At 35.8% G+C, this 114,788-nt stretch carries 123 protein-coding genes, 2 pseudogenes and 1 other annotated feature (2 of these 126 cut by a window edge); of the genes and pseudogenes, 79 read left to right on the plus strand and 46 right to left on the minus strand.

Annotated elements, in window-relative coordinates; translation table 11 throughout:
* Both BMY57_RS02620 and BMY57_RS02625 read left to right on the plus strand, forming a co-directional pair.
* Nucleotides 1-525 carry the 3' portion of an ABC transporter permease gene (locus BMY57_RS02620; protein ID WP_091772590.1) on the plus strand. The gene continues 321 nt to the left of window position 1, outside the view, so 525 of the gene's 846 nt are visible here — the last part of the coding sequence; its start codon lies off the left edge, out of view; the stop codon is at nucleotides 523-525.
* A gap of 60 nt (nucleotides 526-585) precedes the next feature.
* The gene (locus BMY57_RS02625) at nucleotides 586-1,488 is read left to right on the plus strand and encodes a glycine betaine ABC transporter substrate-binding protein (RefSeq protein WP_091772473.1); all 903 of its coding nucleotides are present in this window, start codon (nucleotides 586-588) and stop codon (nucleotides 1,486-1,488) included.
* Nucleotides 1,489-1,831: 343 nt separating this feature from the next.
* Here BMY57_RS02625 and BMY57_RS02630 read toward each other — a convergent pair whose 3' ends face one another.
* Both BMY57_RS02630 and BMY57_RS02635 read right to left on the minus strand, forming a co-directional pair.
* Nucleotides 1,832-2,206, minus strand: coding sequence for a YtxH domain-containing protein (locus BMY57_RS02630; protein ID WP_091772474.1), 375 nt, complete (start codon nucleotides 2,204-2,206; stop codon nucleotides 1,832-1,834).
* 76 nt (nucleotides 2,207-2,282) lie between these two features.
* Nucleotides 2,283-2,699, minus strand: a complete 417-nt coding sequence (locus BMY57_RS02635) for an HIT family protein (RefSeq protein WP_091772475.1) — start codon at nucleotides 2,697-2,699, stop codon at nucleotides 2,283-2,285.
* 145 nt (nucleotides 2,700-2,844) lie between these two features.
* Between BMY57_RS02635 and BMY57_RS02640 the strand changes: the two genes are divergently transcribed.
* From BMY57_RS02640 to BMY57_RS02655, 4 genes and pseudogenes are all read left to right on the plus strand, one after another.
* Nucleotides 2,845-3,582, plus strand: coding sequence for an ABC transporter ATP-binding protein (locus BMY57_RS02640; RefSeq protein ID WP_091772476.1), 738 nt, complete (start codon nucleotides 2,845-2,847; stop codon nucleotides 3,580-3,582).
* Nucleotides 3,582-4,802 carry an ABC transporter permease gene (locus BMY57_RS02645; RefSeq protein ID WP_091772477.1) on the plus strand — a complete coding sequence of 407 codons (1,221 nt, stop codon included), beginning with the start codon at nucleotides 3,582-3,584 and terminating at the stop codon, nucleotides 4,800-4,802. Before BMY57_RS02640 ends, BMY57_RS02645 begins: the two co-directional genes overlap by 1 nt.
* 355 nt (nucleotides 4,803-5,157) lie before the next feature.
* Nucleotides 5,158-6,012 (plus strand): YitT family protein, encoded by an 855-nt coding sequence (locus BMY57_RS02650; protein ID WP_091772478.1) that lies wholly within the window; start codon nucleotides 5,158-5,160, stop codon nucleotides 6,010-6,012.
* Nucleotides 6,013-6,076: 64 nt separating this feature from the next.
* Nucleotides 6,077-6,392: pseudogene (locus BMY57_RS02655) on the plus strand (YbjQ family protein).
* A 46-nt stretch (nucleotides 6,393-6,438) separates the two neighbouring features.
* Here BMY57_RS02655 and BMY57_RS02660 read toward each other — a convergent pair.
* The gene (locus BMY57_RS02660) at nucleotides 6,439-7,608 is read right to left on the minus strand and encodes a M20 family metallopeptidase (protein WP_091772479.1); all 1,170 of its coding nucleotides are present in this window, start codon (nucleotides 7,606-7,608) and stop codon (nucleotides 6,439-6,441) included.
* 267 nt (nucleotides 7,609-7,875) lie between these two features.
* Between BMY57_RS02660 and liaF the strand changes: the two genes are divergently transcribed.
* The 3 genes from liaF to BMY57_RS02675 are packed head-to-tail and all read left to right on the plus strand — an operon-like array spanning nucleotide 7,876 to nucleotide 10,456.
* On the plus strand, nucleotides 7,876-8,751 hold the full coding sequence (liaF, locus tag BMY57_RS02665) for a cell wall-active antibiotics response protein LiaF (RefSeq protein ID WP_091772480.1): 876 nt from the start codon (nucleotides 7,876-7,878) through the stop codon (nucleotides 8,749-8,751).
* A gap of 11 nt (nucleotides 8,752-8,762) precedes the next feature.
* Nucleotides 8,763-9,800 carry a sensor histidine kinase gene (locus BMY57_RS02670; RefSeq protein WP_091772481.1) on the plus strand — a complete coding sequence of 346 codons (1,038 nt, stop codon included), beginning with the start codon at nucleotides 8,763-8,765 and terminating at the stop codon, nucleotides 9,798-9,800.
* 11 nt (nucleotides 9,801-9,811) lie between these two features.
* Nucleotides 9,812-10,456 (plus strand): response regulator, encoded by a 645-nt coding sequence (locus tag BMY57_RS02675; RefSeq protein ID WP_091772482.1) that lies wholly within the window; start codon nucleotides 9,812-9,814, stop codon nucleotides 10,454-10,456.
* A gap of 72 nt (nucleotides 10,457-10,528) precedes the next feature.
* Here BMY57_RS02675 and BMY57_RS02680 read toward each other — a convergent pair whose 3' ends face one another.
* Nucleotides 10,529-11,467: an SDR family oxidoreductase gene (locus BMY57_RS02680; RefSeq protein WP_091772483.1), complete on the minus strand. Its 939-nt coding sequence runs from the start codon at nucleotides 11,465-11,467 to the stop codon at nucleotides 10,529-10,531.
* A gap of 164 nt (nucleotides 11,468-11,631) precedes the next feature.
* On the opposite strand from BMY57_RS02680, the gene BMY57_RS02685 reads away from it, so the two are divergent.
* Nucleotides 11,632-11,814, plus strand: a complete 183-nt coding sequence (locus tag BMY57_RS02685; RefSeq protein ID WP_091772484.1) for a hypothetical protein — start codon at nucleotides 11,632-11,634, stop codon at nucleotides 11,812-11,814.
* A gap of 240 nt (nucleotides 11,815-12,054) precedes the next feature.
* Nucleotides 12,055-12,732 (plus strand): NAD(P)H:quinone oxidoreductase, encoded by a 678-nt coding sequence (wrbA, locus tag BMY57_RS02690; RefSeq protein WP_177176312.1) that lies wholly within the window; start codon nucleotides 12,055-12,057, stop codon nucleotides 12,730-12,732.
* A 140-nt stretch (nucleotides 12,733-12,872) separates the two neighbouring features.
* Here wrbA and BMY57_RS02695 read toward each other — a convergent pair whose 3' ends face one another.
* Nucleotides 12,873-13,361 (minus strand): antibiotic biosynthesis monooxygenase family protein, encoded by a 489-nt coding sequence (locus BMY57_RS02695; RefSeq protein ID WP_091772485.1) that lies wholly within the window; start codon nucleotides 13,359-13,361, stop codon nucleotides 12,873-12,875.
* 117 nt (nucleotides 13,362-13,478) lie between these two features.
* Here BMY57_RS02695 and BMY57_RS02700 point away from each other — a divergent pair, with 117 nt between their 5' ends.
* The 4 genes from BMY57_RS02700 to hemY all read left to right on the plus strand — a co-directional run bounded on the left by BMY57_RS02700 (nucleotide 13,479) and on the right by hemY (nucleotide 19,139).
* On the plus strand, nucleotides 13,479-15,635 hold the full coding sequence (locus BMY57_RS02700; protein WP_175615285.1) for a transglycosylase domain-containing protein: 2,157 nt from the start codon (nucleotides 13,479-13,481) through the stop codon (nucleotides 15,633-15,635).
* Nucleotides 15,636-15,771: 136 nt separating this feature from the next.
* Complete coding sequence (gene hemE, locus BMY57_RS02705; protein WP_091772487.1) at nucleotides 15,772-16,806, plus strand: uroporphyrinogen decarboxylase; 1,035 nt, start codon at nucleotides 15,772-15,774, stop codon at nucleotides 16,804-16,806.
* A 14-nt stretch (nucleotides 16,807-16,820) separates the two neighbouring features.
* Nucleotides 16,821-17,750, plus strand: coding sequence for a ferrochelatase (gene hemH / locus BMY57_RS02710; RefSeq protein ID WP_091772488.1), 930 nt, complete (start codon nucleotides 16,821-16,823; stop codon nucleotides 17,748-17,750).
* A 9-nt stretch (nucleotides 17,751-17,759) separates the two neighbouring features.
* Nucleotides 17,760-19,139 carry a protoporphyrinogen oxidase gene (gene hemY / locus BMY57_RS02715; protein ID WP_091772489.1) on the plus strand — a complete coding sequence of 460 codons (1,380 nt, stop codon included), beginning with the start codon at nucleotides 17,760-17,762 and terminating at the stop codon, nucleotides 19,137-19,139.
* Nucleotides 19,140-19,228: 89 nt separating this feature from the next.
* Here hemY and yhfH read toward each other — a convergent pair whose 3' ends face one another.
* A complete protein-coding gene (gene yhfH, locus BMY57_RS02720) occupies nucleotides 19,229-19,357 on the minus strand; it encodes a protein YhfH (protein WP_091772490.1) in 129 nt (42 codons plus the stop codon).
* A 102-nt stretch (nucleotides 19,358-19,459) separates the two neighbouring features.
* Between yhfH and BMY57_RS02725 the strand changes: the two genes are divergently transcribed.
* The 7 genes from BMY57_RS02725 (at nucleotide 19,460) to BMY57_RS02755 (ending at nucleotide 26,763) form a co-directional block, all read left to right on the plus strand.
* Nucleotides 19,460-20,197 (plus strand): MBL fold metallo-hydrolase, encoded by a 738-nt coding sequence (locus BMY57_RS02725; RefSeq protein WP_091772491.1) that lies wholly within the window; start codon nucleotides 19,460-19,462, stop codon nucleotides 20,195-20,197.
* Nucleotides 20,198-20,256: 59 nt separating this feature from the next.
* Nucleotides 20,257-21,264 carry a lipoate--protein ligase gene (gene lplA / locus BMY57_RS02730; RefSeq protein WP_091772492.1) on the plus strand — a complete coding sequence of 336 codons (1,008 nt, stop codon included), beginning with the start codon at nucleotides 20,257-20,259 and terminating at the stop codon, nucleotides 21,262-21,264.
* Between the two features lie 202 nt (nucleotides 21,265-21,466).
* Nucleotides 21,467-23,008 (plus strand): fatty acid--CoA ligase family protein, encoded by a 1,542-nt coding sequence (locus BMY57_RS02735; protein WP_091772493.1) that lies wholly within the window; start codon nucleotides 21,467-21,469, stop codon nucleotides 23,006-23,008.
* Nucleotides 23,009-23,179: 171 nt separating this feature from the next.
* Complete coding sequence (locus BMY57_RS02740; protein WP_091772494.1) at nucleotides 23,180-24,196, plus strand: ABC transporter substrate-binding protein; 1,017 nt, start codon at nucleotides 23,180-23,182, stop codon at nucleotides 24,194-24,196.
* Between the two features lie 12 nt (nucleotides 24,197-24,208).
* The gene (locus BMY57_RS02745) at nucleotides 24,209-25,222 is read left to right on the plus strand and encodes an ABC transporter permease (RefSeq protein ID WP_091772495.1); all 1,014 of its coding nucleotides are present in this window, start codon (nucleotides 24,209-24,211) and stop codon (nucleotides 25,220-25,222) included.
* Nucleotides 25,206-26,003, plus strand: coding sequence for an ABC transporter ATP-binding protein (locus BMY57_RS02750; protein WP_091772496.1), 798 nt, complete (start codon nucleotides 25,206-25,208; stop codon nucleotides 26,001-26,003). The genes BMY57_RS02745 and BMY57_RS02750 overlap by 17 nt, the downstream gene beginning before the upstream one ends.
* 247 nt (nucleotides 26,004-26,250) lie before the next feature.
* Nucleotides 26,251-26,763, plus strand: a complete 513-nt coding sequence (locus BMY57_RS02755; protein WP_091772497.1) for a competence protein ComK — start codon at nucleotides 26,251-26,253, stop codon at nucleotides 26,761-26,763.
* Here the strand turns inward: BMY57_RS02755 and BMY57_RS02760 are convergent.
* Nucleotides 26,711-27,100: a YhjD family protein gene (locus BMY57_RS02760; protein ID WP_091772498.1), complete on the minus strand. Its 390-nt coding sequence runs from the start codon at nucleotides 27,098-27,100 to the stop codon at nucleotides 26,711-26,713. The two genes, BMY57_RS02755 and BMY57_RS02760, sit on opposite strands and share 53 nt — an antisense overlap.
* A 145-nt stretch (nucleotides 27,101-27,245) precedes the next feature.
* Between BMY57_RS02760 and BMY57_RS02765 the strand changes: the two genes are divergently transcribed.
* Genes BMY57_RS02765 through BMY57_RS02780 form a run of 4 tightly spaced genes read left to right on the plus strand, consistent with a single transcriptional unit; the run spans nucleotide 27,246 to nucleotide 35,592 of the window.
* Nucleotides 27,246-27,905, plus strand: coding sequence for a TVP38/TMEM64 family protein (locus BMY57_RS02765; RefSeq protein WP_091772499.1), 660 nt, complete (start codon nucleotides 27,246-27,248; stop codon nucleotides 27,903-27,905).
* An 11-nt stretch (nucleotides 27,906-27,916) separates the two neighbouring features.
* Nucleotides 27,917-31,402 (plus strand): helicase-exonuclease AddAB subunit AddB, encoded by a 3,486-nt coding sequence (gene addB, locus BMY57_RS02770; protein WP_091772500.1) that lies wholly within the window; start codon nucleotides 27,917-27,919, stop codon nucleotides 31,400-31,402.
* A complete protein-coding gene (gene addA / locus BMY57_RS02775) occupies nucleotides 31,403-35,122 on the plus strand; it encodes a helicase-exonuclease AddAB subunit AddA (RefSeq protein WP_091772501.1) in 3,720 nt (1,239 codons plus the stop codon).
* Between the two features lie 14 nt (nucleotides 35,123-35,136).
* Nucleotides 35,137-35,592: a VOC family protein gene (locus tag BMY57_RS02780; protein ID WP_091772502.1), complete on the plus strand. Its 456-nt coding sequence runs from the start codon at nucleotides 35,137-35,139 to the stop codon at nucleotides 35,590-35,592.
* Between the two features lie 143 nt (nucleotides 35,593-35,735).
* On the opposite strand, the gene BMY57_RS02785 is transcribed toward BMY57_RS02780, so the two are convergent.
* From BMY57_RS02785 to BMY57_RS02810, 6 genes are read right to left on the minus strand one after another with little or no spacing between them, the layout of a single operon-like run.
* Nucleotides 35,736-35,954, minus strand: a complete 219-nt coding sequence (locus BMY57_RS02785; protein WP_091772503.1) for a spore germination protein — start codon at nucleotides 35,952-35,954, stop codon at nucleotides 35,736-35,738.
* 8 nt (nucleotides 35,955-35,962) lie between these two features.
* The gene (locus BMY57_RS02790; RefSeq protein ID WP_091772504.1) at nucleotides 35,963-36,322 is read right to left on the minus strand and encodes a spore germination protein GerPE; all 360 of its coding nucleotides are present in this window, start codon (nucleotides 36,320-36,322) and stop codon (nucleotides 35,963-35,965) included.
* A 4-nt stretch (nucleotides 36,323-36,326) separates the two neighbouring features.
* A complete protein-coding gene (locus BMY57_RS02795; protein ID WP_091772505.1) occupies nucleotides 36,327-36,512 on the minus strand; it encodes a spore germination protein GerPD in 186 nt (61 codons plus the stop codon).
* Complete coding sequence (gene gerPC, locus BMY57_RS02800) at nucleotides 36,502-37,092, minus strand: spore germination protein GerPC (protein WP_091772506.1); 591 nt, start codon at nucleotides 37,090-37,092, stop codon at nucleotides 36,502-36,504. The genes BMY57_RS02795 and gerPC overlap by 11 nt, the downstream gene beginning before the upstream one ends.
* Nucleotides 37,093-37,141: 49 nt before the next feature.
* The gene (locus tag BMY57_RS02805) at nucleotides 37,142-37,357 is read right to left on the minus strand and encodes a spore germination protein GerPB (RefSeq protein WP_091772507.1); all 216 of its coding nucleotides are present in this window, start codon (nucleotides 37,355-37,357) and stop codon (nucleotides 37,142-37,144) included.
* Between the two features lie 11 nt (nucleotides 37,358-37,368).
* On the minus strand, nucleotides 37,369-37,572 hold the full coding sequence (locus tag BMY57_RS02810) for a spore germination protein (RefSeq protein ID WP_091772508.1): 204 nt from the start codon (nucleotides 37,570-37,572) through the stop codon (nucleotides 37,369-37,371).
* A 102-nt stretch (nucleotides 37,573-37,674) separates the two neighbouring features.
* On the opposite strand from BMY57_RS02810, the gene BMY57_RS02815 reads away from it, so the two are divergent.
* Genes BMY57_RS02815 through BMY57_RS02825 form a run of 3 tightly spaced genes read left to right on the plus strand, consistent with a single transcriptional unit; the run spans nucleotide 37,675 to nucleotide 40,583 of the window.
* Nucleotides 37,675-38,847, plus strand: a complete 1,173-nt coding sequence (locus BMY57_RS02815) for a DUF418 domain-containing protein (RefSeq protein ID WP_091772509.1) — start codon at nucleotides 37,675-37,677, stop codon at nucleotides 38,845-38,847.
* Entirely contained in the window at nucleotides 38,848-40,044 is a 1,197-nt protein-coding gene (locus BMY57_RS02820; RefSeq protein WP_091772510.1) for a DUF2157 domain-containing protein, read from the plus strand.
* 2 nt (nucleotides 40,045-40,046) lie between these two features.
* Nucleotides 40,047-40,583: a GDYXXLXY domain-containing protein gene (locus BMY57_RS02825; RefSeq protein WP_175615294.1), complete on the plus strand. Its 537-nt coding sequence runs from the start codon at nucleotides 40,047-40,049 to the stop codon at nucleotides 40,581-40,583.
* Nucleotides 40,584-40,646: 63 nt separating this feature from the next.
* Here the strand turns inward: BMY57_RS02825 and BMY57_RS02830 are convergent, their stop codons facing one another.
* Nucleotides 40,647-41,840 carry an ornithine--oxo-acid transaminase gene (locus tag BMY57_RS02830; protein WP_091772512.1) on the minus strand — a complete coding sequence of 398 codons (1,194 nt, stop codon included), beginning with the start codon at nucleotides 41,838-41,840 and terminating at the stop codon, nucleotides 40,647-40,649.
* Nucleotides 41,841-41,971: 131 nt separating this feature from the next.
* On the opposite strand from BMY57_RS02830, the gene BMY57_RS02835 reads away from it, so the two are divergent.
* Nucleotides 41,972-42,364, plus strand: a complete 393-nt coding sequence (locus tag BMY57_RS02835) for a YisL family protein (RefSeq protein WP_091772513.1) — start codon at nucleotides 41,972-41,974, stop codon at nucleotides 42,362-42,364.
* 60 nt (nucleotides 42,365-42,424) lie between these two features.
* Nucleotides 42,425-43,735: an alpha-amylase family glycosyl hydrolase gene (locus tag BMY57_RS02840; RefSeq protein WP_091772514.1), complete on the plus strand. Its 1,311-nt coding sequence runs from the start codon at nucleotides 42,425-42,427 to the stop codon at nucleotides 43,733-43,735.
* Between the two features lie 42 nt (nucleotides 43,736-43,777).
* On the opposite strand, the gene BMY57_RS02845 is transcribed toward BMY57_RS02840, so the two are convergent.
* A complete protein-coding gene (locus BMY57_RS02845) occupies nucleotides 43,778-44,638 on the minus strand; it encodes a DegV family protein (RefSeq protein WP_091772515.1) in 861 nt (286 codons plus the stop codon).
* Nucleotides 44,639-44,769: 131 nt separating this feature from the next.
* Between BMY57_RS02845 and BMY57_RS02850 the strand changes: the two genes are divergently transcribed.
* On the plus strand, nucleotides 44,770-45,624 hold the full coding sequence (locus BMY57_RS02850; RefSeq protein WP_091772516.1) for a YitT family protein: 855 nt from the start codon (nucleotides 44,770-44,772) through the stop codon (nucleotides 45,622-45,624).
* 66 nt (nucleotides 45,625-45,690) lie between these two features.
* On the plus strand, nucleotides 45,691-46,590 hold the full coding sequence (locus BMY57_RS02855) for a BsuPI-related putative proteinase inhibitor (protein WP_091772517.1): 900 nt from the start codon (nucleotides 45,691-45,693) through the stop codon (nucleotides 46,588-46,590).
* 75 nt (nucleotides 46,591-46,665) lie between these two features.
* Here the strand turns inward: BMY57_RS02855 and BMY57_RS02860 are convergent, their stop codons facing one another.
* The 9 genes from BMY57_RS02860 to BMY57_RS02895 form a co-directional block, all read right to left on the minus strand.
* Nucleotides 46,666-46,929 (minus strand): NifU N-terminal domain-containing protein, encoded by a 264-nt coding sequence (locus BMY57_RS02860; protein ID WP_091772518.1) that lies wholly within the window; start codon nucleotides 46,927-46,929, stop codon nucleotides 46,666-46,668.
* A gap of 80 nt (nucleotides 46,930-47,009) precedes the next feature.
* Nucleotides 47,010-47,861: a D-amino-acid transaminase gene (gene dat, locus BMY57_RS02865; RefSeq protein ID WP_091772519.1), complete on the minus strand. Its 852-nt coding sequence runs from the start codon at nucleotides 47,859-47,861 to the stop codon at nucleotides 47,010-47,012.
* Nucleotides 47,862-47,958: 97 nt separating this feature from the next.
* The gene (phnE, locus tag BMY57_RS02870; RefSeq protein WP_091772520.1) at nucleotides 47,959-48,756 is read right to left on the minus strand and encodes a phosphonate ABC transporter, permease protein PhnE; all 798 of its coding nucleotides are present in this window, start codon (nucleotides 48,754-48,756) and stop codon (nucleotides 47,959-47,961) included.
* Nucleotides 48,756-49,565, minus strand: a complete 810-nt coding sequence (gene phnE / locus BMY57_RS02875; RefSeq protein WP_091772521.1) for a phosphonate ABC transporter, permease protein PhnE — start codon at nucleotides 49,563-49,565, stop codon at nucleotides 48,756-48,758. Before phnE (BMY57_RS02875) ends, phnE (BMY57_RS02870) begins: the two co-directional genes overlap by 1 nt.
* Nucleotides 49,549-50,334 (minus strand): phosphonate ABC transporter ATP-binding protein, encoded by a 786-nt coding sequence (phnC, locus tag BMY57_RS02880; RefSeq protein ID WP_091772522.1) that lies wholly within the window; start codon nucleotides 50,332-50,334, stop codon nucleotides 49,549-49,551. Before phnC ends, phnE (BMY57_RS02875) begins: the two co-directional genes overlap by 17 nt.
* An 84-nt stretch (nucleotides 50,335-50,418) precedes the next feature.
* Nucleotides 50,419-51,333, minus strand: a complete 915-nt coding sequence (locus BMY57_RS02885) for a phosphate/phosphite/phosphonate ABC transporter substrate-binding protein (RefSeq protein WP_091772523.1) — start codon at nucleotides 51,331-51,333, stop codon at nucleotides 50,419-50,421.
* 146 nt (nucleotides 51,334-51,479) lie between these two features.
* Nucleotides 51,480-51,704 carry a DUF3813 family protein gene (locus BMY57_RS02890; RefSeq protein WP_091772524.1) on the minus strand — a complete coding sequence of 75 codons (225 nt, stop codon included), beginning with the start codon at nucleotides 51,702-51,704 and terminating at the stop codon, nucleotides 51,480-51,482.
* A complete protein-coding gene (locus tag BMY57_RS16250; RefSeq protein WP_256205227.1) occupies nucleotides 51,704-51,829 on the minus strand; it encodes a hypothetical protein in 126 nt (41 codons plus the stop codon). Before BMY57_RS16250 ends, BMY57_RS02890 begins: the two co-directional genes overlap by 1 nt.
* Before the next feature lie 95 nt (nucleotides 51,830-51,924).
* Complete coding sequence (locus tag BMY57_RS02895) at nucleotides 51,925-52,761, minus strand: Cof-type HAD-IIB family hydrolase (RefSeq protein WP_091772525.1); 837 nt, start codon at nucleotides 52,759-52,761, stop codon at nucleotides 51,925-51,927.
* Between the two features lie 144 nt (nucleotides 52,762-52,905).
* Here BMY57_RS02895 and BMY57_RS02900 point away from each other — a divergent pair, with 144 nt between their 5' ends.
* Together BMY57_RS02900 and BMY57_RS02905 are read left to right on the plus strand one after the other, a co-directional pair.
* Nucleotides 52,906-53,670 (plus strand): alpha/beta fold hydrolase, encoded by a 765-nt coding sequence (locus tag BMY57_RS02900; RefSeq protein ID WP_091772526.1) that lies wholly within the window; start codon nucleotides 52,906-52,908, stop codon nucleotides 53,668-53,670.
* A gap of 144 nt (nucleotides 53,671-53,814) precedes the next feature.
* Nucleotides 53,815-54,279 carry a flavin reductase family protein gene (locus BMY57_RS02905; protein WP_091772527.1) on the plus strand — a complete coding sequence of 155 codons (465 nt, stop codon included), beginning with the start codon at nucleotides 53,815-53,817 and terminating at the stop codon, nucleotides 54,277-54,279.
* A gap of 55 nt (nucleotides 54,280-54,334) precedes the next feature.
* Here BMY57_RS02905 and BMY57_RS02910 read toward each other — a convergent pair whose 3' ends face one another.
* The gene (locus BMY57_RS02910; protein WP_091772528.1) at nucleotides 54,335-54,955 is read right to left on the minus strand and encodes a flavin reductase family protein; all 621 of its coding nucleotides are present in this window, start codon (nucleotides 54,953-54,955) and stop codon (nucleotides 54,335-54,337) included.
* 141 nt (nucleotides 54,956-55,096) lie between these two features.
* Between BMY57_RS02910 and BMY57_RS02915 the strand changes: the two genes are divergently transcribed.
* The 6 genes from BMY57_RS02915 to BMY57_RS02940 all read left to right on the plus strand — a co-directional run bounded on the left by BMY57_RS02915 (nucleotide 55,097) and on the right by BMY57_RS02940 (nucleotide 60,390).
* A complete protein-coding gene (locus BMY57_RS02915; RefSeq protein ID WP_091772529.1) occupies nucleotides 55,097-56,635 on the plus strand; it encodes a 4-hydroxyphenylacetate 3-hydroxylase N-terminal domain-containing protein in 1,539 nt (512 codons plus the stop codon).
* 14 nt (nucleotides 56,636-56,649) lie between these two features.
* A complete protein-coding gene (locus BMY57_RS02920; RefSeq protein ID WP_091772530.1) occupies nucleotides 56,650-57,417 on the plus strand; it encodes a dioxygenase family protein in 768 nt (255 codons plus the stop codon).
* A gap of 86 nt (nucleotides 57,418-57,503) precedes the next feature.
* Entirely contained in the window at nucleotides 57,504-58,658 is a 1,155-nt protein-coding gene (locus BMY57_RS02925) for a muconate/chloromuconate family cycloisomerase (protein WP_091772531.1), read from the plus strand.
* Nucleotides 58,631-59,101: a DUF3237 domain-containing protein gene (locus tag BMY57_RS02930; RefSeq protein ID WP_091772532.1), complete on the plus strand. Its 471-nt coding sequence runs from the start codon at nucleotides 58,631-58,633 to the stop codon at nucleotides 59,099-59,101. The genes BMY57_RS02925 and BMY57_RS02930 overlap by 28 nt, the downstream gene beginning before the upstream one ends.
* A 3-nt stretch (nucleotides 59,102-59,104) precedes the next feature.
* Entirely contained in the window at nucleotides 59,105-59,989 is an 885-nt protein-coding gene (locus BMY57_RS02935; protein ID WP_091772533.1) for an alpha/beta hydrolase, read from the plus strand.
* An 89-nt stretch (nucleotides 59,990-60,078) separates the two neighbouring features.
* Nucleotides 60,079-60,390 (plus strand): metal-sulfur cluster assembly factor, encoded by a 312-nt coding sequence (locus BMY57_RS02940; protein ID WP_091772534.1) that lies wholly within the window; start codon nucleotides 60,079-60,081, stop codon nucleotides 60,388-60,390.
* A gap of 124 nt (nucleotides 60,391-60,514) precedes the next feature.
* Here BMY57_RS02940 and BMY57_RS02945 read toward each other — a convergent pair whose 3' ends face one another.
* Entirely contained in the window at nucleotides 60,515-61,327 is an 813-nt protein-coding gene (locus tag BMY57_RS02945) for an undecaprenyl-diphosphate phosphatase (protein ID WP_091772535.1), read from the minus strand.
* A gap of 75 nt (nucleotides 61,328-61,402) precedes the next feature.
* On the opposite strand from BMY57_RS02945, the gene BMY57_RS02950 reads away from it, so the two are divergent.
* Nucleotides 61,403-61,702 (plus strand): hypothetical protein, encoded by a 300-nt coding sequence (locus tag BMY57_RS02950; protein WP_091772536.1) that lies wholly within the window; start codon nucleotides 61,403-61,405, stop codon nucleotides 61,700-61,702.
* 47 nt (nucleotides 61,703-61,749) lie between these two features.
* Here BMY57_RS02950 and BMY57_RS02955 read toward each other — a convergent pair whose 3' ends face one another.
* On the minus strand, nucleotides 61,750-61,929 hold the full coding sequence (locus BMY57_RS02955; RefSeq protein ID WP_091772537.1) for a DUF2929 family protein: 180 nt from the start codon (nucleotides 61,927-61,929) through the stop codon (nucleotides 61,750-61,752).
* Between the two features lie 115 nt (nucleotides 61,930-62,044).
* On the opposite strand from BMY57_RS02955, the gene BMY57_RS02960 reads away from it, so the two are divergent.
* The 4 genes from BMY57_RS02960 (at nucleotide 62,045) to fabF (ending at nucleotide 65,779) form a co-directional block, all read left to right on the plus strand.
* Nucleotides 62,045-62,470 (plus strand): hypothetical protein, encoded by a 426-nt coding sequence (locus BMY57_RS02960; RefSeq protein WP_091772538.1) that lies wholly within the window; start codon nucleotides 62,045-62,047, stop codon nucleotides 62,468-62,470.
* A gap of 82 nt (nucleotides 62,471-62,552) precedes the next feature.
* On the plus strand, nucleotides 62,553-63,506 hold the full coding sequence (locus tag BMY57_RS02965) for a BMP family ABC transporter substrate-binding protein (protein ID WP_175615728.1): 954 nt from the start codon (nucleotides 62,553-62,555) through the stop codon (nucleotides 63,504-63,506).
* Nucleotides 63,507-63,592: 86 nt separating this feature from the next.
* A complete protein-coding gene (locus tag BMY57_RS02970) occupies nucleotides 63,593-64,528 on the plus strand; it encodes a beta-ketoacyl-ACP synthase III (RefSeq protein ID WP_091772540.1) in 936 nt (311 codons plus the stop codon).
* 18 nt (nucleotides 64,529-64,546) lie between these two features.
* Nucleotides 64,547-65,779 carry a beta-ketoacyl-ACP synthase II gene (fabF, locus tag BMY57_RS02975; RefSeq protein ID WP_091772541.1) on the plus strand — a complete coding sequence of 411 codons (1,233 nt, stop codon included), beginning with the start codon at nucleotides 64,547-64,549 and terminating at the stop codon, nucleotides 65,777-65,779.
* 118 nt (nucleotides 65,780-65,897) lie between these two features.
* On the opposite strand, the gene BMY57_RS02980 is transcribed toward fabF, so the two are convergent.
* On the minus strand, nucleotides 65,898-66,923 hold the full coding sequence (locus tag BMY57_RS02980) for an LCP family protein (RefSeq protein ID WP_091772542.1): 1,026 nt from the start codon (nucleotides 66,921-66,923) through the stop codon (nucleotides 65,898-65,900).
* Nucleotides 66,924-67,065: 142 nt separating this feature from the next.
* Between BMY57_RS02980 and BMY57_RS02985 the strand changes: the two genes are divergently transcribed.
* Together BMY57_RS02985 and BMY57_RS02990 are read left to right on the plus strand one after the other, a co-directional pair.
* Nucleotides 67,066-67,272 carry a YuzI family membrane protein gene (locus BMY57_RS02985; protein ID WP_091772543.1) on the plus strand — a complete coding sequence of 69 codons (207 nt, stop codon included), beginning with the start codon at nucleotides 67,066-67,068 and terminating at the stop codon, nucleotides 67,270-67,272.
* A gap of 73 nt (nucleotides 67,273-67,345) precedes the next feature.
* Nucleotides 67,346-68,104: a DUF3603 family protein gene (locus BMY57_RS02990; protein WP_091772544.1), complete on the plus strand. Its 759-nt coding sequence runs from the start codon at nucleotides 67,346-67,348 to the stop codon at nucleotides 68,102-68,104.
* Nucleotides 68,105-68,147: 43 nt separating this feature from the next.
* On the opposite strand, the gene trpS is transcribed toward BMY57_RS02990, so the two are convergent.
* A complete protein-coding gene (gene trpS / locus BMY57_RS02995) occupies nucleotides 68,148-69,146 on the minus strand; it encodes a tryptophan--tRNA ligase (RefSeq protein WP_091772545.1) in 999 nt (332 codons plus the stop codon).
* Between the two features lie 58 nt (nucleotides 69,147-69,204).
* Nucleotides 69,205-69,397: a binding site (T-box leader), on the minus strand.
* A 231-nt stretch (nucleotides 69,398-69,628) separates the two neighbouring features.
* Here trpS and BMY57_RS03000 point away from each other — a divergent pair.
* The 3 genes from BMY57_RS03000 to spxA all read left to right on the plus strand — a co-directional run bounded on the left by BMY57_RS03000 (nucleotide 69,629) and on the right by spxA (nucleotide 72,464).
* Nucleotides 69,629-70,852 (plus strand): putative glycoside hydrolase, encoded by a 1,224-nt coding sequence (locus BMY57_RS03000; RefSeq protein WP_246247560.1) that lies wholly within the window; start codon nucleotides 69,629-69,631, stop codon nucleotides 70,850-70,852.
* A gap of 318 nt (nucleotides 70,853-71,170) precedes the next feature.
* The gene (locus BMY57_RS03005) at nucleotides 71,171-71,761 is read left to right on the plus strand and encodes a GNAT family N-acetyltransferase (RefSeq protein ID WP_091772547.1); all 591 of its coding nucleotides are present in this window, start codon (nucleotides 71,171-71,173) and stop codon (nucleotides 71,759-71,761) included.
* Between the two features lie 307 nt (nucleotides 71,762-72,068).
* Complete coding sequence (gene spxA, locus BMY57_RS03010; RefSeq protein WP_091772548.1) at nucleotides 72,069-72,464, plus strand: transcriptional regulator SpxA; 396 nt, start codon at nucleotides 72,069-72,071, stop codon at nucleotides 72,462-72,464.
* A gap of 41 nt (nucleotides 72,465-72,505) precedes the next feature.
* On the opposite strand, the gene BMY57_RS03015 is transcribed toward spxA, so the two are convergent.
* On the minus strand, nucleotides 72,506-73,183 hold the full coding sequence (locus BMY57_RS03015) for a TerC family protein (protein WP_091772549.1): 678 nt from the start codon (nucleotides 73,181-73,183) through the stop codon (nucleotides 72,506-72,508).
* A gap of 319 nt (nucleotides 73,184-73,502) precedes the next feature.
* Here BMY57_RS03015 and mecA point away from each other — a divergent pair, with 319 nt between their 5' ends.
* From mecA to pepF, 4 genes are all read left to right on the plus strand, one after another.
* Complete coding sequence (mecA, locus tag BMY57_RS03020; protein ID WP_091772550.1) at nucleotides 73,503-74,213, plus strand: adaptor protein MecA; 711 nt, start codon at nucleotides 73,503-73,505, stop codon at nucleotides 74,211-74,213.
* Between the two features lie 124 nt (nucleotides 74,214-74,337).
* Complete coding sequence (gene cls, locus BMY57_RS03025; protein WP_091772551.1) at nucleotides 74,338-75,846, plus strand: cardiolipin synthase; 1,509 nt, start codon at nucleotides 74,338-74,340, stop codon at nucleotides 75,844-75,846.
* 18 nt (nucleotides 75,847-75,864) lie between these two features.
* A complete protein-coding gene (locus BMY57_RS03030; RefSeq protein ID WP_091772552.1) occupies nucleotides 75,865-77,016 on the plus strand; it encodes a competence protein CoiA in 1,152 nt (383 codons plus the stop codon).
* A 79-nt stretch (nucleotides 77,017-77,095) separates the two neighbouring features.
* Nucleotides 77,096-78,904 carry an oligoendopeptidase F gene (gene pepF, locus BMY57_RS03035; RefSeq protein WP_305728827.1) on the plus strand — a complete coding sequence of 603 codons (1,809 nt, stop codon included), beginning with the start codon at nucleotides 77,096-77,098 and terminating at the stop codon, nucleotides 78,902-78,904.
* 81 nt (nucleotides 78,905-78,985) lie between these two features.
* Here the strand turns inward: pepF and BMY57_RS16605 are convergent, their stop codons facing one another.
* The 4 genes from BMY57_RS16605 to BMY57_RS03055 form a co-directional block, all read right to left on the minus strand.
* The gene (locus BMY57_RS16605; RefSeq protein ID WP_501037446.1) at nucleotides 78,986-79,156 is read right to left on the minus strand and encodes a hypothetical protein; all 171 of its coding nucleotides are present in this window, start codon (nucleotides 79,154-79,156) and stop codon (nucleotides 78,986-78,988) included.
* A gap of 87 nt (nucleotides 79,157-79,243) precedes the next feature.
* A complete protein-coding gene (locus tag BMY57_RS03045) occupies nucleotides 79,244-80,140 on the minus strand; it encodes a ClpXP adapter SpxH family protein (RefSeq protein ID WP_277673472.1) in 897 nt (298 codons plus the stop codon).
* A 23-nt stretch (nucleotides 80,141-80,163) separates the two neighbouring features.
* The gene (locus tag BMY57_RS03050; RefSeq protein WP_091772555.1) at nucleotides 80,164-80,547 is read right to left on the minus strand and encodes a globin domain-containing protein; all 384 of its coding nucleotides are present in this window, start codon (nucleotides 80,545-80,547) and stop codon (nucleotides 80,164-80,166) included.
* A gap of 117 nt (nucleotides 80,548-80,664) precedes the next feature.
* Nucleotides 80,665-81,240, minus strand: a complete 576-nt coding sequence (locus BMY57_RS03055) for a CYTH domain-containing protein (RefSeq protein ID WP_091772556.1) — start codon at nucleotides 81,238-81,240, stop codon at nucleotides 80,665-80,667.
* A 138-nt stretch (nucleotides 81,241-81,378) separates the two neighbouring features.
* On the opposite strand from BMY57_RS03055, the gene yjbM reads away from it, so the two are divergent.
* The 3 genes from yjbM to BMY57_RS03070 are packed head-to-tail and all read left to right on the plus strand — an operon-like array spanning nucleotide 81,379 to nucleotide 83,690.
* Complete coding sequence (yjbM, locus tag BMY57_RS03060; RefSeq protein ID WP_091772557.1) at nucleotides 81,379-81,993, plus strand: GTP diphosphokinase; 615 nt, start codon at nucleotides 81,379-81,381, stop codon at nucleotides 81,991-81,993.
* A 19-nt stretch (nucleotides 81,994-82,012) separates the two neighbouring features.
* A complete protein-coding gene (locus tag BMY57_RS03065) occupies nucleotides 82,013-82,822 on the plus strand; it encodes an NAD kinase (protein ID WP_091772558.1) in 810 nt (269 codons plus the stop codon).
* Between the two features lie 4 nt (nucleotides 82,823-82,826).
* Nucleotides 82,827-83,690 carry an RluA family pseudouridine synthase gene (locus BMY57_RS03070; protein WP_091772559.1) on the plus strand — a complete coding sequence of 288 codons (864 nt, stop codon included), beginning with the start codon at nucleotides 82,827-82,829 and terminating at the stop codon, nucleotides 83,688-83,690.
* Here BMY57_RS03070 and BMY57_RS03075 read toward each other — a convergent pair.
* Complete coding sequence (locus BMY57_RS03075) at nucleotides 83,684-84,853, minus strand: FtsW/RodA/SpoVE family cell cycle protein (protein WP_091772560.1); 1,170 nt, start codon at nucleotides 84,851-84,853, stop codon at nucleotides 83,684-83,686. The genes BMY57_RS03070 and BMY57_RS03075 overlap by 7 nt on opposite strands.
* 179 nt (nucleotides 84,854-85,032) lie before the next feature.
* Here BMY57_RS03075 and mgtE point away from each other — a divergent pair, with 179 nt between their 5' ends.
* From mgtE to BMY57_RS03090, 3 genes are all read left to right on the plus strand, one after another.
* Complete coding sequence (gene mgtE / locus BMY57_RS03080; RefSeq protein WP_091772561.1) at nucleotides 85,033-86,412, plus strand: magnesium transporter; 1,380 nt, start codon at nucleotides 85,033-85,035, stop codon at nucleotides 86,410-86,412.
* A gap of 121 nt (nucleotides 86,413-86,533) precedes the next feature.
* Nucleotides 86,534-87,310 (plus strand): enoyl-ACP reductase FabI, encoded by a 777-nt coding sequence (fabI, locus tag BMY57_RS03085; protein ID WP_091772562.1) that lies wholly within the window; start codon nucleotides 86,534-86,536, stop codon nucleotides 87,308-87,310.
* Between the two features lie 122 nt (nucleotides 87,311-87,432).
* Entirely contained in the window at nucleotides 87,433-87,807 is a 375-nt protein-coding gene (locus BMY57_RS03090; protein ID WP_177176314.1) for a CotO family spore coat protein, read from the plus strand.
* Nucleotides 87,808-88,219: 412 nt separating this feature from the next.
* Here the strand turns inward: BMY57_RS03090 and BMY57_RS03095 are convergent, their stop codons facing one another.
* Nucleotides 88,220-88,672 (minus strand): CotY/CotZ family spore coat protein, encoded by a 453-nt coding sequence (locus tag BMY57_RS03095; protein ID WP_091772564.1) that lies wholly within the window; start codon nucleotides 88,670-88,672, stop codon nucleotides 88,220-88,222.
* A gap of 214 nt (nucleotides 88,673-88,886) precedes the next feature.
* Between BMY57_RS03095 and BMY57_RS03100 the strand changes: the two genes are divergently transcribed.
* From BMY57_RS03100 to BMY57_RS03110, 4 genes are all read left to right on the plus strand, one after another.
* Entirely contained in the window at nucleotides 88,887-89,114 is a 228-nt protein-coding gene (locus BMY57_RS03100; protein WP_091772565.1) for a hypothetical protein, read from the plus strand.
* 67 nt (nucleotides 89,115-89,181) lie between these two features.
* Entirely contained in the window at nucleotides 89,182-89,352 is a 171-nt protein-coding gene (locus BMY57_RS16005; protein WP_175615394.1) for a hypothetical protein, read from the plus strand.
* 76 nt (nucleotides 89,353-89,428) lie between these two features.
* Entirely contained in the window at nucleotides 89,429-89,707 is a 279-nt protein-coding gene (locus tag BMY57_RS03105) for a hypothetical protein (protein ID WP_091772566.1), read from the plus strand.
* Nucleotides 89,708-89,736: 29 nt separating this feature from the next.
* Entirely contained in the window at nucleotides 89,737-90,645 is a 909-nt protein-coding gene (locus BMY57_RS03110; RefSeq protein WP_091772567.1) for an MBL fold metallo-hydrolase, read from the plus strand.
* Here the strand turns inward: BMY57_RS03110 and BMY57_RS03115 are convergent.
* The 4 genes from BMY57_RS03115 to BMY57_RS03130 all read right to left on the minus strand — a co-directional run bounded on the left by BMY57_RS03115 (nucleotide 90,642) and on the right by BMY57_RS03130 (nucleotide 93,191).
* Nucleotides 90,642-91,322 (minus strand): DUF421 domain-containing protein, encoded by a 681-nt coding sequence (locus tag BMY57_RS03115; RefSeq protein WP_338157641.1) that lies wholly within the window; start codon nucleotides 91,320-91,322, stop codon nucleotides 90,642-90,644. The genes BMY57_RS03110 and BMY57_RS03115 overlap by 4 nt on opposite strands.
* A 101-nt stretch (nucleotides 91,323-91,423) precedes the next feature.
* Complete coding sequence (locus BMY57_RS03120) at nucleotides 91,424-91,849, minus strand: GNAT family N-acetyltransferase (protein WP_091772569.1); 426 nt, start codon at nucleotides 91,847-91,849, stop codon at nucleotides 91,424-91,426.
* A gap of 2 nt (nucleotides 91,850-91,851) precedes the next feature.
* Nucleotides 91,852-92,370: a YjcG family protein gene (locus BMY57_RS03125; RefSeq protein WP_091772570.1), complete on the minus strand. Its 519-nt coding sequence runs from the start codon at nucleotides 92,368-92,370 to the stop codon at nucleotides 91,852-91,854.
* A gap of 95 nt (nucleotides 92,371-92,465) precedes the next feature.
* Nucleotides 92,466-93,191 (minus strand): alpha/beta hydrolase, encoded by a 726-nt coding sequence (locus tag BMY57_RS03130; protein ID WP_091772571.1) that lies wholly within the window; start codon nucleotides 93,189-93,191, stop codon nucleotides 92,466-92,468.
* A gap of 159 nt (nucleotides 93,192-93,350) precedes the next feature.
* Between BMY57_RS03130 and BMY57_RS03135 the strand changes: the two genes are divergently transcribed.
* Nucleotides 93,351-93,911, plus strand: coding sequence for a phosphatidylglycerophosphatase A family protein (locus BMY57_RS03135; protein WP_091772572.1), 561 nt, complete (start codon nucleotides 93,351-93,353; stop codon nucleotides 93,909-93,911).
* A 99-nt stretch (nucleotides 93,912-94,010) separates the two neighbouring features.
* Here BMY57_RS03135 and BMY57_RS03140 read toward each other — a convergent pair whose 3' ends face one another.
* The gene (locus BMY57_RS03140) at nucleotides 94,011-94,610 is read right to left on the minus strand and encodes a pyroglutamyl-peptidase I (RefSeq protein WP_091772573.1); all 600 of its coding nucleotides are present in this window, start codon (nucleotides 94,608-94,610) and stop codon (nucleotides 94,011-94,013) included.
* A gap of 678 nt (nucleotides 94,611-95,288) precedes the next feature.
* Here BMY57_RS03140 and BMY57_RS03145 point away from each other — a divergent pair.
* The 12 genes from BMY57_RS03145 (at nucleotide 95,289) to BMY57_RS03200 (ending at nucleotide 109,786) form a co-directional block, all read left to right on the plus strand.
* A complete protein-coding gene (locus BMY57_RS03145) occupies nucleotides 95,289-99,644 on the plus strand; it encodes a S8 family serine peptidase (protein ID WP_091772593.1) in 4,356 nt (1,451 codons plus the stop codon).
* Between the two features lie 120 nt (nucleotides 99,645-99,764).
* Nucleotides 99,765-100,157: a zinc ribbon domain-containing protein gene (locus tag BMY57_RS03150; protein WP_091772574.1), complete on the plus strand. Its 393-nt coding sequence runs from the start codon at nucleotides 99,765-99,767 to the stop codon at nucleotides 100,155-100,157.
* Nucleotides 100,154-101,737 (plus strand): zinc ribbon domain-containing protein, encoded by a 1,584-nt coding sequence (locus BMY57_RS03155; protein ID WP_091772575.1) that lies wholly within the window; start codon nucleotides 100,154-100,156, stop codon nucleotides 101,735-101,737. Before BMY57_RS03150 ends, BMY57_RS03155 begins: the two co-directional genes overlap by 4 nt.
* Before the next feature lies 1 nt (nucleotide 101,738).
* On the plus strand, nucleotides 101,739-102,452 hold the full coding sequence (gene pxpB, locus BMY57_RS03160) for a 5-oxoprolinase subunit PxpB (RefSeq protein ID WP_091772576.1): 714 nt from the start codon (nucleotides 101,739-101,741) through the stop codon (nucleotides 102,450-102,452).
* The gene (locus tag BMY57_RS03165) at nucleotides 102,439-103,197 is read left to right on the plus strand and encodes a LamB/YcsF family protein (protein ID WP_091772577.1); all 759 of its coding nucleotides are present in this window, start codon (nucleotides 102,439-102,441) and stop codon (nucleotides 103,195-103,197) included. Before pxpB ends, BMY57_RS03165 begins: the two co-directional genes overlap by 14 nt.
* A gap of 15 nt (nucleotides 103,198-103,212) precedes the next feature.
* Complete coding sequence (locus tag BMY57_RS03170) at nucleotides 103,213-104,070, plus strand: 5-oxoprolinase subunit C family protein (RefSeq protein WP_091772578.1); 858 nt, start codon at nucleotides 103,213-103,215, stop codon at nucleotides 104,068-104,070.
* A 162-nt stretch (nucleotides 104,071-104,232) separates the two neighbouring features.
* Nucleotides 104,233-105,972 carry a carbon starvation CstA family protein gene (locus BMY57_RS03175; RefSeq protein ID WP_091772579.1) on the plus strand — a complete coding sequence of 580 codons (1,740 nt, stop codon included), beginning with the start codon at nucleotides 104,233-104,235 and terminating at the stop codon, nucleotides 105,970-105,972.
* Nucleotides 105,973-106,417: 445 nt separating this feature from the next.
* A complete protein-coding gene (locus BMY57_RS03180) occupies nucleotides 106,418-106,687 on the plus strand; it encodes a cory-CC-star protein (protein ID WP_091772580.1) in 270 nt (89 codons plus the stop codon).
* Between the two features lie 15 nt (nucleotides 106,688-106,702).
* Nucleotides 106,703-107,656, plus strand: a complete 954-nt coding sequence (locus tag BMY57_RS03185) for an ArsA family ATPase (protein ID WP_091772581.1) — start codon at nucleotides 106,703-106,705, stop codon at nucleotides 107,654-107,656.
* Nucleotides 107,653-108,645 carry a zinc-binding dehydrogenase gene (locus tag BMY57_RS03190; RefSeq protein ID WP_091772582.1) on the plus strand — a complete coding sequence of 331 codons (993 nt, stop codon included), beginning with the start codon at nucleotides 107,653-107,655 and terminating at the stop codon, nucleotides 108,643-108,645. The genes BMY57_RS03185 and BMY57_RS03190 overlap by 4 nt, the downstream gene beginning before the upstream one ends.
* A 187-nt stretch (nucleotides 108,646-108,832) precedes the next feature.
* A complete protein-coding gene (locus BMY57_RS03195) occupies nucleotides 108,833-109,519 on the plus strand; it encodes an N-acetylmuramoyl-L-alanine amidase (RefSeq protein ID WP_177176315.1) in 687 nt (228 codons plus the stop codon).
* Nucleotides 109,520-109,534: 15 nt separating this feature from the next.
* On the plus strand, nucleotides 109,535-109,786 hold the full coding sequence (locus tag BMY57_RS03200; RefSeq protein WP_091772584.1) for a phage holin family protein: 252 nt from the start codon (nucleotides 109,535-109,537) through the stop codon (nucleotides 109,784-109,786).
* A 25-nt stretch (nucleotides 109,787-109,811) separates the two neighbouring features.
* Here the strand turns inward: BMY57_RS03200 and BMY57_RS03205 are convergent, their stop codons facing one another.
* The 5 genes and pseudogenes from BMY57_RS03205 to ligD form a co-directional block, all read right to left on the minus strand.
* On the minus strand, nucleotides 109,812-110,882 hold the full coding sequence (locus tag BMY57_RS03205; RefSeq protein ID WP_091772585.1) for a Ger(x)C family spore germination protein: 1,071 nt from the start codon (nucleotides 110,880-110,882) through the stop codon (nucleotides 109,812-109,814).
* A complete protein-coding gene (locus tag BMY57_RS03210) occupies nucleotides 110,879-111,298 on the minus strand; it encodes a GerAB/ArcD/ProY family transporter (protein ID WP_256205229.1) in 420 nt (139 codons plus the stop codon). Before BMY57_RS03210 ends, BMY57_RS03205 begins: the two co-directional genes overlap by 4 nt.
* Nucleotides 111,299-111,323: 25 nt before the next feature.
* Nucleotides 111,324-111,482 carry a hypothetical protein gene (locus BMY57_RS16010; protein ID WP_175614849.1) on the minus strand — a complete coding sequence of 53 codons (159 nt, stop codon included), beginning with the start codon at nucleotides 111,480-111,482 and terminating at the stop codon, nucleotides 111,324-111,326.
* A 153-nt stretch (nucleotides 111,483-111,635) separates the two neighbouring features.
* Nucleotides 111,636-112,646, minus strand: a pseudogene (locus BMY57_RS03215) (spore germination protein); the annotation flags it as partial.
* 124 nt (nucleotides 112,647-112,770) lie between these two features.
* Nucleotides 112,771-114,549: a DNA ligase D gene (gene ligD, locus BMY57_RS03220; RefSeq protein WP_177176316.1), complete on the minus strand. Its 1,779-nt coding sequence runs from the start codon at nucleotides 114,547-114,549 to the stop codon at nucleotides 112,771-112,773.
* Between the two features lie 92 nt (nucleotides 114,550-114,641).
* Between ligD and ku the strand changes: the two genes are divergently transcribed.
* Nucleotides 114,642-114,788, plus strand: the 5' portion of a protein-coding gene (gene ku, locus BMY57_RS03225; protein WP_091772588.1) for a non-homologous end joining protein Ku. Its footprint extends 714 nt past the window's final position; the window shows 147 of its 861 coding nt (coding positions 1-147); its start codon is at nucleotides 114,642-114,644; the stop codon falls past the right edge of the window.

The following is a 114,788-nucleotide window of genomic DNA, read 5'->3' on the forward strand; positions in this document are numbered from 1 at the left end:
TCAGTTATAGTAGGAATTCCGGTTGGTATTTTAATGTCTAAGAGTTCGTTGGCAGAAGCAATTATTAAGCCTATTTTAGACTTTATGCAGACGATGCCGGCATTTGTATACTTAATTCCAGCTGTAGTGTTCTTTGGAATTGGTATGGTTCCAGGCGTTTTTGCATCATTTATTTTTGCAACGCCACCTGTCGTGCGTTTTACCAACTTAGGTATACGACAAGTATCTAAGGAATTAGTGGAAGCTTCTGATGCATTTGGTGCGACTGGAAAACAAAAGTTATTTAAAGTCGAATTACCGATGGCGAAAACAACGATTATGGCAGGTATTAACCAAACTGTCATGCTTTCATTATCGATGGTCGTCATCGCATCGATGATCGGTGCACCTGGTTTAGGACGTGACGTATTATCTGCGTTACAACGTGCTCAGGAAGGTCCAGGTTTTGTTGCTGGTTTATCGATTGTAATTTTAGCGATTATTATTGATCGTATTACACAAAATTTAAACAAAGGCAAAGCATAGGGAATAACTCCATTATTGGAGTTTCCAATATAAATATTCTTAAAAAGGGGAGTCTTTAATATGTTGAAAATGTGGAAAACATTAGGATTAGTATCCATTTTATCTTTAGGATTACTACTTGCCGCTTGTGGTGATTCTGATGAAGGAAATGGAGATGAAGGTGGAGATTCACAAGTTGGTGATGGTGAATCAGTCGAATTGGTGTATGTTGAGTGGGACTCTGAAATTGCTTCAACACATGTTGTTGGAAAAGTATTAGAAGACTTAGGCTATGACGTATCGTTAACGCCATTAGATAACGCTGTTATGTGGGAATCCGTGGCAAATGGAGAAGCAGACGGTATGGTAGCAGCTTGGTTACCAGCTACACATGCGTCACAGTTTGAAGAGAATAAGGATAGTGTCGTTGATTTAGGAGAAAATCTTGAAGGCGCGAAAATTGGTTTAGTCGTTCCAGAATACATGGACATAAACTCTATTGAAGAATTACCAGATGTTGCTGATGAGTTAGGTCAAAAAATCACTGGTATTGAAGCAGGTGCAGGTGTTGTATCTTCAGCAGAAAATTCTATTGAAGATTATGGTTTAGATGGTTGGGAAGTACAGACTTCTTCAAGTGGTGCAATGGCAACTGCATTAGGAGAAGCAATCAACAATGAAGAGCCAATCGTTGTAACTGGTTGGACTCCACACTGGAAGTTCGCGGAGTATGATCTTAAATATCTAGAAGATCCAGAAGGTTCTTTTGGTGAAGCTGAGGTTATTAAAACAATGGTGCGTGAAGGTTTAGAAGAAGATCTACCTAACGTATACACAGTTTTAGATCAGTTCAACTGGGAAACTGAAGATATGGAAAGTGTTATGTTAGACATTCAAAACGGTGCTGATCCAGCAGATGCAGCAGCAACGTGGGTAGAAGAAAACGAAGATAAAGTTTCAGAGTGGACTGAAGGTGTAGAATAATTACATCTAGAATCTAAAAACTCGGTCGAATGTTGTTTCGACCGAGTTTTTTATTTATTCTAGTCGATTTGGCGAAAATAGAGCCTTTTTTAGCGAAACTAACAATGAAATTGGCGAGACTTTATTCAAGTTTGGCGATCCAAACAAGTAAGTTGGCGAAAGTTAATAAAAAAATAGCGAAACATCTTTCAATATTGGCGAAACTTCACGCTTCAGAATGAATATAACCTGTAGTGTAAAATTGGAAATCAAACATTAACTCGTTTCCTAATCGTATTTCTGATTTTGTGCTTTTTTCTTATATTAAAAAAACGTCCGTAAACATACGGACGTTTAACTATTCTTAGACATTATGTTTTGAATCATCTTTTAACTTATCTTCTAATTCTTTAATACTCTCTTCAATGTGCTTTAAATGTTCTTGTAAATTTTCTTGATGAGGCTCAATTGTTTCTTTCCAGCTTTCAATAGAAACCTTAATATCTTGTGATAAATCTTTAAGAAGCGCGGCACCTTCTTTTGATGTTTGAGTTAATTGATTTTTTAAATCTAAACCGTCTTCTCTAATTTGTTGAGCTATATCACGTAATCGTTCACTTTGGTCCTTAACTTTAGAACGTAATTCTTCGCCTGAACTAGGAGTAGTTAGAAGAGAAACAGAAGCTCCGACTACACTTCCGAACAAGACACCTAGTAATAATGATTTACCATTTGCCATCGTATCGACTCCTTTCATAGTTACTATTTATTATAACCTTTTTAAGCTTCAATGTTTAGACTGTTTTTTAAAGAGTCTAGAAGTGATTTGTAATTTTATTAGAGATTTCTTGTAGTTTTTCTGTTGACGATTCATTTGAGACTTTCCATTGTGATTTAAATCCATCGTTTTCATCATAACGTGGAATCACATGTATGTGATAATGAAAAACGCTTTGATCAGCGAATGAACCGTTATTATTCAATAAGTTCATCCCTTTAGGTTGATAAGCTGATTTAATAGCATTAGCGACTTTTGGTACTGCTTTAAATAGGTTCGAAGCGGTTTCATCATCGAGTTCAAAAATGTCTTGTTTATGATTTTTGGGAATAACTAATGTATGACCTTCTGTTACTTGGCTAATATCTAAGAAGGCATAAACATGCTCGTCTTCATAAATTTTAGCAGATGGGATTTCCCCGTCAATGATTTTGCAAAAGATACAATCTGACATTTAATAAGTCCTCCTTATGCATATTCTTACCATTATTTTAACGTAAGGTCATGTCGAATAACAGAAGAATACGTCATTTCTATTAAATCTATCCAATTTTTTGGTATGATAAACAGTAGTGATATAGATAGAAAAGAGGGATTACATGAGTGATTTGTTATCCATTGAAGGATTAGTGGGAGGTTATACTCAACAGAATGTTTTACATGGGATTTCCTTTGATGTCAAACAAGGTGAGGTAGTTGGTTTGATTGGACTTAATGGTGCTGGTAAAAGTACCACGATTAAACATATTATCGGTTTAATGAGTCCTAAACAAGGTACCATTAAAATAAACGGTCGTACCGTATCTGATGATTTAGAGAAATACCGTCGCGAATTTGCTTACATACCTGAGATGCCGATGTTGTATGAGGAATTAACGTTGGAAGAACATCTGAGGTTAACAGCGATGGCTTATGGAATTAGTGAGCAAACTTATAAAGAACGTACTCAGTTTCTTTTAAAAGAATTTAGATTAGATGAAAAACGCAAATGGTTTCCGGTCCATTTTTCAAAAGGAATGCGACAAAAAGTGATGATTATGTGTGCTTTTCTAGTTCGTCCTTCGTTATATATTGTTGATGAACCATTTGTTGGACTTGACCCTCTTGGAATTCAATCTTATTTAAATACGATGAATGACATGAAAGAGCAGGGTGCGGGTGTTTTAATGTCTACACATATTTTAGCCACGGCAGAAAAATATTGTGATCGATTTGTCATTTTACATCAAGGTAAGATCCGAGCTTTTGGTCCATTAAAAGATTTACAACAAGAATTTAACATGCCTAACGCTAGTTTAGATGATATATATGTACAACTAACAAAGGACGATGCGTAATGGATACAAATCAATTATGGAAAGAGCGTTTTGGTCATCATGTTAAGATGTTGAGTCGTTATTTACGTTTAATGTTCAATGACCATTTGGCGTTTGCGTTAATTTTTTTCGTAGCGGCAGGTGCTTATTTTTACCAAGAGTGGTTAGAGGGGGTTCCTGATACTTTTCCAGTCGATTGGATTATGGCAGTCGTATTGGGGTTATTATTAGCCCATAGCCCTGTTAGAACGTTTTTTAAAGAAGCGGATACCGTATTTTTATTAAGCGTTGAAAATCGATTGGGTCCATATATCCGAAATGGAGTGATTTATAGCTTAATCATCCAAGGATACTGGCTGGCGATCTTTTTATTTGTATTTACTCCTCTGTATTTAAAAATCTATAGTGGAACAGATGCTCAGTATTTACTCGTTATGCTCGGGGTTTTGATTGGAGTCAAAATCATTAACTTACTAGCGGTATGGTTTTTGGATAAGTCACGAGAACGTCGACTCCATTATTTCGATGTGATTGTCAGGGCGGCGATTAATATCATGCTAGTTTATTTCCTAGTAAACGGTGAATTATTATACGTCTTGATTGCGACAGCTCTTATTATTGGAGTGGCATTTTTAAATTATTGGAACATTTATCAAAAATACAGTCTGCCATGGGATGCATTAATTGAGAAAGAAGAAGCTAGACTGCAATTATTTTACCGTTTGGCAAACTTATCGACGGATGTGCCTGATTTAAAACGAAAACCTAAAAAACGGCATGGATTAGTTAATCTTGTGACCAAACCGATTAATCATGATCAATCCAATACTTATACTTATTTGTACTTCATCACGTTTATAAGAAGTGGTGACTATTTCGGGATGTATTTAAGGTTAATTGGGTTAACTATTTTCTTCATTTTCTGGGTGCCTTTATTTTGGGGTAAGCTTATTTTTGCGATCTTGTTCTTGTTTGTGACTGGATTTCAATTCATCACCATCTATAATCACCATAAAACATTAGATTGGATTCAGCTTTATCCAGTCGCTCAGCATGTACGAAAGAAGGCTGTCCATCAATTAATCTTTCTATTAATGCTAGCGAAGGTTGTAGTTGTATTTGTACTATTCATGTTTGCTAGTGATCTTGTAGACGCTATCATATATGCTGGGGTTGGGTTAGCTTTCACTCTACTTTTTGAAAACTTTTATGTAAAAGCACGAATAGAACGAATGAGTTAAAAGGAATGTGTATGCCAATTATAAGCGGGCATACACATTTTTCTTTATTGAAGAGGAATAGGAAAGTTGCAAATTAAAAGAGAAAACCTGCAAGTAAGGACCTGAAACTTACAAGTAAGAGTAGGGAACTTGCAAGTAAGATACAGGGACTCGCAAATAGAAGATAAAAATCTACAAATTGCTGAGGTCTTCCTGCAAATAAAAGTGAGAAATCTGCAAATAGACCAAGAACTGTAATCAAGCTTCATGTTATTTTAGTGCGTTAATGCGTTTACTAGGTGTCATTCACAAAACTAGATTCGAGTGTTAAAATCATCACGGCTTAGTTATTTGACAGGAGAGAGGGAAAGCAGAGATGGTAACAAGACATAATGGACGAGTCCCTATATGGCAACAATTGTTCTATATCATCATTGGATCAGCGATTGTAGCGTTATCATTTAATGGTTTTTTATTACCTAACTATATAGCTGCTGGTGGTGTGAGCGGGATTAGTACGATTACTGAATATCTTTTTAATTTAGAGCCCGCATATGTGATTTGGGGAGTTAATGTACCTGTTTTAATGTTGGCGTTTTTCTTAATTGGAAAAGGTTCAGCCTTACGCTCAGTAGCAGGTTCACTCGTTTTACCTTTTTTTGTATTTTTAACGCGAAATATTGAGCCGATCTCGGAAGAAGTTATATTAGCTTCCATCTTTGGCGGACTCGGTGTAGGAATTGGTTTAGGAATTGTATATTTAGGAGATGCTTCAACGGGTGGCACTTCATTAATAGCACAAATGATTTATAAGTATTCTAGTCTGTCTTTAGGGACAAGTTTAGCTATTATCGATGGGTTAATTGTTTTAACAGCGATTATTGTTTTTGATGTCGAATTAGGTTTGTTTGCCTTAATTGGGTTATTTATGACAAGTAAGTCTATTGATCTTGTTCAAACAGGCTTTAATCGAACAAAAGCAACACTTATTGTTTCTGGAAAACATCGAGAAGTCCAGCAGGCCATTTACGACAAAGTTGATCGTGGTGTTACACGTATATCAGCGCAAGGTGGTTTTACGGAACAGGATCGCCCAGTCCTAATGTGTGTGGTCAATCAAACAGAGATTAGTAAACTAAAACGAACGATTAAAGAAGCAGACCCAGAAGCTTTTGTCATTGTAATGGATTCATCAGAAGTGTTAGGTAGAGGGTTCTACCAAACAAGTTAAAGGTAAAATGTCTCTAAGTATCGAACCAGAGAACTAGACCATTTAAGTAGAAAGGATGTTTCGAATGATTGTTACAACGACTAATCTAAATTGATGGAAGAGAAATTGAAGAATATGTTGATTTAGTTTCTGGACAAACGATTATGGGGGCGAACGTTGTGAGAGACTTCATGGCCAGTATTACAGATGTGGTTGGTGGTCGAAGTGCTCAATATGAGAACAAGCTTAATCAAGGGAAAGAGTTGGCGATTAAGGAAATGAAAGAAGAAGCAGCTGAACGTGGCGCTAATGCTGTCGTTGGTGTCGATTTAGATTTTGAAACATTAAGAGATGGAATGATGATGATTGTAGCAAGTGGTACAGCAGTAATATTGAAATAAACCAAAACAATCCCAGTCAACTCAACTGGGATTGTTTCATGCTGATTTAGCTTTCCTGATATTTTTTATAACCATGAACGAGAGCTTTAGCTGCGATTGGTAAAGCTTCTTCATTAATATCAAATTTAGGGTGATGGTGCGGATAATCATGACCCTCTATTTTTGCACCAGTGAAGAAAAACGTCCCCGGGCGTTCTTCTAAATAATAAGCAAAATCTTCTCCTCCCATGACAGGTGGAACTTCATTCACTTGATTAACACCAGGAATATCTTTTCCTTCATTTAAGTAATATTCCGTTTCCGCTGGATGGTTAATGACAGGCGGGTATCCCTTAACATAGTCAAGCTCGTATTCTGCATCATAACTTTCAGAAATTCCCTTTAAAACTTTATGCATTTCATCAATAATTTGATCTTGAACGTTTTTATCTAAATAACGAACGGTACCTTGTAATCTTGCTGTATCTGGAATAACATTAAATGCTTCGCCAGCTTCGATTACCCCAATAGTTAGGACAGCAGATTGAAGTGGATCAAGTCGGCGACTTACAACCTGTTGCAACTCAACAATTGCTTGACCAGTCATAACAACGGGGTCCTTTGTTTGGTGAGGCATGGCGCCATGTCCGCCTTTTCCTTTAAACGTGATTTCAAAACGGTCAGCACCAGCCATAAACGCGCCATTCGTGGTTTCTATTGTATGGACTGGGGTTGTTGCCCAAAGGTGAGTACCAAAAACAGCATCAACACCTTCTAAAGCACCATCTTCAATCATTGGTTTAGCGCCACCAGGAGCATATTCTTCTGCTGGTTGATGTAAAAATACCATGGTACCTTCTAATTCATCTTTAAAAGGAAGAACAGCTTCAGCGACTGCAAGAAGACTTGCTGTATGACCATCATGACCACATGCGTGCATGACTCCGTCTACTTTAGATTTATATGGAACATCATTTTCTTCTTGGATAGGAAGGGCATCGAAATCAGCTCTTAAGGCAACGGTTTTACCCGGCTTTCCTCCAACAATTTTTGCTATGACTCCATAACCACCAATATTTTTTTGATAAGGAATTTCTAATTCATCGTATCGATTACAAATATATTTAGATGTTTCTTTTTCTTCAAAAGATAGCTCAGGATGTTGGTGTAGATAACGTCGATCTTCTACCATCCGATTATAGAGCGCATCAATTTTTTCGTATATTTGCTCCCACATAATATATGACCTCCTATTCCCTTAATTAAATAGAGTATATCAGAAATGTATGAATATGATAATTAATCAAACTTCATTTCCTCCGTCTCAAGGCTGAGTCATAAACAACCTTAAGAATGTTACAAATCAAAATTAAAGGTAGTATGATAGAATTAATAAAAATTAAAGTGAATGAATATTCGCTTCATAATACCTCTAGTCTAATATTACTAATGAATTTAAAGGATATTCTTCGACTTTAACGAATAAAATTTGTAGGTGAGTTAAATGTTTAATAAATTCTTCTCGAAAATGGCTAAATGGACGATTGCTCTAATGCTTATAGGTTTTGGTATTGCCTTGATCCTACAAAATCTAAGTATTATTTCCCTGGAAATGTCGAATGTTGTCTGGAACTCTTGGCCTATAATTATTGTATTAATTGGTTTAGTATCGTTTTCAAATTATTTTATTCCATACAAATCAGGCAGCTGGAAGTTTGGCTCCTTCTTAATAGTCTATGGTGCTTTACTATGGGCTGGAAATTTTAATTATATTGAGTTTGGTTTAATTGATGTTTGGAAATTATGGCCACTTATCTTAATTTATATTGGCACAAACATTTTAGCTGGCCGCAAAACGGTTTCAATTTATGTGGATTCAACAGATGGAGAAGACGCTCATAAAGACCAAGACTTTATAAAAACACAATCAACTTCCAATGGCTCGGAATATAATCACAAGGTAGAGTCTGAAGACCAAAAAGAAAAGACAAAAGGCGATTTTTATTATCACTATAAAAGACAACGACACTTTATTTCAGATATTAATTATTCAAAAGATAATTGGGAAGTCAAGGATATGGATTTGTGGACTGGTATAGGTGATTTGTATTTTGATTTTTCAAAAGCCTATATTCCTAATCACGAAACTAAAATTCGTTTGCGTGGTTATATTGCGGATATCCATATGAAGCTTCCTGAAAATGTTGCTTATAAAATCTATGCCAATGTCAAAATTGGTGATGCAAAGGTCTTTAACCAAAATCGTACAGGTATAGGTAGTGCTGTGACTTATGTATCTGATAATTATGACACGGCGACTAAAAAAATTGATATTCATATGGATTATAAAATCGGAGACATAAGGGTTAATTACGTTTAGGAGCGATGTTAATGTTGAAAAAGCTCAAGGGGATTCGCTTCCAGATGATGCGAACGGAACTATATATTATTTATTTTTCTTTATTAGTTATTTCATTAATATCTTTTTTTACTTATTCAGTGTTTAAACCTGAGTGGCTATATTTAGAAGCCATTTTCTTTCTATTAATTATGAATATCGTGATTATGACACCTGTTGGCTTATACGTCATTTATAAACAAACTAAATACATTAAAGATCGCCTTCATGCTTTTTCAATTTTTGTATCAATGCTTCAACAAGGTAAATATAGTGCTAAGTTATTTTTAGAAGAATCTGAGGATGAATTAGATAATTTTACTGAAGAATTAAATGATCTAGCTAATAAGATGAAGGATCAGGTTAATACGCTTCAAAGGTTGGCTGATGAAAAATCTGAGTATGCCCAACAAGCTCACATTGCTGCAACAATGGAAGAAAGACAGCGACTTGCTCGTGATTTACATGATGCTGTTAGCCAACAATTATTTGCGCTTACCATGATGTCGCAAGCCACGGTCAAATTAATCGATCAAAAACCAACTAAAGCCAAAGAACAAATAATGGAAATTTCAGAGATGGCATTGCAGGCACAAAATGAGATGAGAGCATTACTATTACATTTGCGTCCAATCTATTTATCTGGCGAACCATTACATGAAGGAATTGTTAGATTAATAGAAGAGTTAAAGAAGAAATCGACATTACATTTCGATTTAGATATTGATGAAATCGAACTATCACAATCTAAAGAAGAGCATATATTTAGAATGGTTCAAGAAGCTTTATCAAATATTTTAAGACACGCGAATGCTCAAAACGTAAAGGTGGAACTAAAAAATCGAGATCAAGAAATCTTCATTCATATTGACGATGATGGGGTAGGATTTAAAGCTAATGAACAGTTAGAACAAAAAACCTCTTATGGGTTAAAAACAATGAAAGAACGATGTGAGGAAATAGGCGGCACCCTAAGAATTAAATCTCAAGAAGGCCAGGGAACATATATTGATATTAGGATACCAAAGTAGGAGTGGTGAATGTGGACCCAATTAAAGTGTTGGTCGTGGATGATCACGACGTGGTACGTAAAGGAATTATTACTTACCTTATGACAGAAGAAGATATAGAAATCATTGGAGAAGCTTCAAGTGGATTTGATGGAGCTGATTTAGCACGAGATTTGAACCCGGACGTTATTTTGATGGATTTAATCATGGAGAACGGTACTGGAATTGATGCAACAGAACAAATTATGAAAACGAACCCAGATACTAAAATTATCATCCTTACAAGTTATTATGATGATGAAAAAGTGTTCCCAGCTCTTGAAGCAGGAGCATTTAGTTATATGTTGAAAACGTCATCTGCAGATGAAATAGCTTCAGCAATTAAAAAAGCAGCAAAAGGAGAAAATGTCATAGAACCTAAAGTTGCAGGAGCGATGATGAATCGCATTCGTACACCTGAACGAATGCCACATGAATTACTTACAGAAAGAGAACTAGAAGTATTAATTTGTATTGGTAATGGTCTTACGAATAATGAAATTAGTGAAAAATTATATATAGGAATTAAGACAGTTAAGACACACGTCAGTAATATTTTAAGTAAGTTGGATGTTCAAGACCGAACTCAAGCAGCTGTGTATGCCCATCGAAATGGGTTAATGAAGGAAACAAAGTAAAGGGAGAATCTATTGATTTTCCTTTTTATTTTCCCTTCATAAAATATAGAATTGGTATTAAATCTGTTCGGATTATGATGACGTCCATTGCCCTCCATTAACGTGAAGCGTTTGCCCAGTTACAAATCGTGAATCATCGGAAGCGAGATAAACAAAGGTAGGGGCAACTTCAAACGGCTGACCTTGCCGCTGCATTGGATTACCGGCTAATGTCACTTCATCCGCAGAGAAGCTAGATGGGATGAGTGGTGTCCAAATACGTCCAGGTGCAATGGCGTTTACCCGTATCCCCTCTTTAACTAAATTATTTGCTAAGGCTCTCGTGAAACCAATATTAGCCCCTTTAGTTGCAGTATAATCAATCAATTGATCGTTCCCTTCGTAAGTTACGATCGATGAAGTATTGATAATGGAACTACCAGCCTTCATGTATGGAAGTGCTGCACGTGTCGTGTAGAAATGAGAGTAAATGTTTACTTTAAAAGTATCATCGAACTGTTCATCAGTAATATCTAGTAAACTCAATTGTTGAAATTGAATCCCGACATGATTGCAAAGTATGTCTAGTTGCCCATATGTTTGGATGGTTTTTTCTACGATGTCATTACATTGTTGTTTCTCTCTTAAATCGCCTGGTAATAATAAACAGTGCTGACCTATTTCTTCAATTCTTGACTTAGTGCGATTTGCATCCTCGTGCTCATCTAGATAAGCAATGGCAACATCTGCCCCTTCTTTAGCAAATGCGATTGCAGCTGCAGCACCTATTCCACTGTCACCACCTGTAATTAACGCGACCTTTCCGACTAGTTTTCCACTTCCCTTATAATTAGGATTTTCAATAATCGGTCTTGGAACCATCAACTTTTCTACACCAGGTTGGCGAAATTGTCGTTGTTCTGGAACGGTGATTGGAATTTCTTCGTATCGAGTTATTTTTCCATAATTGGGATACATCGGGTAGTTTTGTTCATCTGTTTTATTTTGATGTTTGTGTTGATCCTCTGACATATCATTATCCTCCTAGAAGTAGCCATTTTTCAATACATTATGTTACATAGGCGAATTAAGTGCATGGCTAAACTTAATAAGTCAATATGTATAAACACAAGATTGCTGTACTAGCTCAAGATCTAGAAAGATTGAATATGATAAAAAGGGAGAGGAATAATCTTATGGAGGCGAGCAATTTGTATTATTATAATCCAGAAGTAAAATTTTTGTTAGTTAATCATTCCGAAGAAATGGTTGAATTGTTATATGATTTCAACTCTCACACGTGGGAAATGCCTGAAATTGGACCAAGACCCCCATATTATGATAATCCACGGTATGAACCATACTATCCAGTGATCTAGTTATCGTTCATTTTCTTTAAACCTTAAAAAATAGTTTTAAGGTTTTATATAAACAAATATCTTTAATTTAAGATAAATTCAAGATATTATTTGGACTAGATATATATAGAAAGTTCATTTAAGAATTAATATTTCTTTTAATAACCGGGTATAAGAAGAACAGTTGTACATTAAAGCTACACTTTTTTAATGGAGGTGGTTCTTAATACTTTGATAGGAGGCAAGAAGGGAGATTAATCGATGGGACTTTTAGACAAGTTAATTGGCAAACCAAAATCTAATTCAAAGGAGATGGAAAAAGTGGCGAACGTTAAATTAGCGGTAGTATTTTATAGTATGGGTGGTACGAACTATCAATTAGCAAAGTGGGCTAAAGAAGGTGCTGAAGAAGCTGGAGCTGAAGTGAAATTATTAAAAGTTGAAGAGTTAGCACCCCAATCAGTGATTGAAGGTAATGAAGCATGGAAAGCGACTGTCGATGCTACGAAAGATGTACCAGTCGTACAATCAGATGATGTTGAATGGGCAGATGCTATTATTTTCAGCACACCAACACGATTTGGTAATATGGCGGCACAAATGAAACAATTCCTCGATACTCAAGGTGGACTTTGGGCGAGTGGTAAGACAGTTAATAAAGTTGTAAGTGCGATGTCTTCTGCTCAAAATCCTCATGGCGGGCAAGAAGCTACCATTCTTTCCCTATATACTTCAATGATGCACTGGGGCGCGATTATAGCAACTCCTGGTTACACAGATCAGGTCCTATTCGGTGCAGGTGGTAATCCATACGGCACTAGTGTAACGGTCGACCAAGATGGTAACATGGTTGAAGATGTTGAAGGTGCGGTTAAACACCAGGCGAAGCGTACTGTAGATGTGGCCAAGTGGGTTAAGAATGGATCACAAAACACTTAATGAGTGAAATAATTTATTTATAAATTTCTACTCTATTTGATAGTGGGCAATTGTTCAATAATCTTAAAGCAGATGTATCGAGATACATCTGCTTTTTAAATGTTATAATATTTAGTTGAAAAATTACCACTCTATGTTTGTTAAGGCTCAATGACATCAAGTTGAGTAACATATGAATGTCCAGATACATAAGTAGGCGATTCTTCTTGTTTAGCATGGGATTTTTTAAAGTCCTGAGAATTTCTCCATTGCATAAAATCGTCTACTTGTCTCCATTGAGTTAGAATCACATAAGTATTGTCTCTGGTTGGGCGGAGGATTCTAAAGGCTACAAAACCTTCTGCTGATTCAATACTACCAGAGCGTTGCTTGAATTTATTTTCGAGTATCGGTCCGCCTTCAGATGTAACAGGGATATTATTTAAAACGATATACCCATATGGCTTTAAATCGCCAATTGCTTCAACAATGTCGTACTCTCTAGGCTCTTTTAAAACATGTTGTTCTTCATCTTCAATGATTGCTCTCGCATCGCCATCTAATTCTTCCATGACAATTAGCTTTTCATTTTGATCCCTTAATGAAAGTAAAAAGTCTTTAGTACCGAGAGTCATCCATAATTTTTTCATAGAATATTCACCAATCCTTCATAATCTCTTTAGTTTAGAACTTTTAACAAGTGTACTATAATGTAGAAAGTTTGAGACAAACTATAACAAAAGAATGTTTAGATGAGGTGGCTAGTTTTGAAGTGGTTAAAGCCATTCAATGAAAAGTATCCACGTTTTAAGTGGTTTGTATACAGTATAGCAGGTTTTATTGTCATAAGTTTATTGGGCTATTTGTTCATTTTACTCGGTGGACGATTTGTTGTGGATGAGAAAAATTTTGTGTTGTCTGAGTCTACGGTGTTATTAACGGAAGATGGAGAGGAAATTATTAAGCTTTATGATGAAAATCGGACATACGTTCCAATTAACGATATTCCGGATCATGTCAGACAAGCTTTTCTAGCGATTGAAGATCACCGTTTTTATGACCACGCAGGAGTGGACTTTTGGGCTGTGACAAGAGCATTGTCACGAGACATCCTTACTTTAAGTAAAGCAGAAGGAGCTAGTACCATCACCCAACAGCTTGTAAAAAATGTTGAATTGACTAATGATAAATCTTGGATGCGTAAGACGAAAGAAGTGATGGGTGCAATCTATTTAGAACGTGTAAAAACGAAAGACGAAATATTAGAGTATTATTTAAATGAGATTTACTTTGGTCATGGAATTTATGGAATTGAAGCAGCTTCTCAATACTTTTTCTCAAAGTCAGTAGAAGAATTAAACTTATCAGAAGCGGCAATGTTAGCTGCCATGCCTAAAGCTCCAAATCGCTACTCACCATTAAACAATGAAGAGTTAACTTTGGAGCGCCGTAACTTAGTGTTAGAGCGGATGTATAATTTAGACATGATCGATGCGGATAAGTTGAAGCAAACAACTGGCAAAACATTGGGGTTAAATCTAGGTGAGCATGAAGAAAACCAATGGTTAAACAGCTACATAGATTTAGTAGTTGATGAAATCGAAGACATTTATAACTTAAGTCGTCAAGAAATTTATACTGGCGGGTACGAAATTACGGTAGGGCTAGACAAGCAAGCTCAATCCATTATTTATCAAGAACTTCAAAATGATAAGTACTTTCAAGGGTCAAAAGACAATACGGAAGCAGCTGTTGTTATATTAGACCAACAATCCGGAGCGATACGGGCTGCGGTAGGTGGTAGACAATACAATCGTGGGGATTTAAACCGAGTTAAAGTTAAGCGACAGCCTGGTTCAACTATCAAACCATTAGTCGTTTACGGCCCAGCTTTAGAGGAAAGTTATTTTGCGCCTTATACTATTTTAAAAGATGAGTTGAAGCAATATGATGGTTATGAGCCACGAAATCATAATGATTCATACGTAGGAGACATCACCTTATATGATGCTTTAAGGCTGTCAAAAAATACAACTGCAGTATCAGTATTAAATGAAATTGGGATTGATAAAGGTAAAAGTTATTTAGAAAAAGTAGGCTATGAACTAAACGATCAAGGGTTATCAGTCGCTCTTGGTGGACTTAAAAAAGGACTCACTCCTTTACAAATGGCAGCGGCTTATCGGACTTTTTATGATGAAGGATTTTATATTAAACCTTATTCTGTTATAGAAATAAAAAATCGAGATGGACAAACGTTAGAGAATTCACGTGAAGAATCTCAACGATTATTTTCAAAACAAACATCATGGTATTTAACTAGAATGCTTGAAGCGGTGGTTGAGGATGGTACGGCAAGTACTAGTCAATATCCTAAAGGTTTTGCAGGTAAAACTGGGTCTACTCAACACCCTCATGTAGAAGATGGTTATAAAGATGCTTGGTTTGTTGGGTTTAATCCTACTTACACTATTGCTACTTGGATTGGCTATGATCAAAGTGATGAGGAGCATTATTTAACTAAAGGCAGTTCACTTGCAACCCAATTATCTAGCAGTGTTATGACACAGCTAGATGCTATTCATGGTTTTCCAGCAACATTTAATAAACCTGAAGACGTTGAAGATTTAGAAGAACCGATTAGACTTCCATCGATTGAAGATTTTGATGCGAGGTTCTCTGTTGGTCTATTTGATGGATTATATATTGAGTTAACTTGGACAGCTAGTGATGACGATCGTGTCGAATATCATGTTTACAAAGAGTCAAATGGAAAACAAGAATTGGTCGGACGGGTAAAAGGAAAAGGGCGATATATCGATCATTCTGTTGAATATATTAACAATCCGACCTATTTTGTTGTCCCTGTAAATCCGCACAATGATCAAAGTGGTTCTCCTTCAAATAAAAGTCGAGCGTTTTAAGAAGCCAAGACATGAATTTTCTTTAGACATTCTGGGGCAAATTCATGACAATTCCTATAGATTGCTATACACTAGACCTTTTTTCTTATATAGTGGTATTGGATTAAATGGTCGAGAATGAAAGGTGAAATGTTAGATGAAAGAATTTAATGATACCATTTTACGAGCTTATAATGGTGAAAAAACAGACTACACGCCACTTTGGTTCATGCGTCAAGCAGGACGTTCACAACCCGAGTATCGCAAACTGAAAGAAAAATATTCTTTGTTTGAAATTACGCATCAACCAGAGCTTTGTGCCTATGTGACTGAGCTGCCAGTTGTTAACTATCATACAGATGCAGCGATATTATATAAAGACATTATGTCTCCACTTCCACCAATTGGTGTAGATGTTGAAATCAAAAAAGGGATAGGTCCCGTAATTGATAATCCTATTCGTTCGAAAAAAGATATTGACCGTTTAGGTGAGTTAGATCCTGAAAATGATTTACCGTATGTTTTAGAAACGATTAGAATTTTAACAGAAGAAAAGCTTAATGTACCTTTAATTGGTTTTAGTGGTGCACCATTTACGTTAGCAAGCTATATGATTGAAGGTGGACCATCAAAACAATACAATAAAACTAAAGCTATGATGTATGGGGACTCTGAAACTTGGTTCGCCTTAATGGACAAATTAGGGGAATTAGTTATAGAGTATACAAAGGCACAAATTAAAGCCGGAGCACGTGCCATACAAATTTTTGATTCTTGGGTAGGAGCTGTTAGTGCTCAAGACTACCGTATATTTATTAAGCCAGTTATGGAAAGGATTTTTACCGCCCTTAAAGAGGAAAATGTCCCAACCATCTTGTTTGGTATAGGAGCTAATCATTTATTATTAGAATTTAATGATTTACCTGTATCAACAGTTGGGCTTGACTGGAGAACATCCATTACTGAAGCTAGACAAATGGGAATTACTAAAACCGTTCAAGGTAACCTTGATCCTGCTGTATTGTTAGCAGATTGGGATATCATTGAAGCTAGAACTAAAGAAATTCTAGATCAAGCTAAGAACCAGGATGGGGGTTATGTGTTTAACCTCGGTCATGGCGTCTTTCCAGAAGTGGAACCAGATACATTAAAACGACTTTCACACTTTGTACATGAATATTCAGCAAAATAAAGGAGATGAAAAACATGGCAACCAAAAAAGTAGGACTACTCGTAATGGCCTATGGTACGCCATACAAGGAAGAAGATTTAGAACGATATTATACTCATATCCGTCATGGAAGAAAGCCTTCTGATGAAGCATTAGAAGATTTACGCAGTCGTTACGAAGCCATTGGTGGCATTTCACCACTTGCAAGAATTACTCAAGAACAAGGTGAAGCGTTAGAAGCTAAACTTAATGAAGAACAAGATGACGTACAGTTCAAACTTTATCTTGGTTTAAAACATATTGATCCATTTATTGAAGATGCGGTGGAACAAATGGCTAAGGATGGCATCAAAGAGGCCGTTAGTATTGTGTTAGCACCACATTACTCAACATTTAGTATTAAATCTTATAATGGACGTGCTCAGGATGAAGCATCTAAGCATGGTATTCAGCTAAAATCAGTCGTTGATTGGTATAATGAGCCAGGTTTTATTAATTACTGGGTTGAGCAAATTAATAAAGTTTATGGTTCTATGCCTGAAGATGAAAGAGAAAATGCTTGCTTAATTGTTTCAGCTCATAGTCTTCCAGAGAAGATTATTCAAGATGGAGACCCTTACCCTGATCAATTACAAGAGACAGCAGATCTGATTGCCAAAGAAGCGGGTATTACAGATTATGAAATTGGTTGGCAAAGTGAAGGAAATACGCCTGAACCATGGTTAGGCCCTGATGTTCAAGATTTAACGCGAGACTTATTTGAACAGAAAGGCTATCAAGCATTTGTATATGCACCGGTTGGATTTGTTTCTGACCATTTAGAAGTTTTATTTGATAACGATGTTGAATGTAAAGATGTCTGTGATGATATACAAGCTTCATACTACCGTCCAGAAATGCCTAATACACATCCGAAGTTTATTGAAACTTTATCTAAAGTCGTTTTAGACACAATGAAAGGCTAGGCGTTGTTCATGCGTAAGCGAGTTGTTGTTGTCGGCGGAGGCATTACTGGGCTTACCGCTGCTTATTATTTAAAAAAGGAACAATCTCATAACATCGACCTTACATTAATTGAAGCGACTAACCGTTTAGGTGGAAAGATTGATACGATGAGAAAAGACGGTTTCACCATTGAACGTGGTCCTGATTCATTTTTAGAACGTAAAACAGATGCTAAACAGCTAGTAGAAGATTTGGGTTTAGACGATGAATTGGTTCGCAATGCTACTGGACAGGCATTTATACTGTCCCATGACCGTCTTCACCCAATTCCAAAAGGGTCCAAGATGGGGATCCCACTTGAATGGAAGCCGTTTTTGCAGTCTTCATTATTTACACCACGTGGTAAAATCGCTGCATTTAATGACCTTGTAAAAGGACGTTCTAATGAGCATGGAGACCAATCTGTCGGTCTTTTCTTCAGGCGTCGATTAGGAAATGAAGTGGTCGATCGGTTAATTCATCCTTTAATCTCTGGTATATATGCAGGGGATATCGATTATTTAAGTTTACAAGCAACATTCCCACATTTTAAAGATGTAGAACAAAATCATAGAAGCTTAATTAAAGGGTTAAGAAAAGCCAGTCAGAATGAAACTAAACAACAAAAACAAGGGCAGTTTTTAACCTTAAAGTCAGGGTTGCAACCGATTGTCAATCAGCTTGAAAAAGAAATAGGGGAGCAAAACATCCTATTAAATAGTAAAGTTACGCATGTAGAGAAAAAAAATGATTCTTATCTTTTACGAGTGGACCATCAAGAAGAACCAATTGAAGCTGATTTTGTTATCATGACAACTCCACATAGAATAACGGAAAAAATCTTTAGTCAGTATGATTTTATGCATCATTTCACAGAAGCTAAAAGTACATCAGTTGCCAATGTGGCATTAGCATTTGAAAAAGATGCTATTGATAATTTACCTCACGGAACTGGCTTTGTCGTATCTCGAAAAGAACGTTATCGGATTACAGCATGTACATGGACACATAAAAAGTGGCCTCATACAACACCAGATGGACATATTTTAGTACGTGCTTATGTTGGTAAACCTGGTGACGAAGAAGTATTAGACAAAACGGATGAACAGATTGAAAGCATTGTATTAAAGGATCTTCAGACCATCATGGAGATCAATAAACCACCACTATTCAAAGTTGTATCAAGATGGTATGATGCGATGCCGCAATATACAGTTGGTCATATGGATCGACTAATAGAATTAGAAGGCAAGTTATCTGAACACCTTCCAAATATCTTTCTTGCTGGCGCATCTTACCGCGGAGTAGGGTTACCTGATTGTATGAAGCAAGCGAAAGCTGTTATACAACAAATCAAACAAAAAATATGAATGAATAAAAGAAAAGCACCTAGATGACTCCATCTAAGTGCTTTTTCTGTTTTAGGGACCTGTTTAGCTACAGGCCATTATGGCAATGATTAAATGACGGTAGAACACTTTTCACACTTATTCGTGTAGCAATCTGCTTGTTCTTCCATCTCCTTTTTACAAGCGGCACATTTCTTCTTAGGAAGGTTTTTAAAAAACTGAACGGGTGATAGTAACATGAGATTCCTCCTCGTGTCCTTTTAATTATACTATACTGTATTAATACAGTTTTGTTAATACCTTTTTCTGTTTTAGTACAAAAAATAGGAGGTAAGACCTATATGGAGGTTAAAGTAATTGGTTTTTGGGGAGCTTATCCCGAAAAAAATGAAGCAACTTCTTGTTATTTGTTGAAACGTGGAGATTATCAATTGGTCATTGATTTAGGAAGTGGTGCATTATCCAGACTTCAAAACTACATCAATTTAAAGGATCTAGATGCAGTGGTTTTGTCACATTTTCACAATGACCACATTGCTGATGTTGGTTCATTGCAATATGCATGCTTAGTGGAGGAACAGCTCAAGCAACGATCCAATAAACTACCAATTTACTCGCATCAAAAAGACCCACAAGCTTTTCAACAATTAACACACCAAGCAACTGTTGGACGAGCCTACCAAGCAAACGGTTCTCAAACTATTGGTCCATTTAACTTTACATTTTTAGCTACAAAACATCCAAAGCATTGCTACGCTATGCGTATTGAGCTTGACGGTTTAACAGTCGTATATACAGCTGATACGTCATACTTTGAAGAACTGGACACATTTTCTAAAGGAGCGGATTTACTAATTGCCGAAACAAGTTTTTACAAAGGAATGAATGGCAAGAGTGCAGGCCATATGACGAGTGAAGAAGTAGGGCGATTAGCAACTAAGGCAGGGGTTAAAGAGTTGTGGCTCACACATTTGCCACACTTCGGAGATCATCAGCAACTACTCTCTGAAGCAGCTGAGCACTTTACTGGTAAAATTGAACTCGCCCACGAAGGCTTAACTTGGGCTCGTAAAGATTGAAGTTAAGTCCGAAGTTCTATAAAATGATATAGGAAGAAACTATTAGGAGGATACATACTATGCTTTATTTTATAGATAATGAAAACATTACAGATCCTTATATCAATTTGGCAATAGAAGAATATGTTTTAAATCACCTAAATATTAGTGATGACCAACAATATCTATTGTTTTATGTAAACGGTCCATCGATTATTATTGGACGAAACCAAAATACGATTGAGGAAATCAACACGGATTTTGTCGATGCCAACAATATTAAAGTTGTACGCCGGTTATCTGGTGGGGGAGCCGTTTATCACGATTTAGGTAATCTTAACTTTAGTTTCCTTGCCAAAGATGAAGGAGATAGCTTTAGTAACTTTGCGAAGTTTACTCAACCAGTAGTTGATGCGTTACAAAAACTTGGAGTTAATGCAGAACTTTCTGGTCGTAATGATTTAACAGTAGATGGACGTAAAATCTCAGGTAATGCTCAATTTACGAAAAAAGGTCGTATGTTTAGTCACGGAACCTTAATGTATGATTCTGAGGTTGAAAATGTCGTGTCTTCACTTAAGGTTAAATCTGAAAAAATTCGTTCTAAAGGAATCAAATCGATTCGTAGTCGTGTAGCCAACATTTCTGAGTACTTAAATGAGAAAATGACGATGAATGAGTTCAAGGAGATTTTGTTGAAATACATTTTTGATGTTGAAGATGTAAAAGATGTACCACGTTATGAATTAAAAGAAGAAGACTGGAGGAAAATTAACGAGATTTCAGAGAATCGATATCAGAAATGGGAGTGGAATTATGGACACTCACCAAAATTCAACATCCAACATTCAAAACGAATTGAAGGTGTCGGTTCTTACGATGTTCGTTTGGAAGTCAAAAAAGGCATTATTGAAGATGTCACGATCTTTGGAGATTTCTTTGGAATTGGTGAAGTATCTGAACTTGAACAAGTGCTGAAAGGTGTCAAATATGAACGAGCTTCTATCAAAGAAGCTACTCAAGATGTGAACATTCAGCATTATTTAGGAAAAATCGAAGAAGAAGATTTCTTATCATTAGTTTATTAAAAGTTGAACCACAGCTATGGGATTGATAGCTGTGGTTTTTAAATTAGAAGCATTTTATGTGAATAGTAAATATTAAAATACTCTTACAATTTTGAATAAAGAAAGCCCTTACACTTGAAGGATTCCCTAATATAAATTATAATAAATTCAGAATATAATGAATGATTATTCATTCATACTTTCCATGAGGGGGATTATACATATGAATCTGAGTGACCAGTTGTCGTTAACTGCAAGGGAAAATCTGGCTAAAACGGCATATGTGTTCAATGGGGAAGAAACGAACTACCAAACACTTGAAGGTTCAGTCACAAAGTTTGCATCTAGCTTGCAAGAGTTAGGTTATCAGAAAGGTGATCACATTGCTTTAGTGGTTGGAAACACCCCGCATTTTATCATCGGTATGTATGGGGCATTACGTCTGGGTTTAACCGTTATTCCAGTAAACCCAATTTATACAGCTGATGAAATCGCTTATATCTTGAACAATGGTGATGTTAAAGGTGTTATTACACTTGATGTATTGATGGAAAAGTTTGAGAAGATGGACAAGATGTTTCCGAATATAGAACATTATATAGTGGGTGAGACAACACCTGATTATGATGTGAATCAGTCTTCTTTAAGTGAACGTTCGTTTTCATTTACAAAACTTGTACATGGTGGCAGTCTCGAGCTTGAAAGACCTATGCTTCACGATGATGAAACCGCTGTTATTCTTTATACTTCTGGGACAACAGGTAAGCCAAAAGGTGCCATGCTCACTCATAAAAACTTGTATTCTAATGCGAAGGACGTAGCAGAATACTTAGAAATTGGAGCAAATGATCGTGTAATTGCAGCACTACCAATGTTCCATGTATTTTGTTTAACAGTCGCTTTAAATGCTCCGTTGGTCAGTGGAGCAACCGTGTTGGTGGTTCCTAAATTTTCACCAGAAGCTGTTTTTCAAATTACAAAAGATTTTAACGCCACAGTTTTCTCTGGGGTACCGACCATGTACAACTATTTATTACAATACCCTAATGAAGATGAAAAAGATTTTTCTTCTATAAGATTATGTATCTCAGGTGGTGCATCAATGCCAGTGGCTTTATTAGAAAAATTTGAAGAGCGCTTTGATGTACGGGTATCTGAAGGTTATGGATTATCTGAAGCATCACCTGTAACTGCGTTTAATCCATTAGATCGTCCACGTAAAGCTGGATCAATTGGAACTAATATTGTGAACGTTGAAAATAAAGTCGTCGATGAAAATGGAAACGAGTTACCTCCTGGTGAGGTAGGAGAATTGATTGTACGTGGTCCGAATGTAATGAAGGGTTATTATAAAATGCCTGAAGAAACGGAAGCATCCATAAAAGATGGTTGGTTATACACAGGCGATATGGCACGAATCGATGAAGAAGGTTACTTCTACATTGTAGATCGTAAAAAGGATTTAATCCTTGTTGGAGGATATAACGTTTATCCGCGCGAAGTCGAAGAAGTTTTATATAGTCATGGTCAAATTAGTGAGGTCGCAGTAATTGGTGTGCCTGATCCTAATTTAGGTGAAGCAGTGGTTGCCTTCGTTGTTTCGACTGATGAATCTGTGACTGAAGAAGAACTTTTAGAACTATCGAAAGAGAAGCTTGCTAAATATAAAGTACCGAGTGAAATTCGCTTCCTTGACGAGTTACCCAAAAATACAACCGGAAAAATTTTAAGAAGAAGTTTAAAAGAACAACTCGCAACACAATAATAAAGTAATCGCTTTCAAAATACCTTGGTTGAAATGACCAGGGTATTTTTTTTGTTAAAAAGGGGTTGATTTTTCATTAGAAGATCCATATACTAGTTATCAACATTTCAAAATTACTTTAACACATAAAAGCACACAAGCATAAAAGTGATAAAAAGAGGGGGAGTAGTCATGAAGAGATTAATGACGTTATTAACTATGGTTTCTATGGTATTGGTATTAGCAGCATGCGGTACATCGTCCGATGCGGAGAGCAATGGCGGATCATCAGAAAATGGTAATGAAGAACAGACTTTCACAGTCGGGATCTCTCAAATTGTTGAACATCCATCTTTAAATAGAGCGACAGAAGGATTTAAGGAAGCTTTATTAGATGCAGGATTAGATGTAGAGTTCGTTGAGGAAATAGCACAAGGTGACAATAATAATAACCAAATGATCGCACAGAAGTTTGTTTCAGATGAGGTAGATTTAATTTTTGCTAATTCGACTCCGAGTGCCCAGAGTGCTTTAAATGAAACATCTGACATTCCGGTCGTCTTTACATCCGTCACGGATCCTGTTGGTGCAGAGTTGGTTGAATCGATGGAAGAACCAGGAGGTAACGTTACTGGAACAGCTGATATGCATCCAGAAACATTACCAAAAACAGTTGAGTTAATAAGCGATTTAGATCATGAAACAGTCGGACTTATTTATAATGCTTCTGAGCAAAATTCAGTTGCACAAATTGAATCTGTTAAAGAGTTAGCAGAAGAAAATGGATTAGATACAACTGAATCAACAGTTTCATCTTCATCAGAGGTTAAGCAAGCAGCTGAATCGTTAGTCGGAAAAGCTGATGTTTTCTTAGTTATTACAGACAATACAGTTGTTAGTGCATTAGAGACCATGTTAATGGTTGGGCAAGATCACAACGTACCAGTTGTTGTAAGTGAGCATGATTCAGTTAAACGCGGAGGATTTGCAGCATACGGATTTGATTACTTCGATATTGGCTTTGAAGCAGGTGAAAAAGCTGTTGAAATATTAAAAGATGGTAAATCTCCAAGTGAGATTCCAGCTCAATACCCACAAAACTTAAAGTTAATGATTAATGAAGAAGCAGCAGAACGTATGGGTGTTGAATTATCAGATGAGATTAAAGAGGAAGCAGAACTTGTAACAACCGAGAAAGACGACGAGTAGAGGAGAGTTAATATGGTTAGTGCATTATACGGCGCAGTTGAATCAGGATTAATTTACGCTATTATGGCGCTTGGCGTTTACATTTCATTTAGAATACTAGATTTTCCGGACCTAACGGTAGATGGTAGTTTTGTGACGGGTGGTGCTGTTGCCTCTGTGATGATTGTGGGAGGAACGTACCCGATTGTCGCTACTCTTGCAGGGGCTGTAGCGGGATTAATAGCCGGATTGATCACTGGACTCCTTCATACAAAAGGAAATATTAATCCATTACTAGCAGGGATTTTAATGATGATTGCACTGTATTCTGTCAACTTGCGCATAATGGGACAGCCAAACATACCAATGCTCAACGAGACAACATTGTTCACGATGTTGTCTTCGTGGTGGATGAACTTAAACATTGACCAACTATTTATGGCACCATTTGAATGGTTAGGAATGGCTAGTTTTGCCCCCAGAACGTTTTACATCATTGTTTCTATGATTGTGATCGTGTTAGTTGTGAAAAAATTACTAGACTTTTTCTTAAGAACTGAAGCAGGCATTACATTACGTGCAACAGGTGATAACCAAAGCATGGTGAAAAGCTTTTCAACAAACACGAACCTTTACATTATGATTGGTATGGGACTTTCTAATGCATTAGTCGCATTAAGCGGTGCTTTAGTTGTACAGTTTAACGGCTTTGCTGATGTGAACTTAGGGGTTGGAATGATCATCATTGGTCTAGCTTCTGTCATTATTGGTGAGGTTTTATTTGGTAAAGATAAAATCATCCGTATGACATTGGCTGTTATATTAGGCTCGATTGTGTATCGTGCGATTTATTCGCTGGCCTTACGAGTTGATTTTCTTGAAGCGAGTGATATGAAACTGATCACAGCCATTATTGTCATATCAGCTCTGGTCATTCCGAACAGTCTAGAGAAATCGAGAGCGAAACGTGAATTCAAAAAATCTAAGCAACGAGCAGCATTAAACCGCGAACAAGAAGGAGAGGTTCAACATGCTTCAGCTAAATAATATTCATAAAACCTTCTATCCCAATACTCCAGATGAACGTCGAGCATTAGATAACGTTTCACAAAGCTTGAACCCAGGTGACTTTGTCACGATTATCGGGAGTAATGGGGCAGGAAAATCAACCTTGCTAAACATTTTAGCTGGAACTCTCTTGCCAGATGAAGGAGATGTCTGGATTGACGGGCAAGATGTCACCGCATGGCCGGAAGAAAAGCGCGCTAAACTTATTGGTCGCGTGTTCCAAAATCCGCTCATGGGAACGGCTCCAGGGATGACTATTGAGGAAAACATGATGATTTCATTAGGGCGTACTCAACGTCGCAGTCTATTTAAAGGTGTTACAAAAAAAACGCGCGAACGATTTCGTGAACATTTATCAACACTAGAAATTGGATTAGAAAATCGCTTGAATTCGAAGGTTGGACTGTTGTCTGGTGGTGAACGACAGGCGTTATCTCTACTTATGGCAACATTCACTGAACCTAAAATATTATTGTTAGATGAGCACACAGCAGCTCTTGACCCCTCTAAGGAATCACTCATTATTAATCTAACAAAAGATCTTGTAGAGAAGCACCAGCTCACAACCGTCATGGTCACTCACCAGATGGAACAGGCGATTGATTTAGGGAACCGCCTTTGGATGATGGATGAAGGAAACATCATTTTTGAGGCAAATGAACAGGCGAAAAAAGATCTCACGGTCCCAGATTTATTAAATGAATTTGAAAAAGTTCGCGGTAAACGCATGGCCAATGATAGAGCATTGTTGGCGAAATAGATTAAAGGACTGCCCCCAATAGTCATTCAAAGTGACGAATTGGGACAGTTTTTTATCTTAAATTTTAGTTTTTATTAAAAAATGAAAAAGTACTTTAATAAACTTTTTTTGTGGTTTTTTGTCTAAAAACATTCATTTTAGGCTTTATTTTTTTATTTTCTTTGAAAAAATCTCGAATTAGGTTATTTAACTTTTTGAGGTAATTTTTATATATTTTTTCACAGAAAGATCGAGAGGGGGAATTCAAATGAAGTTTAACGATACGCCAAAAGTGACTGGAAAAACGTTAGCCATTCTACCTTACGAAATTAATGAAGATAACGTAGGTTCGCATGTATTAGAAAAAGGTAGAGAATATCATACTCATTTAAACCCTAGACAATTGATGGACCAAGCCTGTAAAGAATTTGGTTCGGATTTAAGAGGGCGAATTAATGGGACCCAATATGTAGCAGGTCTTAACCGCAAAGCACCAATTGCTATAGATACATATAGTAAGGTTTTCTTTTTGCCAACCTCTTCACCAAGGTCAAACGAATGTGTATGGATTTGTTATAACCATATTTTATACATTGAAAAAGTTAAACCGAAACTAACGCGTGTTCATTTTAATAATGGCGAAACCCTTCTATTAAATATTTCATACTCATCCTTAAATAACCAAATTCAAAAAACAGCACAGTATCGAAACTTGCTTGAAAAGAGAGTTAATAAGCTTCAGAAAGAAATCGAGCATGATCTTTTAGAGCTTCAATCATAAGTTCTTGATAGATGTTTTCAACTTTTTTTCGGACGGCGGGGTTAAAATACCGTCGTTCTTCTTCGTATCCTCGGGCTATAAATAAGTAAGTGGAAAATGTATCATTTTTTTGAATGAATACGACATCGAGTTTTCCTTTTCTCATCTGGCTCCTCAAATTTTTTCGCTCATTTTTCGCCAAAGAATCCATATGACGTAATAATTTTATATAGGGCTCTTTAATTTTAAAGGCTCCATTCTCTATGTGTTGTAAATCTTTCTGTAATACTACGATGGCCATGGATAAGAATAAAAAACGTGAAGTTATTTTAAACTCTTCTTCTGTTAAGTATCGCATGGTGTTCATCCCTCCACATGTTATCGAACGTATGTTCTTATTATATGCGATTGTTACATAATATTCAACTTTACTGTAGTATGCAAAATATGTGAATTTGAGATAAAATAGAGGGTAGACGAGATAGAGATAGGAGCTAAGCCTAATGAACCAGGATTACTCGAATTTAGACGAAATAAAAGATATGATATCTGATTCAGTCGTAGGGAGTTTTATTGTTCAACTATTAGAGTTTTACGGTAGTTTTGGCCCGATTCCTGGGCTTTTGTTACCATTTATAGAAGCGTTTTTTCCGTTTCTACCTATAATTGTATTTATTTTAGCTAATTCAATTGTCTATGGTTTAATCTTTGGTTTTTTATTTTCGTGGGTTAGTGCCTCAGCCGGGGCTATTTTAGTTTTTATTTTAATTCGTAAAATGGAAAAATTTCGTTGGGTAAGACGCATAAAGGAGCAAAAGCAGGTTCAAAAAATCACATCATTTTTTGAACGTCATGGTTTTGGACCATTATTCTTATTATTAAGCTTTCCGTTTTCGCCATCTGCGCTAGTTAACGTCGTGGCAGCTTTTACACGTATGTCGATTCAACAGTTCGCGTTGGCAGTTCTTTTAGGAAAAGCTGTTATGATCTTTTCTGTCTCATTCGTTGGTGACAGTATTGCTTCATTTGCTCAAAACCCTATGAAAACCATTATTGTTGGGGTAGCGATAGGGCTATTCTGGTTAATAGGAAAGTTTATAGAAAAGAAAATTCAAACTTCAGCCGATCGAACGTATCGTGAAGAAATAGAGAATAGGGAGTAAGGAGGATCGAGATGGCCTTACAATTTATATTAGGACGTTCGGGTTCAGAATTCGGGCATTACGTATTGAATGAGATCACCGAGGAAATGAAGCAGGATCCACAAGGTGATCCTATTTTTTATTTAGTCCCTGACCAAATGGCCTTCCAGCAAGAATATGATTTGATTAGACAATCAGGTATTAACGGGTCGATTCGTGCTCAAGTGTTTAGTTTTTCTCGTTTAGCTTGGTACATTTTTAATGAAGTTGGCGGGGCAACCAAGCCATTTATCACATCAACTGGAATTCAGATGATGTTAAGGAAACTGGCTGATGAACATAAGGAAGAGTTACTCGCGTTCCAAGAAGCTGTTGATAAACAGGGGTTTATTGACCATTTAGAAAAAATGATAACTGAGCTTAAACGTTATCGAATAACACCTGAAGCCTTACATAGCATTATGATGGAAATGTCGAAGTTTCAACATACCCAGCCTAATGAAGTGGCGCTTAAAAATAAATTAAACGATTTAGCGCTTATTTATTATGAATTAGATCAACAACTTAGAGGACATTACATCGATCATGAAGATCAATTAGAATTGATGGTTGAAAAAATCCGTGAAACCGGCATTTTAAGTGAATCCACTATATATATAGATGGATTCCACCGTTTTACACCACAAGAATATTATGTGTTGGAAGCCTTAATGAAGTATGCCAAAGATGTCAAAATAACACTTATGATTAATCCTGGTGTATCAGATGGAAGTGAATTGGATTTATTTTACCAAACTAAAACGACTTATGACATGATCCTAGGAATGGCTGAAGAAACCGAAATTGAAATAGAAGAACCTTATTATTTATCACCTCAGCTTCGTTTTAAAGGTAATAGAGGTCTAGAACATCTAGAGCGATATTTTGAAACGCAACCCGTCCCCAAATTTGATGGTAAAGCACCATTAAAATTAGTTGAAACGGTTCACCCACGTGCGGAAGTGGAAGGGGTTGCTCAAGAAATCACGCGCTTAGTGCGTGATGAAGGTTATCGCTATCGTGATATGGCATTATTAATCCGTCAACCTGAGGTTTATCATGACCTCATTGAGACGATATTTGAAGATTATCAAATTCCGGTTTTTATTGATGAAAAGAAAACGATGTTAAATCATCCTTTTGTAGAATTGATTCGAACGGGCTTAGAAGTCGTAGATAGCAATTGGCGTTATGATGCTATATTTCGTCTGTTAAAGACAGGGTTTGTATTGCCTAATCATGAAGAGTTCCCTCTTAACGAAGAGGCGATTGATACATTAGAGAATTATGTATTAGAGTATGGTATTCGCCGGCGTGAGCAATGGTTATCTAATGAAAAATGGCCATATCAGAAATTTACGGGTTTAGACTTTCGACGTCAAACAGATGAAGAAAAAGAGATGGAAGACCGAATTAATGCATATCGTGACCAAGTTGTATCAGCATTAAAATGGTTTGACCACCAGATTAGAGAAGTTAAAACTATTGCAGAAAAATGTCAGGTGGTTTATCAATGGTTAGACCATTTAGATGCCCCACGTTCATTAGAGAAACTTCGAGATCAATACGATGAAGCAGGGCGTGTTGAAAAAGGTCGTGAACAAGAACAGGTATGGCAAGCGGTCATGGAACTTTTTGATGAGATGGTAGAGATGATTGGTGAAGATCCAATATCTAACCAAACGTTCTTATCCATTGTAGAAGCTGGATTTGATACGTTGACATTTGCCCAAGTGCCTCCAACCATTGATCATGTCATTATCGGTAGTATTGAGCGTTCGCGTTTGTCGGATATTAAAGCGGGTTTTGTGTTAGGTGCGATTGAAGGGGTGTATCCTCTTAAGCCACCTGGTGAAGGAATGGTCACGGACGATGAGCGACTTATTTTAGAAGAACATGGAATCACGTTAGCAGACCGTGCTGATCGTGTTCTGTTAGATGATCGTTTTTATATGTATATCGCGTTTACATTGGCATCTGAAAAGCTTTGGGTTAGTTATCCATTAAGTGATGAAGAGGGGCGTTCTAAGGTTCCAGCTCCAATTGTCAAACGTCTTCAGACAATGTTTCCTCATGCCGAGCGTAAATTTATTATGGATGATGAAGACGAACAAGACCCAATGCGCTTTATTACAAACCAAGAAAAATCTCGTGCTATTTTAACAGCTGAGCTATCCAAATTTTTACGTGGATATCCCGTAGCGGATGTATATTGGGATACGCTCCATTGGTATATCGAACATGAAATAAAAAATGGGATTACCCACCGAGTGTTACAAAGTTTATTTTATCGTCCTGAGCCTAAGAATCTTGAATCGAATACGGTTGATCAATTATATGATCAAACCATCCGATCAAGTGTTTCAAGATTAGAAACGTATCATCAATGTTCCTATCGCTATTTCGCTCAGTACACATTAGGATTAAATGAAAGAAGTACCTTCCAATTAGCAGCACCGGATATAGGACAATTATTCCACGAGTCATTACGTGCTATTACCGAGTGGGTGTATGAAGAAGGAAAAGCCTTTTTTGAACTGACAGATGACGAGATTAGAGCTTATGCGCGCCGAGCTGTAGAAAAATTAGCACCTGTTTTAAACCATCAAATATTATTTAGTTCTAATCGTTATCAATATATTTTAAGAAAACTTGAACAGGTGATCATCCGTGCGACGAACGTTTTAGCTTATCAAGCGAAGCATTCAAAGTTCTCACCTGCAGGAATTGAAATCGGATTTGGACGCCGACATAAATTGCCGCCTCTACAGTTAAGCCTACCCAAAGGTTATCAACTTGAGTTAAGTGGCCGTATAGACCGAGTGGATCAGGCAGAAATTGATGATCAATTATATTTAAGAATTATAGATTACAAATCGAGTCAAAAAGATTTGAGTTTAGTAGATGTGTATTATGGGTTAGCTTTACAAATGTTAACGTATTTAGATGTGGTCTTAACACATTCATCAAGCTGGGTAGGTAAACAAGCTGAGCCAGCTGGTGTTCTATATTTTCACGTACACAATCCGACGATATCAGATCCAAAATCATTGGATGAAGACACGATTGAAGAAGAAATGATTAAAGCGTTTAAGATGAAAGGTTTATTGTTAGAAGATGAAGAGGTTGCAACTGCCATGGACCAATCGATTGATTCCGGTATGAGTAAAATAGCTCCTTTCGGTGTTAAAAAAGATGGTTCATTCCGAAGCGGTTCCAAAACGGTTGACCAAGAAGTTTTCAACCGTATGAATGAGTACGTTCGAAATGTTATGACGAATGCAGGGCAAGACATTGTTAATGGTCAAGTAAAATTGAACCCATTCCAAAAGAAAGATTTGGTGGCTTGTACTTATTGTCCATTTCAGTCCGTTTGTCAATTTGACCCAACTTTAGAGGAGCACGAGTACCGTCGATTAAAAGAGGAGCCTGATTCCGTTATGTTAGAGAAAATCTTAAAACGAGAGGGGGAGTTGTAAATGAAGTGGACGAAGGAGCAAGAGCTAGCTATTTATGAAGATGGAAAAGATGTCTTAGTTGCCGCTGCAGCCGGTTCTGGTAAGACTGCCGTATTAGTTGAACGAATCATTCAGAAAATGCTACGCGAAAAGGAACCCTATAATATTGATGAAATGCTCGTCGTAACGTTTACCAATGCAGCGGCTCAAGAAATGCGCACGCGTGTTGGAGCTGCGATTGAGAAAGCGTTACAATCAAATCCTGATTCCATTCATTTAAAGAAACAGTTGTCATTATTACAACGAGCTAGTATTTCTACTCTCCACTCGTTTTGTATGGAAGTCGTTCGTAAATATAGTTATCAATTAGACTTAGATCCTAGTTTTCGGATTTTAGATGATACAGAGGCCGAGCTTCTTCGAAATGATGTCATTCAAGACATATTTGAAGAATGGTATGGCAAGGAAGGAGAGGAACAAGAAGCGTTTTTCCGTTTTGTCGATAGTTTTTCAAATGATCGTGACGATGCGAAGGTTGAAACGCTTGTATTAAAAATGTATGAGTTTGCCATGCAAAATCCTTGGCCATATGAATGGTTAGACCAAGTGAAACAAACCTATCAATTACCCGAAGGTGCATTATTGGATGATTTGCCATGGATGCCAATTGTACGTGACGATCTAAAGGAAAACCTCGAAGCGATGCTGTTTGACGTTAATCAAGCATTGGATATGGCTCAGGATGTAGGTGGCCCGGAGCATTATGTCCCGACACTACAAGAAGATAAACTGCAAATTGAACGTGTGATAGAGTCTGTCGGTGCGCCTTGGGATCAGTTACGCCATATCGTTAAAGAAAATGAAAAGTTCGGTGCTTTATCGCGTAAGAAAGTAGAATGTGATGAAGACTTAAAAGAAGCGGTTAAAGATATACGAAACCGTTATAAGGACCGAATGAAAAAGCTAGTAGAACGCTGGTTTAACCGTCAACCTGAATCATTGATGAATGATTTACATCAGTTAAAACCGTTAATGGATCAACTAATCGTTTTAGTTAAACAGTTCCATGAGCGCTTTCAACAGGCTAAGAAAGATCAAGCAATGGTTGACTTCTCTGACTTAGAGCATTATTGCCTTGAAATTTTGCTAGATGAAGAAGCGACACCTGATCATTTAGTAGGTTCTACGGTGGCCAAGCATTTTCAAAGTCAATTTAAAGAAGTGTTAATTGATGAGTATCAAGATACAAACTTAGTTCAAGAGACAATCTTACAACTCGTTACTCAGGGTGAACAAGCTGGTAACTTATTTATGGTTGGAGATGTGAAACAAAGTATCTATCGTTTCCGACATGCTGAACCAACGTTATTTATGAATAAGTATAAGCATTTTAAATTAGAAGATCATCCTGCTTTAAGAATTGACTTAGCTCGGAACTTCCGTAGTCGTCGAGAAGTGCTGGATTCAACTAATTTTATTTTTCGTCAATTACTGGATGAACGTGTTGGTGAGATGGAATATGACAAAGATGCAGAATTAATATATAGTAATCAAGTTTACGAACAATTGACGACTACGGATGTTGATACAGAATTACACATCATAACGCAAGATGAGCTTGAAGATGAATCTGTTTCTGACGAATGGAAATATATTGAGAAAGCACAACTTGAAGCTAGGGCATATGCAAAAAAGATTCAAAGTTGGGTTGGGACAAACGGTCAAGAGCCAATGCAAATCATTGATAAGGAAACAGAACAAGTTCGAAACTTGCAGTATCGTGATATTGTTATTTTGATGCGTTCCATGACGTGGGCGAGCGTAATCGTGGAAGAATTAAAACAGCTTGGAATACCCGTTTATGCCGATATCTCCTCAGGATATCTTGAAGCCATGGAAGTACAAATTATGTTAAACGTATTAAAAACAATCGATAATCCGCAACAAGATATTCCGCTTGCCAGTGTATTAAAGTCACCCATTGTCGGTTTGAATGAAGATGACCTTGCCAATATCCGACTATATGGAAAAAATCAGCCGTTTTATGTTGCGATGAAAGCGTATATTCAACAGGGCGACCATGAGTTGGTCATCCGAAAGTTAAAAGCGTTTTTAAATATGTTTGAGTCATGGCGTGAGGAAGCACGCTATGGAGCTTTATCGAAACTTATTTGGCAAATTTACCGAGATACAGGTTACTTTGAGTTTGTTGGTGGGACACCTGGTGGAAAACAACGTCAAGCTAATCTCAGAGCTTTATATGACCGGGCGCGTTCCTACGAGACCACCTCTTATCGCGGGCTTTATCGTTTCCTTCGTTTTATTGAGCGTATGGAAGAACGTGGTGAGGACCTAGCTTCTGCACGTGCTTTAGGTGAACAAGAAGACGTTATACGCATGATGACTATTCATAAGAGTAAAGGGCTTGAGTTTCCAGTTGTCATCTTAGGTGCTGCTGATAAAAACTTTAATGAGATGGATTTTAAATCTCAGTATTTACTTCATAAGGATTATGGGTTTGGAGCTAAATATTTAGACGTTGATAAACGATTAATGTTTACAACCTTTCCGTTTGAAGCGATTAAAGTTGCTTTAAAGCGCGAGATGTTAGCGGAGGAAATGAGAATATTATACGTGGCCTTAACGCGTGCAAAAGAAAAATTGACTATAGTAGGTACCGTAAAAGATTTCGAGAAGCGGTTAGCTAAATGGAATGAGGTGGCTACTCATTTGGAATGGGTTTTACCACCACATATCAGAACCGATCAGGCTACGTATTTAAATTGGATTGCCACAGCATTAGTTCGTCATGAACATGCGGAACCGATTCAGATTAATGGAATTGGATCGGGTGTACCAACTTCTATAAGTCAAGATAATTCAAAATGGAAAATCCTTGTTCAACATGCTAGTGAATTAATGGATCCTGATTGGATTACCGTCAAGCGTAACGATCAATTAGAAAAGGTCATTAAGGATTGGGATACGTCACATATACAGGACAAATCCGATCAATATGAAGAAGTCGATCGCCGTCTGACCTTTGTCTATCCTTATCAAGGTAGTGCTTATAAACGAGCTAAACAGACTGTTACAGAGCTGAAACGGTTAAGACAAGTTCCAGATGATTATAGTAGTATGGACCTTATAAAAAAACAACCGAAGATGCGCTTTCAACGACCTCGTTTTATGCAAAATGATTCTAAGAAATTAACTGCGACTGAAATCGGTAGTGCTATGCACACTGTGATGCAGCATCTCCCATTTAATCGTAATTGGACGAAGATTAGTTTGATTGATTTTGTTGATGGACTCGTTTTAAAAGAAATTTTAAGAGAAGAAGAAGCAGAAGTGATCGATTATGATGCTATTTTAAGACTCTTAGAGAATGACATTGGTCATAAACTGCAATCTGCTCAAAACATTAAACGGGAGTTGCCATTTACAATGGAATTGCCTGCGTCAGAAGTTTATCCCGATTGGAACAATCCAGTTGAGGAATCCGTCATCATTCAAGGGGTCATGGACTGTCTCTTTGAAACTGAAGATGGTTGGTATTTATTAGATTATAAAACAGATTCAATCTTTGGTGAATTAACAGAACAAAAGGTCAAGGAACTTGAAGAGCGATATACCGTTCAAGTTGAACTTTATAAACGAGCAGTTGAAACAATATGGCATATTAGTCTTCAGCATGTTTATCTATATTTCTTTGAAAAAGATCTATTGCTGGAGCATTAAGAGGTGTTATAAAAATGATCAAAGGTTTATATGAAGCCCATCTTCCAGTCAGTGATCTCACTAAATCAATAGATTTTTATACTAATTTAGGTTTAGAGTTAGCTCATAAAGGTGAATCAGTGACATTTTTCTGGATTGAAAAAGGGAAAAGCTGGCTAGGTTTATGGGAAACTGAACGAGTTGAAACACCTTATCATCCATCATTAAGGCATGTGGCATTTCAAGTTGAGCTTCATGATATCCAAATTGCGAAGAAGTGGTTAGAGGAGAGAGGGGTACAGGTTCGAGAAACGTTTGGCTTTAAGCCAGAAGATCAACCACTCGTACTTCCTAATCATCCTCAATCTCATGCTGCCATCTACTTTCATGATCCAGATGGGAACTCGCTTGAGTTTATCACACCTTTAATACTAGATGAGGAAATCGATTTTAGTATGATGGAATTAGAAGAATGGTATAAAAGATTTTAATTAATAGGGCTGCCTCAATCATATAATTGAGACAGCTCCTTTTTTAGGACACTATTGATTTAGTTCTAATCGACCTAAAATAACCTATGATTAATTTTAATGACATAAAAACACACGCTCACGATTTTGTGAGCGTGTATATTTTAGGCATTTCCAGCAATAGGCTGGTCGTTGACATCTGGATCAAATGGATTAGTTGTACTAACTAAGTTATTGGTACAAATAAAATCGCCTGTATTTAATGAACCAGAGCCAGCATTGGTTTTTCCGGAGCTTTTGGGAGCTATATAAAAAGCATCTCCAAAATTAACGGTACCGCCGCCGACGCTGTTAATTTTTAAAGGTCCTACAATTGAAGGCATATTTTCACCTACTTATTGTTTATTAGGATACGTCTGTGCCTTAGAATACTAATAGCTTTTCCGTGTTTAAATGATCCAATATGGTTGACTGAGGATCCTGTTACACCATTGATATTAATCGATTTAACACGGATAGGTTGGCGATCCACACGGCTAACAGTTGTATTAGTTGGTTTTAGAAAGTTAGGTAGTGGTTCTTGCATGACGGTCTCATCGTCTGTTACGTATTCTCTAATGAATACAGGATTTTCTTTTTGAACGGCTCTAGCGATGGAGAATGGGTAAACTCCAACACTATCTCCAACCTGTATGGTTCCGCTCAAATCAACAGAGTTACAGAAATAAGATTTAACTTTCGAATCTCGCATTCTATTACCTACCCGATACAGGACCAAAAGGGAATACACTTTCAAATACATATGATTCAGGGGGCGTATCAAAACGAGATGCCAATTGTAGATGCTCGACATCTCCTATAATAAATAGTGAAGAGGTCGATACACCGTTTATATCAATATGCTGAACATTTAATTCATCATTATAAATATTAACTTTCATCTTCTTCATTCTCCTTTAACTGGTTTAGAAAAAGGTCAATCCCTTGAGTGATTTCTTTTTGGATATGCTGAATTAGCGCAGGGATTTGTTCGCGTTCGATAATGACTCGACCATTTTGTTGTATTTGCGAGGTGTGTTCTTTAATTCGTTGCGGGAGTTGATTTTTTATATCTTGATATAATACATGCTTTTGTTGTTGATCGATTTCGATATCATAATCCTGTGCAAATTGGTTTAAAACTTCTGGGAGTTCTTTTCTTAAAAATGGCATGAGTTGGTTATAGATTTGTTGTTCCATTGGTGTAAAGCTACTTTCAGGTGATTCTTCTGGTAAGTCAAGTTGTTCAAATGGCAAGTCATTTTGAGGAGTTAGACCAATATTTAAAGTACCTTCAAGCGTTTCAATCTTTAATTGTTCGAAGTTGTATTCAATCGTTTCAGCCATAGCTTTGGAGCCTTGTTGTTGTTCAATTAGGGTATCCATTTTTTCATTTAGTTCTTGAATGAGAGCATATTGTTGGTTTATTTTTTGTTCTAAATATGCTAGGTGTTGCCATATAGAATTTGATTGATCCTTCATGCTAACTAACTCCTCCTTGCACTCTTTATAATAATTTATGAGTATATGCCTAATTAGTGAAAGGAATGAATGGTAACTGCATAGATGGAGTTGCTCCACCTTGTGGTTCTGCTTCCTCTACTGGACCTGTGTATCCACCTGTATTATATGCATTAGAAACCGCTTGGATTGTGCCTGAACTTCCAATCTGGAGTACAGATGAATTAGTAATAGATTCCACTTTTAAGAACTGAATAGATATTTGTTGTTGAATGGTTAGACACATGTTAAGACACCTCAATAATCAATGTGGTCTTGATCAAATACGACTGTATCCGATTGACCAAGACGAACGCGAATGCCATTGCCGGTATTAAAAGAACCTCCTCCAGCATAGGTCTTTGCAGAACTAATAGGCTGAATATAGTAAGCATCTCCTATATGAAATACTCCAGAAGATGAAACTGAGTTAACTTTAATGGCACCGACGAATGCAGACATCGTGATAACTCCTTTCATCTTAATATATGTTCTTGAAACGGAATTGTTATAGATAACCTACTCGCAAAAAATGTTATAATACTCTGAAAGAGGTGAAGAGTTTTGCAACCATTAAATCCAACTAATAATCGCATAGAATCAATCGATACTGTAAGAGGTTTTTCTTTACTAGGGATTTTAATTGTTAATCTATTAAGTTTTCATTCTCCACACTTTATATATGGAGGATTAAAGGATTTTTATGGTAACGGATTTGATGCATTATCACTCGCATTTATTGATATATTTGCACAAGCTAGTTTTTACCCGCTGTTTTCGATGTTATTTGGTGTTGGAATTTATATGATGTATGAAAAGTTAGAACAACGTGGTGCTAAGACGATGTCGATTATTCGACGACGAATGTTGATTTTGTCTATATTCGGTCTTATTCATGGATTATTTATTTGGTATGGAGACATCTTGCTTACTTATGGGATTGTAGGATTCATAAGTTTGCTATTTTTGAAAAAAACAATTCAATCCCTCGTTAAATGGTCATTTTCTTTGTTACTTTCGGTGTCAGCAATTCTGGTCTTACTAGTATTTCCTGTCCGAAATGAACTAGAGGAAATTAGCGTTAATCATCAAGGTATTCAAGCGGCATATGACAATTATACCGGAACGTTATTATCAGCTTTAAATCAAAACATAGCTGATTGGGTATATTCCAACGATCCGTTTACGTGGATTTTCTCTATTTTTACTATCTTACCAATGTTTTTATTAGGAATGATGATTCAAAAAAATGGATGGACAAGGGATCCTAAAGCAAGCTCATCTTCAATCAACAGATGGCTAATAGGAGCTTTTACGCTTTTTGTCCTGTTTAAAATTGGACCTTATTTCTTTGGGAATCCTCTTTGGTTTGAAAGTGCACAAGATACAATCGGTGGTTCAGCATTAAGTGTTTTTTATTTCTTAGGAGCATTGGTTCTTTTTAACAGAAGGAATTTTCATTGGTTAAAGGGAATATTATCAAAAGTTGGCAAATTATCATTAACAAATTATTTAATGCAATCCTTATTAGGGATCGTTATCTTTTACGGCTTTGGATTAAATTTATATGGTAAACTTCATGCCTTTACATTAATTACGTTGGCCATTTTATTGTTTAGTGTTCAAATTCTATTTAGTCATTGGTATGTAAAGCGCTTTCGATTTGGTCCTTTTGAGTGGATATATCGGTCGTTAACTTACAGACAAAAGCAGCCGTTTGTTAAAAAGGGTGATTAAATGAAACAGAAATGGTTAAGAGATGAGTCCGAACAATGGGTGAATGAGGGGATCATAAGACCTGAACAACGAGATGCTATTATGAGTCGTTATAAAGGTCGGGATCGTCTTTCCCTTATTTTCTTCTTGTCTGCCTTATTAATTGGTTTATCTTGTCTTAGTTTCGTAGCTGCTAATTGGCAAGTCATTCCAGAACTGATTAGAATGTTGATCATTATATTATTTATGGTTGGTTTTTACATACTCGGCCACGTATTCGAACAAAGAGCAAACCCGTATTACGGAATGATTTCATATGTAGTCGCATTGTCCATTTTCGGCGCAGGTATATTTTTAGTAGGTCAGATGTACCATTACACGATGAATAGTGTGTTTGCGTTTATTGTTTGGGCGATAGTTGCTTATTTACTTTATCTAAGTCGTCCGTATTTCTTCATTTTTTTATCAGGGTTAGCCATTGTAACCGTAGGTGCTATATATGGTCTAGCGAATATGCATGCGTTTGACTGGTGGTTATTTGCTTTATTCGTCATCGGCTATGGAAGTATTGTATTAATTCAAAATAACCGACTGATTTCATATTTCTTTGCTATTTCATATAGTATTCAATTAATGGGTTACACAATGGATTATTTAGGGAGTTACTATTGGTTTTCCGTTTTTGGTTTGCTGTTATACCTCTTTGGTTTAGTCGTTTATAAAGAACAAATAAGTATTCCTTTTAGACGAACACCTTTAGTCATCATGTTTGGTTTATTACTGATTCAAACTTTGATATTTGAATTTTCATATAGACCTGAAGTACATGTTGTCTTTTGTTTGATTTTAACAGTCATGCTCATCATAGCTATTGTTATGATTTCTAGAAAAAATCATTTGCTAAAGCTCTCCCAGCTCGTAATCTTTTTACCGATTTTTTTAGCCGGTGATTTGAGCCAATTTTTAGCTTATATTGTGTTATACGTGTTTTCGGTAGGTATGATTTTAGATGGATATCAGAGTGATCATGAGAGAAGGTTTCATTTCGGAACTGGAGCCTTCCTATTAACGACGTTGACCGTTTATGTTCAAGTAGCTTGGGGCTTTTTAAATCAATCATTATTCTTTTTACTTGGAGGCATTATATTATTTTTCATTGGGTTTCTACTGGAGCGTAAACGTAAAACGATGACAGGTCAGAAGCGAAAGGGTGTATGATGATGCAACGTATTTGGAATAAATTAAAGAAACGATTGCTTCTGATTGTCATCATACTCCAGGTTTTATTTCTGACTGTGATGGCAGGGTTAAATTACGTTGTTGAAGAATTTGGAGATATCATTTATTTAGAGACAGAACCATATGACCCAAGAGACGTATTTTATGGAGATTATGTTCATCTAAATTATCCAATTGAAGAAATTTTCCCATCCTATTGGTTTGGTAGCGAAAAAGTGAAACGTAATAAAGTGATTAATGTTTTACTGAAACCTGATGAGCGTGGGATTTATAAAGTTAAAGCTGCATCAGACAAATCATTAGATCCAAATGAGGATGAAGTCGTCATTCGTGCGCGTTATTTATATAAAGATCATGACAACGTACGTCACGTGACTTATGGGTTAAATCGATATTACATTGAAGAGGGGACAGGTGAAGAATTCGACACGGTTAATCAGAAAATGATTGTAACAGTCGCTTTATCGCCTTGGGGTCAAAAGAAAATACTCGAAGTAGACGAATTAGAACAACAATAAAAACGCAGGTATAAATCCTGCGTTTTTATTTATTTTCTATTGATCAAATTAATTTATCAACTATTAAAGTACTTCCTTAATTTTCTCAATCGCCCATTCTAAGTCTTTCTTGTCAATGACAAGTGGTGGAGCGAAGCGGATGACATTCTCGTGTGTTTCTTTACATAAAAGACCTTTTTCCTTCAGTTGTTCACAATAAGTACGAGCTGGTTCAGTGAGTTCAACACCAATAAATAATCCTTTACCACGTACTTCTTTAATTTTTGGATTATTGATGGATTTAAGCTCGTGTAGCATATACTCACCAAGTTCTTTAGAACGGTCTGCTAATTTTTCTTCTTCCAATACTTCTAGTGCGGCTACCGATACTGCACAAGCTAGAGGGTTTCCGCCAAACGTCGACCCGTGAGAACCTGGGTTGAAGACTCCTAATACATCTTCATTAGCCACGACACAAGAAATTGGAAAGACACCACCGCCTAATGCTTTACCTAAGATTAGTACATCTGGTTCAACGTTTTCCCAATCGCAAGCGAACATTTTCCCTGTACGAGCTAGCCCAGCTTGTATTTCATCAGCAATGTATAACACATTATTTTCTTTACATACATCATAGGCTTCTTTTAAGAAACCTTCTGGTGGCATAACAATTCCAGCTTCACCTTGAATAGGCTCAAACAAGAATGCTGCAGTATTTTCAGTAATAGCTTCTTTTAATGCATCTACATCTCCATAAGGAATGAGCTTAATTCCAGGTAGCAATGGTCCGAAACCACGCTGATATTCTTCTTCAGATGAAAGTGATACGGCAGTCATGGTACGTCCATGGAAGTTACCAGTACATGCGATAATTTCTGCCTTACCATCTTCGACACCTTTAACGTCATATGCCCAGCGACGTGCTGCTTTAATCGCTGTTTCAACAGCTTCCACACCTGTGTTCATCGGTAAAGCCATTTCTTTATTTGTTAGCTTACAAATTTTTTCATACCAAGGTCCTAATTGATCATTATGGAATGCACGTGATGTTAAAGTAACGCGATTAGCTTGATCGGTGAGTGCATTTATAATTTTTGGGTGGCGATGTCCTTGGTTAACTGCTGAATAAGCACTTAACATGTCAAGATAGCGATTGCCTTCAGGATCTTCCACCCAAATTCCTTCTGCTTTAGATACAACAATTGGTAATGGCTTGTAGTTTCTTGCACCGTACTGGTCTGTTTGTTCAATAATTGAATGGCTAGTTTTTGTTGTCATGAAATCCCTCCATTTATGTAATCGTTACCATACATTATAACCTTTTGTATGTTTTGTTTCAAAGTTGTCAACAATTTTATCGCACAACTATGTTTAAAAATGGTAGTATATGAGTAAAGGAGGAATGCATGATGAGTGATGTTTTTTATTACAATACTCACTTACATATTACCACTTGGGTAATAGGAATCATCTTGTTTTTAGTTGTATTGAATTTACTGAAAAAATCAAATGAAAAAGCTGCAAAAATTACACATATGGTATTACGATTATTCTATCTTTTCATTATAATTACAGGAGCTCTTCTATGGTTTAATAACTATAGCCAAGCCGGTGGAAGTTTGTTCACTGAATCAGTTGTGAAGTCTCTTGCTGGTGTTTGGGTTATTGGTGCAATGGAGATGGTATTAGGAGCAACTAAAAGAGGTAAATCAGCATTTGCTGGTTGGTTACAATTAATTATAGCGTTAATTTTAGTACTTGCGCTTGGTTTTGGAAAATTACAATTAGGAATACTACCTTAAGGTTGTAAAAGTCCCCGCTGTGGGGCTTTTTGTATGTGACGGAAAGAGAGTGAACAATCCATGAAGTTGAAAATGTCTTTCGTATTAGTCTTGTTAATTTCATTGATTCCAATGTCGGTACAAGCTGAAGAGGATCAATCCGTTTATTACTATATTTTAATAGATCGATTCGAAAGTGGAGAGGAAAACGGTGAAATAGTAGATATTGATGACCCAGCTGCTTTTCAAGGTGGAGACTTTGCAGGAATTATGAACCGAGTGGATCATTTAGATACATTGGGAGTAACACATGTCATCTTGTCTCCGATATTTGAGGCAAATGAATATACAGGGATGGATGTATCGTCATATGACCACATTCAAGAGACGTTTGGAACTGAAGAAGAGCTGAACCAATTAATCAATACGTTGAATGACCACAACATAGAGGTCATCTTACATTTCCCTATAAAAGATGGAGTGGGAGAGTCGGAATGGTTATCTCAGTTAAAATCATGGGAAGAACAATTACCTATTGATGGCTATTATATTTCAGAAATTGAACGCTTTTCAAATGATTTATGGGAATCAGCGATTCGGGAAGTGAACGGATCATTAATAGGTGAAACGAATGAAAATATTGACGAATATTTAAAGTTAGGTTTTGACAAAGTACATGACCGTTCCAACCAGGAGGCATTGAAGTCTTATTTTAGTCAGCCAGATCAATCGGTTGATGAGTTATTAGAAGGCTCTAACATAGAAGATAAGCGTGTCATACAGTCTATGGACTTTATAGATACGAATCGTTTTACCCATGAATTTTCAGAGACGGGAAGCCACCCAGTCACCTACTGGAAATTAGCCTTAACTTACTTAATGACCGTTTCAAATGATACCCTCATATATCAAGGTTCTGAAATACCTTTAGACGGAGTTAAAGAAGATTTAAGTCATCATCAGTTAATGAACTTCTTAGCTGGTGAGGATCAACTCATTCGACATATAGAGAAGATTACGAATGCTTATGATGATCTTCCTTCGTTAGCCATGGGTGATTTGGAATTATTACATGCTGAAGATAGTTATTTAGTTTTTAAAAAAAGTTATGAAGATGAAAATACGATTGTTGCTATTAATACGAGCACGACCCAACAAAGAACTGACATTGAGTTAGAGGACGGTCAAGAATTAAGAGGATTGTTAGAAGATGATTTAATAAGACAAAATGATGATGGTACGTATTCAATCACCGTGGATCGAGAAGCCTCAAATATTTTTATGGTTCAAGAAAACACAGGATTTTATTGGCCTTTAATTTTTATATTTGCTGGAGGAATGACTATATTTATAATTTTTACGGTGATGATGTATCGAAAAAATAAAACTTAATAAGACTAAAAAGCTGTATAAAAGGGTATTCCTTTTATACAGCTATTTTTTCACTTCATTTAGGAAAAACAGTGCGATTGTACCAGGGCCAGCGTGAGCTCCAATTGCGGATCCAATAGAATGTACGATAACTTTATTAGGATTTAATTCCTCTTGTATTAATTCTTTTAATTTATTGGCATTTTCTGCATCGTCACCATGTGTAATGGCTATTGTTTGTTGGTCAAAATCTTTGCCTCTTTCTTGCATTAAGTCAACCATACGGCGTAGAACTTTCTTAGAACCACGAATCTTTTCAAGAGGTACAAGTTTGCCTTCTTCTACATGTAATAATGGTTTTATTTTTAATAGACTGCCTACAAATGCTTGGGTTCGACTTACACGGCCACCACGATATAAATATTCTAAGTCATCTACTGTAAAGATATGTTCAATATTATTAACAAAGTGGTTAGCTAAGTCTAGAATGTCTTGAACTTCTGCTCCTTGTTGGGCTAGTTCAGCAACATGATAAGCGATCAATCCGCATCCCATTGAAGCAGCTTTTGTATCAATAACGTAAATATCTGCCTCAGGGTATTCTTCAAGTACTTGATCTCGAGCGATGACAGCACTTTGATAGGTACCAGATAATTCAGATGAGAAGGCTAAGTAAATAATGGCTTTACCTTGCTTAGCATGTTTAGCAAAGACTTTTTGAAATGAATCAGGAGTAGCCTGTGCCGTCTTGGGGCTTTTGCCGTCACGCATCGCATGGTAGACAGTTGTTGATTCAATTGTCTCACCATCTAAATAATCTTGGTCGTCTAAGTGTACAATGAGAGGGACAGATTCTATTTGATATTGTTCTTGGATGTCTTTTGGTAAATCGGCGGCTGAATCGATTACAATTTGAACATTCATGGATTTCCTCCTAAAATAATGAAATATAGAATATGTATTTTCGAAAAATTTGTGACAATATTAACGCTATTCTTTATATTAGTTTATATGTCATAGGTTAAAACGTCAATGAGATATTAATGGGGGTTAATATGTTTATATTTGAATTAAAGCGTTTTGTAATAGTAATTGTAGGTGCGATTTTAAACGCCCTTGCATTAAACCTCTTCTTAATCGAAGCAAATGTTTATGCAAGTGGTTTTACAGGTGTCGCACAGATGACTTCAAGCATTTTTCAAGACTTTTTAAATATTGATATTAGTACCGGTATTATTTTATTCCTTCTAAATATACCAGTAGCCATCTTAGGTTGGTTAAAAGTAGGTAGAGGCTTTACAGTTTATAGTGCAATCTCTGTTGCGGTCACAACCTTTTTCTTAGAGACGATTCCATTAATGAACTTAGCCGAAGATATTTTACTAAATGCTGTTTTTGGGGGTATTTTAGCAGGTGTTGGTGTTGGAATAACCCTTAAGTGGGGTGCTTCCACTGGGGGAATGGATATTATTGCGATGGTCCTTTCTCGAATTAAGGATCGACCAATTGGAATTTATTTTTTAGTATTAAATAGTGTTATCATTTTCCTTGCAGGGTGGTTATATGAACCCGAAAAAGCGTTATATACTTTAGTAACGCTTTATGTTACGACAAGAGTTATTGACGCGATTCATACTAGACATGAGAAATTAACAGTCATGATTATCACAGCGAAAGGTGAACGATTAACAAAGGCTATTCATTCAAATATGGTTCGCGGTATTACGAGTGTTCCTGCTAAGGGTGCCTTTACAAATGAGCCTAGAGAAATGTTAATGATGGTTATTACTAGATATGAGTTATACGACTTACAACAAATTGTCAAAGAGGTAGATCCTAATGCCTTTACGAACATTGTTCAAACAGCTGGTATTTTTGGATTCTTTAGAAAAGATGACGAAAAATTGTAACGTTTCTCTTTATGGTACGACTATGTATTAAAAGGTTGTTCTTGAACCGTAGAGGAGGCAACGTTGATGAAAAAGGTTATACCTTTTATATTGATTCTATTCATGTTCGCGTGTGGTACGTCGACTAATGATTCTAATTCGGATGATCCGTCACAAGGTAATTCTGGAACAGAGGAACCAATAGAGGAGGAAGATCGTATGAATGATGATTCAAACTCAAATCAATCGGAAATGGTTTTAGATGATCTAGAATTTACATCTGAAGTAGAACCCAGTGATGAGCAAGTGAATTTTTATATGACGTTAACGAATCATAGTGATGAAACGGCTGAAATCGCCTTTAGCTCGGGGCAACAATACGAAATAACTGTTACTGATCCTGATTCTGGTGAAGTGGTATATAAATTCTCTGAAGGTATGATGTTTACAGAGGCTATAGAGTATAAGGAACTAGAACCGGATGAATCATTGAAATGGGAACAATCATGGGACTATAAGCAAAATGGGGAAAAGGTGGAGGCTAAAGACTATGAAGTTCGTTTAGAGCTTTTACCGATGACCATTAATGGTGAAAAGCCAGATGATCTTACTCCTTTAATAAAAGAGCAGACATTAACTGTTTCAAACTCAGATGAACAGGAACAGGCTGAATCTGGATCTGAAGATTACTTTCGTAACGTACAGGTAACTGGAGAAAATGGTCAGTATAAAGTGAAAGGTGAAGCCAGAGTTTTTGAAGGATCATTCCATTATGTCGTTGAAGATGGGCATCATGTTTATGTTGAAGAGCAGACAGTTCAAACAGGAGGTGCACCAGGTTGGGGAACTTTTGATTTTCAAGTTAACATTGATAAAGAAGAACTACCTGAACATGGTGTTTTGACTCTAGTACTTTATTTGGATGGACCTAAAGAAGGCGAACCAACTGGCCATCATTTTGTGACACTAGAAGATTTTAATCCTTAAAATGGACCATGATTATAAGATTAATAAATAATAAAAAGAAGGCAATTTGCATATATAGCAATTGCCTTCTTTTTATTAGTAACCATAATGTTCAAATACAGCTTCAACTTTCGGAATTAATTGATCCCATTCAGCATCAAAAGTTTTATTCACTGTAATGAAATTATGATATCCGAATACATTATCGACACCTTCTAATTTCATTAAATCATTTAAAATATTATGTTCGCTCGTTTCACCTTGCATGACAGAAATACTGTCATCACCTTCAAAAATCACTTTGTCGACAGTGAATTTCATTGCATTTGGGTTAGGAGTCGCTTCTGCAATGACGCTCATTCAAGATCCCTCCCTAATATTTTCTCTACTAATATTAGCACGAAACTTGTCATTTAAAAAGAAAAGTGTTGAAATCAGTACTATTTCGATAAATGTTTAATATTTTTATGTTTGAAAAAAGCTTGTAAAAATTTCTGTGCGATTGGACCAGGTTTTCCATTATTAATCTGAACATCATCGATTTTAATGACCGAAATCACTTCAGAGGTTGTGGATGAAATAAATACTTCATCAGCATTTTTTAATTCTTCAATAGAGTACACTTCTTCAACAATTGGTATGTTTAACAGTTCAGCTAAGTAAAAAAGATAAAGCCTTGTGATGCCATTAAGAATGTAGTGATTAGCTGGATGTGTTTTAACAACACCGTCTTTTACTATGAAAACGTTGGTCGAGCTTCCTTCCGTTACATGGTTATAATCACGATATAATATGGCTTCTTTTGCACCTGCATCAAGCGCACTTTGCTTAGCCATAACATTTCCAAGTAAATTTAAGCTTTTAATATCGCATCTTAGCCAACGTAAATCTTCATGTAGAATGGCTTCAATACCCTTCTCCTGAGATTCTAATGGTCTTGTAACTGGAATTGGATAAGCTATTAATGTCGGTTGTGTGTGTTTAGGGAATGGATGAGATCTAGGTGATGCCCCACGAGAAATTTGTAAATAAATCCCTCCGTCTTTAAAATTATTCATTTCCACTAATTTTTGTAGTTGGTCTGCTAAATTATGGTGGTGGATATCATAATTAATTTTAGCTTCTTCTAAACTATAAATGAGGCGCTTCAAGTGATCATGTAATAAAAAGAACTCACCGTCGTAAACCCGAATAACTTCATAGACACCATCACCAAATTGATTAGCACGGTCTTCAATATCAATTAGACATTCATTTCGGTTAACAAATTCATCATTTAATAATACAAACAAAATCGTTCACCCTCTCATTGCTGTTATAAAAATAGTATACTGAATTATGAAATATGTAAATAAAAGAGTTGCTTTAAAAAAGCAACTCTTTTATTAATTAAACTAAACGTTTTCTAATTTTAGTTGATATAAAATCAATTATTGAAACTACTACGATAATACCTAATAATATTAACCCTAATTGTTCCCAGTTTCTATTAGCAGCAGCGATTACAATAAGTGTACCGATACCACCAGCACCAACTAATCCTAAGATAGTCGAGGCTCGAATATCGATTTCAAACCGGTATAGAGCAAACGATAAAAATTCTGGTAAGACTTGCGGGAAAATCGCATAGAATAGGATTTGTATCTTATTTGCTCCATTTGCTTCCATAGCTTCAACAACCTTCATATCAATACTCTCAATAATTTCAGCATATAACTTACCTAACATTCCAAATGCTGTTAACCCAATTGTTAAAACACCAGCGAATGGACCAGGTCCAATGGTAATAACAAATAAAATCGCTAAAATTAACTCTGGAAATGTACGGTCTAGGATTAAGATCCATTTACCTAAAGTGTTCCAGATAGGAGATTTAACCATATTTTTAGCTGCCCAAAAACCAAATGGAATTGCTAATATAGCAGCTATTAATGTGCCGGCATAAGCAATGAAAATGGTTTCGATAATGTAATCCCATACTTTTTCAGTTTGAGACCAATCCGGATTGAAAAGTTTAGGAATAACACGTTCAAACTTTTCACCTAAATTATTAAAAATTGACCAGTCAGCGCGATCATAAACACCTTTAAATGCCCAAACATAAATAACCCCAATTATGATCAATATAATCCAATTTCGAACTCTTTTTTTCTTTTGATGTGGTTTCGGTGGTAATATACCGTTCATTATACAACTCTCCTTCTAAGCATGTTACTAATTGTTTCTATAATGATGACTGCGACAAGTAAAACAATTAGTATAGCCATGACGTTTTGATACTTTAAGAAGTTTAATTGTGTGTCAATAATGGTTCCAATACCACCAGCACCAACGAAACCTAATACTAGAGAAGCTCTTACGTTTAGTTCGAAAACGTATAAACCATATGAAATAAATTGAGGTAATACTTGTGGTACAACCCCATACCAAATAACCTGGACAATATTACCTCCAGTTGAACGAATCGCGTCTAACTGTCGAGCATCTATTGTTTCGATTGTCTCACTCAATAATTTAGCTAATAACCCTAATGAGAAAATGGTTAAGGCTAAGATCCCTGGGATAATTCCAATACCAAATAAACTAACAAAGATTGTTGCTAATAATATATCTGGAATCGTACGTAAGATATTTAAGAAAGTACGAGTTATTTGGTAAATGAATTTATTAGTCGTTATAGTATTAGCTGCCAAGAGACTGGCAGGAATACAAATTAAGACTGAGAATGTTGTAGCGACAACTGCAATTTGGATCGTCTCTACTAGTGGATCTATAGCTAAAGGTATATATTCCCAATTTGGTGGAAACATCGAAGCTAACTTTTTAACTATATCTGGAAAATCTAGAAAAAGAGTTAGAAAGTCTGAACCTGTTTCACTTAAACTGTAAAAGTAAAATAAAATGACTATTAAAAATATAATAGAGATTTGCGTCTTAAGTTTTCGAGGGTAGAGTGAGTAAACATTTGAATTCTGCTTATTATTCTTCTCCGTCATCAGATTCACTTCCTCTTAAGTCATCTTCACGAATCGGACGATTATAAATTTGTTCAAATGTTTTTTCAGATACATCACTCGCTGGGCCGTCAAAAACAACCTCGCCATCTCGCATTCCAATAATTCGATCAGCATATTCCATAGCCATATCAATAAAGTGAAGGTTTACAATAGTTGTAATATTATCTTCCTTATTAATACGTCTTAAATACTGCATAACTTGATGTGAAGTGGGAGGGTCAAGACTTGCTACTGGTTCATCTGCTAAAATAACTTTTGGATCTTGAGTTAATACACGCGCGATACTAACACGTTGTTGTTGACCACCACTTAATTGGTCAGCACGTTGGTATATGTAATTTTCGATATTGACACGTTTAAGGTTTTCGTAGGCTTTTATTTTATCTTCTTTAGGATATAAGTTGAAAATGCTTCTAAATGTACCAGTATGTCCCAATCTACCACTTATCGTATTCTTGAACACACTTGAACGATTGACTAGATTATAGTTCTGGAAAATCATCCCCACTTTAGTCCGAAGCGTCCTGAGACTTTTGCCACTTAATTCGAGAACATTTTCATCTTCAACCCATAATTCACCTTCAGTTGGTGTTACCATCCGGTTAATGCTCCGTATGAAAGTTGATTTTCCTGCTCCTGATAATCCAACAATAACGACAAATTCGCCTTCATTAATGGTTAGATTAACATTTTTCAACCCAGGTGTTCCGTTTGGGTAAACTAACGAAAGATTATTAAAAGTAATCATTGAGGACTTCCTTTCTTATTTAAAAAATAGGGAGAGTGATTATTCTCTCCCTAGTGACATCGATATTTAAATGATGATTAAGATTTATTCATCTAAAACACTTTCATCTAATTCTAATTTCTCGTATGTTTCTTTTACAACATCGAAGTCAGATCTTTCTGCTTCAATAATGGCGTCCCAATTATAAACTTCATTCATAATTTGAATCATTTCTTCATCATCGTTGAAGCTTAAGAACGCTTCTTTAATATCTTGAATAAGTTCATCGTCCAAAGAACTAGGAACTGTGATGGTGTCATTTGGAATAGGATCAGTTTCACCAATTCTCTTAAGATCATCTTTAATAGTTGGATAATCTTCTTCCATTGTGTCACGTACATCATCAAATGTTGTTGCAATGTCAGCCTGTCCTTCTAAAACAGCTACTGCTGATGCATCATGACCACCACTGCTAATAGTGCCACCAAAGAATTCTTCTTGTAATTCAGTCGTACTTCCAATATCGAACATTTCCATTAGTTGTGATGCAGGGAAAAGATAACCTGAAGTTGATGATGCATCTCCATAAGCCCAAGTCATTTCTCCAGCATGTTCTTCTAAGTCTTCTAAACTATTAACTGGTGAATCAGCTCGTACTAGATATTGGGCAACATACGTTGCACTACCATGTCGTTCAGATTTTAAAATTGGCTCTACCTCATATTGGCTGTCAGCTAAAACAAAACCAAACGCTGGTATAAAACCGATATGAACTGTTCCAGCACCAAGAGCTTCAACTAAGGCACTGTAACTTGTCATCGTTTCAGCCTCTACATCCTTGTCTAAAACTTCTCCAAGCTTATCAGCTAATGGCTCTGCTGTTTCTGCAATTTTGTCAGAGTCTTGTGATGGTACAAATCCCATAACTAGTTCGTCCGGGTTAGCGGAATCGCCACTTGAACCACAAGCAGCTAAAAACATTAAACTAACTGCCATAATTAGCATAAAATATTTTTTCATTATAACTCCCCCTTAATATTGTTGAAACAATTTAATTATAAATTAACGACTATTATTAATACAACACAATTTTAGAAAAATTACATACATTTACACAATTTTTACAAAAAATGCGACACAGTTCGAACTGTGCCGCAAATAATAAGTTATTTTAACTTGTTATTTAATTTTTGTTCAAACTGTTTTAATTCTTGTTCTTCTTCTTGAGAGGGTGAGCCTTGTTCATATGCGGATTGGATACCTTGTTGTGCACTTCGTACAGCTTCTTCATCATTGGCTAGGTGATTTTGATGGTTTTGATTATTTTGTCTAGCTCTATTTGTTAATTTTTGCACAGTCTGTTTCGCTTGTTGAAGAAAGTTATTCTCCATTAGAATCCTCCTCGTGTATGACGGTCGGCTTCAGCTTTTTTGCGATTTTTATCTGTAAATTTTTCTTGGTTGATTGAAGCTGTTTTGTTTTTTCTTTTTCGTTTGTAGATCGGTTGCGATTTCAAATAAAATCCTCCCATCTAACTAAAAAGAAAACCTGAACACAGTTGTTAACCGTGTTCAGGTATATTTTGTGCAGAATGATGAAAAATATAAATAGTTAATCTTGGCTAATTAAGGGTGTTTTAATGTTTAAATACTCCTCAATGAATTGTGCAACACCATCATCATGGTTTGTTAAAGTCACTTCTTTTGCTAATGACTTTAATTCTTCAATGCCGTTAGCCATAGCAACACCAACGCCAGCATAATCGATCATTTCAAAGTCGTTATCTTCATCACCGAAAGCAATGACTCGATGTTGCGGTATGCCGTATTCTTCGGCAACTTTTTTTACACCAATAGCTTTATGAAGTCCAGAACGAATAATCTCAATCACGTGGAAAGGTGCTCCCCATTTACGGTGATCAATGACAGATGTGTGTCTTTCCTCGAGAATTTGACGAATTTGATTGACACCTTCTTCATATGGGTGAACTAATAATGATGAAGGGTCCCCAGTTAGAGTATTTTTTAAGTCACCAATTTTAGCGGGTTGCTCTAAACCTTCAAGGAAAAATTGGTTAAAGATATGTTCGCTTTCTTTGTTTATAAAGACTTGGTCCATAATTTCTGCCATAATATTTTGTACGCCAATTTCAGTTGAAGTATCGATAATATCTAATGCAACATCCTTTGGGAGTGGTGAGTGCATATGGTCCCAATTTTGATCTAATGGGTGGTGTATATATGCACCGTTCATATTGACAATCGGTGTATTCAACTCAAGTTGTTGATAAAACTGTTTACTTACTCGATAAGGTCTACCAGTAGCAATCATGACAATATGACCTTGTTCTCTCACAGCTTTAAGCGTTTCAATCGTGCGTTTAGAAATGATTTTATCATTGTTAAGAAGTGTTCCGTCTAAATCTAATGCAATTAGATGTTTCTCCATCGTTTCTCACCTCTTCAGCTCTCATTAAGTACCTAATTAACTCATTTTACCATGTATATACGTTATTGTGAATATCCACTAAGTTTGAAAGCGTATTAGCAATGATTTATTATAGTAATAAAATGATTGAGAGGGGACACATACATGATTGTCATAGATCGCATTCAAGTAAAAGATATACCAGTATTAGAAGTTGTAGATCATGAAAAAATAGATCATCCACTTCCGATTATGATATATTTCCACGGTTTTACAAGCTCTAAAGAACAAGATTTACCTCAAGCTTATTTAATGGCTGAAAAAGGTTACAGAGTATTCCTGCCTGATAGTTTGCATCACGGTGAACGAAAAGTTGAAGAAGATTCCCATAAAATACAAGGTGACTTTTGGAAAATTGTGATTCAGAATTTAGAAGACTTAAATCAGCTATATTTATATATTAAAGAGCATGATTTAGCATTAGATGACCGGATTGGAATTGCGGGTACGAGTATGGGAGGAATTACAGTTTCTGCTGCTTTAACTCGTTTCCAATGGGTTAAGGCTGCAGGTATAATGATGGGGTCGGCTAGAATCAGTGATATGGCTGCTTATTTACTCAAAAGCATTCAAAAACAAGGGGTTAACTTACCTTTAACTGCAGAGGAAATTAATCAACAATTAAAGTCATTAGAACCTATTGATTTATCTAAACAACTTGAGAAATTAGGTAATCGTCCAATCTTTATTTGGCATGGAGAAAGTGACCATACGGTTCCTTATCAGCATTCAATTTCTTTTGTTGAACAATTAAAAGTAGCCGGTTACCCTGAAGACCGTTATCAATTCATTTCTGAGCCGAATCGTGATCATAAAGTTAGCCGAGAAGCTAAATATGCCCTAAGGGACTTTTTCTCTACACATTTATAGGATAGAAGTATGATTTTCTTCATATTAAAATCTAGTAGATTAGCAAAATGCACAAACAAAATCATAGAATTCTACATATTTTCTAGTAATGTTATGAAGATTTGAACGATAAAATGTCTTAAGAACTGTTAAGGGGGAATATATTTGGACCTTAAAGAATTTAGAAATTGTTTGGGTCGTTTTGCAACTGGGGTGACGGTGGTCACTTGCAATGAGGGAGAACAATGTCATGGCTTAACGGCTAATTCATTTACATCTGTTTCACTTGATCCACCACTTGTATTGGTTTCAATTGACAGAGATACGAAAGCCTTTCAAAAACTAAAGGATAATCGTTTTATTGTCAATATTTTATCCATTGATCAACAAGATACAGCGATGCATTTCGCAGGTAAACCATGTGAAGATTTACCTTTTGAATGGATTGAAACTGATTTTGGCCATCGTATTCAAGATTCATTGGCTTATATTGAATGTGAGCCGTGGGCGGAATATGATGGAGGCGATCATGTGTTATTTTTAGGAAAAGTTGTTAACTTTGAATATCAAGAAGGTGAGCCACTAGGGTTTTATGGTGGTAAGTTTTCTAAAATTGTACAGGAATCATAAAGTTTTAAGGCTGACCCAAGAAAGGGGACAGCCTTTTCTTTATGCTAAAAACTACTTATTCACCTTTACTCGGGCGTTCTAAAAAAATATTTTCACTTAATTGAGCATAGTTGGGTCCGGCTAATCTTGCGATAGGATTTAACTGTTCAGCTAAAATGCGTCCGTTATCATAAATGGCATCGTCAATGTGATATTTAATCACCTTTCCTATGAATAGATCATTGTTACATTCTTGATTTTCTTCTAACGGAATATGTTGAAATAATTTACACTCTAACCTTACTTTGGCTTCTTTAACTCCTGGAACGTCAATTTCTGTACTGTCAATAGGTGACAATCCGACACGTTCTACCTCACTCACACTATCCGAATAAGGTGCCGATGTTTGATTCATTGTTTCTAATAAATCCATATCAAGAATATGAACAACAAACTCACCTTTTTCTAAAATGTTTTGTGCAGTATGTTTTTTGATTTCTCCTTTAATCCTTCCAACAGATAAAACAATTAATGGTGGAGTTCCAGCAACCATATTAAAGAAACTAAATGGCGCTGCATTTAATACCCCCTTTTCATTTAAAGATGTTACGAATGCAATAGGTCTCGGTATGACACTGCCACTTAAAAGCTTGTAGTTGTCTTTTGGACTAAGATCAATTGGATTAATAGACTTCATCAAATCACCTCTTTTTTTAGGATAGCATATTATAGCATATTTCGTTTTATAAATAATCGTCATATAACTAGATTCTATTAATAAACATAGTATCAAGGACGTAAGCGCTTACTTAGATTATTTTTAAGAGGGGGAAATTGTATGGATAGTAAGGTTAAAAGTAGACCTCTCACTGGACAAGAGTATCTTGAAAGTCTAAGAGACGGTAGAGAAATCTGGATTCACGGAGAAAAAGTCGAGGACGTGACGACGCACCCGGCTTTCCGTAATGCAGCACGTTCAATTGCTAGATTATATGATGCTCTTCATGATGAGAAAACAAAAGATATTTTAACCTGTGCAACAGATACAGAAAGTGGTGGATTTACTCATAAATTTTTTACAATAGACAAGACCACTGAAGACCTCGTGGCAAGCCGTGATGCGATTGCAGAGTGGGCGAAGTTAACGTACGGGCAAATGGGACGTTCACCAGACTATAAAGCCGCATTTCTAGCAACATTAGGGGCTGATCCTGATTATTATGCTCCGTATCAAGAGAATGCCAAGTATTGGTATAAAGAAGCGCAGGAAAAGCTTTGGTATTTTAATCATGCGATTATTAATCCACCGGTTGATCGTAACAAACCAATGGAAGCGGTTAATGATGTATTTGTTAAAGCGGTTGGAGAAACAGACGAAGGGGTCATCGTCAGTGGAGCTAAGATGGTTGCGACTGGTTCTGCCTTAACAAACTACAATTTTGTCGCGCATTACGGTGCCATTCCAGTTGATAATGAAGATATGGCGTTAGTATTTGTCGCTCCAATGAACACACCAGGCGTTAAGTTAATATCTCGACAAAGTTATGAGATGGTTTCAGCAGTTATGGGTAGCCCGTTTGATTATCCATTAAGCAGTCGTTTTGATGAGAATGATGCGGTATTAGTGTTCGATGAAGCGGTCATTCCGTGGGAGAACATTTTAATTTATAAAGATGTAGAAAAAGCAAACTCTTTCTTCCCTGAAAGTGGATTTTTAAATCGGTTTACATTCCACGGGGTAACACGCCTAGCAGTCAAATTAGATTTTATGGCCGGATTGTTATTAAAAGCCATTAAAACAAACGGAACAGATGAATTTCGTGGAGTACAGGCCAACGTTGGAGAAGTATTAGCTTGGCGTAATATGTTCTGGTCGCTCAGTGATTCAATGGCTAAAACCCCAGACCCAGGCAGGGGAGGCACGGTCTTGCCGAACTTAAATTACGGTCTAGCTTATCGGGTATTTATGACCATTGGTTGGCCAAGGGTTAAAGAAATAATTGAAAATGTGGTAGCTGGCAGCTTAATTGTACAGCCATCTAGTGCTGAAGACTTTAAAAATCCTGAATTAAGGCCATTATTAGATCGATTATATAGAGGGTCTAATGATATTGAAGCATTAGACAAAATTAAACTGATTAAATTGTTGTGGGATTCGATTGGTTCAGAGTATGGTGGCCGTCATGAGCTTTATGAACGTAATTACTCTGGTAATCATGAAAACATCCGTTTAGAAAACTTGGTAGCTGCACAAGGTTCAGGTCTAGCAGATGAATATATTAAGTTCGCTGAAATGTGCATGTCTGATTACGATTTAGACGGTTGGACGAATGATACATGGATTAACCCAGATGATATTAATTTATTTAACAAATAAGGGGGATTATATCGATGAGTGAGACAAAAACGAACACTCGCGTGAGTGAAATTTTTGATTTGTTCTATAAACATTTAAATAACTTTTTAAAAGAGGCAAATCCGAATCATGAAGAATACACAGAGTTTGTGAAGTGGGCAGATCGCTTAGGGCGTACAGGAGAATTACCATTATTCATGGATGTATTTATTGAATCATCGGTGCTTAAAAATATGTATGCTGATAAGCCAGGGACAGAGCCTTCATTATTAGGACCGTATTATGTAGAAGGTGCGCCTATTTTAGAAAAACCTTATAAACTACCAATGCGAGAAAATGAAAAAGGTGAAAAGCTTAAGTTCTCTGGAACTGTTAAAGATGTTAACGGAGAACCGTTAGCGAATACATTAGTGGATATGTGGCAGGATGACGCGGATGGCTATTATTCATCCTTTGATTCAGATGCACCGCCTTATAATTTGCGAGGAAGATTCTATACGGATGAAAATGGTTATTTTGAGGTTGATACGATTGTGCCAATTCCGTATCAAATACCGACAGCTGGACCAACAGGAGAATTTCTCAAAATGATAGATCAGCACCCATATCGACCAGCTCATTTGCATATTATGTTTAAACATAAAGGGTATGAAACTTTAATTACACAGGTGTTCTTTGAAGGTGACGAATGGCTCGAAAGCGATGTAGCAGATGGAGTACGTCCATCCTTGATGACCAAGTTATATGATGGCGGCGACTATAAGAAAGCCTCACTTGATTTCGTCATGCGAAACGAGGAATAGGAGTAACATGAAGGAGGTTGTTTTAGCATTAAGACACCCTCCTTTTTCTTTCTTAATTATTTATTTTTCAACTGGAGGAGTCGATCATGGACTTATTAATTAAACATATTACGACAGATATCATTGACATACCCATTAAACGTCCTCATCAATTTTCGACTGAAAAGATTACAACTAAAAGTTTTATGATTGTAAGATTACACCTTACTAATGATATAGAAGGCATTGGAGAAGGCACGACGCCAGGAATTTGGTGGAATGGTGAAAGTGTCGAAACGATGAAATTAGTGGTAGATCAATATATTAAACCTCTTTTATTAGGAAAAGATCCACGTTATGTCGAACAAATTTTAGCCTTAATGGATCGTCACATCCGTGGTAATTCCTTTGCGAAAGCGGCAGTTGAAATGAGTATATATGATGCCTTAGGACACGTCTTTCAGGTACCTGTTCATCAATTGCTTGGTGGGGCATTTACAAAAGAAGTTCCAATTAGGTGGGCGCTTGCCAGTGGTTCAATAGAAGGCGATATAAATGAAGGGATTGAACTTTATCAAAACCATACCTATCAAACTTTTAAGATCAAATCTGGGAAAGAATCTCCTGAAAAAGACGTGATTCGTTCTATAAAAATAGCTGAAGGTCTTCAAGGTTACTCGGCTATTGGCGTTGACCCTAATGGTTCTTGGAATCGATTGATGACCAAAAAATGGATGGAGGAACTTAATCAAGCTGGCGTCGAATTTTTAGAACAACCATTAGCACCAGAAGATATTGATGGGATGAGTGACTTAGTTTCGATGAAGAGAGTACCGATCATGGCTGATGAAGGCATTGCTTCTATTCATGATGCTAGACAAATCGTTGAAAAGAAAGCCGCTGATATCTTCTCATTAAAAATTCATAAATTTGGCGGTATGCGTCATACGCTTAAAGTAGGAGCACTTGCTGAGAGTGCTGGAATCTGTTGTTTTGGCGGAACTTCATTAGAGACTTCTATTGGAACAGCAGCGAATCTCCATGCCTTTTGTACCTTACGTAACTTGGATTATGGAGCTGAAATTTTTGGACCTGATTGGTTAAAAGACGATCTTGTTGTAGAGCCGTTGAAATCTAAAAAAGGAACCTTAACACTACCTGAAAAACCAGGGCTTGGGATTGAGTTAGATGAGACGAAGTTTACGCAATACAAACGTCATAAGGAGGAGAACTCTTGGAACACTACGATGCGCCAACCTTAACCTTTTTATTTGATATGGAACTAACCGTTGATCAGCCATACCATTTAGGTGTAACACCAAAAGGGAATCGGAGAATTATTCAAGTTAATGATGGTTATTTTAGAGGAAGTATTTTAAACGGCACCGTGATTCCTGGGGGAGATGATTGGATAACAGTGTTAGAAGACGGAACCATTATTCAAGATGTGCGTATTTTGCTTAAAACATATGATGGCGCATATATTGCGATGACGTATAGAGGAATACGGACAGGTACTAGTGACGTTTTAAAAAGATTAGATCGAAACGAAGAAGTGAATTTAAACGAGTATTACTTTACAACACAACCTGTGTTTGAAACTTCATCTAAAAAATATGATTGGTTAAATAAACGAATTTTTGTAGCGCAAGGAAGAAGAATGCCAGGGAAAGTCAACTATTCTATTTACACGGTTGGTGAGTAATCTATGCTTAAAATGTGGCGTAAAAAGTTTTTGAAAAACGGTAAACAACTTTTTATACATGAAACTCCAGGGGAGAAGGGAACGATTATTGGTGTTCATGGCTTGACGGGTCACCACATGCAATTAGGACATTATCAAAAAGCATTTGAAAAGCAATTCCGTATGATTACTTATGATTTGAGAGGACGGGGTAAAAGTTCGGAGGCTGATCCATCTACATGTATTGATCAGCATGTAGATGATCTCGTTGAGCTAATAGATTTACTAAAAGTTGAACGCCCGATCCTTATGGGGTATTCCATGGGGGCGTATATTTGCTTGAAAGCCGCTTCTCGATTAGAAAATGTAGGAGCCGTTATATTATTAGATGGAGCAGCAGAAACTGATGAAGGTCAAAAAGAATTAATCCTTCCGTCCTTAGTAAGATTAAAAACACCATATTCGACGCGGTTAGATTACATTACTCAAACTCGCAAGGCATATGAAAAATTAGGAATAAGATGGTCTGAGCATATGAACCGAATTGTCAATTATGAAATAGAAAAGCAAGGAGATCATTGGGAGCATAAGTCAAATTCGAAATTAATTGAAAAAGATTTTATGAGCTTTTTTGATTATAACGTGGAACAATATGCACCATCCATTACAGCACCCGTATTATTAGTGCAGGCAACTGGGCATATGGTTGGAAGACGCCCACTTTTTTATGACTTTCAATTTTATAAGCTTGAACAACTAATAAATACCATTGAGACAATTAAGACAAAGGCCAATCATTTAACACTTGTGTTTAATAAACAAGTAGAACTAGAGTGGAGAATGTTAGACTTTTTGAATCGTCATTTTTCTTTAATAGATCATGAGTCAACGTATTGTCAAAATCGTTAAGAAGAATATATATTCCTTAGCCATTGTTCTTTAAAAAATAACGAAAACATGTTTATAATAGAGTAGAGAATGTTGAAGGAGGACTGACAATGGATAAGGCTTTAGAAGAAAACCTTTGGGGTGCGCTTGAAAACGTCATTGACCCTGAACTAGGTATTGATATCGTCAACCTTGGTTTAGTTTATGGCGTTGACTTAGATGATGAAGGTTCAGCAACGGTTACTATGACATTAACTGCAATGGGTTGTCCGCTTGCTGGTACGATTGAACAAGATGTCAAACGTGCACTTTCTGATATCCCTGAAGTTGACAATACAGTGGTTAATATCGTATGGAACCCGCCATGGACGAAAGAACGTATGTCTCGCTATGCGAAAATCGCTCTTGGAATTCCAGACTAAAAAGATAAATTGATTAAGTAAAGATGATCTCGACTATTTTCGAGATCATTTTTTATTAATGTTTTATATATATAAAGCCCAGAAAGAGACTGTGATAGTTCTCTATTTGGGCTAATCTTATGTCTTAGAAAAATAAAAACACTATAGCTCCTACAATGAAGCAGTAGAAAGCAAAATATTTAAGGTTCCCAGATTTCATAATGTCAATGAACCATAATAAAGCGAAATAAGAAGCCACAATAGCCCCAATTAAAGCGACTAAAAGTAAAATAAATTGGCCAGAGAAGGCTTCATTTCCTGCAATATCGCTAACTGAAAATACCATGGTTCCAATGCTGACCGGAATATACATCAAGAATGAGAATCTAAGAGCAGACGATCGATTAAATCCAACTAACATGGCTCCGACAATTGTTGCCCCTGATCGACTAATTCCAGGAATTAATGCAATGGCTTGCGCAATCCCGACCATGAAAGCATCTTTAATCGTAATCTCATCATCAGTTTTGAACCCTTTGAGGTTGCGAATAATCCATAAAGCAATTCCAGTTAAGATTAATGTAATTCCAACGACTTTAATATTGTGACCAATTATACTGTCAATATGGTCTTCAATTAAGACTCCTAATAAACCTGCGGGGATCGTAGCAACAACTAATAATAAAATATAATTGAAGTCAGAACGATAGCTCGAATCTTTTTGGAAAATAAATTTTGAGCCATTGACTGTGAGTCTGATTAAATCATTTCGGTATATGATCAGTACAGCGATTAATGAACCAAAATTAATGAATCCTTCAAAGGTGATTGGTAAGTCAATTTCTAATAAGTTTCTAACGATTAATAAGTGACCGCTCGAAGAAATCGGGATGGGCTCAGTAAAACCTTGGAAAAGCCCTAAGAATAAATACTTTAATAATTCAATTAGTTCTTGCATTATAAAACCTCCTAAATTGTGCACATAACCTAGTTTTTTTGAATAAGTTAATCTTGAAAAGGGAGGTAAGATTCTGTGAATACTTATTCAAAGGATCATATTTTAAATTTATGTAAAAGTCACATGAAACAGTACGTGCTTGTTGAAACTCAACAAGGTGAACAACTTCAAGGTGTTATAGTAGACATGGACGATGAAAATGTCTATTTAGTTACACCGGTTATTCATCAAGAACAAAGAAATCCTTACGCATATGGGTATGGATACGGATCGCCTTATGGGTATGGTTATGGGTATCCTCCAAGCGTAGGATTGAGAAGACTTATTTTACCATTAACAGCAATCGCGGCGTTAAGTTTGTTACCTTGGTATTAAAAAAGAGGTTGACTCAACGCCTTATGATTTGAGTCAACCTCTTCTATTTAATACGACGAGTCATCCTTAATAACGCCTTCACCAAGAACCACTGAGGAAATAGTGAAGATTACCGTTAATACGATTGCGAGTGGGAAGCTAAATGTGTCTCCAGTCATGCTTGTGATTACATATACAACCATTAAGCTTAATAGGAAACCCCAAATGACTGTCCAAATTAAACGCATAGTATGTCACCTCATTTTATATACATTGCAAATTACAGTTTACCAAAGGTTTAGAAAAAAATAAATAACGAATATGTGACGTTTTTATGCAATCATAAAAAAGGTGGATTACACAATGAAAGTATTTATTAAAGGTTGTTTTCAAAAGATCGCATTTCAACTCATCCATGAGCTCGTGGACCAAGGTTTTGAGGTTTTTGGATTTGATGAAGTGGATTCAGATGATGAAAAGTTCGATCGTTATGCTATGGTAGGAAGAAATTCAGCTTTCCATTTAGAAAATTCAATTGAAGACTCATCTCAGTATGAGTATACTTATGATTTTACAATTGAAGATGGATTATGTACGTTTAAAGATGGTGAACAAACCGTATTAAAAATTTATATTGATTGTTTTGATGCTCATGAAGAACGCGATCAAATAACATCTGAACATATTTCAAAATGGTTAGCTAGTTTACAACAATATACCTCATTACCAGATCAAATTCATTTAAACGGTGAGGAAGTTAACGGGGTTCATATTATAAAGATAGAGTAAATTTTGAACACATATGGTTGCTATGTTCTCTGAAAAGTTACAAAATATAAGTAGGACTTATTTAGGTATCGGAGTGCTAGATTTGAAAAAATACTTGTTATTATTAGGCTTAGCCTCAACGGTTTTCTTATTGGTCAGTTGTGGACAAGTTTTCAATAAAGGACAATTAAATAATGTCGGTCTACTCTTGGATGGTACTATTCATGATGAAACGTGGGGTAAAGGAGCTTATTTAGGAGCTTTGGAGATCAAAGAAGAACATAATATCAGTGTTTTAACGAGAGAAAATGTATCGACCATACGTGAGACAGAAGAACACGTGAAGGATATGAAACGGCAGGGAGTCAATTTAGTTTTTGGGCACGGCTCAGAATTTGGGAAGTATTTTGATCAATTAAATGAGGCGTACCCTGATATGCATTTTGTCTACTTTAACGGAAATACATTTGATCAAAATATTACGAGTATACACTTTGATGGTTATGAGATGGGCTATTTTGCAGGCGTATTATCAGCAAAGGTGACTCAGACAAACGAAATTGGTATTATTTCTGCTTTTGAGAATCAACCAGAAGTTCAAGGCTTTTTTGAAGGCGTTAAAGATACAGACCCTAGGGTTAATCTTCATTTAAGATCTGTTTTTGATTGGTATGACCAGCAACGAGCGTTGTTATTATTTAAAGATTTATTAGCTGATAATATTGATATCGTCTATCCAGCAGGAGATGGATTTAATATCCCCATCATCTTAGAAGCAGAAAAACATGATATTTATTCGATTGGTTATGTAAGTGAGCAAAATGAAGTGGCCCCTGAGTCTGTGATCACCAGTACCATTCAAGATTTAGAAAAAATATATGTTAATATCGCTAATCAATTTGATCAAGGTGAGTTACCATCAGGGGTTATTCATTATGGATTTGATAATGAATATATTTATTTAGGAGAGTATGGTGACACGGTTAGTGATGAAGTTAAAGAAGAAGTGGATGCGGCGATTAATCGTTATTTAGAAAGCGGAAGTTTAAAGAATTAGTCTTTTCTTCCGTTTATTTTTTTGATAAAATTATAACCAGGTCATAATATATGATTATAATAGTTTGTAATGAGGAGATGACCAAAATGAATGCTGGTATTTTAGGTACAGGACACTATGTTCCTGAACGTGTTTTAACGAATAAGGACCTAGAGAAAATGGTTGATACTTCGGACGAATGGATTCAAACTAGAACAGGTATTGTCGAACGGAGAATTGCACCTGATGACATTGATACGTCTGATATGGCATATTATGCAGCAGTTCAGGCAATGGAAGAAGCAGAAGTAAAAAGTGAAGACATAGACATGATTTTAGTCGCAACTGTGACACCTGATATGGGATTTCCATCTGTTGCTTGTCAAATCCAAGAGCGACTTGGAGCGTTTAATGCATCTGCAATGGATTTAAGTGCAGCTTGCGCAGGATTTATGTATGGGATGGTAACAGCTAAACAATTTATCGAAAGTCAAACTTATAAAAACATTCTAGTTGTTGGTGTAGAAAAATTATCTAAAATAACAAACTGGGAAGATCGTAATACGTCTGTATTATTTGGCGATGGAGCAGGAGCAGCTGTTCTTGGACCCGTATCGAAAGATCGAGGAATCTTATCTTTTGAATTAGGTGCAGATGGAACTGGTATCCCGCATTTACATCAAGATGGTGATTATATTTATATGAATGGTCGTGAAGTATTTAAATTTGCGGTTAGACAAATGGGAGAGTCGGCTTTAAATGTAGTCGAAAAAATTAATCTAACAAAAGATGATGTCGATTATTTAATTCCTCACCAAGCAAATATTAGAATTATGGAAGCAGCAAGAGAAAAACTAGATATACCGGTTGAAAAAATGTCAAAATCAGTTCATAAATATGGCAACACTTCAGCTGCATCGATTGCAATTGCGTTGTCTGAAGACGTTAAAGAAGGTAAGATTAAAAAAGATGAATTGATTGTCCTAGTTGGATTTGGTGGCGGACTAACATGGGGTGCCGTTGCTTTACGTTGGGGAAAATAAGAGGAGGTTAGAATAACAATGTCTAAAAGAAGAGTAGTTGTAACAGGACTAGGGGTTGTATCTCCGGTCGGAAATGATGTTAACACATTATGGAATAATATTACGTCAGGTCATGTCGGAATTGGTGAGTTAACTAAACTAAATCCTGATGATTTTTCAGTTAAAATTGCTGGTGAAGTAAAAGATTTCGATCCTAAAGAGTATATGGAAAAACGTGAAGCTCGAAAGATGGACTTATTTACTCAATATGCAGTTGCTGCTTCAAAGATGGCAGTTGAAGACTCTGGGCTTGAGATTACGGAAGAAAATGCTTCACGAGTTGGAGTGTGGATTGGTTCTGGTATTGGTGGTATGACCACATATGAAGAAAGCTTCCGAAAATATATGGATAAAGGGAGAGTCAGTCCTTTCTTTATCCCGATGATTATTCCTGATATGGCATCTGGCCAAGTTTCTATTTTACTCGGAGCAAAAGGAATAAACTCTTGTTCAGTAACAGCGTGCGCGTCAGGCACCAATTCCATTGGTGATGCCTTTAAAGTGATTGAACGAGGCGATGCTGATGCGATGATTACAGGGGGAGCAGAAGCTCCATTTAACCATATGTCATTAGCTGGTTTTTCATCAATGGGAGCACTATCGACGAATACGGATGCTCAGACCGCTAGTCGCCCATTTGATCAGAACCGTGACGGATTTGTCATGGGTGAAGGTTCGGGTGTTATTGTATTAGAGTCACTAGAATCAGCTCAGCAACGTGGAGCGAATATCTATGCAGAAATTATTGGTTATGGTTCAACTGGTGATGCATACCATATCACAGCTCCTGCCCCTGAAGGTGAAGGTGCTGCAAGAGCCATGCAACAAGCATTAGAAGATGCTGAAATTAATGCTGATGAAATGGATTATATTAACGCTCACGGTACAAGTACTGAGTACAATGATAAGTACGAAACGACAGCTGTTAAGACTGTGTTTAAAGATCATGCTTATCAATTAGCCATGAGTTCTACAAAATCAATGACAGGTCACCTATTAGGTGCAGCAGGTGGAGTAGAAGCGATTATCACAGCTCTTAGCCTTAAGAATAATATCATGCCTCCAACGGTTAATTATGAAACACCAGATGAAGACTGTGATTTAGATTATGTAGCAAATGAAGCGCGAGAAAAGGAATTAAACGTTGCCATGACGAACTCACTTGGATTTGGTGGACATAACGCTTCATTAGTATTTAAAAAGTTTCAATAATTTACGAATCAACTGTCCTAAAGATCTTTAGGGCAGTTTTTTGTTGTTTTAGAAGCTTCTACTTAGATAAAAAAACACCAGTTATGATTGAAACTTTCATAACTGGTGTTAGGGATTTCTATGATTCATCGTTAGGTTCTGTCTCTTCATCAGATTCGTCACGTCGAGTCAAGTCTTCCGTACTTGGCTGACTAGTTAGAAATTCATTTAAGGCAGATCTATTTTCTTCTAAATTCAATTCTAGTACCGCACCTGCATGGCTATAAGTTTCATCTGTGAATGTATCATCCATCGGAATTCTCATAGTTTCAATTTCGTCAGGGGTTTCTAGGAAAAATTCAGAGGCAATAGATAAAATTTTACCCGTATCCATATTGGTGTCAATATAGGGTTGTAAAGTTCCAACGGTTCTAGGTAATTTCATAATACTAGTAAATGATAAAACCTCATCTTTTAAAGCGCTCATGACCTCTTGTTGACGTCTGACACGTCCGAAATCATTTTCATGATCACTTCGAAAACGTGCGTAATCAAGTAGTTGCTCTCCGTCTAATTTTTGGATGCCTGGATGTAGATCAATATCCGTATGGATCATTCTTTTTTGGACGTTCATCTCAATTCCTTCTGGCGCAACGGTATCTACAATATTCTCGAACCCTTTAAAGTTGACGATTGCATAATAGTTTACATCAATATCAAAATTCTCTTTAATCGTTTGCCTTAATAGTTCTGGCCCACCCATAGAAAAAGCTGAATTAATTTTATTGTATCCGTGACCTGGTATTTCAACATATGTATCTCTCATGAGCGAAACGAGTTTAGCACGATTATGTTTGACATCATATTGCCCAATCATGATGGTATCCGTTCTAGAGCTACCATTTTCACTTAGATCTTCACCTAAAAGCAACACATTGATAACATCGCTATTTAATTCCTCAATACCATTAAATTCATCTTCGTATTGGTCACTTTTATCACTATCTTTATATTGCTCCATCTCTTTTTCAGCTGCATATTTTCCAGCTTGAAATTCATATGTAAAATATGCGGCAAAAATAAGAACTAATGAACCTACGATAAGTAGTATTTTTTTTCTTTTATGTTTTCGCTTTACTTTTTTTCGATCCTTTCTTTTTTCCATTGTTTTCTCCTTTCTATACATTTAACAACCTAATTTCTATGTATTTTAAATTTATTATACAAAGGTAGATTCAATTAAATATTTTTAATATTTTTACATATACATTATTATAGACGATTGGACAAGCCTGGAGGTTTCTAAAATGTTGCCTTTAATTTTATTTTTAATTGGATTTGGTTTTTGTTGTGTTGGTGGAGTTTCAATAATTGGATATTTAAATTATTTGCCTGTAGGGATGAGCACATACGATTTTATACTGTTTATCTATACGCGCCCAGAGTGTTATTTGCTTCCAGGCGGTTTAATATTAATCTTTATTGCTATGTATATTAACCCATTTGATTCATAAAATTTAAGAATAAAAATAAGTCACTTGGTCATAATGAGCATAAATGGAGGATTATGAAAAGTGAGGGATTATGATGTTATATGTACATGATATTTGGGTAAATTGGTTTGAAGGTGAAGAGAATGGGTACAACGTATGTCAGTTTCATGAATGGCGTAAAGATGACTCGATTGAGCTTTTAGACCAAATCCCAGTTGTGCACGTAGAAGAAGACCTTTATGACTACATAGAAAACAACATGCAAGATATCCCAAAACCATTATTAGAGCAAGTATACCAGCGCGCTTATTTAAAAAAACATCATAAGAGAATCCCCTTAGACTATGCGTTTGTGGTGACGGATGGAGCTCATGCTCTAGTGGTTGACACGTTAGGTTATGACATTCCAGTTAGAAAGAGTAGACTAATTCCACGCCAAGAAAGGCTTGTATTGGATTTAGTTAAGCAAAAAGAACCTTTAACTTACTCTTTTAAGAGGCCAAAAAGAACGAAAGAGCATCATTTATTATCTCTAGAACCAGTTTATATGGTTGGTCTAACAAGAAAAGAAAGACAACTGAAACATCTTCTTATGCTCATGATTGATCAATTAAATCAGAGTCAACGTATCGATGAATTGAGGTACTGGTTAACAGAGTGGAAGCCTGAATGGTATGAAAATATTCAGGATATTACATTTGATCAAGGTTACGACTTATTATTATCTGAAGTTAAAGTCGGATGGAGTGCCAAACACGAAGAGTTATGTGAGAAAATGGCTAAAGGGCAACCGTTCTTTGAACGTCTTTGGGAAATGGAACAACGTAAGAAAAATGTTTTAAAAGGTTCATAAGCTAAAGGGCAATCCGTTAAAGTCGGATTGCCCTTAATTTATTTTATCTTTTTAAATGTACCCGTCCGATTCCCATTGCTTTTTTAGCTTTGTTTAACATTTTTGATGCTACAAAATTAGCTTTTTCACGACCGTGATCTAAAATTTCATCTAATTCATCGGACTCATACAGTTCATAATATCGTTTTTGAATGCTAGCGATTCTTTCTGACACAATTTGAGCGAGGTCTGTTTTAAAATCTCCGTAGCCTTTTCCTTCATATTGAGAAACAATTTCTTCGACAGTTTGTTCAGTAAATCCAGCATAAATATTTAATAGGTTGGTGATGCCGGGTTTATTTTCTTTATCGTATTCAATGATACCTTCAGAGTCTGTCACGGCACTTTTAATTTTCTTTTCAATTTGTTTAGGTTCATCCAATAAGAAAATGGTTGCCTTATGATTGTCATCTGATTTACTCATTTTTTTTGTTGGGTTTTGTAAAGACATGATCCGTGCCCCAACTTTTTGAACTTTAATGTCTGGGATATTAAAGATATCGTTATAACGTTTATTAAAACGCTCAGCTAAATTACGTGTTAATTCAATGTGTTGTTTTTGATCATCTCCAACAGGAACAATATCTGTGCCATATAATAAAATGTCAGCAGACATAAGCGGTGGATAAGTAAGAAGTCCAGCTGTAACCGATTCTTTGCCTTCAGATTTATCTTTATATTGTGTCATACGTTCTAATTCCCCAACAGTCGCAACACATTGGAGCATCCAAGCTAGCTCAGCATGGGCTGTTACTTCAGATTGAATGAATAACGTTGATTTTTTAGGATCAATTCCACACGCTAGGTACATCGCAGCTAACGAACGAATTTGATTACGAAGCTTTAAGCGGTCTTGTGGAACTGTAATAGCATGATAATCTACGATACAGAAGTAGCTATTATATTCATCTTGTAGCTCTGGAAATTGTTTCATCGCCCCTAAATAGTTTCCAATCGTTAATGTTCCTGAAGGTTGAATTCCTGAAAATATAGTTTGACTCATGTTAAAAACTCCTTTCAGTATTAAATTCCATTAAAAAAGGTTCCATTCATCCCTAATAGATAGGGACGAATGGAACCGCGGTGCCACCCTAATTACCTCATAATAAAAGGTCACTCATACGCAATATAACGGTTGCGAACCAAAAAACTCAGAAGCCCCAATTTCAGCTCATACTTACTTATCTGTTTTCACTATCCAGACTCACTGTAAAGAGAGGTATGAACCTACTTATACTTCATCATCGTTATCATCGTACTATTAAATTTTAAATTATTATATTCAACCCTACTTTAAAATGCAAGTTAATCTCTCGTGACATAATATATCCTATCTTTTATGACAAATCAATAGTTAAGTTCTTTTTGGTTTTAATGTTAGGATAACTGGAAAATATTTTTCCGAAATTTTTATTTTTTCCCTCTCTATTTTTCACAAAAATATACTATAATGGAATTAAAGAGATGCAACTGGGGGAATTAGACTTGAGGAGAAGTTTTGCTTTGTTGTTGGCGTTGTGGTTGTGTATAGGAATAGCTCATTCTGTATTGGCAGATGAGGCGGAAGAATCTGATGAAACTATTAAAACAGTTTCATTTCATCATGAATTTCAAACGAATTTAGGGGAAAAAGAATTACCGGATCCATTACCAAGGTATACATATAATTCAGGGCTGAATTTCGAGTATCCTGATGCTGTTAGAGGTATTTATTTAACTGGACATTCAGCAGGTAACTCTAGGCTTGAAAAGTTAATTGACTACGTAAACGAAACAGAATTAAATGCTATGGTAATTGATATCAAAGAAGATAATGGATATATCTCTTATAAATTTCCAGAGGAATCACCATATTATGATGCATCAAAGAATTTTATGAGTGATCCACAAGCTGTATTAGAACGTTTAGAAGAAGAACAGATCTATCCAATAGCGCGTGTCGTTGTTTTTAAAGACACTCATTTAGCACATGAGAAGCCTGAATGGTCTTTTAAAGAGAATGGGAAAGTTTGGGAAAATGGTAAAGGTGAAGCTTTTGTTAATCCATTTATAAAAGATGTTTGGGAATACAATGTTGAAATTGCCAAAGAAGCGGCTAAATTAGGGTTCCAAGAAATTCAATTTGACTATGTTAGATTCCCAGAAGGATTCGAGACACGGGATGAAATACTAGATTATAGTCGCGGAGACTATGATGATGCAAGTTTAGATAATGTAAAAGAACGTGTAAAAGCCGTAACTGAATTTGTTGCTTATGCTAAAGAGGAATTAGAGCCTTACGGTGTCGACGTATCAGTGGATATATTTGGTTATTCTGCTACGATTGAAGAAGCACCAGGTATTGGGCAGAACTTTTTACAAATTTCAGACAATGTAGATGTCATTTCATCAATGATTTATCCAAGTCATTGGGGTGCTGGGTACTTTGATATTCCAAATCCAGATCAAGTACCTTATCGTTTAGTAGATGAATACGCGAAAAAAGAGAATGAATTATTAGCTCAATTAGAAGAAGGTCCAACTTCTAGACCTTGGATTCAAGATTTTACAGCATCTTGGTTATATCCAGCAGGTAAGACTTTTACTTATGGTTCAAAACAAGTCCAAGATCAAATTGATGCTTTATATGATAATGGAATATATGAATATTTAATCTGGGATTCAGGTAATTCCTATACAGAAGGTGTAGATTACGATCCTAGTAACTAAAAAGTCGCCTAATGGCGGCTTTTTTTAATTCAAAATTATAATTCATATAAGCCCTTTTAAAGCATTAATCTGATAAAGAATTAGCTATTTTCGAATATTTTGAAGGATTTTTACGAATGTATGATGAATAAAAAGGGATTTTAGATAGAAGTTATCCTTAGCATGAATATTGCATTTATTTCATACCAATCTCTGCTATTTCACATTTAACCCAACATATTGATTTCGTTATAATTAATATTGGCAAATGAGTTGTAGCATAAAAATTATATAATGCTACACGATAAAGACTAATAATAGTCACGAAGGAGTAGATCAATGAATTGGTATGAAAAGCTTAATCAGTATTTTCCTGTAGAGGAGATGAAGTCGAAAAGACATTTTGAAACCTTATTAAAAGAAAAAGGTGATGTCTATCGTAAAGATGAAGGGGAATATCATGTCATGATGTATGCTGAATTTGATTCCTTTATCTTTATAGATTATGTATACGTCTCTCCTCAATCAAGAGGCCAAGGAATTGGACATAAACTAATGGAAAAGCTGAAAGCAAAAGGAAAGCCGATAATTTTAGAAGTTGAACCCGTTGATTATGATGACAGTGATACGGAGAAAAGGCTGCATTTTTATCAAAGAGAAGGCTTTAAACATGCTCAGTCAATTGGTTATACGAGAAAATCTTTAGCGACTAAAGAAGTTAACACGCTTGAAATTTTATATTGGGCACCAGATAAAGAATCTGAAGAAGTGATCTACGAAAAGATGAAAGAGATGTATGAGGAGATTCATACTTATAAAGATGAAGAGATATATGGAGAAGCTTATCAGCCTGTAGAAGAAGTTTTAACAATTGATAAATCACGAGATGTCGATTTATTTGAAGAATTAAAGAAACCAAAAGGTGTATAACTGTGGTTAAAAAGCTGCCATGATTAAGTGGCAGCTTTTTAATGATTTTATACATAAAAAATATGGAATGATAATTAATTTTTTCTAGAAAATTGGTTTATTTCTTCCAAAGTAGGGTAAAACATTAATATACTTATTTTGTGTTTTGTCTAATTGTGAATAATTTATTACAATTGATAAAATAACCTACTAAAAAATTTGACATTCATGTATAATATGGATGAAAGGTAATTTAGATTCATTATAAAGTAATAACAGTTAAAAAGCTGTTTAGTATAGAGTACCTTTCAAAAGGAGGGTGAATGGCATGGTAACGTTATTTACTTCACCAAGCTGTACATCTTGTAGAAAAGCTAGAGCATGGCTAGAGGAACATGAAATTCCATATAAGGAGCGAAATATATTCTCAGATGCATTAACTGAAGATGAAATTAAAGAAATCTTGAGAATGACTGAGGATGGAACAGATGAAATTATATCAACTCGCTCAAAAGTTTTTCAATCATTAGATGTTAGCCTTGATCAAATGCCGCTAAAAGATTTAATCAGTTTAATTCAACAAAATCCAGGTTTATTAAGACGCCCGATCATTTTAGATGATAAGCGTCTACAAGTTGGGTATAACGAAGATGAAATTCGTCGTTTCTTACCAAGAAAAGTACGTTCATTTCAACTTAAAGAAGCTCAACGTCTAGTTAATTAATATAAAAAGAAAAGTCGAATCAAATTAAATGATTCGACTTTTTAATTTCTTCTAAAGTTATAAGAATAACCAATTAGGCAGACTAGGAATACTAGCATCAACGGTAACATTAAGTGATGATTTGGTATATAGGCAAATGTATGTTCCAACCTTTCTTCTTTAAGAATTAAGTCCGCGCTCGTATAAGCAAGTAATGATGCTCCGCCATAAACTATCGCAGGATATTTATTCATCATCATGAGTATAATTTTACTTCCAAAGATTATAATCGGGACGGATACAGCTAATCCAAAAATAATAAGTATAACGTTTTGATTCGAAGCGGCTGCTATAGCTAACACATTATCGAAACTCATAATCAAATCTGCCACTACGATGGTCTTAACTGCACCAATTAGTGTAGAAGAAGATTCAATCTCCAGATCATCATCTTTTTCAATAAGAAGTTTTAAAGCAATGTAGAATAAGAATAACCCACCGACTAGTTGGACGTAAGGGATTGTTAAGAGGTAAATGGCCACAGTTGCAAGTGCTACTCTAATTAAAATGGCTAAGCTTGTCCCTAATACGATGGCTCTGTTTTGATGATGTTTAGGCAGATTGCGACTAGCCATTGCAATGACAACGGCGTTATCACCACCTAATATTAAGTCTAGTCCAATAATAATGAGTACGGCTTTTAATAATTCCCAATTTAGATCAATGAATAATAATTCCATAAAAAACCTCCAAAATAAGTAGTGACAAATTCTAAAATTTAGTTTAAAATCATACATTAAATAAAATCAAAGCAGAAAATTTGTCCAACATTTTGCGGTGTACTATACTCGATATATAGTCGAATAAGGGCGAATATGGATTTCATATTTGCGTGAGAAAAGCATTTTCATTTTTAGACCACCTATCATAAAATATGATAAAGAAGTGTAGCTTATGAAAATGATTCATAAAAGTTATAACTGGGTAAACATTCTATAACAAATATCGTTATATTGTAGTCCTTCCCAAATCGATTATTATAGAAGGGAGAGGAAGAGAATGGAAATAGAACGCATAAATGAGAATACGTTAAAGTTTTATATTTCTTACCATGATATTGAGGAAAGAGGGTTCAATCGCGAAGACATTTGGTATAACCGCGAAAAAGGGGAACAACTTTTCTGGGAAATGATGGATGAAGTAAACGACGAAGAAGATTTTAATATAGATGGACCATTATGGATTCAAGTTCAAGCTCTAGATAAAGGTTTAGAAATTGTTGTAACAAAGGCTCAAGTATCTAAAGATGGTGAAAAACTTGAGTTTCCTCATGAAGATTTAAATTCATTACAATCTAATTTAGATGACAAATTAGAATCATTAATGGACCAAAACCAAACAAAACGCAGAAAGTCAAAAAAGACTTACCAACCTAATAATAATCATGAGGAAAGTAAAAGCCATTTATCAGATGACCTAGATATTATGGTAACGTTTGAAGATATTGAAGATGTGATTTCTTTAAGCCACTCTCTAACAGATGCTCGTTTTATTGAGGATCGCTTATATGCTTTCGAAAATCAATATTATCTGTATATTGAATTCCCGGAAGGTTACCTAAGCGAAGAAGAACAAGAAAATTATATTAGTCACATCTTAGAATATAGTGAAGAATCGAATATGTCCGTCCATTATTTAATGGAATATGGTCATGAAGTATTTGGGAATAATGCGTTAAAACAATTAAAATCCAAATTTCAACCTCAATAACATTATTTAGAGCACTGACTTTCAGTGCTCTATTTTTATGGATAGAAGTTAGTTGCAAACTGGTAAAAAATTCTGTATCTTTAATTTAGGTCTTAGGTCGATTCGCGGAAAAGGATGAAACAGCATGCTGAAATGGATCCAAGTCGTTATTTTTCTAGTCATAGTATCAGCTATATTTTATCTATCTTATAACATTTGGGAAGGTCGTATTGTAGCGACGTTCTCTATTTTCGTATCTGTCTCAGCTGTACTGATTGGCTTTCTAATTTTTATTGAAAATAGGAATCCCTCGGAGACATTGAATTGGTTATTAGTTTTTGCGGTTTTTCCAGTATTGGGATTCTTTTTTTACGTATTATTTGGCCGGAATTACAAGAAGAAAAAACGTTTCAAAGAAAAACAAGCTATTGACGAGGTGGCGTTTAACCGAGTAGAGGGCCAGCGAGTTATCAGTGATTATGAGCTAAACCAAATGGGTGATCACCAAAAGATGCTATTTCGGTTGGCTCAACATTTAGGAAATTCACCTATATCGTTTAACACAGAAACAAAGGTATTAACGAATGGTCGTGAAACATTTCCAGCCATTATTAAAGCTTTGAAGGAAGCAGAGAATCACATTCATTTAGAGTACTATATCGTACGGGATGATGAGGTTGGTAATGAAATTAAAGATATTCTCATTCAAAAGGCTAAAGAAGGAGTGGAAGTTCGCTTTTTATATGATGCTGTTGGTTGTTGGAAACTTTCAGACTCATATAAAGAGGACTTAAAGAGGGCAGGCGTTCAGATTGAGGCTTTTTCACCAGTTAAATTACCATATATAGGTAATCGGATTAATTTTAGAAACCATCGAAAAATTGTTGTTATTGATGGAAAAGTAGGATTTGTGGGTGGTCTTAATATTGGCGATGAGTACTTAGGAAAAAACAAATATTTCGGTGACTGGAGAGATACCCATTTATATGTTAGAGGAGAAGCAGTTAGAAGCCTTCAAACGATCTTCTTACAAGATTGGAAATATGAAACAGGAGAACATTTATTAAAACCGGAATACTTATCTCCTGAAATTTTAGACGATCACTTCGGTGGGGTTCAAATGATCACAAGTGGTCCTGATAATCAATGGGAGACGATTAAGAAGCTTTATTTCTCCATGATTATTTCGGCCAAGAAATCGATTTGGATTGCCTCTCCATACTTTATCCCAGATGAGGATATATTAACGGCGATGAAGGTTGCAAGTTTAAGTGGAGTAGATGTTAGGTTACTCATGCCAAAACGTCCTGATAAACGTATTGTTTTTCATGCCTCACGTTCCTATTTTCCAGAATTAATGGAAGCAGGAATTCGTATATTTGAATATGAACAAGGTTTTATGCACAGCAAAGTTGTTATTGTTGATCACGAGTTGGCGTCGATTGGAACATCGAATATGGATATGAGAAGTTTCCACTTAAACTTTGAAGTAAATGCTTTCTTATTTAGAACTGAAAGTACGAATAAATTAGTGGCAGATTTTAAAGAAGATTTCCTGAAGTCAAAAGAAATTGATCCAAAAGAATTTAAAAATCGCTCCATTTTTATACGTGTGATGGAATCCCTATTCCGCTTACTTTCCCCATTATTATAAGTGGAAGGGACGAATTTGATGTTAACAGCTATTAATTCTAAAGGTAAAGAAATAAAGGCGTATAACCAATCAAAGTCACAATTAGAGGTTATACGCCAACAACCTCTCTATTGCCCTGAATGCCATCAAAAGGTCATCTTAAAAGCAGGCCTAGTTATGATTCCTCATTTTGCCCATTACAAAAATTCCACATGTCCCAACCAAGGTGAAAGCCAAACTCATTTAAAAGGTAAAATAAATTTATATAATTGGTGTATAAAGCAAGGATTTTATGCCAAATTAGAACATGTCATCCCGTCAATTAAACAGCGGTTAGATGTGTTAGTGAAAATTGCTAATCGATGGGTAGCGATTGAGTATCAGTGTTCACCTATTTCTTTAGATGAGCTACAGAAGCGAACATATGGGATTGCGTCTAAAGGGATTATCCCCTTATGGGTGTTTGGTCCGAATTACTATAACACAAAAATGGGTCAATTATTTTGGAATACAACACTTAGAGCGAGTGTTATGTACAATCAACGAGCTAAACAAGATCAATTGTACTTTTATGATCCTGGCAATGATATTTTTACAATCGCTGCACATTTTTACAGTCAGCGCGCCAAAGCTATAACTCAACTAAGTCGACATTCATTAAAACATATGAGATGGAAAGATTTATTCAGGACAGTCCAGATTTCCCATAAATATCTCTACTATAAGTGGCTAAGAGAGAAAAGATTATTTAGAAGTGGTCAAAGACGGTTCCAAGCAAAGTATGATGAAGAATTTTTGAAACAACTTTATATGCAACACTTACATCCACAAAATCTCCCTTCATGTATTCACTTACCAGTAAGCAATTCTTATCGTTTCTTAGCGCCTAATTATGTTTGGCAAACTCAAATTGTACTTTATCTTACACAATTAACGAGAGAAGATACTTTTTATTGGAATGATTTGACGGCTATAACCCAAAAATATTTTAAAGACAGGATTGTTGCGATTTATCCAAGTCAGTCCATACACCCTCTAACGCATTATCTTGACTTACTCAGTTGTTTAGGTTATATCACTAAAAAAGGTAAAGGTGCTTATCGTAAAGCGAGGGATTTCAATTTTCACCGAACATTAGATACGGCTTTAAAAGAAGATCAAGAAATTATTGAAAAATTATTAAGATTTTAAAAGTTGCCTCATATCTTTTACAGATGACTATTTTTTCTATAAAATAAAAGTGAGGAAAATATTAGGGGAGGTACATACAGTGACAGAAACTGCTACTAGTTTAAAAACAAGAGAAGAGGTACCCGAACATTTAACTTGGGATTTAGAAGCTATTTTTCATAGTGACGAGGATTGGGAGAAAGAATTCGAAGCTTTAAAATTAGATTTTCCTAAGATTGCTCAATATAAGGGTAAGATTTCCGAGACACCTGAAAATCTTTTAGCTGTTTTAAAATTCGAAGATGACATTCGAATTCGACTTGAAAAACTTTATGTTTATGCTCACATGCGTTCGGATCAAGATACAGCGAATAGTAAGTATCAAGATCAAAATGCTCGTGCCCAAAGTTTGGCTACTCATATGATGAGTGCTTTCAGTTTTGTTACGCCAGAAATTTTAGCTATGACAGATGAAGAAATCGAGAGTTTTCTAAATCAAAATAATGAGTTAAAACATTATGAAAAGACATTGCGAGATATAATGAAATCTCGACCTCATGTTTTAAGTGATAAAGAAGAAGCACTATTAGCTGAGGTTCAAGAAGTGGCATCTGCACCGTCGAATGCGTTCGGGATGCTTAATAACGCAGATATTGACTTTCCGACGATCAAGGATGAGAACGGGGAGGAAGTTCAGCTTTCCCATGGACGTTATCGTGATTTCTTAGATTCTAAAGACCGTAATGTGCGTAAAAACGCTTTTGATGCGATGTATGATACATTTGGCAAGTATAAAAATACATTTGCAGCCACATTATCAGGTCAAATTAAAAAAGATAATTTCTTTGCCAAAACGAGAAACTATGAATCGGCACGAGAAGCAGCGTTAGATCGTAACAATATTCCTGAAAAAGTATACGATAATTTGGTTGAATCGATTAATGAACGTTTACCGGCGTTACACCGTTATATGGATGTAAAAAAGAAGGCACTAGGCTTAGATGAATTGCATATGTATGATATTTATACTCCATTAGTCGATGAAAAAATGAGTGTCACGATTGATGAGGCGAAAGATTATGTGCTTAGAGGTTTAGAACCTTTAGGTGAAGAATACACAAGTATTGTTCAAAAAGCATATGATGAACGTTGGATTGACTGGCTTGAAACAAAAGGTAAAAGAAGCGGAGCTTACTCATCAGGAAGTTATTTAACCAATCCGTATATTCTCATGAACTGGCAAGATAACGTAGATAATATGTTTACGCTAGCACATGAATTAGGCCATTCATTGCATAGTTATTATACTCGTGAGAATCAATCTGCGCGATATGGAGACTACTCAATCTTTGTTGCAGAAGTGGCATCGACAGCTAATGAAGCTTTGCTAAATGATTATCTTCTAAAAACTCTAGATGATAAGAAAAAGAAGTTATATTTACTAAATAATTTCTTAGAAGGTTTCCGAGGTACTGTTTATCGTCAAACTATGTTTGCAGAATATGAGCACGAAATTCATAAACGTGATCAAAACGGAGAAGCCTTAACGGCTGAGAAGTTAACGTCTATATACTACGATTTAAATAAAAAGTATTTTGGAGAAGGCGTAGAAGTAGATGAAGCAATCGGTTTAGAGTGGGCAAGGATTCCTCATTTCTACATGGGCTACTATGTTTACCAATATGCGACTGGTTATTCTGCAGCTACAGCTCTTGCGCATAAAATCCTAGAAGAAGGCGAACCAGCTGTTACTCGTTATAAAGATTATCTGAAAGCAGGTAGCAGTGAAGATCCGATTGATGTTCTTAAGAAGGCAGGAGTAGATATGACGACAAAAGCACCAATCTTAGCTGCATTAGATGTGTTTGAAGATAAGCTAAATGAATTCGAAGCCTTATTAAATGAATAAAAGAAGATTCTAAGTCAGTTTTGGAACTTAGATAAGGATATAAATAAGCACTGAGACCTTCAATATTTAAAGGCTCAGTGCTTATTTGTATCGTCTAAACGAATTCTTTTGAAAAATAGAGTAAAAGAAAATGAAGATTACGAGAAACAAAAAAGGAAAGGAGATGATTTTAGGTACTAAATTCATCATCCCAAATAAATTGAATATAAATGCTCCTAATAATAATAATAGCCATAATACAATTGACATCATTTTAAATCAGCCTTTCCATACAGCGCTCTTAATAAATTATTATGGATATGGAAAGGAAATTAGAATAAAAAAATAGGAGACAAGCTCCTAAGTATTAATATACTTCCAGAAAGTTCCGTACTTAACCGGTACTCTTTCAATTTTTTGTTTTAACACTAACTTTTTCAACTCTTTTTCCGCTTGTTCTATAGACCAATCATAAACAACGGCAACTTCTTTAGTTGCTACAAATTCAAAATGACATAAGAAATCTTCTAATGATGGTTTTCTCAATGGCTTCACCTTTTGACCAAGCATTTCAAAAAAAGCTCGTTCATATACATGTGTTTGATAAAGGCCAGATACTCTTAAGCCATCTCCATCATGGCCACGGTTGAACATAACAACTGTTGGCAGTTGTTGTACGTCCATTTCACAAGTTAAGCTCCAGTCACACTTTAAGGCTCGATTCGCCGTATCTGAATGAAGATCTTTCTTAAATTCAATAATATCCAAATTGACTTCTTCAGCAATACTTAATAAAACATTTTCTTCTGATATATTTTGTTTCTCTAAGAACAAGTATTCTTGAACTTTTCTGAGAAACTTAGAACCTAACCTTTGGCCTTGGAATTCTGCTGCTTTAATCGCTAAAGCCACGATGGATGGGGCAGAAATCGGGTTCTCATACCACAAATCACCATCGCAGCTCATACCTGTACGTGAAGCGGTTTTTTCCCAGAGTTTAGCTAATTTTTCTGTTTTTTTGGAAGCATGATAGTTTAAGTTTGTTAGATTACTAGAGACAATGGTTCGTAGTTTAAAGTAACAACCATATTCCATAGCTAGTTTTTTGATGGATGGTTCTAATGACCAACATTCTGGACATAAAGGATCTATAAATACGTACAATTCAATCGGTTTATTGATTAATGAACAAAAGTCAACTTGGGAATTATCATTCGATGTTAGATTGTCCATAACTTCAGATGTTAACTTTCCCACATCGATTCCCCTTTCAAATTATATTATTCTTCTCTATTCATCATATGATTCGCTGTCATCGTTAAACGTTCATAAATAGAAGTTTTATAAGGTTCTTCTATCTCAGCTTCTTCTAACGCACCTGCCATACACTCTAGCCAAGCATCTCGACGTGTAGGTGTAATTGGGAAAGGCATATGGCGTGCTCTTAACATGGGATGCCCATGTTCTTGAATATATAGAGGCGGACCTCCAAAAAATTGAGTTAAGAACTGTTTTTGTTTTCTAGCTGTTTCAGTTAAATCGTCAGGAAATATAGGAATTAAATCAGGATGTTGTCCCACCCTTTTATAAAAAGCTTCTACTAAGCGATCAACTGCTTCAGCACCGCCTATTGCTTCATATATATTACCTTGTTGATAAGCCATGTTAGAAAATATCCTTTCTCGTAAACGAAAATAGTGTATCTAAATAATGGTGAGTTCGAATACTAGGTTAATATTTTTTCTGTATATATTGTAGCAACGCATTAGGGGGCTGGCAAATTATAAGCCTTTAGGCATGGTATTAAAGAAACGCTGAATTTTATTTTCTGCCTTTGCTTGTTTAATAGTATATTGACTTAAAATATCATGGAAAAAGGCTTCACCCTGACTATAAGAAGGTGCTTCAACCTCTAATTCATAGTCTTCTTGACCATTATATACACTATAATCTAGAACTAGTACAATCCCATCTACCTTTTTTTCCAATCTGAATGTCGTTAAACTTCCCATAAATTTTATGTGGCTTTCATCAATATTTAAATGACTCAATTGACTTTTAATATTTTCTTTCAGATTGACATGGTTATTAAACCAGGATTTTGCTTCTTCAGCTGTTAATGAATCGTGTGTTTCTAATAAACCTTCATGACTCGGCTGTTTTAAGGTGGCCACATATTTGGAGCCTTTTTCTCTAACTCTAAGTGCCATCAAATGTTTTTTTAGATAAAATTCGTCTGTCTCGAAGTAGTAATTCGTTTGTTTTTTAGGTTGACTATTTGGAATCCAATCTTGACGTATTTGTTCGTATTGGTGTTTAGTTAATAAGTTTTTGAATTCAATTTCAATTTCTTGCATGGTGATCCCCCTTTAACGGAATACCTTTTTCATTATTATGAGCTATACTTCTTTAGGTTTCAAAAGTTAAGTCAAAATAATTTTGTGATACAATAAAAATGCAACTTAGGAATATTTGGGAAAGTGAGGGGAACGGCCATGAATTGGGAAATATTCTTAGCACCCTATACGCAAGCAGTCGATGAACTAAAGATTAAACTCAAAGGTATGAGAAAGCAATTTGATTATGAATCACGCCATTCTCCTATTGAGTTTGTCACAGGAAGAGTCAAGCCAATATCAAGCATTATTGAAAAAGCAAAAAGAAGAGGAATAGCCATGGCTAATGTGGAAGAAGAAATTCAGGATATAGCCGGGTTAAGAGTCGTTTGTCCATTTGTTGGAGATATTTATGAAGTTGTAGATATGTTAAGATTAAGAAAAGATTTTACGATTGTAGAAGAGAAAGATTACATAGAAAAAAACAAGGAAAGTGGTTACCGTTCTTTCCACGTGATTATATCTTATCCTGTCGAGACGATTTATGGTGAAAAGCGGTTGTTAGCTGAAATTCAAATTCGTACTCTTGCGATGAACTTTTGGGCGATCAACGAGCATTCATTAAATTATAAATACTCAGGTCAAATTCCATTTGAAATTAAACAGCGTTTAAAAAATGCGTCAGAAGCCGCTTTTCGATTAGATGAAGAAATGTCTAAAATTAGACAGGAAATCAGAGAGGCTCAAGAAGTATTTAGACGGAAAAAAGATTAGTGGAAAAGGAGTCGAGGTTATGAAATTCGCAATCCAATGTCGTGGGGATCAAGATTCTAAAGAAATAAAATCTAAATTAAAGAGCTACTTATCTCAATTTAAAATGGAATACAATGAAGAAGAGCCGGATCTATGTATTTCTGTAGGTGGAGACGGCACATTATTAGAGGCTTTTCATCGCTATGTTCACCGTTTGGATAAAACAGCATTTATTGGTATACATACGGGTCATTTAGGTTTCTATGCTGATTGGGTACCAAAAGAATTGGAAAAATTAATTATTGAAATTGCAAGAACGCCTTTTCAGGTTGTCGAATATCCGTTACTCGAGCTAACTATTCGACCTAATGATTATGATCAAGAACATACTTATATCGCTTTAAATGAAATTACCGTTAAAACAGCTGAAGGTTCAGTTGTAGTGGATGTTGAGATAAAAGGTGAGCATTTTGAAACATTTAGAGGAGATGGATTATGTATTTCAACGCCATCAGGTTCTACCGCTTATAATAAAGCACTTGGAGGAGCGATCATTCATCCATCCTTAGAAGCTATTCAAATCACTGAAATGGCATCGATTAATAATCGTGTGTTCCGTACAGTAGGTTCACCACTAATTTTACCTAAACATCATACAGCCATATTAAGACCGAAAAATGAACGCACGTTTATGATTACAATTGACCACCTTAACATGGCATTTAATGACGTCCATACAATTCAATGCCGTGTTGCAAAAGAACGAGTACGTTTTGCTCGTTTTAGACCTTTTCCATTTTGGAAACGAGTTCACGATTCATTCATTTCTGATTCAAGATCGGAGATGTAACGTTATGAGGTTAAATTGGAGAATAAAATCAAAAGATGAAGGCAAGCTCGTTCGTGAATACTTACTTCACGACCGAGCTTTTTCTAATCGATTATTAAAAGATGTGAAGATGTATGGGCATATTTTAGTGGATGGGGAAGCAGTTACAGTTAAATACCCTTTAAAGAAGAATGATAGGCTATGTGTGCATTTACCAGAAGAGAACAATCATAAAAAGATCAAACCAGTCAAAATGGATTTAAATGTTGTATATGAAGACGATTTTTTGTTAATTATTAATAAGCCTAGAGGGTTAGCAGTTTTACCTAATATGAACGATTCCATTACATTAGCAAACGGTTTGGTTGAGTATTTTAAGAAGAACGATATCAAAAGTTCGATTCATATTGTTACACGATTGGATAAGTGGACGTCAGGCCTAGTATTAATAGCTAAAAATCGGTATAGTCATCATTTATTAACTCAACAAAACATTCACCGTGAATATCGAGCCATAGTAGAAGGACATTTAAGGCAAAAAAAGGGCGTTATTGACTTGCCGATTGCTAGAAATCTCCCATCAATTATTGAACGTAAAGTCGATCAAAATGGAAAAAGAGCGATCACCCATTATCAAGTCATTAAAGAAATGGACAATCGCTCCTTTATAAGTGTTCGATTAGAAACAGGGCGTACTCATCAAATTCGAGTACATTTCTCTCATATCGGGCACCCGCTTGTTGGAGATGATTTATATTGTTCTAATCAAATTTTAATCGAAGGACAAGCATTGCACGCAAGGTCTATTCAGTTGATGCATCCCATCAATCAAACACGAATCCATTGTGTTGCTTCTTATCCCGAGGTATTTATAGATTTAGTTTATTGATTATCTGATTCGAACATGAAAGATTTTTGTCTTGATCTAATATTTAACACTAAACCAATGGCTGCCATATAAACTAATAGGGAGGTACCACCGTAACTTAAGAAAGGTAACGGCAAACCGGTTAAAGGTAATAGTTGAATAGACATTCCGATGTTTTGGAATATCTGATAAGTGAACATCCCGACAATTCCAACACATAAATAAGTTCCAAATGGCTCCTTCGTTTCTAAGGCAATTTGTATGATGCGATAAATTAACAAGAAATAAAGAATAATAATAACACTAGATCCGACAAACCCAAATTGTTCAGCAACTGCTGTAAAAATCATATCTGTATGCCGTTCAGGTATCCAAACTTGATAATTCATTGATCCCTTTCCAGAAAGTTGTCCAGACCCAATAGCCATCATCGATTTAATAGCTTGCATAGCAGACCCGTCAGTATACAAGTGGGGATTATCCCAAGCCTTAATACGATCGGCTACGTGGTCAAAAGAAGTCTCATCTTCAATAAAGGATATAAAACCTTCTGGATTTGAAAAATATAATAAAAATAGTGAAGCGACAATCACAAAGGCAGTCCCAAATAGCGTTACAATTGTTCGCCAACGGATCCCTGAAATGACGATTAAAAATCCAGCAATGGATAAAATAACAAGTGATGAACCAATATCAGGCTGGATGGCGATTAATAAAAACATAGGAATTGTAATCGCGATAATCTTTCCCAGTAGAATTAGATCATATTTCAAGTTTTTAGTAGACCATTTTTCATTATGGCTTGTAATAACATGAGCTAATATAACAACTAAAAATACTTTAACGAATTCAGAAGGTTGTAAAGTTGTGCTGCCAAATTTATACCAGCGAAGAGCTCCATTATTTTCCCATGCCCATGGTAAAAAATGAAGTCCAGCTAGCATGAAGATCCCTAAAATATATAATGGCCATGCGAACTTGCGGTAACGATCGAAATCAATTACCATTATGGCTGCTACTCCAATACAACTAACAATAAACCAAATGATTTGTCGTTTATAATATCCTTCAAAAGAGGAGTAAGCTTCACCTAATGTATATAAAGTAAATACACTAATGCCTATAATTAAAACTATGGTTGTTATTAAAAATGTATCTACACGTTGTTGTCGTTGATTGTCCATGTTTATCTCCCTTTAATACTGTTTCTCTCTATAATAATCATACGTTAAAATAGCTTAATTTGAAATAGGGAAAAACTTCTGTTGAGAATAATTAACAAATTTTTTAAAGTTAAGGTTGGTATCAAGAATTATTTTTCTATAAAATATACATATTGAATTCGTCTGAAGGAGGGGTCATGATGGAAATCAAGCAAAACCATAAAAGCTTAGAATACGAACTAATTATAGAGAAAATTAATAGAGCATTAGAGGAAGATTCCATCGATTTGTTTAGGTCAGAATTTCTAGAATTACACCCGTATGACCAGGCGAATATTTTTATAAATTTACCAAAAGAAATTCGTCTTCAAATTTATACTTATCTATCGCCTGATGAGATGTCAGAGATTATAGAGCATTTTGAATTAGAAAATGTAGGGGAAATCATTACGGAAATGAACCCTCGTTTCGCAGCGCAAATATTCGATGAATTATCAACTGATGATGCAGTCGATATTATGAATACATTAGAGCGTAACCAAATTGCAAGCTACCTGACTTTAATGAATAGGGAAGAAGCTCGAGAAATCAAGAATTTACTCCATTACGAAGAAAGAACCGCTGGTAGTATCATGACGACGGAATATGTCGTCGTCAATCAAAATATGACCATCAGGCAAGCAATGTTACATCTAAGAGAAAAAGCTCCAGACGCGGAGACTATTTATTATGTGTTTGTTACAGATGATGATAAACGATTAGTTGGTGTTATATCACTTAGAGATTTAATTATTTCGGAAGAAGAGTGGATTGTTAGTGACATCATGAGTGAACGAGTCGTATATGCATCCGCTGGGGATGATCAGGAGTCGATTGCAAAACTAATGCGTGATTACGACTTTCTAGCATTACCAGTTGTAGATTTTAAAAAACATCTATTAGGAATTATTACGGTTGATGATATTTTAGACGTTATGGATGAAGAGGCAAGTGATGACTACTCTAAATTAGCAGCCGTAACAGATATGGATCGAAATGATTTAAGTGCAGTTGATGCTGCTAAAAAACGCCTTCCATGGCTAATCATATTATTATTTTTAGGAATGATTACAGCAAGTTTAATTGGACAATTTGAACAAACAATTGAACAAGTCGCATTACTAGCCGTATTTATACCTTTAATTGCCGGGATGGCAGGAAATACTGGAACACAAGCACTTGCGGTAACGGTTCGGGGAATTGCGACAGGTGATGCGATGAGTGAAGGAGTTTTAAAACGTTTATTACGTGAGTCGTTAACTGGATTTATTACTGGTATTACTTGCGGAGCCGTCATCATATTAATCGTTGTGGTATGGCAAGGAGTTGACCAAATCTTTTTAGGTTTAGTTGTTGGGATTTCCATAATGGCTTCATTGATTGTAGCCACCATTGCTGGAGCTTTTCTACCTTTATTGATGCATAAAATAAAAATTGACCCTGCAGTAGCAAGTGGGCCTTTTATTACGACGATTAATGATATTATTTCAGTCATCATTTACTTCGGTCTTGCTACGATGTTTATGGAATATTTAAGTTGAAAAACAAAATACTCAATCTTTATTGAATTATCGATTGAGTATTTTTTATTTTTTTTATAAAATAGGACTAGGTACTAATATTAAATCATAAAAATTTGTATAATTTCAGGAGGCGTAATAAATGAATTTTTCGCTAGAAGGCCGTACTTATGTTGTCATGGGTGTTGCGAACAGACGTAGTATTGCATGGGGGATTGCACAATCCTTACATAATGCTGGTGCACGTTTAGTGTTTACTTATGCAAACGAGCGTTTTGAAAAACCAGTACGCGATTTAGCTGACACATTAGACAGAGATGATTCTTTATTTTATGAATGTGATGTCACATCTGATGAAGCTATTGAAAAAACTTTCGCAGATATTAAAAATGATGTAGGGGTTATTCATGGATTAGCCCATTGTATTGCATTTGCGAAACGTGAAGAATTAAAAGGTGAGTTTTTGAATACATCAAGAGATGGGTTCCACTTAGCACATGATATTAGCGCGTTCTCTTTAGCGGCAGTATCACGTGTTGCCAAGGACCTGATGACTGAAGGTGGGAGTATTCTTACTCTTACTTATCTTGGTGGAGAACGTGTTGTTGAAAACTATAATGTTATGGGTGTTGCTAAGGCAAGCTTAGATGCGACCATGCGTTATTTAGCTAATGATCTAGGTAAGTATGGTGTTCGTGTAAATGCTATTTCTGCAGGGCCAATTCGAACTGTATCCGCTAAAGGTGTTGGAGACTTTAACGCGATTTTAAAAGAAATTGAAGAACGTTCTCCACTACGTAAACCAGTTACAAAAGAAGAGGTTGGAGATGCAGCTTACTTCTTAATGAGTGATTTATCAAGAGGTGTCACGGGTGAAATCATTCATGTTGACTCAGGATACAATATCTTAGGATATTAATAATGAGATCTAGACTCTTTCCAGTTAAATGGGAAGGGTCTTTTTGTTTCTTATTAATCATCTCACGTCATTGGGTGTTTGTGCATAAAATGGGTTAGAGTCATATGAAAGGAGTATATCAGATGGAAGATCGTCGTACGAAACCACCTTTATTATATATTGACCAAAATCAGAACTCTATTCCCGAAGTTGAGTCTCAATCAGCTTTTTACAGTGCACATCAAAAAAATTCAAAAGAAAAAGAAGTCAAGGCAGCAAAACGATCCAGTCGAAGCCGGTTTCAATCACTATCAACTCAAGATAAATTAGAATATATTATGAACCTTCAAGAAACATTACCAGTACTTAAATGCCGCTTTTTAACAAAAGAAGGATCTTTAACAGGAACGGTAGAAAAAGCAAATGCTGAGAAAGTTCATTTGATCGTGAGAGAAACACCGAGAAGAAGAATTATCAACGTTGAAGATTTACTGGATATACAAATCATTGGTTTTTAAGCCTGCTTATATCAGCGGGCTTTTATTTTTGGGCTCTAAGGGTATAGGTTACTTTCTGATAAGTTGGTTCTCGTTAGTTTGACGTGTTATAATGCTATAAAAAAATACAGGCCATAAAATGAATGGTTTCCATGGTGGTGCAATTTTTTGATGACAATATTGATTGTTATTTTGTTACTGATTTGTTTAATAAGTATCTATTTAATCAACAAAAAGTTAAATTCATAATTCAAGAACTTAATTTAAGGGATTTTGAAGATCGACATGTTCCTGATTATGATGTTATAGAAAAAGAATGAGAGAATCATTAATTAGTGAATAAATTACATACTTGTTCTTACATTTATTTGAATGTCAAGAACATAAAAAAGGGACTTCGCAAAACTGGTTGCGAAGTCCCTTTTTATAGTGATTAGTTGATAGCATCGACAGCTGGTAAACAAGTAACGTGGCAGAAGCATTTAAGGTCGACATTGATGCAGATTCCTGTAGCTCTTAAGTTCGCTGTTTTTTGATCAGTTGGATCTTTTGGATTTCTGTCAGAATCTGCAGGGTCGCGTAGTAATTCAAGTACTGCACAGCAATCATCGTCTACTTTCTTCACGCGGAAGTAAAAGCTTGCAACTACTGTATTGTTTTGGTCATTCATAGCACCAAAACCTTTGAATGTTTTACATTCACAATATAATAATACAGGAACCGTATCTAATCCTGCTGGAGAGGTTCGATCTCCCAATAAATCCTCAATCGATTGTTTACAGCTTACATCACAATCATGCTCGACGATGTCGTTTTGTGCGTCTACAATTTGACGTAGAATGTCACACACACAGTTTTCTGTATGATCTTTTCCGCGACAAGACATAGTCATTCTCCTTTCTACTCATCTGACCTTTCTTACGTTAATAATCTATGCATAAGACATGGTAGGGTGTGGGCAATTGCCAGTGTTTTGATTTTTTCTTAAAAGGTCTTATGCATTTTCGATATTTTAACTTTATATAGGTCATGTGACCATGCTGAAAATAATTGGTCGAATATACTATTAACGTAAATTTTGTTGGAAGGAGTGAAGGTTTGTGGCTGCGGAGAGAAAGGAGATCAGAGTTAAAGATTTAGTTATTAAGGCAGATAATGTAGTATTCGAACGTCCTGAAAAGGAACATGATTTCTTCTGGGGACCTCGCAGACGACGTAGAGACGAGGAAATGGAAACGACAGAAGAAATGAAAGTAGAAGACATAGAAGAAGAGAATGATTCAGATAAAGAAGATGAGGATCGTCGTCCACCATTCTTCTGGATATAAGTTATATGGTTTAGGAAAGAACTCGTATGAGGTCATGCGGGTTCTTTTATCTCAAGGAGGATAATTGATGAAATGGCTCAAAGATCTTGAAAAAATTCTTTTAGAAATAGGAAAGCATACAGAAGAGAAAAATAAAAAAGAATACGACAAACTATTAGACTGGGAAAAACAACTATCAAAGGATGAAAAACAACTTGAAGACTTTGGTAAGAAAATGGAAGAGTGGTTTAAAGAATAAAAACGGACACATAGCTCTTACAATTTACGAATAATTTTATAAAAATAGGGAATTCGTAAATAAAGGAGGGGTGTTGATGGGATATTTACTACCGGTTGATTTTCACCAATATAGTCAATATCAAAGCCGTCACATTTCTAATAAAAGAAGGTCAAATGTTGCTTTAGAACGTGTTTTTAGAACGGAATTTCAAGAGATTAAGAGACATAATAGAGAAAAACAATTTAACCATAAACCTACATCTGGGCAAAAAAATTCCGTTTACCAATCCGACCGTTCAAAATATGTCTCTAAAAATCCCGAAGAGTTAGCAGAAATAACAGGAAAAGGTCAGCATTTTAGCGAATCAATATAATAATAGGATCTCTTAAAGGAGTCATATTCATGGAAATGAAGCAGCTCAATGACCAATGTTATGTGTTCTGTAGCTCTGTCAATGTAGGTTATGTAAGAAATCATGACCAAGGAATGCTGATTGATGCCGCGATTGACCGATCTGCTATTCGTAAAGTTGTACGTCAATTAGAAGAACAAGGACTACCGATTACTCATTTGTTTATTACACATGCACATGCTGATCACTATGGCGGTGCATCTTATTTAGTTAAAAATTATGGTGTAAAAATTATAGCCCCGACATTTGAGTCCGTAATTTTAGCAAACCCCATCTTAGAACCAACCTATCTATTCTCTGGTAATGATCCTTTAGATGAACTTCGCAACAAATTTTTAGAAGGTCCACCTATTAAAATAGATATAGAAGTGAATGAAGGACAACACCAAGTCGACCGTTTTCATTTTGAAACGATTGCTACTCCGGGACATAGTTATAATCAAATGGCTTTAAAAGTAAATGGTATTTTATATGCTGCGGATAGTTATTTCGGTAAAGATGAACTTCACAAACATAAGATTCCATATATTACGAGTGTAGAAAAGACACTATTAAGTTTGGAAAAATTAAAAAATGTCCAAGCGGATGGTGCAGTACCTGGACATGGTTTATATGAAATAGATTTTAAAGAGACGATTGATAAAAATATAGAATATCATCAAGATTTATTACATAAGGTATACTGTATTATTTTAGACAAGCAAACTATCTCACACGAGGAACTCGTATCGGTGTTTTGTGCTGATATGGGCGTGAAAAGCTCTTCGTTAGGTCCATTTTTATTGTTTAAAACTGCTGTAACAGCTTATTTAACTGCACTAATTAATGAAGAGAAAGTCAAGCACTACATTCAGCATTATCGCTGGATGTTTAAAATAAATGGAGAGGAAGGATCTTAGTATGGCATCACATACAATCCTTCCTCTTTGTGATATTCTGCATACATAACGTCTTCTAATGTTAACCCTTGTTTATCGATCTCTTCTAAAATTTGGCTTTGATCCCACTCTATTTCAGCTATATTTTCTTGAAGTAATTCACCATCTGAAATAACTGATATTGGTAGTATCGTTTCCCTAGGTGTTGCATTAAAAAATGCATTTGTAGGGGTTTGATAAATATATTTTTTTAAGACGTTAATGGAGCCATCTGTTTCAAATATAGCGTACTCGACCTCTTGTATTGAAAAAACATCTTTATCTCTTAACAGATGCATTAATTGGTTCATATCTAATTTACATTCTTTCATAATATCGCGTTGTATTTGCCCACGTCGAATCACCAATGAAGGTTTTCCTTCAAGGTATGTTCTGGTTCTTCTAAATTTTTGTGTGAACCATTCTGTTACATAAATAAACGTTCCCCAAATAGCAACTGCAAATAAAATCATAGATATACCCACTTCTGGGTCGAATAAAGCATTTCCAACTAATTCACCTAATACTAGTGCGGAAATAAAGTCAAAGGCAGTAATCTGTGTAATTTGTGATTTACCTAATACTTTTGTTAATACAAATAAAGCGGTAAATCCTACTAAGCTTTCAACAAATATTCTAAGAAAATCCAAAAGTGTCACCTTCCCCAGTCCTATGTCAAATGTCTCTTAAACATTATAGGCAAGGACTAAGGTTCTCATACCTAACAAAAATTAAAAAAACTGACACGCTATTTAGCGAGTCAGTTTAATTCTTTAACCATCGTAACATGTGGTATACCAGCATCCATAAATTCATTAGAAATGGTGTGATACCCAAGTTTTTTATAGAAATCTTCTGCATGAGTTTGAGCATTAAGTTTTGATTTTGATACATTTTGTTGAGTTAAGTATTGCTCCATTGCTTCAATCATCTGAACACCATAATGTTGTCCACGGTGATCTTTTAATACACAGATGCGTTCAAGTTTTCCCGAATCATCAATAATTCTTAAACGACTTGCAGCAATTGGCTGATCATTGAGGTAACCTACAAAATGCACCGCATCGCCTTCATGTTCATCAACTTCAATCTCTGGTGGTACATGTTGTTCTTCAATAAAGACTTTAGTTCGAACTTGATAAGCGTCTTCCAATTGTTTTTTAGATTGCACTTGATTGACGTTCATGATTAATTTCCTAACTTAAAGGTTTCATATACAGTCCATGAGCCATCTTCTAACTGATATAACAATTGGAAGCGATCAATATGGTCTTTTAAGTCAAACTCTAACATTCTCATACTTCCATATACATCTGAATGCTCGTCCTCTGATAATTCTTGACTAATGGTAATGTGAGGGACGAAAGCAAATTGTTGTGATTTAGGAAGCTTCCCTTCGTTCATACGTTTATTGAGTGTTGTTAGGCTTTCATTTGGTTCTACCTTTAGATAAACGGTATTTGTCACAGGACTGAATGAACTTACTTTTTTAATTTCGATATCGAATGGTTCAATTTCTTTTGCGATTTTTTCAAGTTCGGATGTAAAATCATTAATTTCTTCTTTTGTTGCTTCAAAACGCTCTTTTAAGGTAATATGCGGTGGAATTTTATTATATCTGGGATCATACCTTTTGCGGTAAGAGTTTGCGAGATCTTGGATTTCTTTTGATGGAAAAATAGCAATACCATATTTTAATGTTGACATGATTAATCCCTCCTAAATTATAAAACTGCACGATTCTACAAAATCTAATATCTATTATAACAAAAAACGAAATCATTTTTCTTCATTCAAAAGGCTTAATTTCCAAAAATTTGTTTTAAAGCTTCAGGTAAGTCTTTTTGCCACTGTTTCCAAGTGTGTTTACCTTCGAGTTCTTTATAAGTATAATCATTTACTTTTTCTTTTAAAATGCCATGTAGTTCACGATTCGGTGTTAAGAAATCATCCTGTTCTCCTTTAGTAGTTGGAACTTCGGTTTCATCTAAACCGATTGTGTGATAGATGGACATATTTTGAATCTCTGAAGAATGGTTGACCGCTTTTATCACTTGATCATCTACATATGGCGATTGCATAATGATTTTGCCAAAATTGTTCGGATATTTAAGAGCGGTCATTAACGAAATAGTTCCGCCTAACGAATCTCCCATTAAAACTCTTGTAGAACCGACATGATAGCTTGGTAATTCACGGTCGAGCATAGGAAGAGCTTCGAAGACTAAAAATTTCATATAAGCTTCATTTTTTTGGCCTTCGGGGTGATATTTATCCCAACGGTCGTAACGATCTTTATAGTGAATACCAACGAAAATGGTATTTTCAATTTCTTTTTGCTCATGTAACCGATCACTGACAGTGGCAGCTCGTCCTAATTGATAGTAATCATTACCATCTTGCATAATACAAATGTGATATTTGTATAGAGAAGAGAAATTCTTAGGTTTATAAATTTTGACGACTAGTGTTTCATCTAAATAGTCACTGTTAATTTCCTTATCTAACATCGTACCCTGTCTTCCCAAAATTAAAACCTCCAAAACGTCTAGTTGAATATAGAACTTTCAAAATAATTTTATCACAATTTCTTTATTAATCTAATATTAAGACATGATCGATTATTTTCTGAATATTTAATAAGTCTATACTTGTCTAGTGATATAATGTAGATATAAGGAGGAATCATGATGACGATTCATTCACATATAAGAAGTCAAGACGTTGAAAGAGCTGCTCGCCAGCGTTTACATGAACGCGGAGTATCCATAAAAGATGTAGCAGAAGTAGTGTTTAAGATGCAAGCACCGTATAACGATACTTTAACGATGGAAGATTGTATCGAAAGTGTTGATCGTGTCCTTGAAAAAAGAGAAATTCAGCATGCGATTTTAGTTGGTGTCGAATTAGATGTTTTAGCAGAAAAAGGGCTGTTATCAGAACCATTACAATCATTAATTGCACAAGATGAGGGATTATTTGGAGTGGATGAAACAATTGCCTTAGGTGCCGCGTTAGGCTATGGAAGTATTGCCGTTACGACTTATGGTCATTTAGATAAACAGAAGGTAGGTGTCATAGAAAAGCTAGACACTAAGGAAGGGGAACGCTGTCATACATTTTTGGATGATATTGTAGGGAGTATTGCTGCGAATGCTTCAAGTAGAATTGCTCATCGTCATCGAGATATACAGGATGGAATGAGTGATGAAGATATAGTTTTACGTGATGAGGAAGATCGTTTATAACTGATTAGATTAAAAACCCTTTTCGCGAGAAATGCTATAGCCTGCATATTGTCCGTGAAAAGGGTAGATATATTAAAGGTAAGGTTAAAGTTCGAACCATTAAAGAACTCTTAACGCAATTTCAATAGCTCGATTAAGGTCTTGTTGGGACCAGCTTGAAAGTTGAGGTTGCTGAATCGCCATTTCATGTGAAGGTGGTATATGAATAAAACCAGCTCTGTAATTAAGTCCATTAATTTTTGCATAGTGAAGTGCATGATACATGACATTATTACATAAATAAGTTCCTGCTGTATTCGAAATAGAAGCAGGATACTCCTTTTGTTTCATTTCGTCCACCATATCTCGAATGGGCAAAGTTGAGAAATACCCATCTGGACCATTATCAAATATTTTTTCTCCAGCAGGTTTATAACCTTTATTATCCTCAGGTCCATCGTTACAATTAATCGCAATTCTTTCAGGTGTAATGTGTTTTCGATTTCCAGCAAGGCCAAGTGCGACGACCACATCTGGTTTGACTTCTTTGATGGCTTGGATCATTTCACTTCCTGACTGGCTAAAGTCAACGGATAAAATTTTACTCGAGATTTCATATTCTTGAATTGACTTTCCGTCTAAGCCTTTCGCTACTTCCATGGTTGGGTTGGTCTTAAAGTTTAAAAATGGTTCAAACCCGGTCAGTAATAGTTTTTTCATCATAACTCCCCCTTATAATAGTCTTAAAAACCTAATTGTTTCAGTAATTGTAAATATTTAATTTGATTGTAATGTACTCAGTTTCATTACAATTCTTGTATGTAATTTACTTGGTTCAACAATTAATTGTCGAAATTTCTTGAACCGTGAACGATTACCCCCTCTAATTTTTCCTATAGATTTTTTGGCTTTAAGTCAATACATAACTTCACCAACTTTAAGTTTAGTCATTTCAATTCACAAAAATCCAACATTTGTTAATGGCGAGGTCATTTTGTACCTCAAATAAAGCTAATGATGATTATTTAAGAAAAACAACTAGTACAGACTTGCCAATTATTATAATAATATTCGATTTATTCAGAAATTTAGTACAATATATCTAATAGATGTAGGACAAGTTTCACACTACTGACCTAAAATGTTATTACTTTGTAATCAAATTGAAAAAGACCTCATAAAAATCGACATTTTTTGACAACATTCGTTTCTCTATTTCTACTATATTAACATTAACATTCATGATTCTACATTAGAAATAAACTTTTTAAATCGGAAGGGGGAAAGAGCTAGGTTTCACTTCACCAATGGTGTTGACAGAAGCCTTAAAAATCGGGAGGAGGAACAATATTGTCTAGATGGGTAAAGATCATCGTTTCATTTACTTTAATATGGACGATGGCAATGCCGAGCATGATGTTTGCGGAAACAGGTAATGCATCAACTTCATTGAATGATTCAAACAAGACGACGGTGCAACAAAAAGTAAGTAACCGACTAACAGAAGAATTTGACTCAGAAGATAAAGTAACATTTTTAGTTAAGTTCAAAGAAAAAGCAGATGTTCAAAAGGTTTCAGAGGAAGCAAAAAGTAATGCACAGAATCAAGGTTTATCACCAATGAATGTAGAATATTCTCAACGTTCTTCTGTAATCTCTGAATTGAAAATGACAGCTCTTGCTAGTCAAGGGAATGTAAAAGAGTTTTTAGAAGAAGCACAACAAAATGGAACGGTTGAAGATTTCCGTTCTTATCATATCGTTAACGCTATTGCTGTAACAGGAACTAAAGAAGTTGCTGAAAAAATAGCTAGCTTTAACGAAGTTGAGAAGCTATTACCAGATGAAACTAGACAATTAATCGGAACAGAAGTTGATTCAGACGCAGAGGAAATACAGTCTGAAATCACTAATGTAGAATGGAACGTAGAGCAAGTTAACGCACCGCAAGTTTGGGATATGGGAATTGATGGAACAGGAATCGTAGTCGGCGCAATTGACACAGGCGCTGATTGGGAACACCCTGGTTTACAAGAAAAATACCGTGGTTATGATGCAGCTACTGGTGAGGTTGATCACACTTATAGTTTCTTTGATGCTATAAATGGTAATGAAGAAGCTTATGATGATCACGGACATGGTACACACGTTACCGGAACAATGGTCGGTAGTGAGCCAGATGGATCTAACCAAGTAGGTGTAGCTCCAGGAGCTAAGTTCATTCATGCAAAAGCATTAAGTGCTAGTGGTAGTGGTACCGATACGGGACTTATTGCGGCTGGTGAGTGGATGCTAGCTCCAGGTGGCGATGTAACTAAAGCTCCGGATGTTGTTAATAACTCTTGGGGTGGTGGACCTGGGTTAGATGAATGGTACCGTGATGTTGTCACTGCTTGGAGAGCAGCAGGAATTTTCCCTGAGTTCTCTGCAGGTAATACAACACTTACAAATCCAGGCGGACCAGGATCTGTAGCAGTTCCAGCGAACTATCCTGAATCTTTTGCTACAGGTGCTACTGATAGCAATAATAATTTAGCGAGCTTCTCGCTAGAAGGTCCTTCACCATATGATGAAATCAAGCCAGAAATTTCAGCACCAGGTGTTAACATTCGTTCTACTGTCCCAGGGGGAGGATATGAAGGCGGATGGAATGGAACATCAATGGCAGGGCCAGCTGTATCAGGTATTGTGGCATTAATATTAGAAGCAAATAATAATTTATCAGTTGATGAACTTGAAGAAATATTAATGTCGACGGCATTACCATTAACGAATGAAGATTATCCAGAATCACCTAACAATGGTTTTGGACATGGTTTAGTGGATGCCTACAATGCTGTTTCAGCTGTCGCAGATGGACTAGGAACAATTGAAGGACAAGTTTCCGTTGAAGGTGAAGATAATGAGGCGCCTTCATTTGAACATGAAGGTCCGGAACAAGCATTCTCTGAAATGGATTTAGATTTAGAAATCCAAGCAGAGGATAACGTCAGTGTAACATCTGTTGAAGTTAACTATGTTAATGAAAACGGAGATGAAAACACTGTTGAAGCAACACGCACTGAAGGTAATTTCAAATCAGGAACTTATGTAGCTACAATTCCTGGTGAAGATATTTTAGAAGGTGAATTAACTTACACGATTACGGTTACTGATTTTGGCGGTAATGAAGTTGTAAGTGATGAGTATACTGTGGCAATTGATTCTGGTATTTCAGTTGGTTATTCTGCTGACTTTGAAAACCCGGCTGTTGGTTGGCAAGTATACGGTGAAAATGTTTCTTGGGAACGCGGTGCACCAACAAGTGGACCAGAAGAAGCGGTCTCAGGTGAAAACGTTTATGCAACTAGCTTATCAGGCGATTATAATAACAGCGAAAACTCAACACTTCTAATGCCACCAATTGACCTACCAGAAGGCGAATCGTACCTGCAGTTTGAAAACTGGTACAATATCGAATCTGGATGGGATTATGGTAATGTCTTTATTTCACAAGACATGGAAAATTGGGAATCATTACTTGAGTTAACAGGTGATGATGAATCATGGAACACTGTAGAATTAGATCTGTCTGAATATGCCGGTGAACGTGTATATATCGCGTTCAACCTAGAAACAGATAGTATTATTACAAGGTCTGGTTGGTATATTGATGATGTTACACTATCTGACACATCAGTAGGTTCGAATACTGTTGAAATTCAACCAGCAAAAGATAAAGTTGAAAAAGATGCACCAGAAGTTGATCCATCTAAGATTGAACCTTTAATGGTTAAGCCTTCTTCAGATTCTGTAGAAGTTGAAAATGAAATCAATTTACTTCCACTTGGGGCACAGGTATCTGTACTTGAAAGTGGAAAATCAGTTAATACAAACCCTGCTGACGGAAGTTATTCATTCGTTCACCCTGCAGGTGAATTCACAGTTGTAGCAGAGTCTTATGGTTATGCTTCAGAAGAACAAACCGTTAACTTAGAAGCAGATGAGTCGGTAACGGCTGACTTTGTTTTAGAAGAGTTACCACAAGCGACCTTATCTGGAACTATTACAAGTGCTAATTCAGGAGACCCAGTTGAGGGTGCAACGTTACTATTAGTAGAAGATGCAAATGTTGATCCTGTAGAAACAGATGCTAATGGTAACTATGACCTTACAGCATATGAAGGAACTTATACTCTTAAGGTTTACGCTCAAGGATTCCATGGAACTGAAATGGAAGTAAACCTAGATGGAGATCAAGTTCTTGATATTGAATTAGAACCAATGTTCACTTACCCAGGTGGAGAAATTGGTTACGATGATGGAACAGCTGAAAATGCTCGTGCTTTCTACGATGCAGGAAATAAATGGGCTGTTAAGATGTCTCTACCAGAAGGTGAAGATGAAGGGATCGTCACTGACGGTGTCTTCCAGTTCCATGGTACAGACTGGCCAACACCAGGTGGAACCGACTTCGCAGTTGAGGTTTGGGATGCTGAAGGTCCAGATGGTTTACCAGGTGAAAAGTTAGCAGGACCTGTTGAAGCTGAAGCTATCCGTGATCTAGATGAGTGGACCATTGTTGATTTACGTGAATATAACATTCAAGTAGATGGCGATTTCTATATGGTTTATGTACAAACTGGTGCCAATCCGAACGTACCAGGTCTAGCAACGGATGAAAATGGTCCTTATGCTGAAAGAAGTTATCAATCTGTAGGTGGAGCTTGGTCACAATCTCCAGCAGATGAAGGTAACTACATGATTAGAGCTCGTGTAGATTATGCTGTAGATGATGTTCAAATTACGAACCCGTCTAATGGCCTGATTACAAATGATACAGAGATAACAGTTGAAGGTACAGCTTCTCCAACCACAACTGTATCACTACAAAATAATGGTGAAGAAGTTGCGGAAGTCGAAATTGGTGATGATGGTGAATTTAGCATACCAGTTGAACTTGAAGAAGGAGAAAATGACCTACAAGCTGTTAACTTTGTAAATGGTGAACAAGCTAACGAATCTGAAGTTGTATCGGTTACACTGGATACAGCTGCACCTGAATTCACTATTGATAATCCATCTGATGGTGATATGTTGAACACTGAAACTGTTACAGTTGAAGGTGAAGTTAGCGATGACCATTTAGATTATGTAGAAGTGAACGGTCAAGAAGCGGCAGTTGAAGATGGTCAATATTCTAAACGTATTATCCTTGAAGAAGGAGAAAATGCGATTGAAGTTAACGCATACGACTTAGCTGGTAACAGTAGTTCAGAAACAATAGTTGTTCAAGCTGACTATACAGATCCAGTCGTTGAAAATCTAACTCCAGTGGAAGATCAAACTGTTGAAGCTGGCGAAACTGTTATCATTGAGTTTGATAGTGAATCAGGCTTAGATGCAAGATTCTCTATCTTCATGCCATTAACAAATAGTATTCAAAATGCTACAGAGTTACCAATGCTCGAAATCGAAGATGGACACTACATTGGATACTGGACTGCTCCTAAAGGTTTAGAAGCAGAAGGGGGCGTCATTCAAGTTAAAGCTACAGATGACTTTGGTAACCAGACACTTGAATTAGCTGAGGGTAAAATAAATGTCGTTAAAAATGATAACGGCAATGGAAAAGATAAAGGAAAAGATAAAAAAGGTAAAAAAGGTAAAAAAGATAAAAAAGGTAAAAAAGATAAAGGTAATGACAGAGGCTTAGGTCTTGGTTTAGTAAACGGAAATGGTAAAAGCTTAGGTCTTGGTCTTACTAAACATTAATCAAATCTAGGTGTAGGGCTCAGTGCTCTACACCTTTTTTATTTATAGAATTTAATGCATTAATTTGAATTTTTTGTATGTTAAAATATAGACAATTAATGATTAATTGGAGGATAGACGATGAGTGAATACATAGTAAGAGAGATAGAACGCCTTAAAGATCACAAGGTTTTGTGGCTTACAAAGCTTGGTCAATCTGTATATTATCAATATCGAATAGGGCAAATATATAGTGATGAATTAAAAGAAATAGGCGATAAAATTACTGAACTTGATCAAAAAATACACCTTAAATTAAAAGAAATACATAAAGAGGAAATCATTCGATGTGTGTGTGGCAATACCTTAGATGTTGAAGATGAATATTGTGGTCATTGTGGCAAAGCAGTTGAAGAAAATCAAAGTAACGAATCTATTGTCTGTGAGGATTGTAACACTGAAATTATGATAGAAGCCTCATTTTGTTATGTTTGTGGATCTAGGCTCCAACATCATCAGGGGGGAGTTTTGTGATTTATTGTACTAAATGCGGTACAGCGAACCTTGAACATGCAATATATTGTATTGAAGATGGACAACCATTACATAAATCAAGTAAAAATATTAATTTAATCCGCCCTCAAAACTATCAACAAACCTGTTTTAGCTGTGGTGCAGATCAGGAAGAGCATCATCAATATTGCCATGTATGTGGAGAGTCGGTTGAGCGTGTCCATGTGAATGAAGTAGAAATGAAGAGTCATCATCCTCATTATAGAAAAACACTTAAAGAAGTTAATAAATCTATGATTAGAGTTATACCTTTTGTATTGTTATCTATTGCACTTTTAATTGTATTTTCATCATTAATCTTAAATATTGTTCAGAATACATCTGACCGAAGCGAAGAAGCTTTTCATCCAGAAGTGCCAGAAGGGTTTGAACAAGTCGAATGGATTTATAATTATCGATATTTAACAGACAGTTACAATCAAATGAAATTGGAGGCTACTGGTGGACTCGATCAATTAGATCGATTGGAAGGTACTGAAGACATAAATTCAATTTTGTCACCTTTTGACATTATATTATTTGCTAATTTATCTAAAGTTTCAGTATCGCTCACTGATCAATCAGAACAAGAGACTTTTCATGGATATCAAACGACTTCACGCCCAGGGTTAGTTTTTTACTTTTTCTTAGCTTTATTATCCCTAGCCATAGCAGGATTAGCTTACTCATTTAAAGCCAAAATCAATAATTGGCAGGATTGGGTTATTCAAGCGATATCATTTAGTGTTGTTTATAGTTTAATCATTTTTTTGTTTAGTTTATTCATGGATTCAACTCATCAAATCGATCATGGTCATTCAACCCAGGTGACAAGTTATATTTATCAATCATTTGATGTACTTTTGAAGAGTTTTTTGATTAGTTTCCTGACTATATTAAGTGTTTTATCATTTAAGAAAGGATGGTCCCAACCATTCTTCGTCAAAGGGTTAAAGGTAAGTTTATTAACTGTATTAACTATAGTTTCTGTATTTATGTTCGTTAGTTGGCTTTTGCTAACTAGCTATATAAAAAATATCGAATTATATGATTTTCTAATAGATTCTTCTTTGATATCAGGAGTCGTTTTAGTAGGACAAATAGCTATCTATTTAATAAATTTTGTTTTCTTAAACACGATTGAAATCGATACATTTGGGGAGTTGGGGCCTGGAAAGATTAGTTATCAAATATTCGAAAAGCTTAATTCCCCGACAAATAGTGAACTTCTTGAGAAAGGATTTCACTTTATAGAAAGTTTTATATGGGTGCTAATGGGAGTAACACTCATTATCATTTTTATCTTTTCCAGAGCGTTTAAATCATTATCAAATAGAGAAAAATGGTTAGGATTTGTGGTCTATAGTTCATCATTTGCCATCACATTATCTGCATTTACGGTGGCGGTGACATATTTTAATGATATGAACTATACTGAAGATAGTAATTCTTTTTTTATTGGTTTTTCAGCTACCCATATGTTGATCGTTTCCTTTTTAATCTGTTTGGTTATAAGTATTATAGGATCGTTAACATTGAAAAATAGGAGAAGTGAAGGTTGACATGGAGGTAAAAGTTTATCCCTTGAACAATCAGACGATTACCATCTCTTTTGGTGAAAATATTAATTCGATCATTAATCAGAAAGTCCAAGCGTATTACCGTTTGTTGTTAGAAAAATCGTATGATTTCATTGTTGATCTTGTTCCAACTTATACAAATGTGACAGTTTTCTTTGATTCAAGTCGAATCGATTTCAAGTCCGTCAAAACTAAATTGATAGAATTAACGAATCAGATTGAATTAGAGGATCATCAATCAGTAAGAGTTATCACAATACCAGTTTATTATAATGGTGAGGACTTAACTAGAGTGGCAGAGCATAATGGACTAAGTGAGGAAGAAGTGGTTCACTATCATTCTTCTAGAAAGTATTTAGTCTATATGATTGGTTTTTTACCAGGATTCCCTTATTTAGGAGGGTTGGATTCTAGGCTTACAACGCCTCGTTTATCTGAACCTCGACAACAAGTTGATTCTGGCAGTGTAGGGATTGCGGACCAACAAACAGGAATTTATCCTATTTCATCACCTGGTGGGTGGAATATTATTGGACATTCTCCTGTTCAACTATTTGATTTAAAAAGGGATGAACCATTTTTAATACGATCTGGTGATTTTATCCAATTTGAGCCGATTTCACTTAAATTGTATGAACAATATAGCGATAAGAACGATATTCAACCTACAGTGGAGTGGTTAAATAATGAAGATTGATTTAAACGCTGATTTAGGAGAAAGTTTTGGAATTTACCAAATAGGCCAAGATGATGAGTTATTAAAGATTGTTAGTTCAGCTAATGTGGCTTGTGGATTTCACGCAGGAGATTATACGACAATTAAAAGAACTGTTAAACTTGCTAAAGAACATGGGGTCTCAGTAGGAGCACACCCGGGATTCTTAGATTTACAAGGGTTTGGTAGAAGAAGAATTGATCTTAATCCAGACGAAGTCTATGATTTAGTTCTTTACCAATTAGGGGCATTCTACGGGTTTGCTAAAGTTGAAGGTGTCGAGGTACAACATGTTAAGCCACATGGGGCACTTTATAATATGGCAAATCTAAACTATGAGATTGCCAATGCTATTGCTCAAGCTGTCTATGATTTTAATTCGGATATAAAATTATTTGGATTATGTAACAGTTTCCTAATTAAAGCAGGTAAAAAACTTGGATTAACGGTCATTCGTGAAGCATTTGCCGACCGAACTTATACTAGTGATGGACTATTAATGCCAAGAGGTGATAAGAATGCTGTCAAATATAGAAATGAGGAAATCAAAGAACAAGTCTTGAATATCGCCTTGAATCAATGCGTTCAGTCAGCAGATGGTAAGTGGGTATCACTTGAAGCAGATACGATTTGTTTACATGGCGATTCACATACAGCACTTGATCACGCTGTAATGATTAGACAGGTTCTAAAAGGGAAGGGGATTGAAATTACATCCTTTCAATAAGGTAAGGTAGATTGTATGTTAAAAATTATTAAAAGTGGGTTATATACAACAATACAAGATCTTGGTAGATATGGATTTCGGGCATATGGTGTTCCGGTGTCGGGTGCGATGGATCAGTATGCTTTTCATAAAGCAAATTATTTACTAGGAAATAAAAGGAACGATGCAGCGGTCGAAATATTTTATGGTGGTGTTCAGGTTGAAGCTCTTCAGGATACATGGTTGACCTTAACAGGTGCCGAGGTTTATCCAGAAATTGAAGGCCATCCTATAGACATGTGGAGCCCCATTTTACTTGAAAAAGGGCAGCATTTAATTTGTTCTAGCCCGAAAAATGGAGTGGTTAGTTACCTTGCTATCGATGGAGGAATTGATTCGCCTAAATATTTGAATTCGAGGTCAACTTATGAAAAAGCTGGTTTTGGTAAACGGTTAAAAAATGGTGATATTATAGAATCATTTAAGATTCATAATGACTCCTTTAGATCTATTCAACAACGCAAAATTCCAACCTATACTCATGATATTGAGGTTAGAGTAATACCCGGACCGCATGAACGATTATTTAATGACACTAGTATAAAGCAATTTTACCGACAATCATTTGTCGTGATAAAAGGTGATCGAATGGGAGCTCGTTTAGAGGGTTCATCCTCTTTACGTTTAAATAAGTTTAATGATATTTTATCGGAGGCAGTTACGTTTGGTACCATTCAGATCCCGCATAATGGTCAACCGACCGTGTTACTCGCTGATGCTCAAACAACTGGAGGTTATCCGATCATCGGTACTATTCACACAGAGGATCTTTGGCGTTTTGTCCAAATTCCTTTAGGCGGTACAGTAAAATTCAAACGTTGGAAAGTAGAATGAAATCGTATTTTCAATTTTATCCCTCTTAGAGAATTGACTCTATGAGGGGTTTTTTGTGAACTTAAGTATCTAAAATAATATTATTTGAGTTATCTTGAAATTCTGATAATTTAACGGTAAAATCAATATTGAATGTCAACATACAAAGGGGAGGTTAGAGATTTGAGTGGTATTTATTTAGCTTTAATCGGTTTTATTGTTTTCTTTTTAGGTTATCGTTTTTACTCGAAATACATCTCAGAAAAAGTTTACCGACTAGATCCTAACTACAAGACGCCTGCTCACCAATTTAAAGATGGAGTTGACTTTGTCCCAACAAATAAATTCGTATTGTGGGGACACCATTTTACATCAGTAGCAGGGGCAGCACCTATTGTTGGACCGGCTATTGCCGTATACTGGGGTTGGTTACCTGCATTTTTATGGGTTATTTTAGGTACTGTATTTGCAGCAGGTGTACATGACTCTGGTACATTATTTTTATCTGTTCGTAACAAAGGCCAATCTGTTGGTACTCTAGCCAATAAATTAATTGGTCAACGCGCTAAAATCTTATTCTTATTCATTATTTTACTATTGGTTTTAATGGTAAACGCAGTTTTTGCATGGGTCATTGCGAACTTATTTATAAATAACCCATCAAGTGTTTTACCAGTATTTATACAAATTCCATTAGCGATTTGGATTGGTTACCATGTTTATAAACGTAGCGGGAGCATGTTATTGCCGTCAATTGCTGCGTTAGCCGTTATGTATGGTACAGCTATTATTACAAGCTATGTACCTGCCTTGCAGATTGACGTACAAGGATACTTAGGTGGAGAAGGAGCAACAACTTTATTCGGTCTTGATACAACTAGTATGGCGTTCCTTATTTGGATAGTCATCCTAATGGTATACGTTTATATTGCTTCAACCTTACCGGTATGGAAACTTCTACAACCACGTGATTTTATTAACTCTCATCAATTAATTTTAGGATTATTAATATTATATTTAGGCTTATTTATTACTTCACCAGAGATTACAGCACCAATGACAAACTCAGCTGCCACTGATACGCCGTGGTTCCCGATATTATTTATTACAGTAGCTTGTGGTGCGATTTCTGGTTTCCATGGATTAGTTTCAAGTGGTACAACATCGAAGCAGCTTAATAATGAGAATGATGTACGCTTTGTTGGTTATTTAGGTTCTGTAGGTGAAGGTTTACTTGCGTTAATTGCGATCATTGCTGTTGTTACTTTCTTTGATTCTGAAAGTGCTTTCTTAGGATTCTATAGTGATTACAATGCAGCAGGTGGTGGACTGAATGTCTTCGTTGATGGTGCAGCTGTATTGGCATCAGGTGTTGGTATTCCTGAGTCAGTTGCTGCAACGATTGTAGCAGTAATCATTGTTAGCTTCGCTGCAACAACATTAGACTCATCTGTACGTTTAATGCGTTACATTATTGCTGAGCTTGGTATGGAGTATAATATTAAATCGATTACAACTAAGCATTCAGCAACAACTTTAGCGGTTGTATCTAGTACAATTCTGGTTCTATTACCGGGAGACAGCAGAGGGTTAGGTTCAGGTGGTTACTTACTATGGCCGCTTTTCGGTACATCTAACCAATTATTAGCAGGTATTAGTTTACTGCTATTAGCGATTTATTTAGGACGTAAAGGGCGTAATATTTTACCTGCCTTAATTCCAATGGCGTTCTTAATGGTCATGACGTTATATGCGATGTTCTTGCAAGTTTTCACTCAATGGGCACCATGGGCAGCAAGTTCTGATTGGTTATTGTTTACTTTAGGAGCCATCGTATTTGTATTCGCCTTATGGATCGTGTTTACATCCATTTCTGTGCTTAGAGAAGAAAAGAAGAACAATGACCTTGAGAATGTAAGTTAATAATAAAGGCCGTACTCACTTAAGTACGGCCTTTATTATACTCAGGAGGTGTTGTTTATGATTGACATTTTAATCATTCGTCAATCAAAATCCATAGGGTCTGGCTGATGCGGGGGTATAAGTGATGACGGGTTCATCACAATCCCTAACGAATTTGACTATTTAGAGGAAAATCATTATAAGTTAGGAGTTTTATATTCTTCATGGAAACAAAAATATGGAGATAAAATTTCAATTAATTATGTTGATCTTCAAAACGTAGGAGCAGTGATCATTTACCTTTATAAGCAATACAAGAGAGGTTATATAACATTAACTGATGTTCTCAAACATTTATTCACCAAAATTAAGTTGAATGCGATCTTTGTGAATGGATATTATTTAGAAAATATTGATGATTTTGATAGAATAATAGTTGAATGACTAAATGAATCGGGTGTTGAACATGGACAATGACAAAAAGTTCTCATTCAAGAAATTAATAGAATTATATGAAGAGATGTTAAGTGTTCCACATCGAACAGAAATTGCTAGAGAGCTTAGAGATGAAGATGATTTATTCTTATTACTCGTGTATTCGGATATGTTAGGGATTCCTAATCCTGCTTTTTATTATACTTTGGAATTATATCCTTTTATTATAGAAAAATTTCACGATTGGCACTTAAGAATGGGGATGGAGAAATCACCACTTGATGGAATCCGCTGTTGCTAGAGGGTGTGTGGATATATGAATGAACTCGTTAATCAAAAAGTAACATTTATAGGTGGTAAGGGTGGTGTTGGAAAATCGACATCTTCAGCAGCATTAGCTTTAGCATGTGCTAATCAAGGATTAAAAACTCTAATTGTTTCTACAGACCCTGCTCATAATTTAGGAGATATTTTTCATAAACCATTATCACATGAAAAAACGAAGCTAGATGAACATTTGTGGGGTATAGAAATTGATTCGACTAAAGAAACAGAACGATATATGGAACAAGTAAAAGGTAATTTACAAGGGTTGGTTAAATCTAAATTAGTAGAAGAAGTCAACCGACAAATCGATTTAGCTGCCGCATCTCCTGGAGCAGAAGAAGCAGCATTGTTTGATCGATTAATATCTATTATTTTAGAAGAACAACATCATTTTGATAAAATAATTTTTGATACAGCACCGACTGGTCATACGATTCGATTATTATCGCTTCCAGAGCTTATGAGCGTCTGGATTGATGGAATGCTTCAAAAGCGTCAGAAGATCAACGAAAATTATACCCAACTCCTAAACGATGGTGAACCAGTAGACGACCCTATATATGAGATTTTGCAAAAACGAAAAGATAAATTTTCTACCGTTCGTGAAGTTATATTAGACGAATCACAAACAGGATTTATTTTTGTTTTGATTCCAGAACGGTTACCTATTATTGAAACCAAACAAGCCATTAAACAATTACACCAATATCATTTACATGTGAAAACATTAATTGTGAACAAGGTTCTACCAGATCATGCAGATGGACAATTTTTAGAAAAGAGAAGACATATTGAAAAGCAATATTTAGAACAAATGGAAAATGAGTTTAAAAAACAAGATTTAGTTAAAGTTCCATTATATGAAGAAGATATATCTGATTTAAATAAGTTAGACGTATTTTCAAAACACTTAAAGCAATTAGTAAGGGAGGAAATAAAATGAAAGCGATCGTACATGAAAATAAGGCAGGACTTGAAGGTTTAACATATAAAGAAGTAAGTGAACCCGAAGTGAAAAAGAATCAGGTTAAAGTTCAATTGAAAGCTGCTGGCATGAATCGACGTGATATTGCGGTAACTCATAGGCACAGTCCAGATAGTGGTCCATTAGTATTAGGTTCTGATGGAGCTGGTGTCATTTCGGAAGTCGGAGAAGACGTGAGCCAATGGAAGGTTGGGGATGAAGTCGTCATTAACCCAGGGTTAGGATGGGCCAATATTAGTGAAGCCCCACCTGAAGGGTTTGAAATTCTTGGTTTACCGGATGATGGTACGTTTGGAGAATATATCGTCATTGATCAAGATCATGTTGAAACGAAACCAAACCATTTATCCTGGATTGAAGCAGGTGTTTTACCACTGGCTGCTTTAACCGCATACCGTGTATTATTTACAAGAGGCAGAGTGAAAAAAGGTGACACCGTTATGCTACCTGGAATCGGTAGTGGGGTGCTGACGTTCGCATTAAAATTTGCTAAAGCAATAGAAGCACGAGTTATTGTTACATCAAGAAGTCAAGAGAAACTAGAAAAAGCAAAATCGCTAGGTGCGGATGTGGCTATTGATACGAACTCTGACTGGAACGAAGAATTAAAGGATGAAAAAGTAGATTTATTAATAGAAAGTGTAGGTAGGGCTACTTTTAACAAATCTCTTAAAATCATTCGAAAAGGTGGTACCATTGTTACCTTTGGTGCGACTACGGAGGATACAGTTGAGATTGATATTCGTCACTTTTTCTATGGTCAATTCAATTTATTAGGATCGACGATGGGGAGTGCGGAAGAGTTAAGGTCCATGTTAGCATTTATTGAACAACATCAAATTAAGCCTGAGGTTGATCGTACTTTTCAATTATCGGAATACGATTATGCTTTTAATTATTTAAAAGATACAAAGAACTTTGGAAAAATTGGTTTCGATCTATCATAATTTCTAGCCTGAATGGGCTAGAAATTTTTTGTGCAAAAATGATAGAATATTCAGTTTACAATTTAAATTTTAAATGCTAACAATGGTTTAATACCCAAGTAGGATTGTTAAATCGATTCTATTATGGGGGAGACGTATATACCGTTCTGCCTTTATGTTAAAAAATTATTTACAGGGAGGTCTTGATATGAGTCGGTGGATACAAGACGCTGGACATGGTGGTTCTGATCCGGGCGCTGTTTGTTATGGTCAGGCTGAAAAGGATTGGGCCCTCGAAGCTGCATTATATGTAAATAAACGATTAAAAGAATTAAGAATTTCCTCATCTATTACCCGCAATACTGATGTATCACTATCTCGACAAGAACGAACCTCAAAAGTAAAAAAATACGACAAATGTATTTCCCATCATTTTAATGCTGGCGGTGGAGCTGGAACTGAATTCATTCATAGTATTTATGCTAATGGTCGATTTGAAAAATTGTTGTCTAATGAGTTCGATAAGGCTGGGTATCGGGTAAGAAGGACCTATACACGGCGTTACCCTAATCAAAAAGACCGAGATTATTATTATATGCATCGAGAAACTGGAAGTTGTCGCACGACGATTGTTGAATATGATTTTTTAGATGGAGCAAATCGTCAAAAATTAAAGAATAAAGATTATAGAGTAGGTATGTACGAGTGTGTCGTGAAAGCTATATGTCGTGAAGAAGGTGTGACTTACAATTTGAGAAAAAATGGTATAAGTCATTCGGAATCATTATATCGTGTAATAGCAGGTTCTTTTAAGAATATGGACAATGCTAAAAAACGGGTTAAAGAGCTGAAGGGTGCGGGGTTCACTGCTTTTATTGAACGAAATGAATCGTAAAGGAGGAGGAGTATCATGGATGTGATGAACTATATAATGGAAGAAGCGCTTATACTTGTTCCAGTATTAATGATTTTAGGTAAAATGATTAAGCAGTCTAGATTGTTACCTAATCGCTATATTCCATTGTTATTATTATTTATTAGCTTAATTTTAACAAATATTTTGTTAGGTTTATCATTTGATGCATTTATACAATCTATACTTGTTGCTGGAGCGGCAGTTTTTGGTCATCAGTTATTCAAACAAATGAGAGTGGAGGTGTAAAAAGAGGCTATTTATAGCCTCTTTTTTACTCTGCAATTCCAGTTTCAGAAATTTTAACTTTGCTATTCACGACTACTTCTATGTTAGGATACTGATCCTGCCATTTTTCTTTATTCCAAGAACGTAAACGACTGCGTGCAAGTGATCCAATTCCAAGTGGGTCAACTTTTAATTCTTGAAAATATTGAATCATCTCTTCAGCCTCTTGTTTAAATTGTTCTTCTATTTTATCTTTTATTTTTTTAATACGTGCTTGATCTAACTTATCACCACTGAATTCTCTTATGGCTAAATTTAAATTCACGTCGTATTCAACTTTTGGACTGGTTTCGAGATTTGTCATGTTAACTTTCCATTTTGAAGAAATTTTATTAAGGTACACCTCATTCCCATCATCTAATTTAACTAAGTAATGATCTCCTTTTGTATTTTTTTCTTGTAAAGTTTTAAAAGCAAAGAGATCTTTTAGTCCAATCTTCCCTGCCATTTTATCATCTTTTAATAAAGCCAGACCTAATATTTTAATTTTATTATTCCTTAATCCTAATAAAGGGAGAAAAGGGTCACTTCCTTTATCATAAAATTGATTAAAAAATAAATGTATATTTGTATTGGGAAGAGGACCTCTTTCAACGTTTTGAGCTAACATGTCTGAAATAAACATTCCATTATCTTGAGAACTATATTGACCTTGCAACAACTCATTGGCGGTATTTTCAGCAACAAATAAAAAAACTCTTGAACCAACTGAAGGATCTCTTATAAATCCATCGGTTAACGGCATGATTCCATTTTGTGCTATTTCTTGACTAACCGAAATAACTTCAATTTTTCCAGTGACAAATGGTTTGGACTCACTCATGCTTAGTTGCTCTTTAGAAAAACGACCTAGAGATGTCAATTGCGTAAATGTTTCACTAGTGGTGGATTTATCTGGATTGTATCTAGGAACAACCACAGATATTTCAATCATACCGTTATCAGCAGGATCCATTCCAACGGCCGTTACAATTCTAATATCATCAAGGATATGTTTGTTAATACAGCCTGTCATGAGGATGGAGACTAACAGTAACCATATAATGGTGCGTTTCATGATTGCTTTCTCCTTCCAAGCCTAAAATAGACGACGATAAATAATAAAGGTACGTATACGATTAGTAGATAAAAACTAATATATGAATAATAGGTGGTGAGTTGTTCAATTTGATTTTTTGAAGTTAAGAAAATATTAGATATGAACGTGATGATTAGAATAATGATTAATGCATGACGTTGACTAACTCGAAATAACTGACGTGCCCCGCGGCTAGCAGCCCAGAACGCCAAACATATGTTAGGTAAAATAATAAGCCCCCAAGAAGAAATACCTACGTATTCAAACCTCTCTACAAAAGGAAGTTCGACGCTTTTCCACATCGTTAATGTCGGCCAATAGAGCCTTGTTATATGATCAGTTGTAAAATAAGCAAGGGAAACGACCATAATAAGTAAATACAATAACATGGTCAAGAGGTTACCACCATGTGCCCATTTTTTAGACTTTTTGGCGTTTTTTAAAAACGGGAACATACTCCACGACATAAGATTGAAATCCAAATCCACCAACCCCAATTTGAATCGAACTGATTAAAAATAGTGCAAGAAAGTGTGATACCTTATATTGTTTGTCGACTTGTCGTTGAAGTTTTCTCACTTGAATCCCTACTCCTCTATTTCTTTTTCTTCTTTTTAGCTTTCCTTGAATTGAATCTCATCGTATCTTCAGCCTGTGATTCGACAGGTCTTTTAGATTGAAAAGACCAAGGCAATCTAATAAAAGCATCCTTTAAATCTCTAACCCTTGGAGGGAAGATGCTTCTCTTAATAATTCAATCGCTAATTCTAAAAATATAGCTTCCAATATTGGAGGTAATGGAATCTCTCTTCTTGATGTGACCAATACCCCTAATAAATCTTTAGGAATGAGTTCATTATGGTACGTCAATACGGCAACATAAATAGGAGTTATTAAGATGGAGAACATGACTGCGAATAACCGTATTAATCTGAAAAACGATGCCGTAATCCAGTTTAGAAAATAGTCTTCAAATGCAGAAAAGAATTCGACTAATGTTGTTGGAGCGATGATTCCGTGTGGGGCTCCGTCTACAATAAAAGCCACTTTACCTTCAGCTAAAACTGCCGCTACACGATCAGGTCGTTCAGTGTCAATCAATTGTGGAAATGGTGAGTGTTGATTATCTGATATAAGTTGAACGATATAAGAGCTATCTATTACAGAATCAATCTCAATATCCTGAATGTGTTGTCTTAATGTATTGACATTTTCCTCGTTTGTAATTCCTTCAATGCTAAGAATAGCTACTTTAGCTTTAGAAATCTTTCCTACCGTTAATTCCTCGACCTTCAATTCCGGAATAGGCAAGCGATTTCTTATTAGATTTAAATTAGTCTCAAGTGACTCTACAAAGGCTTCTTTTGGTCCAACTACACTAAATTCCACTTCAGGAATAGTGACGTCCCGATTCTTATTCATACTGGCTTTGATGAGTATAACTTCTTTACTTTGTTCGCCTATTTCGACCATACATGATCCTGATAAAATTTGTTGTTGAATTGTCTCAATATCTTTTGTAATGATCATGTCTTCAATGGGTACAGATTTCTTAATATCTTCTAATGAATGAATGTTTTCACTCTGCAAATATGGCAAAATATCACGTTGTACCATTTCTTTATCTACTAATGAATAGAAATAGTAAAATTTTAAAGGTCTTGTACCTTCTTTTATTGTTATATCATTAAAGTCATCTGAACTTTTTAATTGTTGGAGTAAATCCTGTAAAGTTCCATCAATTTGACGTTTCCTATATGAAGGATCTTTGCCCTTATTTGATTTGAAGAAAAGTTTTCTTAAGATCATGATCGGGTCACCTAAAAGTTAGTTGTCGTAATTCATAATTTTTCCTTAAAATTAAAGACTATGCATGATAGTTCGGCATCTGCAGAAAAGGACACCCTAGCTCTATTAAACGTTTTGGAACGGTTTTGATCGTATACATATCAGGGTCTAATTGTTCATTTACTTCATGCCAATATAAAGGAGTTGCAACAGTCGCTTCTTCTGTTGCTCTAGTCGAATAAGGTGCTACGATTGTTTTTCCGGGTGCATGTTGAATGTAGTCTACATATAATCGGTTGCCTCTATTTTTCTTCAAGCGTTCAATGGTAAACTCACTAGGATACTTTTCCACAAGAACCTTCGCCACCGCTTCCATAAATTCACGTGTCTTTTCAAATGTCATACTTTTTGGTTCGAGTGGTATGTGTACCTGGAGACCTGTTTTACCAGAAGTTTTAACAAATGGTACAAAACCTTTATGTTCACACATTTCTTTAATGAGTTGTGCTGCTAAAACGGCTAATGAAAACTCTTTTCTGGATGGTGGATCAAGATCAAAGACCATTTCATCAGGAAATTCTGAATGTATCGTATGAAATGGAATATGAAATTCGAGTGCAGCATGATTGCCAAACCATAGAAGACTTCTTAAATCCTGACATAAAATATCTTCATCCTCATCATCACCAGGCACCGTTTGTATGAAATCAGGTGCGTAATCAGGAAGATGCTTCTGATAAAATGAATGTTCATGAATACCGTCTGGATATCGGATCATGGTTAGTCTTTTGTTATGTATGCGTGATAATAAAATGGGGGCTACATCACGTAAATAAAAGACATAGTCACGCTTTGTAACTTTAGGAAATAAATGTTTATCAGGTTTAGAGATTTCGACCTCTTTAGGAAGTTGAGCAAGCCCTTCTTTAATGCGTTCTTCAGTCACTTCTTCGGGCTCTAAGTCAAATCGAAATTGATGAAAAAAAGGTTCTCTTAACTCTTGGTCTTTTGCATCTAGACATTTTAATCCTAAGCATACACTTGCTGGCACTTGCCATTCACTCGGATTCTTACGTTTCCCATGTTCTTGGATGAAAGTCTTAAGAGTGTTTTGATCTTGATCTTGGAATCCATTTTTCACTTTACCTAATGGAATAAAATCTTTGCCTTTTACATAAACGAGGTCAAAATAATCATTATTAGAATCCCATCCAGTCAAAATACCTTGTATATAACGGTAATTTTTAATTTTGAGCCATTCTTCAGTACGTTTACCAGTCATGTAAGTAGAGTCCTGTTTTTTAGCAACGATTCCTTCACCTTGGTGTAAAAAGACTAATGGTTCAATGTCTTCATATGAATTGAATTGTTTAACTAAATTAAAAGGTCTTCCCATCTGAAATAAATAAGCATTAAGTGTTTGACAGATCTGCTCTAAGTGTTCGCGTCTTTTTCCTAAAGGTTGAGTACTAATCGACTCATTCTTATATTTAAGAACATCAAAAGCCATAAAGGTAGCGGGACGTTGTTGACTCGCTATTTCAATTCTTTCTTTAGTTTTCAGGCGTCCCCTTTGTTGGAGTAATCCAAAATGTGCTTGATATTCAGTTCGTAAGATGGCAATTTCTCCATCTAAAAATATGGGAAGTAATTCAGAAATCGTCGATTGCTGTTTACGACACCATTCAATAATTTCCGGGAAATTATTCGTAAGATCTTTTTGATTACGGCTTATTAATTTAATGTTTTTTTCTGTCCATTCTATACCACAACGAAATCCATCATATTTCACTTCATACACCCAGTTGGACTGATCTGGTGGTTGATCGACTAATGTAGGTAACATTGGTTTCCACATAAAAACTCCCCCAATCAATATCATTATTTTTATCAAATGATGAATTATTATGAGGGCAAAAACAGACACTAATGAAAAAAGAGGGTGATATTGTGCACACGATGTGGAAAGGGAGCATAAGTTTTGGGCTTGTAAATATACCGGTTAAATTACATTCTGCAACGGAAAATAAAGATATAAAGTTAAGAAATTTGCATAAGGAATGTCAGTCACCAGTAAAATATGAAAAAGTCTGTCCA

Source organism: Piscibacillus halophilus (genome assembly GCF_900110685.1).
Lineage (GTDB): Bacteria > Bacillota > Bacilli > Bacillales > Alkalibacillaceae > Piscibacillus > Piscibacillus halophilus.

What these genes read in the sequence shown, in the direction of transcription:
- BMY57_RS02625 (WP_091772473.1), top strand. Translation starts at nt 586, where the DNA reads ATGTTGAAAATGTGGAAAACATTAGGATTAGTATCCATTTTATCTTTA.
- BMY57_RS02630 (WP_091772474.1), bottom strand. Translation starts at nt 2,206, where the DNA reads ATGGCAAATGGTAAATCATTATTACTAGGTGTCTTGTTCGGAAGTGTA.
- BMY57_RS02635 (WP_091772475.1), bottom strand. Translation starts at nt 2,699, where the DNA reads ATGTCAGATTGTATCTTTTGCAAAATCATTGACGGGGAAATCCCATCT.
- BMY57_RS02640 (WP_091772476.1), top strand. Translation starts at nt 2,845, where the DNA reads ATGAGTGATTTGTTATCCATTGAAGGATTAGTGGGAGGTTATACTCAA.
- BMY57_RS02645 (WP_091772477.1), top strand. Translation starts at nt 3,582, where the DNA reads ATGGATACAAATCAATTATGGAAAGAGCGTTTTGGTCATCATGTTAAG.
- BMY57_RS02650 (WP_091772478.1), top strand. Translation starts at nt 5,158, where the DNA reads ATGGTAACAAGACATAATGGACGAGTCCCTATATGGCAACAATTGTTC.
- BMY57_RS02660 (WP_091772479.1), bottom strand. Translation starts at nt 7,608, where the DNA reads ATGTGGGAGCAAATATACGAAAAAATTGATGCGCTCTATAATCGGATG.
- liaF (WP_091772480.1), top strand. Translation starts at nt 7,876, where the DNA reads ATGTTTAATAAATTCTTCTCGAAAATGGCTAAATGGACGATTGCTCTA.
- BMY57_RS02670 (WP_091772481.1), top strand. Translation starts at nt 8,763, where the DNA reads ATGTTGAAAAAGCTCAAGGGGATTCGCTTCCAGATGATGCGAACGGAA.
- BMY57_RS02680 (WP_091772483.1), bottom strand. Translation starts at nt 11,467, where the DNA reads ATGTCAGAGGATCAACACAAACATCAAAATAAAACAGATGAACAAAAC.
- BMY57_RS02685 (WP_091772484.1), top strand. Translation starts at nt 11,632, where the DNA reads ATGGAGGCGAGCAATTTGTATTATTATAATCCAGAAGTAAAATTTTTG.
- wrbA (WP_177176312.1), top strand. Translation starts at nt 12,055, where the DNA reads ATGGGACTTTTAGACAAGTTAATTGGCAAACCAAAATCTAATTCAAAG.
- BMY57_RS02695 (WP_091772485.1), bottom strand. Translation starts at nt 13,361, where the DNA reads ATGAAAAAATTATGGATGACTCTCGGTACTAAAGACTTTTTACTTTCA.
- hemE (WP_091772487.1), top strand. Translation starts at nt 15,772, where the DNA reads ATGAAAGAATTTAATGATACCATTTTACGAGCTTATAATGGTGAAAAA.
- hemH (WP_091772488.1), top strand. Translation starts at nt 16,821, where the DNA reads ATGGCAACCAAAAAAGTAGGACTACTCGTAATGGCCTATGGTACGCCA.
- hemY (WP_091772489.1), top strand. Translation starts at nt 17,760, where the DNA reads ATGCGTAAGCGAGTTGTTGTTGTCGGCGGAGGCATTACTGGGCTTACC.
- yhfH (WP_091772490.1), bottom strand. Translation starts at nt 19,357, where the DNA reads ATGTTACTATCACCCGTTCAGTTTTTTAAAAACCTTCCTAAGAAGAAA.
- BMY57_RS02725 (WP_091772491.1), top strand. Translation starts at nt 19,460, where the DNA reads ATGGAGGTTAAAGTAATTGGTTTTTGGGGAGCTTATCCCGAAAAAAAT.
- lplA (WP_091772492.1), top strand. Translation starts at nt 20,257, where the DNA reads ATGCTTTATTTTATAGATAATGAAAACATTACAGATCCTTATATCAAT.
- BMY57_RS02735 (WP_091772493.1), top strand. Translation starts at nt 21,467, where the DNA reads ATGAATCTGAGTGACCAGTTGTCGTTAACTGCAAGGGAAAATCTGGCT.
- BMY57_RS02740 (WP_091772494.1), top strand. Translation starts at nt 23,180, where the DNA reads ATGAAGAGATTAATGACGTTATTAACTATGGTTTCTATGGTATTGGTA.
- BMY57_RS02745 (WP_091772495.1), top strand. Translation starts at nt 24,209, where the DNA reads ATGGTTAGTGCATTATACGGCGCAGTTGAATCAGGATTAATTTACGCT.
- BMY57_RS02750 (WP_091772496.1), top strand. Translation starts at nt 25,206, where the DNA reads ATGCTTCAGCTAAATAATATTCATAAAACCTTCTATCCCAATACTCCA.
- BMY57_RS02755 (WP_091772497.1), top strand. Translation starts at nt 26,251, where the DNA reads ATGAAGTTTAACGATACGCCAAAAGTGACTGGAAAAACGTTAGCCATT.
- BMY57_RS02760 (WP_091772498.1), bottom strand. Translation starts at nt 27,100, where the DNA reads ATGCGATACTTAACAGAAGAAGAGTTTAAAATAACTTCACGTTTTTTA.
- BMY57_RS02765 (WP_091772499.1), top strand. Translation starts at nt 27,246, where the DNA reads ATGAACCAGGATTACTCGAATTTAGACGAAATAAAAGATATGATATCT.
- addB (WP_091772500.1), top strand. Translation starts at nt 27,917, where the DNA reads ATGGCCTTACAATTTATATTAGGACGTTCGGGTTCAGAATTCGGGCAT.
- addA (WP_091772501.1), top strand. Translation starts at nt 31,403, where the DNA reads ATGAAGTGGACGAAGGAGCAAGAGCTAGCTATTTATGAAGATGGAAAA.
- BMY57_RS02780 (WP_091772502.1), top strand. Translation starts at nt 35,137, where the DNA reads ATGATCAAAGGTTTATATGAAGCCCATCTTCCAGTCAGTGATCTCACT.
- BMY57_RS02785 (WP_091772503.1), bottom strand. Translation starts at nt 35,954, where the DNA reads ATGCCTTCAATTGTAGGACCTTTAAAAATTAACAGCGTCGGCGGCGGT.
- BMY57_RS02790 (WP_091772504.1), bottom strand. Translation starts at nt 36,322, where the DNA reads ATGCGAGATTCGAAAGTTAAATCTTATTTCTGTAACTCTGTTGATTTG.
- BMY57_RS02795 (WP_091772505.1), bottom strand. Translation starts at nt 36,512, where the DNA reads ATGAAAGTTAATATTTATAATGATGAATTAAATGTTCAGCATATTGAT.
- gerPC (WP_091772506.1), bottom strand. Translation starts at nt 37,092, where the DNA reads ATGAAGGATCAATCAAATTCTATATGGCAACACCTAGCATATTTAGAA.
- BMY57_RS02805 (WP_091772507.1), bottom strand. Translation starts at nt 37,357, where the DNA reads ATGTGTCTAACCATTCAACAACAAATATCTATTCAGTTCTTAAAAGTG.
- BMY57_RS02810 (WP_091772508.1), bottom strand. Translation starts at nt 37,572, where the DNA reads ATGTCTGCATTCGTCGGTGCCATTAAAGTTAACTCAGTTTCATCTTCT.
- BMY57_RS02820 (WP_091772510.1), top strand. Translation starts at nt 38,848, where the DNA reads ATGAAACAGAAATGGTTAAGAGATGAGTCCGAACAATGGGTGAATGAG.
- BMY57_RS02825 (WP_175615294.1), top strand. Translation starts at nt 40,047, where the DNA reads ATGCAACGTATTTGGAATAAATTAAAGAAACGATTGCTTCTGATTGTC.
- BMY57_RS02830 (WP_091772512.1), bottom strand. Translation starts at nt 41,840, where the DNA reads ATGACAACAAAAACTAGCCATTCAATTATTGAACAAACAGACCAGTAC.
- BMY57_RS02835 (WP_091772513.1), top strand. Translation starts at nt 41,972, where the DNA reads ATGAGTGATGTTTTTTATTACAATACTCACTTACATATTACCACTTGG.
- BMY57_RS02840 (WP_091772514.1), top strand. Translation starts at nt 42,425, where the DNA reads ATGAAGTTGAAAATGTCTTTCGTATTAGTCTTGTTAATTTCATTGATT.
- BMY57_RS02845 (WP_091772515.1), bottom strand. Translation starts at nt 44,638, where the DNA reads ATGAATGTTCAAATTGTAATCGATTCAGCCGCCGATTTACCAAAAGAC.
- BMY57_RS02850 (WP_091772516.1), top strand. Translation starts at nt 44,770, where the DNA reads ATGTTTATATTTGAATTAAAGCGTTTTGTAATAGTAATTGTAGGTGCG.
- BMY57_RS02855 (WP_091772517.1), top strand. Translation starts at nt 45,691, where the DNA reads ATGAAAAAGGTTATACCTTTTATATTGATTCTATTCATGTTCGCGTGT.
- BMY57_RS02860 (WP_091772518.1), bottom strand. Translation starts at nt 46,929, where the DNA reads ATGAGCGTCATTGCAGAAGCGACTCCTAACCCAAATGCAATGAAATTC.
- phnE (WP_091772520.1), bottom strand. Translation starts at nt 48,756, where the DNA reads ATGAACGGTATATTACCACCGAAACCACATCAAAAGAAAAAAAGAGTT.
- phnE (WP_091772521.1), bottom strand. Translation starts at nt 49,565, where the DNA reads ATGACGGAGAAGAATAATAAGCAGAATTCAAATGTTTACTCACTCTAC.
- phnC (WP_091772522.1), bottom strand. Translation starts at nt 50,334, where the DNA reads ATGATTACTTTTAATAATCTTTCGTTAGTTTACCCAAACGGAACACCT.
- BMY57_RS02885 (WP_091772523.1), bottom strand. Translation starts at nt 51,333, where the DNA reads ATGAAAAAATATTTTATGCTAATTATGGCAGTTAGTTTAATGTTTTTA.
- BMY57_RS02890 (WP_091772524.1), bottom strand. Translation starts at nt 51,704, where the DNA reads ATGGAGAATAACTTTCTTCAACAAGCGAAACAGACTGTGCAAAAATTA.
- BMY57_RS02895 (WP_091772525.1), bottom strand. Translation starts at nt 52,761, where the DNA reads ATGGAGAAACATCTAATTGCATTAGATTTAGACGGAACACTTCTTAAC.
- BMY57_RS02900 (WP_091772526.1), top strand. Translation starts at nt 52,906, where the DNA reads ATGATTGTCATAGATCGCATTCAAGTAAAAGATATACCAGTATTAGAA.
- BMY57_RS02910 (WP_091772528.1), bottom strand. Translation starts at nt 54,955, where the DNA reads ATGAAGTCTATTAATCCAATTGATCTTAGTCCAAAAGACAACTACAAG.
- BMY57_RS02915 (WP_091772529.1), top strand. Translation starts at nt 55,097, where the DNA reads ATGGATAGTAAGGTTAAAAGTAGACCTCTCACTGGACAAGAGTATCTT.
- BMY57_RS02920 (WP_091772530.1), top strand. Translation starts at nt 56,650, where the DNA reads ATGAGTGAGACAAAAACGAACACTCGCGTGAGTGAAATTTTTGATTTG.
- BMY57_RS02925 (WP_091772531.1), top strand. Translation starts at nt 57,504, where the DNA reads ATGGACTTATTAATTAAACATATTACGACAGATATCATTGACATACCC.
- BMY57_RS02935 (WP_091772533.1), top strand. Translation starts at nt 59,105, where the DNA reads ATGCTTAAAATGTGGCGTAAAAAGTTTTTGAAAAACGGTAAACAACTT.
- BMY57_RS02940 (WP_091772534.1), top strand. Translation starts at nt 60,079, where the DNA reads ATGGATAAGGCTTTAGAAGAAAACCTTTGGGGTGCGCTTGAAAACGTC.
- BMY57_RS02945 (WP_091772535.1), bottom strand. Translation starts at nt 61,327, where the DNA reads ATGCAAGAACTAATTGAATTATTAAAGTATTTATTCTTAGGGCTTTTC.
- BMY57_RS02955 (WP_091772537.1), bottom strand. Translation starts at nt 61,929, where the DNA reads ATGCGTTTAATTTGGACAGTCATTTGGGGTTTCCTATTAAGCTTAATG.
- BMY57_RS02960 (WP_091772538.1), top strand. Translation starts at nt 62,045, where the DNA reads ATGAAAGTATTTATTAAAGGTTGTTTTCAAAAGATCGCATTTCAACTC.
- BMY57_RS02970 (WP_091772540.1), top strand. Translation starts at nt 63,593, where the DNA reads ATGAATGCTGGTATTTTAGGTACAGGACACTATGTTCCTGAACGTGTT.
- fabF (WP_091772541.1), top strand. Translation starts at nt 64,547, where the DNA reads ATGTCTAAAAGAAGAGTAGTTGTAACAGGACTAGGGGTTGTATCTCCG.
- BMY57_RS02980 (WP_091772542.1), bottom strand. Translation starts at nt 66,923, where the DNA reads ATGGAAAAAAGAAAGGATCGAAAAAAAGTAAAGCGAAAACATAAAAGA.
- BMY57_RS02985 (WP_091772543.1), top strand. Translation starts at nt 67,066, where the DNA reads ATGTTGCCTTTAATTTTATTTTTAATTGGATTTGGTTTTTGTTGTGTT.
- BMY57_RS02990 (WP_091772544.1), top strand. Translation starts at nt 67,346, where the DNA reads ATGTTATATGTACATGATATTTGGGTAAATTGGTTTGAAGGTGAAGAG.
- trpS (WP_091772545.1), bottom strand. Translation starts at nt 69,146, where the DNA reads ATGAGTCAAACTATATTTTCAGGAATTCAACCTTCAGGAACATTAACG.
- BMY57_RS03005 (WP_091772547.1), top strand. Translation starts at nt 71,171, where the DNA reads ATGAATTGGTATGAAAAGCTTAATCAGTATTTTCCTGTAGAGGAGATG.
- spxA (WP_091772548.1), top strand. Translation starts at nt 72,069, where the DNA reads ATGGTAACGTTATTTACTTCACCAAGCTGTACATCTTGTAGAAAAGCT.
- BMY57_RS03015 (WP_091772549.1), bottom strand. Translation starts at nt 73,183, where the DNA reads ATGGAATTATTATTCATTGATCTAAATTGGGAATTATTAAAAGCCGTA.
- mecA (WP_091772550.1), top strand. Translation starts at nt 73,503, where the DNA reads ATGGAAATAGAACGCATAAATGAGAATACGTTAAAGTTTTATATTTCT.
- cls (WP_091772551.1), top strand. Translation starts at nt 74,338, where the DNA reads ATGCTGAAATGGATCCAAGTCGTTATTTTTCTAGTCATAGTATCAGCT.
- BMY57_RS03030 (WP_091772552.1), top strand. Translation starts at nt 75,865, where the DNA reads ATGTTAACAGCTATTAATTCTAAAGGTAAAGAAATAAAGGCGTATAAC.
- BMY57_RS16605 (WP_501037446.1), bottom strand. Translation starts at nt 79,156, where the DNA reads ATGATGTCAATTGTATTATGGCTATTATTATTATTAGGAGCATTTATA.
- BMY57_RS03050 (WP_091772555.1), bottom strand. Translation starts at nt 80,547, where the DNA reads ATGGCTTATCAACAAGGTAATATATATGAAGCAATAGGCGGTGCTGAA.
- BMY57_RS03055 (WP_091772556.1), bottom strand. Translation starts at nt 81,240, where the DNA reads ATGCAAGAAATTGAAATTGAATTCAAAAACTTATTAACTAAACACCAA.
- yjbM (WP_091772557.1), top strand. Translation starts at nt 81,379, where the DNA reads ATGAATTGGGAAATATTCTTAGCACCCTATACGCAAGCAGTCGATGAA.
- BMY57_RS03065 (WP_091772558.1), top strand. Translation starts at nt 82,013, where the DNA reads ATGAAATTCGCAATCCAATGTCGTGGGGATCAAGATTCTAAAGAAATA.
- BMY57_RS03070 (WP_091772559.1), top strand. Translation starts at nt 82,827, where the DNA reads ATGAGGTTAAATTGGAGAATAAAATCAAAAGATGAAGGCAAGCTCGTT.
- BMY57_RS03075 (WP_091772560.1), bottom strand. Translation starts at nt 84,853, where the DNA reads ATGGACAATCAACGACAACAACGTGTAGATACATTTTTAATAACAACC.
- mgtE (WP_091772561.1), top strand. Translation starts at nt 85,033, where the DNA reads ATGGAAATCAAGCAAAACCATAAAAGCTTAGAATACGAACTAATTATA.
- fabI (WP_091772562.1), top strand. Translation starts at nt 86,534, where the DNA reads ATGAATTTTTCGCTAGAAGGCCGTACTTATGTTGTCATGGGTGTTGCG.
- BMY57_RS03090 (WP_177176314.1), top strand. Translation starts at nt 87,433, where the DNA reads ATGGAAGATCGTCGTACGAAACCACCTTTATTATATATTGACCAAAAT.
- BMY57_RS03095 (WP_091772564.1), bottom strand. Translation starts at nt 88,672, where the DNA reads ATGTCTTGTCGCGGAAAAGATCATACAGAAAACTGTGTGTGTGACATT.
- BMY57_RS16005 (WP_175615394.1), top strand. Translation starts at nt 89,182, where the DNA reads ATGAAATGGCTCAAAGATCTTGAAAAAATTCTTTTAGAAATAGGAAAG.
- BMY57_RS03105 (WP_091772566.1), top strand. Translation starts at nt 89,429, where the DNA reads ATGGGATATTTACTACCGGTTGATTTTCACCAATATAGTCAATATCAA.
- BMY57_RS03110 (WP_091772567.1), top strand. Translation starts at nt 89,737, where the DNA reads ATGGAAATGAAGCAGCTCAATGACCAATGTTATGTGTTCTGTAGCTCT.
- BMY57_RS03120 (WP_091772569.1), bottom strand. Translation starts at nt 91,849, where the DNA reads ATGAACGTCAATCAAGTGCAATCTAAAAAACAATTGGAAGACGCTTAT.
- BMY57_RS03125 (WP_091772570.1), bottom strand. Translation starts at nt 92,370, where the DNA reads ATGTCAACATTAAAATATGGTATTGCTATTTTTCCATCAAAAGAAATC.
- BMY57_RS03135 (WP_091772572.1), top strand. Translation starts at nt 93,351, where the DNA reads ATGATGACGATTCATTCACATATAAGAAGTCAAGACGTTGAAAGAGCT.
- BMY57_RS03140 (WP_091772573.1), bottom strand. Translation starts at nt 94,610, where the DNA reads ATGAAAAAACTATTACTGACCGGGTTTGAACCATTTTTAAACTTTAAG.
- BMY57_RS03145 (WP_091772593.1), top strand. Translation starts at nt 95,289, where the DNA reads ATGGCAATGCCGAGCATGATGTTTGCGGAAACAGGTAATGCATCAACT.
- BMY57_RS03150 (WP_091772574.1), top strand. Translation starts at nt 99,765, where the DNA reads ATGAGTGAATACATAGTAAGAGAGATAGAACGCCTTAAAGATCACAAG.
- pxpB (WP_091772576.1), top strand. Translation starts at nt 101,739, where the DNA reads ATGGAGGTAAAAGTTTATCCCTTGAACAATCAGACGATTACCATCTCT.
- BMY57_RS03170 (WP_091772578.1), top strand. Translation starts at nt 103,213, where the DNA reads ATGTTAAAAATTATTAAAAGTGGGTTATATACAACAATACAAGATCTT.
- BMY57_RS03180 (WP_091772580.1), top strand. Translation starts at nt 106,418, where the DNA reads ATGGACAATGACAAAAAGTTCTCATTCAAGAAATTAATAGAATTATAT.
- BMY57_RS03185 (WP_091772581.1), top strand. Translation starts at nt 106,703, where the DNA reads ATGAATGAACTCGTTAATCAAAAAGTAACATTTATAGGTGGTAAGGGT.
- BMY57_RS03190 (WP_091772582.1), top strand. Translation starts at nt 107,653, where the DNA reads ATGAAAGCGATCGTACATGAAAATAAGGCAGGACTTGAAGGTTTAACA.
- BMY57_RS03195 (WP_177176315.1), top strand. Translation starts at nt 108,833, where the DNA reads ATGAGTCGGTGGATACAAGACGCTGGACATGGTGGTTCTGATCCGGGC.
- BMY57_RS03200 (WP_091772584.1), top strand. Translation starts at nt 109,535, where the DNA reads ATGGATGTGATGAACTATATAATGGAAGAAGCGCTTATACTTGTTCCA.
- BMY57_RS03205 (WP_091772585.1), bottom strand. Translation starts at nt 110,882, where the DNA reads ATGAAACGCACCATTATATGGTTACTGTTAGTCTCCATCCTCATGACA.
- ligD (WP_177176316.1), bottom strand. Translation starts at nt 114,549, where the DNA reads ATGTGGAAACCAATGTTACCTACATTAGTCGATCAACCACCAGATCAG.